The 114,124-nt window shown below is 70.7% G+C and carries 103 protein-coding genes and 2 pseudogenes; 65 read left to right on the top strand and 40 right to left on the bottom strand.

Translation table 11 applies throughout. The annotated features are described in order from the left end of the window. The first annotated feature begins 134 nt into the window (after positions 1-134). Both ACZ7L1_RS06485 and ACZ7L1_RS06480 read left to right on the top strand, forming a co-directional pair. Entirely contained in the window at positions 135-704 is a 570-nt protein-coding gene (locus ACZ7L1_RS06485) for a hypothetical protein (protein WP_471434721.1), read from the top strand. 211 nt (positions 705-915) lie between these two features. Further along, the gene (locus ACZ7L1_RS06480) at positions 916-1,230 is read left to right on the top strand and encodes a hypothetical protein (RefSeq protein ID WP_471434876.1); all 315 of its coding nucleotides are present in this window, start codon (positions 916-918) and stop codon (positions 1,228-1,230) included. A 34-nt stretch (positions 1,231-1,264) separates the two neighbouring features. Here the strand turns inward: ACZ7L1_RS06480 and ACZ7L1_RS06475 are convergent, their stop codons facing one another. Beyond that, on the bottom strand, positions 1,265-2,149 hold the full coding sequence (locus tag ACZ7L1_RS06475; protein ID WP_471434719.1) for a hypothetical protein: 885 nt from the start codon (positions 2,147-2,149) through the stop codon (positions 1,265-1,267). Positions 2,150-2,421: 272 nt separating this feature from the next. Between ACZ7L1_RS06475 and ACZ7L1_RS06470 the strand changes: the two are divergent. From ACZ7L1_RS06470 to ACZ7L1_RS06455, 4 genes and pseudogenes are all read left to right on the top strand, one after another. Then, a pseudogene (locus ACZ7L1_RS06470) lies at positions 2,422-3,053 on the top strand (RNA polymerase sigma factor). A 59-nt stretch (positions 3,054-3,112) separates the two neighbouring features. Next, a complete protein-coding gene (locus ACZ7L1_RS06465; RefSeq protein ID WP_471434717.1) occupies positions 3,113-3,877 on the top strand; it encodes a hypothetical protein in 765 nt (254 codons plus the stop codon). A 413-nt stretch (positions 3,878-4,290) separates the two neighbouring features. Then, complete coding sequence (locus tag ACZ7L1_RS06460) at positions 4,291-4,965, top strand: RNA polymerase sigma factor (RefSeq protein WP_471434715.1); 675 nt, start codon at positions 4,291-4,293, stop codon at positions 4,963-4,965. Next, on the top strand, positions 4,965-6,047 hold the full coding sequence (locus ACZ7L1_RS06455; protein ID WP_471434713.1) for a hypothetical protein: 1,083 nt from the start codon (positions 4,965-4,967) through the stop codon (positions 6,045-6,047). Before ACZ7L1_RS06460 ends, ACZ7L1_RS06455 begins: the two co-directional genes overlap by 1 nt. A 221-nt stretch (positions 6,048-6,268) precedes the next feature. Here the strand turns inward: ACZ7L1_RS06455 and ACZ7L1_RS06450 are convergent, their stop codons facing one another. After that, positions 6,269-7,123 carry a L,D-transpeptidase family protein gene (locus ACZ7L1_RS06450; RefSeq protein ID WP_471434711.1) on the bottom strand — a complete coding sequence of 285 codons (855 nt, stop codon included), beginning with the start codon at positions 7,121-7,123 and terminating at the stop codon, positions 6,269-6,271. A 241-nt stretch (positions 7,124-7,364) separates the two neighbouring features. Between ACZ7L1_RS06450 and ACZ7L1_RS06445 the strand changes: the two genes are divergently transcribed. Beyond that, positions 7,365-8,945 carry an acyl-CoA mutase large subunit family protein gene (locus ACZ7L1_RS06445; protein WP_471434710.1) on the top strand — a complete coding sequence of 527 codons (1,581 nt, stop codon included), beginning with the start codon at positions 7,365-7,367 and terminating at the stop codon, positions 8,943-8,945. A 69-nt stretch (positions 8,946-9,014) separates the two neighbouring features. Next, the gene (gene leuE / locus ACZ7L1_RS06440; RefSeq protein WP_471434709.1) at positions 9,015-9,680 is read left to right on the top strand and encodes a leucine efflux protein LeuE; all 666 of its coding nucleotides are present in this window, start codon (positions 9,015-9,017) and stop codon (positions 9,678-9,680) included. Positions 9,681-9,819: 139 nt separating this feature from the next. On the opposite strand, the gene ACZ7L1_RS06435 is transcribed toward leuE, so the two are convergent. From ACZ7L1_RS06435 to ACZ7L1_RS06425, 3 genes are all read right to left on the bottom strand, one after another. After that, positions 9,820-10,743 carry a class I SAM-dependent methyltransferase gene (locus ACZ7L1_RS06435; RefSeq protein ID WP_471434708.1) on the bottom strand — a complete coding sequence of 308 codons (924 nt, stop codon included), beginning with the start codon at positions 10,741-10,743 and terminating at the stop codon, positions 9,820-9,822. Positions 10,744-10,963: 220 nt separating this feature from the next. Next, on the bottom strand, positions 10,964-12,304 hold the full coding sequence (locus tag ACZ7L1_RS06430) for an alpha-2,8-polysialyltransferase family protein (protein ID WP_471434707.1): 1,341 nt from the start codon (positions 12,302-12,304) through the stop codon (positions 10,964-10,966). After that, on the bottom strand, positions 12,301-13,278 hold the full coding sequence (locus ACZ7L1_RS06425; protein WP_471434706.1) for a glycosyltransferase family 2 protein: 978 nt from the start codon (positions 13,276-13,278) through the stop codon (positions 12,301-12,303). The genes ACZ7L1_RS06430 and ACZ7L1_RS06425 overlap by 4 nt, the downstream gene beginning before the upstream one ends. Before the next feature lie 198 nt (positions 13,279-13,476). Between ACZ7L1_RS06425 and ACZ7L1_RS06420 the strand changes: the two genes are divergently transcribed. The 14 genes from ACZ7L1_RS06420 to ACZ7L1_RS06355 all read left to right on the top strand — a co-directional run bounded on the left by ACZ7L1_RS06420 (position 13,477) and on the right by ACZ7L1_RS06355 (position 30,924). Then, complete coding sequence (locus tag ACZ7L1_RS06420; protein WP_471434705.1) at positions 13,477-14,850, top strand: DUF6716 putative glycosyltransferase; 1,374 nt, start codon at positions 13,477-13,479, stop codon at positions 14,848-14,850. Positions 14,851-14,873: 23 nt separating this feature from the next. Beyond that, positions 14,874-16,178: a cytidylyltransferase domain-containing protein gene (locus ACZ7L1_RS06415; protein WP_471434703.1), complete on the top strand. Its 1,305-nt coding sequence runs from the start codon at positions 14,874-14,876 to the stop codon at positions 16,176-16,178. Positions 16,179-16,191: 13 nt separating this feature from the next. Beyond that, positions 16,192-17,130 carry an N-acetylneuraminate synthase family protein gene (locus ACZ7L1_RS06410; protein ID WP_471434701.1) on the top strand — a complete coding sequence of 313 codons (939 nt, stop codon included), beginning with the start codon at positions 16,192-16,194 and terminating at the stop codon, positions 17,128-17,130. A gap of 26 nt (positions 17,131-17,156) precedes the next feature. Then, a complete protein-coding gene (locus tag ACZ7L1_RS06405) occupies positions 17,157-18,509 on the top strand; it encodes a hypothetical protein (protein ID WP_471434699.1) in 1,353 nt (450 codons plus the stop codon). Positions 18,510-19,166: 657 nt separating this feature from the next. Then, positions 19,167-20,390, top strand: coding sequence for an amidohydrolase (locus ACZ7L1_RS06400; RefSeq protein ID WP_471434697.1), 1,224 nt, complete (start codon positions 19,167-19,169; stop codon positions 20,388-20,390). A 452-nt stretch (positions 20,391-20,842) separates the two neighbouring features. Continuing rightward, positions 20,843-21,874 (top strand): BMP family lipoprotein, encoded by a 1,032-nt coding sequence (locus ACZ7L1_RS06395; protein ID WP_471434695.1) that lies wholly within the window; start codon positions 20,843-20,845, stop codon positions 21,872-21,874. A gap of 697 nt (positions 21,875-22,571) precedes the next feature. Next, the gene (locus tag ACZ7L1_RS06390; protein ID WP_471434693.1) at positions 22,572-23,618 is read left to right on the top strand and encodes a BMP family lipoprotein; all 1,047 of its coding nucleotides are present in this window, start codon (positions 22,572-22,574) and stop codon (positions 23,616-23,618) included. 348 nt (positions 23,619-23,966) lie between these two features. Next, positions 23,967-25,676, top strand: coding sequence for an ABC transporter ATP-binding protein (locus ACZ7L1_RS06385; RefSeq protein WP_471434691.1), 1,710 nt, complete (start codon positions 23,967-23,969; stop codon positions 25,674-25,676). Further along, positions 25,673-26,806: an ABC transporter permease gene (locus tag ACZ7L1_RS06380; RefSeq protein ID WP_471434689.1), complete on the top strand. Its 1,134-nt coding sequence runs from the start codon at positions 25,673-25,675 to the stop codon at positions 26,804-26,806. The genes ACZ7L1_RS06385 and ACZ7L1_RS06380 overlap by 4 nt, the downstream gene beginning before the upstream one ends. Next, positions 26,803-28,065 (top strand): ABC transporter permease, encoded by a 1,263-nt coding sequence (locus ACZ7L1_RS06375; RefSeq protein WP_471434688.1) that lies wholly within the window; start codon positions 26,803-26,805, stop codon positions 28,063-28,065. The genes ACZ7L1_RS06380 and ACZ7L1_RS06375 overlap by 4 nt, the downstream gene beginning before the upstream one ends. After that, positions 28,062-28,463 (top strand): cytidine deaminase, encoded by a 402-nt coding sequence (locus ACZ7L1_RS06370; protein ID WP_471434687.1) that lies wholly within the window; start codon positions 28,062-28,064, stop codon positions 28,461-28,463. The genes ACZ7L1_RS06375 and ACZ7L1_RS06370 overlap by 4 nt, the downstream gene beginning before the upstream one ends. Before the next feature lie 92 nt (positions 28,464-28,555). Then, positions 28,556-29,839 carry a thymidine phosphorylase gene (locus ACZ7L1_RS06365; RefSeq protein WP_471434686.1) on the top strand — a complete coding sequence of 428 codons (1,284 nt, stop codon included), beginning with the start codon at positions 28,556-28,558 and terminating at the stop codon, positions 29,837-29,839. Between the two features lie 95 nt (positions 29,840-29,934). Continuing rightward, complete coding sequence (locus tag ACZ7L1_RS06360; protein ID WP_471434684.1) at positions 29,935-30,519, top strand: Uma2 family endonuclease; 585 nt, start codon at positions 29,935-29,937, stop codon at positions 30,517-30,519. Positions 30,520-30,537: 18 nt separating this feature from the next. Next, positions 30,538-30,924: an STAS domain-containing protein gene (locus ACZ7L1_RS06355; RefSeq protein WP_471434682.1), complete on the top strand. Its 387-nt coding sequence runs from the start codon at positions 30,538-30,540 to the stop codon at positions 30,922-30,924. Here ACZ7L1_RS06355 and ACZ7L1_RS06350 read toward each other — a convergent pair. Both ACZ7L1_RS06350 and ACZ7L1_RS06345 read right to left on the bottom strand, forming a co-directional pair. Further along, entirely contained in the window at positions 30,817-31,824 is a 1,008-nt protein-coding gene (locus tag ACZ7L1_RS06350) for a sigma-70 family RNA polymerase sigma factor (protein WP_471434680.1), read from the bottom strand. The genes ACZ7L1_RS06355 and ACZ7L1_RS06350 overlap by 108 nt on opposite strands. A 143-nt stretch (positions 31,825-31,967) precedes the next feature. After that, positions 31,968-33,248: an MFS transporter gene (locus ACZ7L1_RS06345; protein ID WP_471434678.1), complete on the bottom strand. Its 1,281-nt coding sequence runs from the start codon at positions 33,246-33,248 to the stop codon at positions 31,968-31,970. 63 nt (positions 33,249-33,311) lie between these two features. Between ACZ7L1_RS06345 and ACZ7L1_RS06340 the strand changes: the two genes are divergently transcribed. Continuing rightward, entirely contained in the window at positions 33,312-34,274 is a 963-nt protein-coding gene (locus ACZ7L1_RS06340) for a LysR family transcriptional regulator (protein ID WP_471434676.1), read from the top strand. Between the two features lie 86 nt (positions 34,275-34,360). Here ACZ7L1_RS06340 and ACZ7L1_RS06335 read toward each other — a convergent pair whose 3' ends face one another. Next, positions 34,361-35,122 (bottom strand): alpha/beta hydrolase, encoded by a 762-nt coding sequence (locus ACZ7L1_RS06335; RefSeq protein ID WP_471434674.1) that lies wholly within the window; start codon positions 35,120-35,122, stop codon positions 34,361-34,363. Positions 35,123-35,235: 113 nt separating this feature from the next. On the opposite strand from ACZ7L1_RS06335, the gene ACZ7L1_RS06330 reads away from it, so the two are divergent. Continuing rightward, complete coding sequence (locus ACZ7L1_RS06330) at positions 35,236-36,390, top strand: adenosine deaminase (protein ID WP_471434672.1); 1,155 nt, start codon at positions 35,236-35,238, stop codon at positions 36,388-36,390. Between the two features lie 131 nt (positions 36,391-36,521). Beyond that, on the top strand, positions 36,522-36,872 hold the full coding sequence (locus ACZ7L1_RS06325; protein WP_103837400.1) for an ATP-binding protein: 351 nt from the start codon (positions 36,522-36,524) through the stop codon (positions 36,870-36,872). Between the two features lie 72 nt (positions 36,873-36,944). On the opposite strand, the gene ACZ7L1_RS06320 is transcribed toward ACZ7L1_RS06325, so the two are convergent. The 5 genes from ACZ7L1_RS06320 to afsQ1 all read right to left on the bottom strand — a co-directional run bounded on the left by ACZ7L1_RS06320 (position 36,945) and on the right by afsQ1 (position 40,856). Further along, positions 36,945-37,151: a PspC domain-containing protein gene (locus ACZ7L1_RS06320; RefSeq protein WP_103837399.1), complete on the bottom strand. Its 207-nt coding sequence runs from the start codon at positions 37,149-37,151 to the stop codon at positions 36,945-36,947. 128 nt (positions 37,152-37,279) lie between these two features. Further along, complete coding sequence (locus tag ACZ7L1_RS06315; protein ID WP_471434670.1) at positions 37,280-37,831, bottom strand: VanZ family protein; 552 nt, start codon at positions 37,829-37,831, stop codon at positions 37,280-37,282. Positions 37,832-37,909: 78 nt separating this feature from the next. Further along, entirely contained in the window at positions 37,910-38,620 is a 711-nt protein-coding gene (locus tag ACZ7L1_RS06310; RefSeq protein ID WP_471434668.1) for a hypothetical protein, read from the bottom strand. Then, positions 38,617-40,182 carry an ATP-binding protein gene (locus tag ACZ7L1_RS06305; RefSeq protein ID WP_471434666.1) on the bottom strand — a complete coding sequence of 522 codons (1,566 nt, stop codon included), beginning with the start codon at positions 40,180-40,182 and terminating at the stop codon, positions 38,617-38,619. The genes ACZ7L1_RS06310 and ACZ7L1_RS06305 overlap by 4 nt, the downstream gene beginning before the upstream one ends. After that, a complete protein-coding gene (gene afsQ1, locus ACZ7L1_RS06300) occupies positions 40,179-40,856 on the bottom strand; it encodes a two-component system response regulator AfsQ1 (RefSeq protein ID WP_471434663.1) in 678 nt (225 codons plus the stop codon). Before afsQ1 ends, ACZ7L1_RS06305 begins: the two co-directional genes overlap by 4 nt. Positions 40,857-41,117: 261 nt before the next feature. On the opposite strand from afsQ1, the gene ACZ7L1_RS06295 reads away from it, so the two are divergent. Beyond that, positions 41,118-41,894, top strand: coding sequence for a SigE family RNA polymerase sigma factor (locus ACZ7L1_RS06295; RefSeq protein WP_471434661.1), 777 nt, complete (start codon positions 41,118-41,120; stop codon positions 41,892-41,894). Positions 41,895-42,071: 177 nt separating this feature from the next. Here the strand turns inward: ACZ7L1_RS06295 and ACZ7L1_RS06290 are convergent, their stop codons facing one another. After that, positions 42,072-42,707, bottom strand: coding sequence for a uridine kinase (locus ACZ7L1_RS06290; protein WP_471434659.1), 636 nt, complete (start codon positions 42,705-42,707; stop codon positions 42,072-42,074). Positions 42,708-42,836: 129 nt separating this feature from the next. Between ACZ7L1_RS06290 and ACZ7L1_RS06285 the strand changes: the two genes are divergently transcribed. Then, complete coding sequence (locus ACZ7L1_RS06285; RefSeq protein ID WP_471434658.1) at positions 42,837-43,262, top strand: hypothetical protein; 426 nt, start codon at positions 42,837-42,839, stop codon at positions 43,260-43,262. Between the two features lie 119 nt (positions 43,263-43,381). On the opposite strand, the gene ACZ7L1_RS06280 is transcribed toward ACZ7L1_RS06285, so the two are convergent. The 3 genes from ACZ7L1_RS06280 to deoC are packed head-to-tail and all read right to left on the bottom strand — an operon-like array spanning position 43,382 to position 46,678. Next, positions 43,382-44,284, bottom strand: a complete 903-nt coding sequence (locus tag ACZ7L1_RS06280) for an aldehyde dehydrogenase family protein (RefSeq protein WP_471434657.1) — start codon at positions 44,282-44,284, stop codon at positions 43,382-43,384. Continuing rightward, positions 44,277-45,713 (bottom strand): aldehyde dehydrogenase family protein, encoded by a 1,437-nt coding sequence (locus tag ACZ7L1_RS06275; RefSeq protein WP_471434655.1) that lies wholly within the window; start codon positions 45,711-45,713, stop codon positions 44,277-44,279. The genes ACZ7L1_RS06280 and ACZ7L1_RS06275 overlap by 8 nt, the downstream gene beginning before the upstream one ends. A 5-nt stretch (positions 45,714-45,718) precedes the next feature. After that, positions 45,719-46,678 (bottom strand): deoxyribose-phosphate aldolase, encoded by a 960-nt coding sequence (gene deoC, locus ACZ7L1_RS06270; protein WP_471434654.1) that lies wholly within the window; start codon positions 46,676-46,678, stop codon positions 45,719-45,721. A 126-nt stretch (positions 46,679-46,804) separates the two neighbouring features. Between deoC and ACZ7L1_RS06265 the strand changes: the two genes are divergently transcribed. Further along, positions 46,805-47,509 (top strand): PH domain-containing protein, encoded by a 705-nt coding sequence (locus tag ACZ7L1_RS06265; RefSeq protein WP_471434652.1) that lies wholly within the window; start codon positions 46,805-46,807, stop codon positions 47,507-47,509. A 165-nt stretch (positions 47,510-47,674) separates the two neighbouring features. Here ACZ7L1_RS06265 and ACZ7L1_RS06260 read toward each other — a convergent pair whose 3' ends face one another. From ACZ7L1_RS06260 to ACZ7L1_RS06250, 3 genes are all read right to left on the bottom strand, one after another. Next, a complete protein-coding gene (locus ACZ7L1_RS06260) occupies positions 47,675-49,306 on the bottom strand; it encodes a phospho-sugar mutase (protein WP_471434651.1) in 1,632 nt (543 codons plus the stop codon). A gap of 156 nt (positions 49,307-49,462) precedes the next feature. Beyond that, positions 49,463-50,287 (bottom strand): purine-nucleoside phosphorylase, encoded by an 825-nt coding sequence (locus ACZ7L1_RS06255; RefSeq protein ID WP_471434649.1) that lies wholly within the window; start codon positions 50,285-50,287, stop codon positions 49,463-49,465. Positions 50,288-50,399: 112 nt separating this feature from the next. Further along, entirely contained in the window at positions 50,400-50,840 is a 441-nt protein-coding gene (locus ACZ7L1_RS06250; protein WP_471434647.1) for a gamma-glutamylcyclotransferase family protein, read from the bottom strand. Positions 50,841-50,937: 97 nt separating this feature from the next. Between ACZ7L1_RS06250 and ACZ7L1_RS06245 the strand changes: the two genes are divergently transcribed. Together ACZ7L1_RS06245 and ACZ7L1_RS06240 are read left to right on the top strand one after the other, a co-directional pair. After that, on the top strand, positions 50,938-52,386 hold the full coding sequence (locus ACZ7L1_RS06245) for an NAD(P)H-quinone dehydrogenase (RefSeq protein ID WP_471434646.1): 1,449 nt from the start codon (positions 50,938-50,940) through the stop codon (positions 52,384-52,386). Positions 52,387-52,588: 202 nt separating this feature from the next. Continuing rightward, positions 52,589-53,533: a DeoR/GlpR family DNA-binding transcription regulator gene (locus ACZ7L1_RS06240; RefSeq protein WP_471434644.1), complete on the top strand. Its 945-nt coding sequence runs from the start codon at positions 52,589-52,591 to the stop codon at positions 53,531-53,533. Positions 53,534-53,727: 194 nt separating this feature from the next. Here ACZ7L1_RS06240 and ACZ7L1_RS06235 read toward each other — a convergent pair whose 3' ends face one another. Further along, a complete protein-coding gene (locus tag ACZ7L1_RS06235) occupies positions 53,728-55,500 on the bottom strand; it encodes an acetyl/propionyl/methylcrotonyl-CoA carboxylase subunit alpha (protein ID WP_471434643.1) in 1,773 nt (590 codons plus the stop codon). Between the two features lie 351 nt (positions 55,501-55,851). Here ACZ7L1_RS06235 and ACZ7L1_RS06230 point away from each other — a divergent pair, with 351 nt between their 5' ends. After that, entirely contained in the window at positions 55,852-56,385 is a 534-nt protein-coding gene (locus ACZ7L1_RS06230) for a hypothetical protein (RefSeq protein ID WP_471434641.1), read from the top strand. Between the two features lie 47 nt (positions 56,386-56,432). On the opposite strand, the gene ACZ7L1_RS06225 is transcribed toward ACZ7L1_RS06230, so the two are convergent. The 4 genes from ACZ7L1_RS06225 to ACZ7L1_RS06210 form a co-directional block, all read right to left on the bottom strand. Then, entirely contained in the window at positions 56,433-57,053 is a 621-nt protein-coding gene (locus ACZ7L1_RS06225) for a Maf family protein (protein WP_471434639.1), read from the bottom strand. Positions 57,054-57,075: 22 nt separating this feature from the next. Then, on the bottom strand, positions 57,076-57,204 hold the full coding sequence (gene mmpB, locus ACZ7L1_RS06220) for a morphogenic membrane protein MmpB (RefSeq protein WP_258053440.1): 129 nt from the start codon (positions 57,202-57,204) through the stop codon (positions 57,076-57,078). Positions 57,205-57,310: 106 nt separating this feature from the next. Then, positions 57,311-57,517 carry an acyl-CoA carboxylase epsilon subunit gene (locus ACZ7L1_RS06215; RefSeq protein WP_471434637.1) on the bottom strand — a complete coding sequence of 69 codons (207 nt, stop codon included), beginning with the start codon at positions 57,515-57,517 and terminating at the stop codon, positions 57,311-57,313. 24 nt (positions 57,518-57,541) lie between these two features. Beyond that, complete coding sequence (locus ACZ7L1_RS06210) at positions 57,542-59,125, bottom strand: acyl-CoA carboxylase subunit beta (RefSeq protein ID WP_471434635.1); 1,584 nt, start codon at positions 59,123-59,125, stop codon at positions 57,542-57,544. Between the two features lie 159 nt (positions 59,126-59,284). Here ACZ7L1_RS06210 and ACZ7L1_RS06205 point away from each other — a divergent pair, with 159 nt between their 5' ends. Continuing rightward, complete coding sequence (locus ACZ7L1_RS06205; RefSeq protein ID WP_471434634.1) at positions 59,285-60,178, top strand: biotin--[acetyl-CoA-carboxylase] ligase; 894 nt, start codon at positions 59,285-59,287, stop codon at positions 60,176-60,178. A 257-nt stretch (positions 60,179-60,435) separates the two neighbouring features. Beyond that, positions 60,436-61,575, top strand: a complete 1,140-nt coding sequence (locus ACZ7L1_RS06200; RefSeq protein ID WP_263231651.1) for an adenylate/guanylate cyclase domain-containing protein — start codon at positions 60,436-60,438, stop codon at positions 61,573-61,575. A 30-nt stretch (positions 61,576-61,605) separates the two neighbouring features. Here ACZ7L1_RS06200 and ACZ7L1_RS06195 read toward each other — a convergent pair whose 3' ends face one another. After that, a complete protein-coding gene (locus ACZ7L1_RS06195) occupies positions 61,606-62,193 on the bottom strand; it encodes a hypothetical protein (protein ID WP_471434632.1) in 588 nt (195 codons plus the stop codon). Between the two features lie 228 nt (positions 62,194-62,421). Between ACZ7L1_RS06195 and ACZ7L1_RS06190 the strand changes: the two genes are divergently transcribed. The 3 genes from ACZ7L1_RS06190 (at position 62,422) to hutH (ending at position 66,066) form a co-directional block, all read left to right on the top strand. Next, positions 62,422-63,228 carry an enoyl-CoA hydratase/isomerase family protein gene (locus ACZ7L1_RS06190; protein WP_471434630.1) on the top strand — a complete coding sequence of 269 codons (807 nt, stop codon included), beginning with the start codon at positions 62,422-62,424 and terminating at the stop codon, positions 63,226-63,228. A 57-nt stretch (positions 63,229-63,285) separates the two neighbouring features. Next, on the top strand, positions 63,286-64,422 hold the full coding sequence (locus ACZ7L1_RS06185; RefSeq protein ID WP_471434628.1) for a GGDEF domain-containing protein: 1,137 nt from the start codon (positions 63,286-63,288) through the stop codon (positions 64,420-64,422). A gap of 105 nt (positions 64,423-64,527) precedes the next feature. After that, positions 64,528-66,066, top strand: a complete 1,539-nt coding sequence (gene hutH / locus ACZ7L1_RS06180) for a histidine ammonia-lyase (RefSeq protein WP_471434875.1) — start codon at positions 64,528-64,530, stop codon at positions 66,064-66,066. 381 nt (positions 66,067-66,447) lie between these two features. Here the strand turns inward: hutH and ACZ7L1_RS06175 are convergent, their stop codons facing one another. Further along, positions 66,448-67,479, bottom strand: coding sequence for a LacI family DNA-binding transcriptional regulator (locus ACZ7L1_RS06175; protein WP_471434626.1), 1,032 nt, complete (start codon positions 67,477-67,479; stop codon positions 66,448-66,450). A 321-nt stretch (positions 67,480-67,800) separates the two neighbouring features. Between ACZ7L1_RS06175 and ACZ7L1_RS06170 the strand changes: the two genes are divergently transcribed. The 4 genes from ACZ7L1_RS06170 to arfA all read left to right on the top strand — a co-directional run bounded on the left by ACZ7L1_RS06170 (position 67,801) and on the right by arfA (position 72,758). Then, complete coding sequence (locus ACZ7L1_RS06170) at positions 67,801-69,192, top strand: ABC transporter substrate-binding protein (RefSeq protein ID WP_471434625.1); 1,392 nt, start codon at positions 67,801-67,803, stop codon at positions 69,190-69,192. A gap of 92 nt (positions 69,193-69,284) precedes the next feature. Beyond that, the gene (locus ACZ7L1_RS06165; protein WP_471434623.1) at positions 69,285-70,283 is read left to right on the top strand and encodes a carbohydrate ABC transporter permease; all 999 of its coding nucleotides are present in this window, start codon (positions 69,285-69,287) and stop codon (positions 70,281-70,283) included. Further along, positions 70,280-71,179, top strand: coding sequence for a carbohydrate ABC transporter permease (locus ACZ7L1_RS06160; protein ID WP_471434621.1), 900 nt, complete (start codon positions 70,280-70,282; stop codon positions 71,177-71,179). Before ACZ7L1_RS06165 ends, ACZ7L1_RS06160 begins: the two co-directional genes overlap by 4 nt. A 55-nt stretch (positions 71,180-71,234) precedes the next feature. Further along, positions 71,235-72,758, top strand: a complete 1,524-nt coding sequence (gene arfA / locus ACZ7L1_RS06155; protein WP_471434619.1) for an arabinosylfuranosidase ArfA — start codon at positions 71,235-71,237, stop codon at positions 72,756-72,758. A 79-nt stretch (positions 72,759-72,837) separates the two neighbouring features. Here the strand turns inward: arfA and ACZ7L1_RS06150 are convergent, their stop codons facing one another. Further along, positions 72,838-73,125, bottom strand: coding sequence for an LPXTG cell wall anchor domain-containing protein (locus ACZ7L1_RS06150; protein ID WP_471434874.1), 288 nt, complete (start codon positions 73,123-73,125; stop codon positions 72,838-72,840). A gap of 152 nt (positions 73,126-73,277) precedes the next feature. Here ACZ7L1_RS06150 and ACZ7L1_RS06145 point away from each other — a divergent pair, with 152 nt between their 5' ends. The 3 genes from ACZ7L1_RS06145 (at position 73,278) to ACZ7L1_RS06135 (ending at position 78,846) form a co-directional block, all read left to right on the top strand. After that, positions 73,278-73,631, top strand: coding sequence for a hypothetical protein (locus ACZ7L1_RS06145; RefSeq protein ID WP_471434618.1), 354 nt, complete (start codon positions 73,278-73,280; stop codon positions 73,629-73,631). A gap of 238 nt (positions 73,632-73,869) precedes the next feature. Beyond that, positions 73,870-75,120 carry a L,D-transpeptidase gene (locus ACZ7L1_RS06140; protein WP_471434617.1) on the top strand — a complete coding sequence of 417 codons (1,251 nt, stop codon included), beginning with the start codon at positions 73,870-73,872 and terminating at the stop codon, positions 75,118-75,120. A 489-nt stretch (positions 75,121-75,609) separates the two neighbouring features. Then, positions 75,610-78,846, top strand: coding sequence for a S8 family peptidase (locus ACZ7L1_RS06135; protein ID WP_471434615.1), 3,237 nt, complete (start codon positions 75,610-75,612; stop codon positions 78,844-78,846). 156 nt (positions 78,847-79,002) lie between these two features. On the opposite strand, the gene ACZ7L1_RS06130 is transcribed toward ACZ7L1_RS06135, so the two are convergent. Next, a complete protein-coding gene (locus ACZ7L1_RS06130; protein ID WP_471434614.1) occupies positions 79,003-79,926 on the bottom strand; it encodes a helix-turn-helix domain-containing protein in 924 nt (307 codons plus the stop codon). A 166-nt stretch (positions 79,927-80,092) separates the two neighbouring features. On the opposite strand from ACZ7L1_RS06130, the gene ACZ7L1_RS06125 reads away from it, so the two are divergent. The 4 genes from ACZ7L1_RS06125 to ACZ7L1_RS06110 all read left to right on the top strand — a co-directional run bounded on the left by ACZ7L1_RS06125 (position 80,093) and on the right by ACZ7L1_RS06110 (position 84,325). After that, positions 80,093-81,133: an NAD(P)-dependent alcohol dehydrogenase gene (locus ACZ7L1_RS06125; RefSeq protein WP_471434612.1), complete on the top strand. Its 1,041-nt coding sequence runs from the start codon at positions 80,093-80,095 to the stop codon at positions 81,131-81,133. A gap of 174 nt (positions 81,134-81,307) precedes the next feature. Then, positions 81,308-81,694, top strand: coding sequence for a VOC family protein (locus tag ACZ7L1_RS06120; RefSeq protein WP_471434610.1), 387 nt, complete (start codon positions 81,308-81,310; stop codon positions 81,692-81,694). A gap of 255 nt (positions 81,695-81,949) precedes the next feature. Next, positions 81,950-82,453, top strand: coding sequence for a hypothetical protein (locus ACZ7L1_RS06115; protein ID WP_471434608.1), 504 nt, complete (start codon positions 81,950-81,952; stop codon positions 82,451-82,453). Positions 82,454-82,789: 336 nt separating this feature from the next. Beyond that, complete coding sequence (locus ACZ7L1_RS06110; protein ID WP_471434606.1) at positions 82,790-84,325, top strand: S8 family serine peptidase; 1,536 nt, start codon at positions 82,790-82,792, stop codon at positions 84,323-84,325. Positions 84,326-84,401: 76 nt separating this feature from the next. Here the strand turns inward: ACZ7L1_RS06110 and ACZ7L1_RS06105 are convergent, their stop codons facing one another. Both ACZ7L1_RS06105 and ACZ7L1_RS06100 read right to left on the bottom strand, forming a co-directional pair. Next, the gene (locus tag ACZ7L1_RS06105; RefSeq protein WP_471434604.1) at positions 84,402-85,124 is read right to left on the bottom strand and encodes a DUF2637 domain-containing protein; all 723 of its coding nucleotides are present in this window, start codon (positions 85,122-85,124) and stop codon (positions 84,402-84,404) included. A 25-nt stretch (positions 85,125-85,149) separates the two neighbouring features. Then, positions 85,150-85,329 (bottom strand): hypothetical protein, encoded by a 180-nt coding sequence (locus ACZ7L1_RS06100; RefSeq protein ID WP_103840074.1) that lies wholly within the window; start codon positions 85,327-85,329, stop codon positions 85,150-85,152. A 389-nt stretch (positions 85,330-85,718) separates the two neighbouring features. On the opposite strand from ACZ7L1_RS06100, the gene ACZ7L1_RS06095 reads away from it, so the two are divergent. Further along, complete coding sequence (locus ACZ7L1_RS06095; protein WP_471434602.1) at positions 85,719-86,315, top strand: hypothetical protein; 597 nt, start codon at positions 85,719-85,721, stop codon at positions 86,313-86,315. A 116-nt stretch (positions 86,316-86,431) separates the two neighbouring features. On the opposite strand, the gene ACZ7L1_RS06090 is transcribed toward ACZ7L1_RS06095, so the two are convergent. After that, positions 86,432-87,550 carry a hypothetical protein gene (locus ACZ7L1_RS06090; RefSeq protein ID WP_471434600.1) on the bottom strand — a complete coding sequence of 373 codons (1,119 nt, stop codon included), beginning with the start codon at positions 87,548-87,550 and terminating at the stop codon, positions 86,432-86,434. Positions 87,551-87,755: 205 nt separating this feature from the next. Here ACZ7L1_RS06090 and ACZ7L1_RS06085 point away from each other — a divergent pair, with 205 nt between their 5' ends. After that, positions 87,756-88,910, top strand: a complete 1,155-nt coding sequence (locus ACZ7L1_RS06085) for a cystathionine gamma-synthase (RefSeq protein ID WP_200419015.1) — start codon at positions 87,756-87,758, stop codon at positions 88,908-88,910. 21 nt (positions 88,911-88,931) lie between these two features. On the opposite strand, the gene ACZ7L1_RS06080 is transcribed toward ACZ7L1_RS06085, so the two are convergent. The 3 genes from ACZ7L1_RS06080 to ACZ7L1_RS06070 all read right to left on the bottom strand — a co-directional run bounded on the left by ACZ7L1_RS06080 (position 88,932) and on the right by ACZ7L1_RS06070 (position 90,484). Beyond that, positions 88,932-89,180 (bottom strand): hypothetical protein, encoded by a 249-nt coding sequence (locus ACZ7L1_RS06080; RefSeq protein WP_471434598.1) that lies wholly within the window; start codon positions 89,178-89,180, stop codon positions 88,932-88,934. A gap of 88 nt (positions 89,181-89,268) precedes the next feature. Beyond that, positions 89,269-89,772, bottom strand: coding sequence for a sigma factor-like helix-turn-helix DNA-binding protein (locus ACZ7L1_RS06075; protein WP_471434596.1), 504 nt, complete (start codon positions 89,770-89,772; stop codon positions 89,269-89,271). A 196-nt stretch (positions 89,773-89,968) separates the two neighbouring features. After that, a complete protein-coding gene (locus ACZ7L1_RS06070; RefSeq protein ID WP_200419428.1) occupies positions 89,969-90,484 on the bottom strand; it encodes a MarR family winged helix-turn-helix transcriptional regulator in 516 nt (171 codons plus the stop codon). Between the two features lie 164 nt (positions 90,485-90,648). On the opposite strand from ACZ7L1_RS06070, the gene ilvA reads away from it, so the two are divergent. The 3 genes from ilvA to ACZ7L1_RS06055 all read left to right on the top strand — a co-directional run bounded on the left by ilvA (position 90,649) and on the right by ACZ7L1_RS06055 (position 93,957). Continuing rightward, on the top strand, positions 90,649-91,878 hold the full coding sequence (gene ilvA, locus ACZ7L1_RS06065; protein ID WP_471434595.1) for a threonine ammonia-lyase: 1,230 nt from the start codon (positions 90,649-90,651) through the stop codon (positions 91,876-91,878). 220 nt (positions 91,879-92,098) lie between these two features. Continuing rightward, positions 92,099-93,109, top strand: a complete 1,011-nt coding sequence (locus ACZ7L1_RS06060; protein ID WP_471434593.1) for an ATP-binding cassette domain-containing protein — start codon at positions 92,099-92,101, stop codon at positions 93,107-93,109. After that, positions 93,106-93,957: an ABC transporter permease gene (locus ACZ7L1_RS06055; RefSeq protein WP_471434592.1), complete on the top strand. Its 852-nt coding sequence runs from the start codon at positions 93,106-93,108 to the stop codon at positions 93,955-93,957. Before ACZ7L1_RS06060 ends, ACZ7L1_RS06055 begins: the two co-directional genes overlap by 4 nt. Before the next feature lie 144 nt (positions 93,958-94,101). Here ACZ7L1_RS06055 and greA read toward each other — a convergent pair whose 3' ends face one another. Together greA and ACZ7L1_RS06045 are read right to left on the bottom strand one after the other, a co-directional pair. Continuing rightward, complete coding sequence (gene greA / locus ACZ7L1_RS06050; RefSeq protein WP_471434591.1) at positions 94,102-94,599, bottom strand: transcription elongation factor GreA; 498 nt, start codon at positions 94,597-94,599, stop codon at positions 94,102-94,104. Positions 94,600-94,765: 166 nt separating this feature from the next. Then, entirely contained in the window at positions 94,766-95,164 is a 399-nt protein-coding gene (locus ACZ7L1_RS06045; RefSeq protein WP_471434590.1) for a DUF4307 domain-containing protein, read from the bottom strand. A 156-nt stretch (positions 95,165-95,320) separates the two neighbouring features. On the opposite strand from ACZ7L1_RS06045, the gene mca reads away from it, so the two are divergent. From mca to ACZ7L1_RS06010, 7 genes are all read left to right on the top strand, one after another. Further along, positions 95,321-96,199 (top strand): mycothiol conjugate amidase Mca, encoded by an 879-nt coding sequence (mca, locus tag ACZ7L1_RS06040; RefSeq protein ID WP_471434588.1) that lies wholly within the window; start codon positions 95,321-95,323, stop codon positions 96,197-96,199. A gap of 6 nt (positions 96,200-96,205) precedes the next feature. Further along, a complete protein-coding gene (locus ACZ7L1_RS06035; protein WP_471434586.1) occupies positions 96,206-96,475 on the top strand; it encodes a hypothetical protein in 270 nt (89 codons plus the stop codon). 181 nt (positions 96,476-96,656) lie between these two features. Next, a complete protein-coding gene (locus ACZ7L1_RS06030) occupies positions 96,657-98,705 on the top strand; it encodes a thioredoxin domain-containing protein (protein ID WP_471434584.1) in 2,049 nt (682 codons plus the stop codon). Between the two features lie 203 nt (positions 98,706-98,908). Continuing rightward, positions 98,909-100,186, top strand: coding sequence for a glycosyltransferase (locus tag ACZ7L1_RS06025; RefSeq protein WP_471434582.1), 1,278 nt, complete (start codon positions 98,909-98,911; stop codon positions 100,184-100,186). Next, positions 100,183-101,826, top strand: coding sequence for an ArnT family glycosyltransferase (locus ACZ7L1_RS06020; RefSeq protein ID WP_471434580.1), 1,644 nt, complete (start codon positions 100,183-100,185; stop codon positions 101,824-101,826). Before ACZ7L1_RS06025 ends, ACZ7L1_RS06020 begins: the two co-directional genes overlap by 4 nt. Further along, positions 101,823-103,025, top strand: a complete 1,203-nt coding sequence (locus ACZ7L1_RS06015) for a glycosyltransferase (RefSeq protein ID WP_471434578.1) — start codon at positions 101,823-101,825, stop codon at positions 103,023-103,025. The genes ACZ7L1_RS06020 and ACZ7L1_RS06015 overlap by 4 nt, the downstream gene beginning before the upstream one ends. Beyond that, positions 103,022-105,445: a galactose oxidase-like domain-containing protein gene (locus tag ACZ7L1_RS06010; RefSeq protein WP_471434576.1), complete on the top strand. Its 2,424-nt coding sequence runs from the start codon at positions 103,022-103,024 to the stop codon at positions 105,443-105,445. Before ACZ7L1_RS06015 ends, ACZ7L1_RS06010 begins: the two co-directional genes overlap by 4 nt. Here ACZ7L1_RS06010 and ACZ7L1_RS06005 read toward each other — a convergent pair. Beyond that, positions 105,442-106,173: a Mut7-C RNAse domain-containing protein gene (locus tag ACZ7L1_RS06005; RefSeq protein ID WP_471434574.1), complete on the bottom strand. Its 732-nt coding sequence runs from the start codon at positions 106,171-106,173 to the stop codon at positions 105,442-105,444. The genes ACZ7L1_RS06010 and ACZ7L1_RS06005 overlap by 4 nt on opposite strands. Before the next feature lie 25 nt (positions 106,174-106,198). After that, positions 106,199-106,837, bottom strand: a complete 639-nt coding sequence (locus tag ACZ7L1_RS06000) for a TetR/AcrR family transcriptional regulator (protein WP_471434572.1) — start codon at positions 106,835-106,837, stop codon at positions 106,199-106,201. 322 nt (positions 106,838-107,159) lie between these two features. Between ACZ7L1_RS06000 and ACZ7L1_RS05995 the strand changes: the two genes are divergently transcribed. Further along, on the top strand, positions 107,160-108,074 hold the full coding sequence (locus ACZ7L1_RS05995) for a DUF6528 family protein (protein ID WP_471434570.1): 915 nt from the start codon (positions 107,160-107,162) through the stop codon (positions 108,072-108,074). Positions 108,075-108,129: 55 nt separating this feature from the next. Here ACZ7L1_RS05995 and trhA read toward each other — a convergent pair whose 3' ends face one another. After that, positions 108,130-108,843, bottom strand: coding sequence for a PAQR family membrane homeostasis protein TrhA (trhA, locus tag ACZ7L1_RS05990; RefSeq protein ID WP_471434569.1), 714 nt, complete (start codon positions 108,841-108,843; stop codon positions 108,130-108,132). Positions 108,844-109,161: 318 nt separating this feature from the next. Between trhA and ACZ7L1_RS05985 the strand changes: the two genes are divergently transcribed. The 5 genes and pseudogenes from ACZ7L1_RS05985 to ACZ7L1_RS05965 all read left to right on the top strand — a co-directional run. Further along, on the top strand, positions 109,162-110,985 hold the full coding sequence (locus ACZ7L1_RS05985; RefSeq protein WP_471434568.1) for a phosphoenolpyruvate carboxykinase (GTP): 1,824 nt from the start codon (positions 109,162-109,164) through the stop codon (positions 110,983-110,985). Positions 110,986-111,204: 219 nt separating this feature from the next. Continuing rightward, a complete protein-coding gene (rfbA, locus tag ACZ7L1_RS05980; protein WP_471434566.1) occupies positions 111,205-112,158 on the top strand; it encodes a glucose-1-phosphate thymidylyltransferase RfbA in 954 nt (317 codons plus the stop codon). Between the two features lie 86 nt (positions 112,159-112,244). Continuing rightward, positions 112,245-112,442, top strand: a complete 198-nt coding sequence (locus ACZ7L1_RS05975; RefSeq protein ID WP_471434564.1) for a hypothetical protein — start codon at positions 112,245-112,247, stop codon at positions 112,440-112,442. A gap of 193 nt (positions 112,443-112,635) precedes the next feature. Next, positions 112,636-113,238: a dTDP-4-dehydrorhamnose 3,5-epimerase gene (rfbC, locus tag ACZ7L1_RS05970; protein ID WP_471434563.1), complete on the top strand. Its 603-nt coding sequence runs from the start codon at positions 112,636-112,638 to the stop codon at positions 113,236-113,238. A gap of 432 nt (positions 113,239-113,670) precedes the next feature. Continuing rightward, positions 113,671-114,124, top strand: a pseudogene (locus ACZ7L1_RS05965) (collagen-like protein); the annotation flags it as partial.

The raw sequence follows: 114,124 nt of genomic DNA, 5'->3' as shown, positions 1-114,124 counted from the left end.
GAAAATGACCTCCTCGAACGCCTCGACAACTCCCCTGGTGTGACTGTGACACTCCCGGCCCGTCGCACGCAGTAAGGGAAGATGCGGGCTCCGTACGGATGAGGCGCCCCGACGAGGCGTTTCGAGGAGGCTTGATGAGCCTGGTGGACCTGATCGCACAGGCCGACGAGCGGGCACTCGCGGCGAGCGGACTGGCTTGTTTGGACCGGTGTGTGCCACTCCTCGGAGGCGACGACGAGGTCCTGCGGCCGCTGTGGGCGAGCCTCGTCGAGGGACACGAGTGGGAACAGCGGCTCACCAAGGCGCGCTCCGAGCTGGCGGCCGGGGAGGGCTCCGAGGCGGACGCCGAGTGCGTCTCCGAGGCGGAGGCCGCCCGGCTCGCCCGCCGCATGCTCGAGGCGGTCCCCGCCGAGCCGTCCGCCGACGCCCTGCGCCGGTGGGCCGACGCCTGCTCGGTGGCCGCGCTGCAGATCCACCGGTTGCTGGACCCCGCCGACGACGACGCCCCGGTCGCGGTCCGCCGCGAGGGCCGTACGGACCACATGCCACCGCTGGTCGCCGCGGAACTGCGACGCCAGGTCGCCATCCTGGAGCTGGTCACGGACCACGGCGCGGGCGGACTGCGCCGGGCCCTCGACGTGTCGACCGAGGGGCGCCGGGTGCTGCGGGCCGTGGTGTCCCGGCGCGCACGGGGCCGCTCGTAGCCTCAGAGGCCGTAAACCCCTTCCGCTGCAAGGATCCTGTGACCGTCCTGTGGTGCGGTGGGGCGGTCCTGCGCCGGTGTCGGGGACCCCCTCCGAACGGCGTGACGCGAGGGCGGCGGAGCGCGCTCTTCCGGGTGTGAACGCAACTGAGGTGACCAGGCCCCACGCCGCAACGAAGCCCGTCCGCTGGGCCGCCGACGCCGTCACGGCCATGCGCGAGGGCGCCCGGCTGCGGCTCGACTACTCGGCGCAGAGCCTGTGGCGTGTGGACCGGACGATCGAGGAGATAAGCCGTCAGGGCGCGCCGTACGCCGCCGTGGAGGCCGCGCTGCGCGGGTTCGGGGCGTACGCGGGCGAGGTGGTGGTCCGGCTGACCGGCGGCGAGTGGTGGTCCTCCGGTGGCGACCACTGGGTGCGCACACCCGACGGCCGCCTGTGGGATCCCATCGACGAGGCCCGCCGCTGCTTCCACGGCGACGGCTCGCTGCGGCTGCTGTGCCGGGACGCGACGAGCGGGACGGCCTGAGGGTCTGTCGCGGCCGTCGCGGCCGTCCGAGGATTCACCCGAGGTCCGCCGGGAGGGTGATGGTCCCCGTGAACGCGCCGTCCGTCCGCTCGGTCACGTCCTGGGTGTAACGCATCGTCCGACCCCCGTAGGGGATGAGGAAGGTGCACCGGAAGCGGTGGGAGCTGATGCGATACGTGACGGAGTCGAGGGAGAGCACCTCCTCGACGCGCTCCACCAGGACCTGGCTCTCGGGCGCACTGACGCCGGCCGCGCGCAACTGCCGAAGAGTCGGCGTGAGTTCGCGGACCGCCTGCTTCACGACGCCCCGGTCCCGTACGGCGGGAAGTTTCACCGACGCCACCTCGGCCCGCAGTTCGACCGCACTGCCCGACTTCACGACCGAGACGCCGTCGCCCGACTCCTCCCGGGCGTAGTTCCCGAACGCGGTGAGCGTGGCGACCGGGTCCTCCACCGCGTTCCCGATCTCCGGGTCCGACAGGGGGCCGCTCTTCCACCGTGACCCGGCCGCGCCCTTCCTGACGTACCCCGTCCCCTCGACGACGTAGACCTCTTCGGGCTTGGCGGCGCCCTTGGCATACGTCGTTCCCGTGGAGTGCAGCGCCATGGGGCTCTGGGTGCGCCGTACCGTGGCCGTGTACGTGGCGGTGCTCTGCTGCCCCTGCGACATCAGGCCCTCGTTCCCCTTCACGGTGAACGTCCAGCCCTGCTGCCCCGACATCGCTTCCCTGGCCCGGGCGAGGAACTCCTCTGGTGTCCGTGGTGCGGCGGGTGCCGCCTTCGGCCTGGCGCCGACGTCCGCGGGGGCTGACTCCGCCGGGGCTCCGGTTCCGCCGCTCCCGGCACACCCGGCCAGGGACAACGAGAACAGGGACACGGCGGGAACCGCCAGCGCGGCAACGGCGGAACGGGATCTCACGCGCGCACTCCTTCACGATCGGAAGGCGCCCGGTTGTACAGGAGGCGGGGCCTTCGACGCCACCGCCCGGACAAGCGGGGCAAAGGCCGCGCCAAGCGTGTACGGAGTTCGGCGTTCGGCACGGCGCGGACGCGCCGGCTGACGCTGCATGGGCGGGCCCGGCAGTCGGCTGCCACCTGACGGGCTGTGACACTTCTGTGAGTCCTGACGCTGATGATCGTGGGGTGTTACACACAAACCCGCCGCGAACTCGGTATGGGGCGAGGACAGTCTTGGGTCAGGGAGGGGAACCGCGCCGCGTACACCCGTACGACGCGGAACTGGGCGCTGCGGTCGCGCGGGCTCAGCAGGGGGACGAAGCCGCCTTCGCGGTGGCGTACCGGATCGTGCAGCCGGGGCTGGTCGGGTATCTGCGCGGTCTCGTCGCGGACGAGGCGGAGGACGTGGCGTCCGACGCCTGGCTGGAGATCGCCCGGGACCTGGGGCGGTTCAAGGGCGACGGGGCGGGTTTCCGCGGCTGGACGGCGACCATCGCCCGGCACCGCGCGCTCGACCACCTGCGCCGCCGCCGGGTACGGCCCCGATCGTCGGGGCTGGAGCAGGAGGCACTCGAACTTCCGGGTGTCCACAGCACTCATGACCAGGCGATGGAGTCCATCTCCACCGAGCACGCCCTGGAACTCATCCGCGGACTGCCACGCGACCAGGCCGAGGCCGTGCTCCTGCGTGTGGTCGTCGGCCTGGACGGCCCATCCGCCGCCCGCGTGCTCGGCAAGCGGCCCGGTGCGGTGCGTACCGCGGCCCATCGGGGGCTGAAGCGTCTGGCCCAGAGGCTGCGCGTCGAGGGCACGGGAGACCAGGTGTGACGGATGACGGCCCCAGGACGCTGGGTGAGTCGAAGTGAGCGGCAGCGGCGGCGGACACGAAGACTGGGCCGGCCGCCGGGCAGAGATGGGTGCGGACATGGGTGAACGGCACAGCGACGGCCAGGTCTTCGGCCGTCGGCGCGTGCACCCCGGCGGTACCGCGTCGGCCTCTGCGGGCGTGGCCGGGGGCGCCGCGCTGGAGGCGCTGCTCGCCGCCGCACTGCGCGAGGGCGCCCTGGACGCCGAGGCCGAACAGAGGGCGGTGGCCGCGTTCCGGGCCGTCCGGGAGGCCGGCGCGCCCCGGGCGCGAACCCGGCCCCGGGACGACTGGAGGCCGCTTGGGCACCGGCGTGTGCGGTCGTCGGTGAAGGCCGCGGTCTGCCTGTTTCTCGCCGGACTGACCCTGGGCGGAGTCGCGTTCGCGGCGATCGGCCCGGGCGGCTCCTTCGACGGCGGGGACGGCGGCGGTCGCGGGCGGCGGCAGCCGTCGCCGAGCACCCCGGGCCGGTGGAGCGGGGCGCCGGAATCGGTGACGTCCCCCGCGCCGGACACCTCCGTCTCTCCCGACCGCCCGGACACCGCCCAGGACACCGAGGCCCGTTGCCGCGCCTACGAGCAGGTGAAGAACCGTGGCGAGGCCATCGGCTCGACGGCGTGGCGGCGGCTGGTGGAGGCCTCCGGCGGTGAGCAGGGCGTCGCCGCCTACTGTGCCGAGCAGTTGACACAGGACGGCAGAAAACCGGGTAACTCCGGCGAATCAGACAAGGCGGAGAAGGTGGGCAAGGCTCCGGCGGCTTCCCGCACTCCCGGGCCTGGGGGACAAACCGAAAAGGCCGCCGAGGGCGGCGGGAAGAACAAGTGATCCGGCGCCCTCGCGCGGGCCCCGACGCTCCGGTGGCTCGTGCGTGCGTCGTCCGGGCGCAGGGGCGACGCCGCGAAGCAACGGCCGGGGCCGCCACCCCCCACAGGAGAGGCCCCGGCCGTCGCGCGGTACGGGCCGCGCGGCGGCCCGTCACTCTCTACAGCGCCGTGGATGCGTTTTCTGTCACACCTCGCCGCGTCACGGGTTGGTTGCACGTTGCACGGGCGTGGACGAAGAGCGGTTTCAGGCCGTAACGTGCCTTTCGCGCCGACCGCACGATCAGCAATAACGGGTGATGCAACCGCCGCAGACCACGAGCGGCCTGAAGACCACAGGCAGGACGAGGAATCACGACGGCGAGAACCCGGCGCGCGCGAGCGGTGCCGGATCAGGCGCACAGAGGGGCAGTTCGGGTGCTGGGGGACGACGCGGAGCTGACGGCCGCGGTACTTGCGGCACAGGAGGGGGACGAGACCGCTTTCCGTACCGTGTACCGCGCGGTGCATCCGCGGCTGCTCGGGTATGTGCGCACGCTGGTCGGAGACCCGGACGCGGAGGACGTCACCTCAGAGGCGTGGCTGCAGATCGCCCGTGATCTGGACCGGTTCAGCGGCGACGCCGACCGGTTCCGCGGCTGGGCGGCCCGTATCGCCCGCAACCGCGCCCTCGACCACGTACGGATGCGCGGCCGCCGCCCCGCGATCGGCGGCGACGAGACGGAACTGACCGGGAAGCCCGCCGAGTCGGACACGGCCGGGGAGGCCATCGAGGCCCTGGCAACCGACCGCACCCTCTCGCTCATCGCCCAGCTTCCGCAGGACCAGGCGGAGGCCGTGGTGCTGCGGGTGGTCGTGGGTCTCGACGCCAAGACCGCCGCCGAGACCCTCGGCAAGCGTCCGGGAGCCGTCCGCACGGCGGCGCACCGCGGTCTGAAGCGGCTCGCGGAGCTGCTCGACGTGAATCCGGACACGGATCCGGAATCGGCTGGCGCGCTCGGCGCCGTGCCTCCACAGCGAGACGCGCACAGACGTGCGGTGTCGTCCGCCGGTGTGACGCATACGCGTTCGCGGACGCAGAAGGACATGTGATGGCCGACGAGCAGGACAGGTGGCTGGACAGGGACGCGGCGGAGCGTCTGCTGCGCGGAGAGCCCCCGGCCCCCGTCGACGCCGACGCGCGTGCCCGCGCCGAACGGCTGGCCGAAGCGCTCGCCGCTCTGGCCGCCACATCCTCTGCGGCCAGCGAGGAACTCCCGGGTGAGGGCGCCGCGGTGGCCGCGTTCCGAGCCGCCCGTGCGGCCCGGCACGACAACGGGGCGGTGCTCCACCCGCAGCTCGCCGCCCTCCCCGAAGCTCCCGACTTCGCTCGAGCAGGGGGGACTCCCGACTCCGATGCCGGACTCGTCCGTCTCGGCCGTCCCGAGGCGAGTGGGTGGCGGGCCCGCCGGTGGCGCACGGTGCGCTTCGGACTGGCCGCCACGGTGGCCGCCGGGATGATCGGCGGAGTCGCGGTGGCGGCCGGAACCGGAGTGCTGCCGACCCCGTTCCGCGACGACCCGGGGCCGGCCGCGTCCGTGTCGCCGGCGCTGACGTCCCCTCAGCCGTCGGTCACCCCGACGCCCGGCACGACCCGAACCGGAGGCCTCCCGTCCGTGTCGCCGGGCGGCACGTCCGGAGCGCCCGGACGAGACGGCTCCTCGGGCGACGAGGCACGCGACGGCTCGACCGCGACCGGTGGGCCCGGCGACCCGGGCGACCACGCGGCGGGCCGGACCGGTGACCGGTGGACCGAGGTGCGCTCGTCCTGCCGTGACATGGCCGGCGGCAAGGTCCTCGGCCCCGACCGGCTGCGCGACCTGGCGGACGCGGCGGGCGGGAGCGGCCGCGTGAAGACGTACTGCAAGGGCGTCCTGGGCGGCGGCGACGAGGGTTCCGGCCAGGACGCGAGCGGCAAGGGCCGCGGCGGGAACGGCAGCGGCGGCGGGCACGGGAACAGCGGCGGCGACGGCGACCAGGGCGGCAACGGCGGTGACGGCGGTGACGGCGAAGGCCACATAGCGCCGGTCGCCACAGCGCCCACCGCACCCCGCGGCCTGGTCGGGGCCGTGCCGACGCACACGGCGTCCCCGAGTCCGACGTACAGCGCCCTGGGCTCCGCCGAGAGCCACTGAGCCGTCGCCGACGCCGCTGACCTGCGGTTTCGCTTCTCCTGAAAAATTCTTCGCCGGAGGTGTGACGCTTTCGGCCGCAGTGGCGCAGTACTGAGTGAGCCGACTGGTCATCGGCCGTCGCACGGAGCCGGGGTTCCCCCCGTACCCACGGCTCGTGCACCGGCGCGGGCGGGACACGTTCCCCCGGTCCCCCCCGCGCCCCACATCCTCCCTTAAGGCGTCTACCAGTGGACGACGACCTTGTCGCCGACCCGCACCTGGGCGAACAGCGCCGCGATCGCCGACTCGTCCCGTACGTTCACACATCCGTGCGAGCCCCCGGCGTAGCCGCGCGCCGCGAAGTCGTACGAGTAGTGCACCGCCTGACCGCCGCTGAAGAACATCGCGTACGGCATCGGCGAGTGGTAGAGCGTGGACACGTGGTCGCGTGACTTCCAGTAGACGCGGAACACACCCTCGCGGGTGGGGGTGTACTCGGTGCCGAAGCGCACCGCCATCGTCGAGAGCGTCCGTCCGTCCACCATCCAGCGCAACGTGCGACTCGTCTTGCTGATGCACAGCACCCGGCCCGTCATACAGCGCCGGTCCGGGGCCCCGGCCGGCTGCCCGCCCATCAGGTACAGCTCCCACGTGCCGGGCTCGTGCGTCATGGCCAGCAACCGCTGCCAGGTGGCCGAGTCCACCTCACCCGTTCGGGGCAATCCGCGCTTGCCCTGGAAACCCCTGACGGCGTCCTCGGTCAGGTCGTCGTACGTCCCCGTCGGGCCGTCGAACAGCCAGTCGACCTGGCGCAGCCGCGCCTGCAGCTCGCGCACCCCGCGGCCCGAGTCGCCGCGCCGCCACAGGGCGGCGGGTGAGGCCTTCGGGGCGGGGGCGGCGGCGCTCGGCGCGCCGTCCCCGGACGCGGTGTGCCCGGCGCCGGACGGGGTGCGCGGGACCTCGATGTGCACCGGTGAGCGGTGCCTGCCGTCCCCGCCGCCCGTGTCCCCCGGCTGCGCCGTGCAGCCGGCGGCCGCGAGGAGCGCGGCGGCCCCGGCGACGGCGACGAGCGACTTCCCCATGCCCCTGGTACGCATACCGACCCCCCGGCCGTCTCACCGGACGCCTCCGCCCGATCACTTCTCCTCAGATGTTCCCCGCGCGTGACCGACGGCGAACCAGGGGGCATGGTTGTGAGCAAGGTCCCAGCGTGCGGCGATTCCACCGCGCGCAGGGCCGCCGCTACAGTCCGTCGCGAGGGTCGTCTGTACTGGCGGGTAACGAAGCCAGGCCACCAAGCCGAGTACGAAGCAACGAAGCAACGCGGAGGCACACACCATGGCGCGCGAGTCGGAGTCCGGACTGCCCATCGAGCCGGTGTACGGGCCCGGCGCCCTCGAGCGCTGGGATCCGGCGGAGAAGCTGGGCGAGCCGGGGGCGTACCCCTTCACGCGCGGCGTGTACCCGACGATGTACACCGGCCGTCCGTGGACGATGCGCCAGTACGCGGGCTTCGGCACGGCGACCGAGTCGAACGCCCGGTACAAGCAGCTGATCGCGAACGGCACCATGGGCCTGTCGGTCGCCTTCGACCTGCCCACCCAGATGGGCCACGACTCCGACGCCCCGATCGCGCACGGCGAGGTCGGCAAGGTGGGCGTGGCGATCGACTCGGTCGACGACATGCGGGTGCTGTTCGGCGGGATCCCGCTGGACAAGGTGTCCACGTCGATGACGATCAACGCCCCGGCCGCGCTGCTGCTGCTCCTGTACCAGCTGGTGGCGGAGGAGCAGGGCGTGTCCGCCGACCAGCTGACGGGCACGATCCAGAACGACGTCCTGAAGGAGTACATCGCCCGCGGGACGTACATCTTCCCGCCGAAGCCGTCCCTGCGGCTGATCGCGGACATCTTCAAGTACTGCAAGGCCGAGATCCCCAAGTGGAACACGATCTCGATCTCCGGCTACCACATGGCGGAGGCGGGCGCGTCTCCCGCGCAGGAGATCGCGTTCACGCTCGCCGACGGCATCGAGTACGTGCGCACGGCGGTCGCGGCCGGGATGGACGTGGACGACTTCGCGCCGCGCCTGTCGTTCTTCTTCGTGGCGCGGACGACGATCCTGGAGGAGGTCGCCAAGTTCCGCGCGGCCCGCCGGATCTGGGCGCGGGTGATGAAGGACGAGTTCGGCGCGAAGAACCCGAAGTCGATGATGCTGCGCTTCCACACCCAGACGGCGGGTGTGCAGCTGACGGCCCAGCAGCCCGAAGTGAACCTCGTCCGGGTCGCGGTGCAGGGCCTCGCGGCCGTGCTCGGGGGGACCCAGTCGCTGCACACCAACTCCTTCGACGAGGCGATCGCCCTGCCGACCGACAAGAGCGCGCGTCTGGCACTGCGCACCCAGCAGGTGCTGGCCTACGAGACGGACGTGACGGCGACGGTCGACCCCTTCGCGGGCTCCTACGTCATCGAGAAGATGACGGACGAGGTCGAGGCGGCGGCGCTGGAGCTGATGGAGAAGGTCGAGGACCTCGGCGGCGCCGTCGCGGCGATCGAACGGGGCTTCCAGAAGAACGAGATCGAGCGCAACGCCTACCGCATCGCCCAGGAGACCGACTCCGGTGAGCGGGTCGTGGTCGGCGTCAACCGCTTCCAGCTCGACGAGGAGGAGCCGTACGAGCCGCTGCGCGTCGACCCCGCGATCGAGGCCCAGCAGGCCGAACGACTCGCCAAGCTCCGCGCGGAACGCGACCAGCCGGCGGTGGACGCGGCCCTGAAGGAGCTGAAGAAGGCGGCCGAGGGTACGGACAACGTCCTGTACCCGATGAAGGACGCCCTGAAGGCCCGCGCGACGGTCGGCGAGGTGTGCAACGCGCTGCGGGAGGTGTGGGGGACGTACGTGCCGTCGGACGTGTTCTGACCGTCGTACCGGTTATGACCGTCGGACCAGCGGGGTGGAGTGTCGTACCCCCGTGCGACACTCCTTGCCATGTTCGGCGTCATCGATCTCCCCACCTACCTGGCAGGACTGGTCCTCATCGTCCTGCTGCCCGGGCCCAACTCGCTGTACGTGCTGTCCGTCGCCGCCCGGCGCGGGGTGCGGGCCGGGTACACCGCCGCGGCGGGCGTGTGGTGCGGGGACACCGTGCTGATGACGCTGTCGGCCGCCGGGGTCGCCTCGCTGCTCCAGGCGAACGCCGTGCTGTTCGGAATCGTGAAGTACGCCGGCGCCGGATATCTCAGCTGGCTGGCGGTCGGAATGCTGCGCGCCGCCATCGGGATGTGGCGTGCGCGGCGGGAGAAGGCCGTCGAGGACACGCCGACCGCCGTTTCCGCCGCCGCCGCCTCCGCCGAGGAGCGGCCCTACCGCCGCGCCCTCGTCATCAGCCTGTTCAACCCGAAGGCGATCCTGTTCTTCGTCGCCTTCTTCGTGCAGTTCGTCGACCCGGGATACGCCTACCCCGCGCTGTCCTTCGTCGTCCTCGGCGCCTTCGCCCAGCTCGCCAGCTTCCTCTACCTCAGCGCCCTGATATTCGGCGGCACGCGCCTCGCGGCGGCCTTCCGGCGGCGCAGGCGGCTGTCGGCGGGGGCCACCTCGGCCGTGGGCCTGCTGTTCCTGGGCTTCGCGGTGAAGCTTTCGCTGGCGAGCGCCTAGCCCGTCACCGTCGGTTCGTGCGGTCCGACCAGTCCTCGGGGAGGTCGCCGCGCGGCAGGGCCGAGGCCGGCTGAACCGGGCCGGGGCGGCGGCCCCGGCCCCGGTGAACGCGGGACGGCCCCGGTCGCCGACGCGCCGCTCAGCGGTTGCGGGCGTTGCGGATCGCGCGGGTGACCACCGGCGGGAGCAGGTCCGCGGCGAGCTTACGGGTGCGGCTGCGCGGGACCGCGGGACGCTTCGGCGGGTCGGCGGGCCGCCGGGTGGGCTGCACGGGGATCGTGGCCGCAGGGGGCTCGGGGGTGTCGGCGTGCCGGGACGGCGGGAACGGGGGTGCCTGCATGCCCTTGGACTTGAGGCGGATGATGCGGTGGCCGGCGGCCTGCTGGACACTCAGGTGGCAGTCCTCGCGCCCCTTCACCATCGCCAGCAGCTCCTCCTGGACGGGCTCGGGATCGCCCCAGGTCCCGTACAGCTTCTGCGTGCTCAGACAGATCGGGCGCAGGCCCCTGTTCAGCACCGCCTCCCAGGCGGCCACCGAGACACCGGGGGTGTGTTCCGAGCGGAAGTCGTCCAGGACGACGATGCCGCCGGGCAGCAGCAGGTCGTGGGCCGCCCCTATGTCGCCGTGGACGTGCTCGTACAGGTGCGAGCCGTCGATGTGGACGAACCGGCAGGAACGCGGCGGGACCTCGTCGGGCACCATCGAGCTGGGGCCGTGCAGGACGCGGGGCAGCGCGTCGTGGAAGGAGAGGTAGTTCTCCTCGAAGGCCTGCCGGGTCAGCGCGCTGTACGACTTCGTCGACTCCGCCCTGTTGGCGTCGTCCGGTGCGTCGCCCCCGAAGAGGTCGCACACCGTGAACTCCTCGCCGTCCCTCAGATGTCGGCCGAGGAAGATCGCACTCTTGCCCATGTAGACCCCGACCTCCAGCAGGTCTCCGCGCATCCCGGCGGATTCCTGCCCGTCGAGGAACCAGTTGAAGAGCGTCTGGTCGAGAACGGGGAACCAGCCGGGGACGTCGTCGAGCCGGCGGGGCGGTGGAGCCGTTTCTGTTGTGGCGACCATGAGGACGGGGCACTCCCTGTGCGGACGGAAACGGTGCGAGAACTGCCCAGCATCTGCCCGGCAGGGGTCATCCGAACGGGCGGCGAGGTGAACAGCGGGCCAATTCCTGTGAGTCGACTGAGAGTCGATGCTTCGAAGGCACCGCCGTGGAACACAGCCCGTCCCCGCCAAAGGAGCGGACGGGGACGGTGCGGTGCCGTGCTGTGGGGCTCAAGACCGCTCAGGCCCGGGCGGCGCGCCCGCGCCTGAGGGCCCGGGCCCGGCGGGCGACCCTGCGGACGGTGGCGTTGCGCGGGATGAACGCCAGCTGGACGGGGATCCCGCCGGGCAGCGCCAGCGAGGTCAGGCGCCGGCGCTTGAAGTACCGCCAGGTGTGCGGGCTCAGTTGCCGGGTGAGATAGCGCTCGGCGTGCGCCCGCAGATCCGGGTAGATCTTCGGCTGCATCGCAAAGCCAACGGTCCGTACGAGCGCGTCGAGGTCTTCGACCTCCATGCCCCGGCGCTGGTCCTCGACCGCCTTGCGGGCCGTCAGCTCGGGCAGCAGCGCGTCGACGATCGTGACCGGGACGCGGTTGCTGTTCTCGTACGGGGCCAGCCGCTCCAGCAGGGTCTCGGTGCCGATACGGGCGACCGGGAGGCCGTAGAACGCGGACGCGGTGAGCAGCGCGGTGGAGAAACAGCCGACGACCAGCGCCGGACGCATGCGCTGATACAGCACCTCGGCGAGGACCGGGGCGTCGAGCACCGTCAGGTCGGCGCCCAGCCTCTCGGCCTCCTTCTCCAGGGCGCGCGACCAGCGGGCGGGCGCCGAGGGGTGCGGCTTGAACACCACCCGGGTGTGCCCGAGCGCGACGGCGCCCTTCAGCATCCGCACATGGAGGTTCTCCTCCTCCACGGCGGTGAGTATGTCGAGCGCCGAGAGGTACTGGCCGAGCAGCAGCGCGGGGGCCTGAACGGCGGGCAGCGCGTCGCCGGTGTCCTCGAGTTCCGCGAGCACCTTGGAGAACGCGTCCGTCGGCACGACCTCCGGCTCGACGCCGAACTCGGTCAGCAACAGCGGCTTCAGGCCCGGCACCAGGTCCAGGTGCAGCAGCCGGTCCACGCGGGTGCCGACCAGCGGGTCGATCTTGTTGCGGGTGGGGCCGTAGCTCATCAGGCCGTCCGCGTAGACGGTGACGGGCGCGCCGGTGAAGATCTGGCAGACGCCGAGCGCCGGGTTGACCTGGATGGACTCGACGGCCAGTTCGATGTCGTCGTCGCCGAGGTTCCACAGGAGCCGCAGGTGCCGCTCCCACAGCGGGACGTCGTCCAGGCGCGGGGCCCAGCCGCCCGGGTGGAAGGGGTGGATGGTCTCGTTCCAGGAGATGACCTCGTCGAAGCGGCCGCGCAGCCGCTCGAAGCCGGGCATCTCGTCCAGGCCGGCCGTGGTCTCGGGCGTCGCCGCGTTGTTGGACACGAGCAGGATGCGCCGGTCGGCGGGCGCGAAGCACTCGCTGTCCAGCGCCGCGGCCAGGGTCGCCGTGCCGTACAGCGTCGACGCCAGGAAGATCTGCGTCGTCACGCGGCCACCCCCGCGGGGGCGGGACGGCGGCGCAGCCGGCGCAGACGCGAGGCCCGCTCGATGTCCATGGAGTCCAGGGCGTCGTCGAGCACGTCCTGCGGCATGCGCCGCAGCGCGACAGCACTCATCGACTTCAGTTTCCGTGCCACCGGCGGCTCGAACCTTTCGATGGATCCCAGATGGTGAGAAATGATCGCGCAGTAGGTGCGCACGGCCTTGGGGAGCAGTGTGTCGGCATCCTGGTCCCCGGCGGTCTCCGCCACGACCTGGTCGAACGCGCGGATGAAGTCCAGTTGCCGCACATCCCCGATCTGTGTCAGCGAGGAGGCGACACCGCGCCGGTAGTAGACGCCCATGAGGCTCACGGCGGCGAAGGACTCCGCCTCCCGGTGCAGCTTCCAGATCCAGGGCCGGTCCTCGGCGGTGCGCAGGCCGTCGGTGAAGTGCAGCAGACCGCGGTCGACGAGGCGGCGGTGGTACGCACCCGCCCAGGCGTACGCGTAGTCGACGGAGGTGGAGCGGTCGGCGGGCAGGATGGCGTCGCGCGGGTTCATCACCACCCCGCGCCGGCCGTGCGGCACCCGGTGGATGGCACGCGCCCGCCCCGTGCACTGGACGTGGTCGGTGCGCACGAAGTCGCAGCCCAACTCCTCGATGGCGGCGACCAGTTTGGGATAGTAGCCGGGGGCGAGCCAGTCGTCCCCGTCGAGGAACGTGAGGTACTCGCCGCGTGCCGTGTCGATCCCGGTGTTGCGTGCGGTCGCCAGCCCCCCGTTCTTCTCGTGCCGGACATACACCGCGCCTGGCAGCTCGCGCTCCGCACGCGCGAGGATGTCCGGTGTCTCGTCGCGCGAGCAGTCGTCGACGAGAATGAATTCGAAGTCCTCGCGCGCGTTCGCACGCAGGCTCTTCAGGGTGTCGGGCGCGTATTGCTGCACGTTGTAGAACGGCACGATGACGGAGAGCTTGACCACGCCTGTGACGGTAGGCGGCGGCCCGGCATTCGTCTTGACCGGCGGTTTGATGGGGAGTGAACGACGCGTGGCGGAACAGTGAACCCAGCTGTTTCCTCGCGGTTTCACGGCCTGATTCGCTGTTCGGCGGCGTGCTGTTAACCCTTTGTTGCTTTCCGCTTCGGCTGCGCCTCGAAATCCCTTCCTAACGTCTTCGATGTGCCAGCAAGTACTGCGAGGCGCCTGCGGGTCGCCGTTCTAGCCGATTCCGACACCCGGTGGAAATGGGGTGCGCTCACCGCTGCCCGCATTTCACCTACGGAATTCGCGGAGACCGCCGAATCGACGGAAACACCCGGTAAAACAGCCGATTCGGACATCCGGCTTGACGGCTTCCTCCTGCGGGGCCGTGCCACGCCCACCGCCCGCCAGCTCGGGGAGGTCGGCGTCCGCGCGGACTCCCTCCGCGAGGTCACCGCCGTCGAATTCCTGCGCCAGATGACGGAGGAGAGGTACGACGTCCTCGTGCTCGCCCTCGTCGGCGGCGGCGTCCAGGCGATGCTGCACGGGCTCGCCCACGTCTGGCAGGGACGCCCGGAGCGGCCCGTGGTGGTCACCGGCTACGTCGGTGTCGTCTACGAGAAGCTCGCCGACGGCCTGTTGCTGCGGCACGGCGCGGACCTGGTCCTCGCCAACTCCCGCCAGGACGCCGAGCGTTTCAGGGCCGTCTACGAGGGGGTGGGCGCCGACGCCTCGTCGGTGACCGAGGTCGCGCTGCCCTTCCTCGGCGGCGCCCCCTACGAGAAGAAGGACCCCTACACGGTCGTCTTCGCCGCGCAGCCCTCCGTCCCGGAGACCCGCAAGGACCGTGCGTACCTGCTGGACCGGCTCATCCAGCACGCGCGCCGCCACCCCGAGCGCGAGGTGCTGCTCAAGCTGCGCTCCAAGCCGGGCGAGCACACCACCCACATCGAGGAACTGCCCTACCAGAAGCTGGCCCAGCGGCACGAACTGCCGCCCAACTTCCGCCTGGTCTACGGGAACATGGGCGAGGTCCTCGACCACACCGACCTGCTGGTCACGGTCAGCTCGACGGCCGCCCTGGAGTCCCTGCACCGCCGTATCCCCACCGTCGTCCTCACCGACCTCGGGGTGCGGGAGGCGCTGGGCAACCACCACTTCGTGGGCTCGGGCTGCCTCGCCTCCTGGGACCAGCTCGACGCCGGACACGAGCCGGCACCCGATCCGGAGTGGGTGGCCCGGCAGGGCGTCGCTGCCGGGGGTCCCCCCTCTGGGGGAGGTTCGTACGCCGCCGCCTTCGACGAGGCACGCAAGCGCATCGGCGAGCTGCTGACCACCGGTGAACTCCAGCCGCTCAAGCCCTATTACAGCCCCGTCACCGCGCCCGGCTATCTGCCCGGCGTCCTCGCCCGCCACCACCTCGCCCCGGACGGCAGCCCGCTGCCGGGTGCGCCCGCCGCCGACAAGGCGCCCGGACCCGTGCGCCGGATCGTCCGCCGCGCGGCACGGGGTGCGTACCGGCACGGGGTGCAGCGGGTGGCGCCCGTCATCCGGCGGATGGGTGAGCTGTGACCTCTCTTCAAGGAGTAGACCCCATGCCCAACCCGGAAGCGGGCCAAGGCGCGTCGGTGCGCCGGGTGCTCGCGGTGATCCCCGCGCGCGGCGGCTCCAAGGGGGTGCCCGCGAAGAACCTCGCCCCCGTCGGCGGTGTGCCGCTGGTGGCGCGCGCGGTGCGCGAGTGCCTGGCCTCCCGGCTGGTGACCGACGTCGTGGTCTCCACGGACGACCAGGCGATCGCCGCCGCGGCCCGCGAGGCCGGCGCCGAGGTCGTGCTGCGGCCCGCCGCCATCGCCGGCGACACCGCCACCTCCGAGGCCGCCGTCCTGCACGCCATGGACGCCCACGAGGCCCTGCACGGCGCGGCCGTCGATGTCGTCCTGCTCGTGCAGTGCACCAGCCCGTTCATCATCCGCGAGGACATCGACGGGGTGGCCGGCGCGGTCGTCGAGAACGGCGCGGACACCGCGGTGACGGTGGCCCCCTTCCACGGGTTCATCTGGCGCGACGCCGAGGACGAGATCGTCGCCGGCAGCGTCTCCGAGGCCGACGCGGCCACCGGCGGCGGCTACGGCGTCAACCACGACAAGTCCTTCCGCCCGCGACGCCAGGACCGCCCCCAGGACCTGCTGGAGACCGGCGCCGCCTACGCGATGGAGGCGGCCGGCTTCCGCAAGCACCAGCACCGCTTCTTCGGCCGCACGGAACTGGTGCGGACGGACCCGGCGCGGGTCCTGGAGATCGACGACCCGCACGACCTCGCCCGGGCCCGCGCCCTGGCGCCTCTCTTCGACGCGGACCTCCCCCGAGCTCTCGACTTCGCTCGACCAGGGGGGACCCCCATCGGTGCGCTGCCGACCGCCGAGGACATCGACGCAGTCGTACTGGACTTCGACGGCACCCAGACCGACGACCGGGTGCTGATCGACGCCGATGGAAAGGAGTTCGTCTCCGTGCACCGCGGGGACGGACTCGGCATCGCGGCCCTGCGCAGGAGCGGGCTGAAGATGCTGATCCTTTCCACGGAAGTGAACCCGGTCGTCGCCGCACGGGCCCGGAAGCTCAAGATCCCGGTCCTGCACGGCATCGACCAGAAGGACCTCGCGCTGAAGCAGTGGTGCGAGGAGCAGGGCATCGCGCCCGAGCGCGTGCTCTACGTCGGCAACGACGTCAACGACCTGCCGTGCTTCGCCCTCGTCGGCTGGCCCGTGGCGGTCGCGAGCGCCCACGACGTCGTACGCGGCGCCGCCCGTGCGGTCACCACCGTCCCCGGTGGCGACGGCGCGATCCGAGAGATCGCCAGCTGGATCCTCGGCCCCTCTCTCGATTCCCTCCCCAAGTAAGGACATCCCCCTGATGAGCACCAACTCCCGTCTGCGTACGTTCGGTTCCCGCGAGGTCGGCCCGGGCAAGCCCGTCTACATCTGCGGCGAGATCGGCATCAACCACAACGGTGAGCTGGAGAACGCCTTCAAGCTGATCGACGTGGCCGCCGAGGCCGGCTGCGACGCCGTGAAGTTCCAGAAGCGCACCCCCGAGATCTGCACCCCGCGCGACCAGTGGGACATCGAGCGCGACACCCCCTGGGGCCGGATGACCTACATCGACTACCGCCACCGCGTGGAGTTCGGTGAGGACGAGTACCGCCAGATCGACGAGTACTGCAAGGAGAAGGGCATCGACTGGTTCGCGTCCCCGTGGGACACCGAGGCGGTCGCCTTCCTGGAGAAGTTCGACCTCCCCGCCCACAAGGTCGCCTCCGCGTCCCTCACGGACGACGAGCTGCTGCGCGCCCTGCGCGCCACCGGCCGCACGATCATCCTGTCCACGGGCATGTCGACCCCGAAGCAGATCCGCCACGCGGTGGAGGTGCTCGGCAGCGACAACATCCTCATGTGCCACGCCACCTCCACCTACCCGGCGAAGGCCGGGGAGCTCAACCTCCGCGTGATCAACACGCTGGAGAAGGAGTACCCGAACGTCCCGATCGGCTACTCCGGCCACGAGACCGGCCTGCAGACCACGCTGGCCGCGGTCGCCCTCGGCGCGGTGTTCGTCGAGCGCCACATCACCCTGGACCGCGCCATGTGGGGGTCCGACCAGGCCGCCTCCGTCGAGCCGCAGGGCCTCACGCGTCTGGTGCGCGACATCCGCACCATCGAGGCGGCGCTGGGCGACGGCGTGAAGAAGGTCTACGACTCCGAGCTCGGCCCGATGAAGAAGCTGCGCCGCGTCACCGGCGTCGTCGCCGAGGCGGAGATCGCCGCGGCCGCCGGCGAGCCGGTGGCGGTCTGAGCGCCTTACCGGACGGTCGTGAGCCGATGAGCCCCCGCGCCGGATCCGCCGGCCCCAACTCCACGCTCGCCTTCGTCGAGAGCCCGGTACAGCTCCTGAACGTGCTGGAGTGGGCCCACGCGCACGCCCTGCGCACCGCTGGGGGCCCCGCGCCCGGGCACGCGGCGGCGATCCCCGCGCAGGGGCGCAGGCGGCCGCGGGGGATTCCCGCGCAGGGGGGCCGGGGGTCCGGGCCGGGGCGTACGGCGGGGGACGGCGAAGGACCGCACGGTACGGCGGGGGACGGCTGCGGGCCGCACGGTACGGCGGGGCACGGCGTGGGGGCGGCGGGGGACGGTAGGGCGCCGCATGATGCCGACGCGGCGGAAGGTACGGCGCGGGAGGGGCTCACCCTCGTGGTGCTGGCGCCTACCGACCCGATGACCCGGGGCCAGCTGCGCCGCATGGCGGAACTTGCCCGTGACGAGGGGTACGAGGTCCGCTGGGAGGAGGCGCGGGGCGGTGCCCTGGCCCCCTTCCACACCATCGGCGGCCTCACCCCGCTGCTGCGCCGGGCGCGCCGGGTGGTGATGGGTGACCCGTTCTCCCGCTACGTCCAGCTGCTGCTGACCATCACCGGGGCCCGGGAGCTGGTGGTGGTGGACGACGGCACCGCGACCATGGAGTTCGTCGCCCAGCTCGCCCGCGGTGAGCGCCTGGTGCGCTGGCACCGCAAGGGCGGCCGCCGGAGCCCCCGGGACCTGCTGTTCGCCCCCGTGTCGTCCTCGGCGCGCCGCAGGCTGGCACCGGGCGCCCGGCGCACGGTGGAGGTCTTCTCCGCGATGCCGATCGAGGAGGCCCCGGCCGGGGTCACGATCACGTCGAACGACTTCGCCTGGACCCGGGCCCGCTTCGGCCCGCCACGTCTGACCAAGGGGGCGGACCTGGTCGGCACCTCCCTCGTCGAGACGGGCGTGGTGGACGGCGAGCGCTATCTGGAGGCGGTGCGGTCACTCGCCACGGCGCACGGGGCGACCCGCTACTTCGCCCACCGCCGGGAGAGCCCCGAGAAACTCCACAAGCTGGCGGTGGAGACGCGACTGGAGGTGGTCCGCCCGGACCTGCCCCTGGAACTGATCGCCCGCCGCGGCCCCGTCGGCCGTACGATCCTCAGCTTCCCCTCCACGGTCGTCCACACCCTGCCGCTGGCCCTGGTCGGCACGGAGGTCCGTGTCGCGGTGTGCGACATCGACCCGGCCTGGCTGACCGAACACGCCTCGCCCCGGGCGCAGGGCTTCCTGTCCGGGGTGACGGACACGGCGCGGGACGTGGACCGGGTGTCGTCGGTGACGGGGGGACCGGACGTGGCGGCCGCCGAGCAGGACGTGGCGGCGGGATAGCCCTGCGGGCCGGACCGCAGCGTCGCGCGGGGCCTTCCTCGTGCGGCGGTCAGTCCTCGTCGCGCGGCTTGCGGGCCAGGAGGTACCCGCGCTGACGCCTCCCCGCCCCGTCCGGTTTCCAGGAGCGTCTGCTCCGTGGCGTCGTACGACGCCCGGATGGGTCCCGGGTGGGTCCGTATGAAAGTCCGGTTCCTCGGCGTTCACGCGGGCGGCCCTATCCGCGCGGGCGCGCGGGGAAGGGGCTCTTTCGAGCGTTTCACCACTTCGCCATGTGAGGCAGCGCACGGGGTGGGGAGTCGTAGGAGAGGTGACGTTTCCGCGACGGGAAGGCGGCGTGACGTGGTATCCGTGGTGTACGGGAATCGCTCGGAGCCCTTCGAGCGTTCACGTAACGGGACGCCCGCACACGGAAGCGGTCCCGTCCTGGGATCACCGGGCGCCTCCCACGGCGCCGGGACGTCGCCGCGGTCACCTCCGCGGTGCCGCTTCTCGCCCCGGTGCGATTCCGTCGCCCGTAAAGCCGGGCGATTTTACCCATCCCCACTGCCGACCATGCGGCGTGCGGCCAGATTTTCTTCCCCTGACGGGCTGAAGTTTTGTTGATCGCAGGGAGGTCGGCCGCCCGATCGCCTTACCCTTCAAAGGGTGAACCAATTGATGTCCCCAGAGTCCGAGGCCGATCACCCCGGGGAAGCGGTGCTTCCCGGCGCGCTGTCCGAGGCGCTGCACGCCGAACTCGTCGCCTTCCGTCGCGACCTGCACATGCACCCGGAACTCGGCCACCAGGAGTTCCGTACGACCGCCGCGATCAAGGCCCGCCTGGAGCAGGCGGGTCTCACGCCGCGCGTCCTCGACACCGGGACCGGACTCGTGTGTGACATCGGCGACCCGGACGGCGTACGTCCGATGCTCGCGCTCCGCGCGGACATCGACGCGCTCCCCATCCCGGACACCAAGACCGACTGCGCCTACCGCTCCACCGTGCCGGACCGCGCCCACGCCTGCGGCCACGACGTGCACACCACGGTCGTCCTCGGCGCCGGACTCGTCCTCGCCGAGCTGCACCGCGAGGGGCGGCTGCCGAAGCCGGTGCGGCTGCTCTTCCAGGCCGCCGAGGAGGTCCTGCCTGGCGGGGCCGCCGACGCCATCGAGTCCGGTGTCCTGGAGGGGGTCGGGCGGATCATCGCCGTGCACTGCGACCCCAAGGTCGACGCCGGGCGCATCGGGCTGCGGCACGGTCCCATCACCTCCGCCTGCGACCGGCTCGAGGTCGCGCTCGACGGCCCGGGCGGTCACACCGCGCGCCCCCACCTCACCACGGACCTCGTGCTCGCCGCCGCGCGTGTCGCAGCCGAGGTGCCGGGGATGGTCGCGCGCCGTGTCGACGCCCGCAGCGGGCTCTCGGTCACCTGGGGGCGCATCGAGTCCGGGCACGCCTGCAATGTGATCCCCCAGCACGCCGAGATCTCCGGGACCGTACGCTGCCTGGACCTCGACGCCTGGCGGCAGGCGCCGGACCTGGTGCACGCGGCGGTCGACGAGATCGCCAACCAGTACAAGGCCAAGCCCGAGATCAACTACGTCCGCGGGGTGCCGCCGGTCGTCAACGAGGCCGGTGCCACCGAACTCCTGCGCGACGCGATGACCGCGCGGCGCGGTGCCCACTCCGTGGAGGACACCGAGCAGAGCCTCGGCGGCGAGGACTTCTCCTGGTACCTGGAGAAGGTGCCCGGAGCCATGGCCCGCCTCGGCGTCCGCCGCCCCGGGGACCGCGTGGTGCGGGACCTGCACCAGGGAGACTTCGACGCGGACGAGCACGCCATCACGGTGGGCGTGGAACTGTTCACGGCGGCGGCACTGCTGGACGCGCAGGAGCGGTAGGCGGTAGCCGGTACCGGTACGCGGGGCCCGGATCGGCGTCCGGTGGCCGGCGGCTGGTCCCGGTGGCCGGAGGCCGTGGCTGGATGCCGGAGCCCGGGTCAGGGTGCCCTAGCCCGGAGCCCGGAGCCCGGAGCCCGGAGCCCGGAGCCCGGAGCCCAGGCGGCGGGTGACCGGTGGCCGAAATGGGTGCCCCGTTTGGCGTCCCTTCGCCCCCTTCCGTCACCCGCCCGTAACCGCCGTCGCGCAGCCGTAACCCGGCGGCGGCACGAATCGATAACGGCCGCGAGAAACCCCGTTCCTCTCCCCTTCTACGCGCGTTACTGTGCGCCGAAATCGCTGCGGTGGCGGCGCTTTGGGCATGCGGACCGGTGACGGTGCCGTGGGGATGAAGGGTGCTTGCTGTGCGTCTGATCTCTCGGGTCTCTCGGAGAACGAGGTTCTCCCAAGCTGCGGTGACCGTCGCGGTCATCGCCCTCGCGGCCACCGGCTGCGGCAAGTCCAGCACGGAGGGGAACAGCGACTCCGGCAAGAGCTCCTCCGGCTACACCGGCAAGGGCATCGGCCTGGCCTACGACATCGGCGGCAAGGGCGACCAGTCCTTCAACGACGCGGCGTACGCCGGTTTCCAGAAGGCCGAGAAGGACTTCAAGATCAGCGGCCGGGACATCGAGCCGCAGGACGGCGAGTCCAGCGCGGACAAGGTGCAGCGCCTGGAGCAGCTCGCCAAGGCCGGCTACAACCCGATCATCGGTGTCGGCTTCGTCTACGCGCCCGCCGTCAAGGAGGTCGCGGCCAAGTACCCGAAGATCACCTTCGGCATCATCGACGACGACACGGTCAAGACGAGCAACGTCGCCGACCTGGTCTTCCACGAGGAGCAGTCCTCCTACCTGGCAGGCGTCGCGGCGGCGAAGGCGACCAAGAAGAACCACATCGGCTTCATCGGCGGCGTGGACATCCCGCTCATCCACAAGTTCGAGGCGGGCTTCGACCAGGGCGCCAAGTCGGTCAACCCCAACATCAAGATCGAGTCGCAGTACCTGACCCAGACTCCTCAGGAGGGCGGCTTCTCCAGCCCCGACAAGGGCGAGAACGCCGCGAACGGTCAGATCGAGGCGGGCGCCGACGTCATCTACCAGGCAGCGGGTCTGTCCGGTCAGGGCGTCATCAAGGCCGCCGCCGAGCACAAGGTGTGGGCGATCGGCGTCGACTCCGACCAGTACGAGCAGAGCGCGCTGGCCAAGTACAAGGACTGGATCCTCGGCTCGGCCCTGAAGAACGTCGGCGGCGCGGTCTACGACCTGACCAAGTCCGTGGTCGACGGCAAGCCCCTGACCGGCGAGGTCCGCGGTGACCTGAAGTCGGGCGGCGTGGGCTTCGCGGACTCCAACCCGAAGTACCAGGCGATGAAGGACGTCGTGGCGGCCGTGAACAAGGTCAAGCAGGACATCATCGACGGCAAGGTCGTCGTCAAGACGCAGTGACACCGTCGGCCCGGCCGACGGCTGGGCGCCCTCGGCCGGGACCTACGGGCCGGGCCGGGGCGCCCGTCCCGGCCGAGAGGCGGGACAGGACGGGGCTCTGTTACACTTGATCTTGAGCTGGTCGCCGGAACTCCCGGTGCCTGGTCGCGCGTTGGTGGTCCAAGGAAAGACGCCCCGCTTCCTGCGGGGAGATGCAGGTGCAAGGCCTGCCCGGCGCTCCGATACGAAACCCATCCCGTGCGCGGGATGGGTTTCGTGCGTTGTGCACCGCCGACGGCTGCGCCGCAGCGTCCGCGCGGCACCGGCATGGAAGACGCGCCCGTGGCAACCCGGTGCCGATGACCATGGGCCACGGACAGCGCGGAGCGCTCGAAGTCGGCGGCCGTCCGCGCAGCCCCTCCGAGTCGGCTCTCCGCGCACCTGCCGGCAGCCCCGCGAACCTCAGGCACCCCTTTCGCAAAATCGCTCACACAGCCACCTGTCCTCCCCATCGACGCACAACCCCCACAAACACCCCCCACACCGCTTTCCCTCGCCTCCCGCAAGTGCCCCGACGCTCTCCGTAACCCATCGAAGAGACGGTGGCCACATCTCGATAACGGACCGGACAGAAGGGGTTTTCCGTCCGGTCTACGCGCGTTACGCTGCCGCGGAACCAGCGCCTGGTATGGGCGCTTGCACGAAGGAGTCTCGTTCCATGCGCCGGGTGTCCCGAATCGCCGTCGCGGGTGTTGCCACCGCAGCCCTCGCCGTCACCGTGTCCGCCTGTGGCAGTTCGTCCACCGAGTCCGCCGGCAGCGGCAAGAGCAAGGGCATCGGTCTCGCCTACGACGTCGGCGGCAAGGGCGACCAGTCCTTCAACGACGCCGCCTACGCCGGTTTCCAGAAAGCCGAGAAGGACTTCGGTGTCGGCGGCCGTGACGTCGAGCCGCAGGACAACGAGTCCGACGCCGACAAGGTGCAGCGTCTGGAGACGCTGGCCAAGGCCGGTTACAACCCGGTGATCGGTGTCGGTTTCGCCTACGCGCCGGCCGTCAAGGAGGCCGCCGCCAAGTACCCGAAGATCACCTTCGGCATCATCGACGACAACACGATCCAGACGAAGAACGTCGCCGACCTGGTCTTCCACGAGGAGGAGTCCTCCTACCTCGCCGGTGTCGCCGCCGCCAAGACCACCAAGAAGAACCACATCGGCTTCATCGGCGGCGTGGACGTCCCGCTCATCCACAAGTTCGAGGCCGGTTACATCCAGGGCGCCAAGTCGGTCAACCCGGGCATCAAGGTCGAGTCGCAGTACCTGACCCAGACCGCTCAGGAGGGCGGCTTCTCCAGCCCCGACAAGGGCGAGAACGCCGCGAACGGTCAGATCGACGCCGGTGCCGACGTCATCTACCACGCGGCCGGCCTGTCCGGTCAGGGCGTCATCAAGGCCGCCGCCACGCACAAGGTGTGGGCCATCGGTGTCGACTCCGACCAGTACAACCAGAGCGCGCTGGCCGCGTACAAGCAGTACATTCTCACTTCGGCCCTGAAGAACGTCTCCGGCGCGGTGTACGACCTCGCCAAGTCGGTCATCAAGGACAACAAGCCGCTGTCCGGCGAGATCCGCGGATCCCTGGCCAACGGCGGTGTCGGCCTCGCCGACTCCAACCCGGTGTTCAAGAACAACGCCGACCTGCAGGCCGCGCTGAAGAAGGCCGAGCAGGGCATCAAGGACGGCTCGATCAACGTCAAGACCTCCTGACCAGGTGGTCATAGGCCTGTCGAAGGCATGGCCGGAACAGCGCTGTCATGACAGCGTTACGGCCTGGGAACGGGGTGCGGCGAGGATCGCCGAACCGCACCCCTGGCGCCGATCTCCCGTCTGTCGGGCGACGCCTGGCACGCACGCTCGCGGCGTTGCCGAAACGCCCACGTGGCCAAGCCACGAGGGCGCTCCGGCGCCCTGCGGTCGCACGCACCGGACGCCGCCCGGCCCGCCCTTCGGGCGGACGGCGGGAGATCGGCGCCGGGGGCGCCCCCGTTCGCGCGGCAGAATGCTCGGAACGGATCGACCGCGATCAGGTCCGAGCAAATTTAAGGCAGGGGCGCTATGCGCGTAGAGCGGCCCCTTTTCCAAGGAGAGTGCGCCATCGACGCGTCCAGCAGCCCTCCGCTCACCGCACAGTCGACGACCGCGGTCGAGCTGGCGGGGATCACCAAGCGATTCCCGGGTGTCGTCGCCAACCACGACATCCACCTCACGGTCCACAAGGGCACCGTGCACGCCCTCGTCGGCGAGAACGGCGCCGGCAAGTCGACCCTGATGAAGATCCTCTACGGCATGCAGAAGCCGGACGAGGGCACCATCACCGTCGACGGCGAGCAGGTGAGCTTCTCCAGCCCCGCCGACGCCATCGCCCGCGGCATCGGCATGGTCCACCAGCACTTCATGCTCGCCGACAACCTCACGGTCCTGGAGAACGTGGTCCTCGGCAGCGAGAAGCTGTACGGCATCGGTGGCGGCGCCCGTAAGAAGATCAAGGAGATCTCCGAACGGTACGGGCTGAACGTACGCCCCGACGTCCTGGTCGAGGAGCTCGGCGTCGCCGACCGCCAGCGCGTGGAGATCCTCAAGGTCCTCTACCGCGGCGCCCGCACCCTGATCCTCGACGAACCGACGGCCGTGCTGGTCCCGCAGGAGGTCGACGCACTCTTCGACAACCTGCGCGAACTGAAGTCCGAGGGCCTGTCCGTCATCTTCATCTCCCACAAGCTGGGCGAGGTCCTCTCGGTCGCCGACGACATCACCGTCATAAGGCGGGGTACGACGGTCGGCACCGCCGTACCCTCCGAGACCACCCCCCGCCAGCTCGCGGAGATGATGGTCGGCAGCGAGCTGCCCACCCCGGAGACCGCCGAGTCCACGGTCACGGACAAGCCGGTCATCGAGGTCAGGAACCTCACCGTCTACGCCAGCGGCGGCGCCTCCCTCGGCGTGGAGGCCGAGCCCGCGGCCGGCGGGCTCACCGAGTTCGCCGCGGGCGGGGATGTGAAGCGCGTCCTCGACGACGTCACCTTCACCATCCACGCGGGCGAGGTCATGGGCATCGCCGGCGTCGAGGGCAACGGCCAGACCGAGCTCATCGACGCGCTGATCGGCCTCAAGCACGCCGACTCCGGCTCCATCGCCTTCCTCGGCGAGGACATCACCGCCTGGGCCACCCGCAAGCGCCGCGAGCGGGGCGTCGGCTACATCCCCGAGGACCGCCACCGCCACGGCCTGCTCCTCGAGGCCCCGCTGTGGGAGAACCGCATCCTCGGCCACGTCACCGAGCGCCCCAACGCCAAGGGCTTCTGGCTCGACCCCAAGGGCGCCCAGGAGGACACGCGGCGGATCGTCGAGGAGTACGACGTCCGCACGCCCGGCATCGACGTCACCGCCGCCTCCCTGTCCGGCGGCAACCAGCAGAAGCTGATCGTCGGCCGGGAGATGAGCCACAAGCCGAAGTTCCTGATCGCCGCGCACCCCACCCGTGGTGTGGACGTCGGCGCGCAGGCGCAGATCTGGGACCAGATCCGCGAGGCCCGCCGCGAGGGCCTGGCCGTGCTGCTCATCTCCGCCGACCTGGACGAGCTGATCGGCCTCTCGGACACCCTGCGGGTGATCTACAACGGCCGGCTCGTCGCCGACGCCGACCCCGCCACCATCACTCCGGAGGAGCTGGGCTCGGCCATGACGGGTGCCGCGTCGGGACACCTGGAACACGTAGCGACCGACACAGACGAGGCAGACGCCGGTCCGGAGGACGAGGCCCGATGAAGAAGTTCGACAAGGAGCGGGTGCTCCTCGCGGTGGCCGGCCCGGTCATCGCGCTCGTGTCGGCGATCCTGCTGACCTCGGTCGTGCTGGTCGCCTCCGGCAAGAACCCGTTCGAGCCGTACGCGCTGATGCTCCAGCAGATCGGGTACTCCGACGTCCAGGTGCTGATCGTCAACCAGGCGTCGATGTACTACCTGGCGGCGCTCGCCGTGGCCGTCGGCTTCCGGATGAACCTGTTCAACATCGGCGTCGACGGCCAGTACCGGCTCGCCGCGATGATGACCGCCGTCGTCGGCGCGCACATCGCGCTGCCGTCCTTCCTGCAGATCCCGGTGCTGATGCTGGTCGCCATGCTCACCGGCGCCTTCTGGGCCGGTATCGCGGGCGTGCTGAAGACCACCCGGGGCGTGAGCGAGGTCGTCGCGACGATCATGCTCAACGCGATCGCCACCAGCCTCATCGGCTACCTCACCCTGTCCAACGTCTGGGGCGTGCAGGTCGGCAACAACATGACGACCGGCATCATGAAGAAGTCGGGCTGGTTCCCGGGCATCAACCTGGGCGCCGACGTCGGCGAGATCTACGGCCTGGTCTTCCTCGCCGTCCTCGCGGGCGTCCTGTACTGGCTCGTCCTCAACCGCACCCGCTTCGGCTTCGACCTGCGCGCCACCGGCGCCTCGGAGACCGCCGCCGCGGCCTCCGGTGTCGACGCCAAGCGGATGGTCCTCACCGCGATGCTGATCTCCGGCGGCGTGGCGGGCCTGTCGGGCCTGCCGCTGCTGCTCGGCGACGCCCACACCTACAGCCTGAGCTTCCCGACCGGCCTCGGCTTCACCGGCATCACCATCGCCCTGCTCGGCCGCAACAACCCGGTCGGCATCGCCTTCGCCGCGCTCCTGATCGCCTTCCTCGACAAGGCGTCTCCGGCCCTCGACTACGCGACCCCGGTCGCGTACGAGAAGGAGATCGCCACGATCATGCAGGGCCTGATCGTCTTCGCGGTCGTCATCTCCTACGAGGCCGTACGCCAGTGGGGCCTGCGCCGCCAGCAGAAGCGGGTCGGCGCGGAGCTGGCCGCGGAGGCGGCCGGCAACAACAACTCGCACCAGAAGGAGGTGGCTGCCCGATGACCACCGCGACCGTCGCCAAGCCGAAGGCGCAGCAGCCCGGCAAGGGCAGCCGCCGTATCTCGCTCCCCGTACTCCTGCTGATCATCGCGGGCGTCCTGGTCCTGACCTCGGCCGTCCGTCTGATCACCGGCGCGGACGGCATCACCTCGACCGGCCAGATGTCCACCGCGCTGCGCCTGGCCGTGCCGATCGGCCTCGCCGGCCTCGGCGGCCTGTGGGCGGAGCGCTCCGGCGTCGTCAACATCGGTCTCGAGGGCATGATGATCCTCGGCACCTGGTTCGGCGCCTGGGCCGGCTACCAGTGGGGGCCGTGGACCGGTGTCGTCTTCGGCATCGTGGGCGGCGCCCTGGGTGCGATCCTGCACGCCATCGCCACCATCACCTTCAACGTGAACCACATCGTCTCCGGTGTGGCGATCAACATCCTGGCCCTCGGCACCACCCGCTACCTGTCGAAGTTCACCTTCGAGAACGCCCCGCAGGGCTCCTCCAAGCAGTCCCCGCCGATCGACTCGCTCGGCACCTTCGACATCCCGGGCCTGTCCCACTGGCTCGACACCCTGAACGGCAAGCACTGGTTCCTGGTGTCGGACCTCGCGGGTCTGATCGGCGGCCTCGTCACCGACCTCTCGCCGCTCACCGTGATCGCGGTGGCCCTGGTCCCGGTCACCTGGTGGGTGCTGTGGCGCACCGCGTTCGGTCTGCGTCTGCGCTCCTGCGGTGAGAACCCGGTGGCGGCGGAGTCGTTGGGCGTCAACGTGTACAAGTACAAGTACATCGCGGTGATCATCTCCGGTGGCTTCGCGGGTCTCGGCGGCGCGTTCCTGTCGATCGTGGCCTCGAACGTCTACCTCGACGGTCAGACAGCCGGCCGCGGCTACATCGGTCTCGCCGCGATGATCTTCGGTAACTGGATGCCGGGCGGACTCGCGCTCGGTGCGGGCCTGTTCGGCTACACCGACAGCCTCAACCTGCGCGGCGGCACCACCAACGTGCACGCGCTGATCCTGCTGCTCGCCATCCTGGTGGTGTTCGGCGCGGCGTACCTCGTGTGGAAGAAGAAGTACGTTCCCGCGCTGATCACGGCCGTGGCCGCGGTCCTGATGTTCGTCTGGTACGCCACCACGCACGAGGTTCCGGCGCAGCTCGTGACCGCCACCCCGTACATCGTCACCCTGCTGGTGCTCTCGCTGTCCGCGCAGAGCCTGCGGATGCCGAAGGCGGACGGCCTGCCGTACCGGAAGGGGCAGGGCAAGTGACCGAGCCCGCGACGTTCGACTGGGCGGCCCTCAGACAGGAGGCGCGCGCGGCGATGTCCCGCGCCTACGCCCCCTACTCCGGCTACCGGGTCGGCGTGGCTGCCCTCGTCGAGGACGGGCGGACCGTCACCGGCTGCAACGTCGAGAACGCCTCCTACGGCCTGAGCCTGTGCGCCGAGTGCGGGCTCATCTCGCAGCTGCAGAACACCGGGGGTGGTCGGCTCACTCACTTCACCTGCGTGAACGGCGAGGGCGAGCTGCTCGTCCCGTGCGGTCGCTGCCGCCAGCTGCTGTACGAGTTCGGCGGCCCCGACCTGCTGGTGGACTCTCCGGCGGGGGTCCTGCCGCTGTCGGAGATGCTGCCGCAGGCTTTCGGCCCGGACCACCTCACCAAGTAACTCCTGTGCGGCCCCTCTGAGTCGATCTCCATGGCTCAGGGGGGCCGCGCACCTTCGGACCTGAAGGTCCTTCGAACCTCCGGAAGGAACCCATGGCCATGGACGCCATCTCCGTCATCCGCACCAAGCGGGACCGCGGTGAGCTGAGCGACGAGCAGATCGACTGGGTCATCGACGCGTACACGCGGGGCGAGGTCGCCGACGAGCAGATGTCCGCACTCGCGATGGCCATCCTGCTCAACGGCATGAACCGCCGCGAGATCGCCCGCTGGACGGCGGCGATGATCGCGTCGGGCGAGCGCATGGACTTCTCGTCCCTCTCCCGCCCGACGGCCGACAAGCACTCGACGGGCGGCGTCGGCGACAAGATCACGTTGCCGCTGGCCCCGCTGGTCGCCGCGTGCGGCGCGGCGGTCCCGCAGCTGTCGGGCCGGGGCCTCGGCCACACGGGCGGCACGCTGGACAAGCTGGAGTCGATCCCGGGCTGGCGCGCCCTGCTGTCGAACGAGGAGATGCTGTCCGTCCTGGACGGTGTCGGCGCCGTGATCTGCGCGGCGGGCGACGGCCTGGCACCCGCGGACAAGAAGCTGTACGCGCTCCGCGACGTGACGGGCACGGTGGAGGCCATCCCCCTGATCGCCTCCTCCATCATGTCGAAGAAGATCGCGGAGGGCACGGGCTCGCTGGTCCTGGACGTGAAGGTCGGCTCGGGCGCCTTCATGAAGACCCTGGACGACGCCCGTGAACTGGCGCGGACGATGGTGGGCCTCGGCACGGACCACGGCGTGAAGACGATCGCGCTGCTGACCGACATGTCGACCCCGCTGGGCCTGACCGCGGGCAACGCGTTGGAGGTCCGCGAGTCGGTGGAGGTCCTGGCGGGCGGCGGTCCGGCTGACGTGGTGGAGCTGACGATCGCCCTGGCCCGCGAGATGCTCGACGCGGCCGGCGTGAAGGACGCGGACCCGGCGAAGGCCCTGGCGGACGGAACCGCGATGGACGTCTGGCGCCGCATGATCGCGGCCCAGGGCGGCGACCCGGACGCGCCGCTGCCGACGTCGAAGGAGCAGCATGTGATCAAGGCCCCGTCCTCGGGTGTCCTGACCCGCCTCGACGCCTACGACATCGGCGTCGCCGCCTGGCGCCTCGGTGCGGGCCGCGCCCGCAAGGAGGACCCGGTGCAGGCGGGGGCGGGCGTGGAGATGCACGCCAAGCCGGGCGACACCGTGACGGAGGGCCAGCCCCTGCTGACCCTGCACACGGACACGCCGGAGCGGTTCGCGTACGCGCTGGAGGCGGTGGAGGGTTCGTACGACATCACGGCGGGCGGGGCGGACTTCACGGCGTCGCCGGTGGTGCTGGAACGTATCGCCTGACCAGGTGTTTTCCCTTTCGGGTGAACGGGATCGGTGGACCGCTGCCGATCCCGTTCGGCATGCTGGGATCGGTGACGCACCGATAGGAGACCGCCATGAGCGCACTCACCGTCAGCCACGACCCTGAGCAGAGCTGGGACGAGCTCGTCCGGTTCTGGGAGGAGATGGAATGGCCTGAGGGCAGCAAGGTGGAGATCATCGAGGGGATCATCACCGTGTCACCTGCTCCTGCGTCCCGCCACAACGTCATCGCAGAACGCATCCAGCGTCGCCTCTACTCAGTCATCCCCGACGACTGGGGGGTCTTCCAGACATTGGCCATCGCCGTGCCGTCGCGGCTGGGCATGCTCATCCCGGACCTTGTAGTGGCTCCGGTGCCGCAGTGCGCGGAGACGGACACCCACATTCCGGCGGCTCTCGCGGAACTCGTAGTCGAGGTCACGTCCAAGGCCGACGCGCGCCACGACCGTGTCAGCAAGCCCGCCGCCTACGCCACCGCCGGCATCCCGTTCTACCTGCTCGTCGACCGTTGGGCCCCTGACGGCCCTACCGCGACGCTTTACGGAGATCCGAAGAGCGACGTCTACCGCCCACTGAGCACCGCCAAGTTCGGCGAGGCCATCAAGCTTCCGGCTCCCTTCGACGTCATCATCGACACCAGCGAGTTTCCGGTCGACTAGAGGTACGGCCGCCAGCCGATGAGTTGGCGGCGTCCGCCCGGTCCACCCTCCGTGGACGCCAAGACACCCCCCGTACTCGTGCTGGCCGGACCCGTCGCCCCCGACGAGGTGGCGCAGCTCGGCGACGACGTGCGAGCGCTGCTGGAGACCACCGGCACCGGGGTCGTCGTATGCGACGTCGGCGCCCTCAGGCCCGTGCGGCTCGCCACCGTCGACGTACTGGCCCGCCTTCAGCTCGTCGCCCGGCGGGCCGGGGGCCGCATTCGGCTGCGCGACCCGGCGCCCGCCCTGCGCGCACTACTGGACCTCGTCGGCCTCCCCATCGAGTTCGAGGGGCAGCCCGAACAGCGGGAACCAGCGCTGCGTGTCGAGGAAGCAGTGGAACCCGGTGATCCGGCCGGCTGATGTCTCCAGCACCTGCACCGCCCAGGCCGTGAAGCCGCCCTTCTCCGGGTCCGGCTTGTACTGGGCGAAGCCCGGCAGGCCGTTCACCGCGACCGGCACCAGCCGCGAGCCCGCGCAGGCGGCGCCGAGCGTGGTCATGAAACCGGTGATGTCCGAAGTGCCGCGCAGCCACAGGTCGAACGGCGGCATCGTCATCACCGCGTCCTCGTGCAGCAGGGCCGTCAGCGCCGCCATGTCGTACCCCTCGAAGGCCGCCACATAGCGCTCGAGGAGTTTCTTCTGCTCCTCGTCGAGGGGATCGGAGACGACCGCGTCGGACCCCTCGCCACTCTTCTCCGAGAGAGTGGCCCGCGCCCGCTGCAACGCACTGTTGACCGACGCCACCGAGGTGTCGAGCAGCTCCGCGACCTCGCTCGCCCTCCAGGCCAGCACCTCCCGCAGGATGAGGACCGCGCGCTGCTTGGGCGGCAGCTGCTGCAGGGCCGCCATGAAGGCCAGGCGGACGGACTCCTTGGCGACGGCCGCCTCCGCCGGGTCCCCGGTCGTCGGCAGCACCCGCGCGTCGGGCATCGGCTCCAGCCACGTGTGGTCCGGGCGCGGGGAGAGGGCGGCCCGCTCCAGCGGCGAGGCCTCGGTCAGGTCCATCGGGCGGGCCCGCTTGTTTCCCGCGTTCAGCATGTCCAGGCAGACGTTCGTCGCGATCCGGTACAGCCAGGAGCGCAAGGAGGAGCGGCCCTCGAACTTCTCGTAGCTCCGCCAGGCGCGGACCATCGTGTCCTGCACCGCGTCCTCGGCCTCGAAGGACGAGCCGAGCATGCGGTAGCAGTACCCCGTCAGCTCGACCCTGTGCTTCTCCAGCCGGACGTCGAGGTCCTCCACCGTCGCCGTGCCCTCACCCATGGTCCACCCACCCCTGTGGCCGTTCCTGTCGCGCGCCGTTGCGCCCCAGCACTTCGGAAGCTACAGCAGCCCACTGACAACGGCTCGCGGAGTGAGGGAAAGCGCAGGTCGGGCCCGAGACGAGGACGACCCTCGGGCCGGGCTCAGTGCGCCGGCACCGGCTCCCGGCGCGCGGCGATGCGGGCCGCCCGCGACCCGAACAGGGTGATCACCACGACGCCCGCGACCGCCAGCACGCCCATGCCCACCGTTCCGGCCCAGCCCTCCGCGTGGAACGCGACCGCGCCGAGCGTGCTGCCCGTGCTGGAGCCGATGTAGTACGCGGACTGGTAGAGCGCGGACGCCTGCGCGCGTCCCTCCTTCGCCGTGTGGCTGACCGCCGACGACGCCACCGCGTGACCCGCGAAGAACCCGGCGGTGATCAGGACCAGGCCCAGCAGGACCAGGGGGAGCGAGGGCGCCAGGGAGAGCAGCAGGCCCGCCGTGGTCGTGCCGCCCGCCAGGTACAGGGCCCCGCGGCGGCCCAGACGGCCCACCAGCCGCCCCGCCGTCGACGCCGACACCGTGCCCACCAGGTACACCAGGAAGACCGAGCCGATGATGCCCTGCGGCAGCCCGAACGGCGCCTCCGTCAGGCGGTAGCCGATCACGGTGTAGACGCCGCCGAACACCATCATGAACAGCGCGCCGATCGCGTACAGCCGGCGCAGCAGCGGGTTGGCGAGGTGGTCGCGGACCGTGCGGGCCAGCACGCGCGGGCGCAGCGAACCCGCCGTGAAGTGCCTGGGCGCCGGCAGCAGCAGGCGGAACGCCACCGCGCAGGCGACCGCGATCACGCCGACCGTGCCGACGGCAATCCGCCAGCCCCACTCCTGCGCGACCCAGCCGGTGATGATCCGGCCGCTCATCCCGCCGACGCTGTTCCCGGCCACGAACAGCCCGATCGCCGTGACCAGGGCCTTGGGCCGGACCTCCTCGGCCAGGTACGCGGTCGCCGACGCCGGCAGCCCGGCCAGCGCCGCGCCCTGCACCGCCCGCAGCACGATCAGCGAACCCAGCGACGGGGCGAAGGGGACGAGCAGTCCGACGGTCACCGCCACGGCCAGCGACGCCGTCATCAGCGTGCGCCGTCCGAAGCGTTCGGACAGGGCGCTCATGGGGAGGACGAACAGCGCCAGCGCGCCGGTCGCGCCGGACACCGTCCAGCTCGCCGCGCTCGCCGTCACCCCGAAGTCGCGGGAGACGAGCGGCAGCAGGGCCTGCGTGGAGTAGAGGAGCGCGAAGGTGGCGACCCCGGCGAGGAAGAGCGCGAGGCTCATCCGGCGGTGGCCGGGGCCACCCGGGGTCATCCGCGAGTCGGGGACGGGAACAGTGACGGCATCGGCGTCCACGGTGGTGGACGCCCCGGTATCGGCAGCAGGCATGCCTCGAACGTACGGACACGACCGCTGATCCGTCCAATGCACAGAACCGCCATAATCGTTCCCATGGTGCATCAGCAGAGGTCAGCCGCTCGCCTGTCATCGTTCAGTGACACAAGTGACGCAGAAGACATCGTCACGCTGCTCGCGCCGCGCCTCGCGTACTTCGCGGGCGTCGCCCGCACCGAGCACGTCACACGCGCCGCGCAGGAGATGCAGGTCCCGCAGTCCACCCTGTCCCGGGCCCTCGTCCGGCTCGAGGAGGACCTGGGCGTGGAGCTGTTCGCCCGGCGCGGCCGCACGGTCTCGCTCACTCCGGCGGGGCGCACGTTCCTCGCCTCCGTCGAGCGCGCCCTCGCCGAGATCGAACGGGCCGCGGAGGAGGTGCGCGCGGACGCCGACCCGGCCGTCGGCAAGGTCGCCTTCGGCTTTCTGCACACGATGGGAGCCGAGACCGTGCCCGGGCTGATCCACGCCTTCCGCGCCGACCATCCGCGCGTCCGCTTCAGCCTCGTCCAGAACTACGGCGAGGCGATGCTGGAGCGGCTGCGGGCGGGGGAGCTGGACCTGTGCCTGACCTCTCCGGTGCCGGACGCGCCCGATCTGGTCGCCCGGCGCCTCGACGAGCAGAAGCTGCGGCTCGTGGTGCCCGCCGACCACCGGCTCGCCGGCCGCAGGCGCGTGCGGCTCGCGGAAGCCGCCGACGAGACGTTCGTGACCCTGGAGCCCGGATACGGGATGCGGCGCATCACCGACGACCTGTGCCGCGAGGCGGGGTTCAAGCCGCGGATCGCCTTCGAGGGAGAGGAGGCCGAGACGCTGCGCGGATTGGTCGCCGCGGGACTGGGGGTGGCTCTGCTGCCACCGCCGGCCGTGCCTCGGCCCGGAGTCGTGGAGCTCACGGTCACCGCGCCGCGGGCGGCGCGGGAGATCGGCGTGGCGTGGCTTGCGGGGCACGTGGACACGCCGCCGGTAGCGGCCTTCAAGAAGTTTCTGTTGTCGAGGAGGGGGCGGCTTCTGCCCGACTGAGGGCACAGGTTCTTCGTGGTCGCTCGCGGTGGCGCGGCGGAGCCGCGGTCGACGCAGTCCCGCGCCCCTCAGGGGACGCCGCCCGCTCACCTCCTCAACGACCTGCCGAACCCCGCGGCCAACGGCATCCTCAACCCCAGCGGCGGCGGAGCCGCCAGTGCGTCCTGGACCGGGCGGGAGAACGCCCGTCCGAACAGCGACCCCATCACGAAGTCCTCGGCCAGGGCGTGGACTTCCGAGCGGTACTGGTGCAACGCATGCCCGTCGGAATGGACTTCGAAGCGGCAGATGTCGCGGTTCGCCTTCTTCGCACGTGCCGCCAGGCGGAACGACAGCTCCGGGTCCGTGCGTTCGTCGTTCGTGCCGTGCACGATCAGCACCCGGCGTCCGGCGAGCTGCTTCACCGGTTCGGGTGGGGCCGCCACGTCCTCCTCGGGCAGCCAAGGGGACAGCGCGACAACGGAGTTGACGGCCGTGTGCCCGGACGCGTGCAGCGCCGCCCGGGCGCCCATGCCCACGCCGACCAGACAGACGGGCACGTCCCCGTAGCGGCGGACGACTTCCTCGGCGGCCCAGTCGGCATCCTGCGCCAGATGCGCCTCGCTGCCGTTCCACCCCCGGTAGCGGTAGTGCACGACATGCGTGACCAGGCCTTCGCCGTGCCCGGCCCGGGTCAGCCGGCGGCCGAGCGCGCGGACCGAGGCCGTGGCCATCACAGGGAGCGGTCTTCGGGAGGACATCTCGTCACCGCCGGGGAGCAGCAGCACCGCACCGCTCACCGCCGTCGGTTCCGGGCCGAGCGTCCTCCCCAGCCGGGCCCTGCGAACCGGCGTCGCTTGATGTGCCATGACAGAACAGTGTCAGAAGCGACGGTGTACGAAACCTGGCCGACGGGTCACCTTTGCGTATCGACGCCTTGCCGCACCCCGTGCTCTACGCGCGTAGGGCGTATGGTGCGGCAATGACGAGCCAGCACCAGAACACCCCGAGCTGGGACCAGATCCGCCGGGCTCCCAAGGTCCTGCTCCATGACCACCTCGACGGTGGCCTGCGCCCCGGCACCATCGTCGAACTCGCCCGCGACACCGGGTACTCCCACCTCCCCGAGACCGACCCGGACAAGCTCGGCGTCTGGTTCCGCGAGGCCGCCGACTCCGGCTCCCTGGAGCGGTACCTGGAGACCTTCTCCCACACCGTCGGCGTGATGCAGACCCGCGAGGCGCTGGTGCGCGTGGCCGCCGAGTGTGCCGAGGACCTCGCCGAGGACGGTGTCGTCTACGCAGAGGTGCGGTACGCACCCGAGCAGCACCTGGAGGGCGGCCTGACCCTGGAGGAGGTCGTCGAGGCGGTCAACGAGGGCTTCCGGCTGGGCGAGCGGCGGGCCAAGGCGGCCGGCCACCGCATCCGGGTCGGCGCCCTGCTCACCGCCATGCGGCACGCCGCCCGCGCGCTGGAGATCGCCGAACTCGCCAACCGGTACAGGGACCTGGGTGTCGTCGGCTTCGACATCGCCGGAGCCGAGGCCGGGTACCCGCCCACCCGGCACCTCGACGCCTTCGAGTACCTCAAGCGGGAGAACAACCACTTCACCATCCACGCCGGGGAGGCCTTCGGGCTGCCGTCCATCTGGCAGGCCCTGCAGTGGTGCGGCGCCGACCGGCTCGGGCACGGCGTGCGCATCATCGACGACATCCAGGTCCTTCAGGACGGCACGGTCAAGCTCGGGCGCCTCGCCTCCTACGTACGCGACAAGCGCATCCCGCTGGAGCTGTGTCCGAGTTCCAACCTCCAGACCGGGGCCGCCGACTCGTACGCCGACCACCCCATCGGGCTGCTGCGGCGGCTGCATTTCCGGGCCACGGTGAACACGGACAACCGCCTGATGTCGGGGACGAGCATGAGCCGGGAATTCGACCACCTGGTCGAGGCATTCGGTTACACGCTCGACGATCTTCAGTGGTTCTCCGTCAATGCTATGAAGTCAGCATTCATTCCTTTCGATGAACGACTGGCGATGATCAATGACGTCATCAAGCCGGGATACGCCGAGTTGAAGTCCGAATGGCTGTTCCAGCAGACCGCCTCCACCAGGGGTTATGAGACGTCCGAAGGCTGATGGAGGGCTTTTTCGACACGGCCGGGCGATCATCGTCCGGCCGTATTCGTATGTTTGCGGAGCCCGTCGGCACGTGTTTACGGTTTTGGACCGCTCAGATCTCCGTCAACGGACCCAAGGACGCGTTCAACATGAAGCAGTCTGCTGCCAGGACCCTCGGTGTCGCCGCCCTCGGCGCCGCCTTCGCCGCCGCGGGCGCGGGTGTCGCGAGCGCGGCCCCCGCCGTGCCGGACACCGCCGCACTGGACTCCGTCACCCAGGCGCTGCCGGTGGGCAACGTCGCCAAGACGCTGCCCGGCGCCGACCAGGCGCTCGGCCAGGGGCAGAACGCACTCGGCACCGTGGTGGCCGCCGCGCAGCCCGCCGCCGAGAAGGCCCTCCGCAACGGCCCCGTCGCACCGGCCGCCGGGCTGCTCGGCGGGCTGCCGGTGCAGGGACTGCCCACGCACGGCCTGCCGGTGAACGGCATCCCGCTGGGCTGAGGGAGCACGCCCCCACGACCACGATGGGCGCCCCGCTCGGGGCGCCCATCGGTGTGCCTGCGACCTCCGTGGTCACCAGGCGGTGCCGGCCGCCGCCTTGTCCTCCGAGGGGAAAAGAATCCACAGGGCTATGTAGAGCAGGAACTGCGGGCCCGGGAGCAGGCAGGACAGCAGGAAGATCACGCGCATCGTGGTCGCGGAGGTGCCGAAGCGCCGTGCCAGCGCTGCGCACACTCCGCCGATCATCCGTCCGTGGGTGGGGCGGGCCAGGGCGGTCATGGTGGCTCCTTCGCGAACCGTGGTGGAACCCCGCTCCGGCGACTGCCGGAAGTCCGGGGCCGGCGCCCAACTCCTCGGCGCTTTCGACATGTTCCACGCTACGGGGGCGAAGCGGACGAAGCGTCACTCTACGGAGCTATCCCGACCCTGGGAATCGTCGGGGTCCGACCCTGAGCGGGCTCCTCCCGGGGGTGGGAGCCCAGACCGCGGGACTCCATCCGCCGGCGCAGCCGGAACCGTGCCACGGGCACGACCAGCAGGTGCGCCAGCGCCACCCCGACCGTGTTCAGCAGGATCGCGTCGATGTCCACGACCTGTCCGGGCACCCCCGTCTGCAGCAGCTCGATGCCCACGGAGATCAGAGTGCCCGCGGCGACCGTACGGGCCAGCGAGGCGAGCGGGGAGACGACGAGCCGCCCGCCCGCCGTGGGCAGCAGCACCCCTAGCGGTGCGAGCAGCGCGAGCCCCTTGCCGATACGGTGGGCGGCCACCGGCCAGCCCAGCGCGAGATCGGCTCTGATACCGGCGAACGGATGCAGGTTGGCGGGCCTCACCCAGGGCACGTCCAGCGGGCGCAGCGTGAGCCAGGCGACGAGCGCGAGGTGTGCGACGAGGAGGACACCCCCTGCCACACGGACGCGGATCGCGGCGCTGCCGCCGATTGAGCCTTGACGCTGCACGCCCCCCTAGACGCCGCTCCCGGCACGATCGGTTCCCCTTTGTGACGGCCCGCTCACCTCAGGGGCGCGCCCCGCGGTTCACTCGCCGGTCAGCTCGATCGACGGCGGCGCCATCGCCCCCGGGTGCGAGCGCATCTGAGCCGTGCACCGGTAGCGGCGCAGCGGCCGGTCGTCGGGCCCGCCGAGGACGACCGTCCCGTCGTCGGCGGCGGTCGCCTCCGAGTCGGCGAACGTGCAGACGATCTGCCCGAGGGCGGAGGAGGTGAGGTCCTGCAGGCGGCCGCTGAGCCGGAACGTGCCCTCCGGGTCCTTGCCGCGCGGGCCGTTCACCGTGATGCCGCCGACCACGTCCGTCGTGTAGCCGGCCTGCTTCTCCGCGGGCGACGGCGTCATGGCGAGCTGGTCGAGCAGCCCCTGCGCCACCAGCACCCGGCGCTGCCGCTCGGCCGTGCCGTCCGGGATGTGCACGGAACGGTCCACCGTCACCAGCTGCGAGGCGCACAGCAGGAAGACCTGGACGGGAACGCCGCGGCCCGCCTGCGTGGCCAGGTCCGCACCCGACAGCGCGCACGGCACCCGGGACGGCGCCGGCCCGAAGTCCGTCGGCACCTGGGTGGCCCGGATCCCGCACCCGGCCAGCAGCGCGGCCAGCAACGGCACGGCGAGCCAGTGGCGTGCGCGGCGTACCGCCGCCGGGTGTGTGCCGCGTGGGGTCACTCGGCGTCCGCCCGGCAGCACCGCCGGGCGAAGGCCCCGTATCGCCGTCAGGCGTCCGCGCCGTGCCCTCATCGCGCCTTCTCCTCGGTGCCGTTCCCGTTCTGCGTCTCCTGCTCGATCAGCATCGACGCGTCGCGCGGCAGGCGCAGCGTGAACACCGCCCCGCCTTCCGGGGAGTTGGCGGCGCTGATGCTGCCGCCGTGGATGTGTGCGTTCTCCTGCGCGATGGACAGACCGAGGCCGCTGCCCTCGGAGCGCGGGCGGGAGGCGCTCGCCTTGTAGAAGCGGTCGAAGACGTGCGGCAGGACGTCCTCGGGGATGCCGGGGCCGTGGTCCCGCACCCGGATGAGCAGCTCCTCGCCCTCCTCGCGCACCGAGACCCGTACGGGCGAGCCCCCGTGCTTGAGCGCGTTGCCGATCAGGTTCGCGAGGATCACATCGAGGCGGCGCGGGTCCAGGCGGGCCATGATGCCGCGCTCGGCATCCAGCTCGACGGCGTCCAGCCAGGCGCGGGCGTCGATGCACGCGGTGATCTGGTCGGCGATGTCCACGTCGTCCAGGACCAGCCGGGCCGTGCCCGCGTCGAAGCGGGTGACCTCCATCAGGTTCTCGACGAGGTCGCCCAGCCGCCGGGTCTCGCTGACGACCAGCCGCACGGCCGGTTCGATCATCGGGTCCACGCTGCCGGTCTCCGCGTCCAGTTCCTCCTCCAGCACCTCCGTGACGGCCGTGATCGCCGTCAGCGGCGTCCGCAGCTCGTGGGACATGTCGGCGACGAAGCGGCGGGAGGCCTCCTCGCGGGCGCTCATGTCGGCGACCGTCTTCTCCAGGGACTCGGCGGCGCGGTTGAACGTCCGTGACAGCTCGGCCAGTTCGTCCGTGCCCGACACCCGCAGCCGGGTGTCCAGCTTGCCCTCGCCCAGGCGCCGGGCCGCGATGCCGAGGCGGTGGACCGGCTTGAGCACGGTCGTGGCGGCGGCCTGCGCGAGCAGCGCCGAGCCGATCAGCGCGAGACCGGTGGCGATACCGAGCGACCAGGCGAGCGAGTCGAGATCCTTGGCCTCCGGCTCCAGGGACTTGAGCATGTAGCCGGTCGTACCGCCGCCGATCACCTTGGCGCCGCCCACCAGGTACGGCTTGCCGCCCTCCACGATCCGCTGCCAGTACAGGTGGTGGGCGTACTTGTTGGTGGAGGACACCTTCTGCTGTTTGTCGACGGCCTTCCGCAGCGACGGCGGCACGTCCTCCAGCGTGAAGGAGTCCAGGTCGGAGTTGCCGACGACCGTCTTCCCGCGCTCGTCCCGCGCGATCAGCAGGACACTGAAGCGCTGGCTGCTGTTCGCCATCTGGCCGGCGGTGCGCTGCAGCTCGTCCTGCGTCGGATGCGGCGGCAGCGAACTCGCGTGGTTCTGCATCTCCTGCTGGAAGTCGCGCAGCACCGCGTCCTGGGCGCGGGTGAGCACGGCCTCACGGTTCAGCCAGTACGCGATGCCGGACGCCGACACGGCGGCGGTCAGCGCCACGAGCCCGAACACCACGACCAGGCGCAGCCGCAGGCTCGTGAAGCGCAGACGGGACTGCACGGTCCTGCGAGCCGCGGCCCAGCCGCGGATCCCCCCTGCTGAATCGGTCACTGAGGGGCGTCCAGCCGGTATCCGACCCCACGGACCGTACGGATGAGCGTGGGCGAGGACGGTACGTCCTCCACCTTGGCGCGCAGCCGCTGCACACATGCGTCGACCAGCCGCGAGTCGCCCAGGTAGTCGTGCTCCCACACCAGCCGCAGCAACTGCTGCCGGGACAACGCCTGTCCGGGCCGCCGGCTCAGTTCCAGGAGCAAACGCAGCTCGGTCGGGGTCAGCTGCAGGTCCTGGCCGTTCTTGGTGACGGTCATCGCGGCCCGGTCGATGACCAGGCTGCCGAAGGCCGCCGAGTCGTTGGACTCGCGCTCCCCGCGGCGCAGCACGGCCCGGATCCGGGCGTCCAGCACCCGTCCCTGCACGGGCTTGACGACGTAGTCGTCGGCGCCGGACTCCAGCCCGACCACGACGTCGATGTCGTCGCTGCGCGCGGTCAGCAGGATGATCGGCAGCTGGTCGGTGCGCCGGATGCGCCGGCACACCTCGAACCCGTCGATGCCGGGCAGCATCACGTCCAGCACGATCAGGTCCGGCCGCTGCTCGCGCAGCAGCTTCAGACCGTCCTCGCCGGTGGCAGCGGTGGCCACACGGTGTCCCTGGCGCGTCAGTGAGAGCTCCAGGGCCGTTCGGATGGCGTCGTCGTCCTCGATCAGCAACAGGGAAGGCACGGGGTCATTCTGGCCCATGCCGTGGCCGTGTTTCGACTGTCGGGCTGCTCCGGCCCTCCCGACCGGCAGGGCGCCACTGCACGCCATACCTGCGTAGCCGTATCGCCCTTCTCTGTGAGCCGGCTGTGGCACGGCAGCGGGCGACCCCTGTGACAGCTCTGTGACAGTCGACGGACACGGCCATGAACTGGCCCGGGCAAGCTCTTCGGCACAGGCAAGGAAGCGAGCCGACGACCGGGACTCCACGACGGGGGGCGCGAGATGAACACGCTGCACGGCACAGCCACGAGCGCAGTGGTCACGCGTCTGCACGACGTCGCCCGGAACACGGAGAAGTCCGGTGCGGACGGGGGTACCTCCCTGCTCGAGCGTAGTCGAGAGCTCGGGGGAGGGCGGGGATGCGCCCGCGGCGCCGGGCGTCAGCACACCGTGTTCATGGCGGTGGTTGACGCTCGCACGGGGGAAACACACGGGGGAGCCGCGTACGGGGAGGACTCGGGGGAGCGCCGCTGCGCGACGGAGGCGGAGTTCACCGCCTACGTCGAGGAGCGCCGCGCCTCCCTGTACGCCACCGCCTACCACCTGACCGGTGACCGCTTCGAGGCCGAGGACCTGCTGCAGAGCGCGCTGTTCTCCACCTACCGGGCGTGGGACCGGATCAGCGACAAGGCCGCCGTGGGGGGCTACCTGCGGCGCACGATGACCAATCTGCACATCAGCGCGTGGCGCCGCCGCAAGCTGAACGAGTACCCGACCGAGGAGCTGCCGGAGACGCCCGGCGACACGGACGCGATGCGCGGTACGGAGCTGCGCGCCGTCTTGTGGCAGGCGCTCGCCCGGCTGCCGGAACTCCAGCGCACCATGCTGGTCCTGCGCTACTACGAGGGCCGCACGGACCCGGAGATCGCGGAGATCCTCGACATCAGTGTGGGCACGGTGAAGTCGAGCATCTGGCGGTCGCTCCGCCGGCTGCGCGAGGACGAGGTCCTCAGCTTCGGCCGTGACCAGGAGGAGTCCTTCGGCGAGCTCGTCGCCTGAGGGACGGGGGGACACGGGGGATCACGGGGGAATCGGGGGAGCGGTACCAATCGGGGGATCGGTACCGGGGGAGGGAAGCACGGGGGAACGCGGGGGAGCACAAGAGAGCGGGACTGGAGGGCCGGGGGGTCCAACCAGTCCCGTTTCTCGTTTCCGTACGGTCCTCAGGGGAACGGCTTACGCCGCCGTGCCCACCGACGCCCGCCGTCCCGCGGCCGCCGCGGACAGTCGGCTCAGTGCCTCGTCCCGGTCGCAGGCGTACGCGCCGAGCGCCGTCTGCCGGGCCACGATCGACCGCTCGGCGCGCATCAGCCGCCAGCCGCGGCGCAGCAGGAACGGCACCGACTTGCGGCCCTCCCTCAGATCGCGCAGGAAGCGGCGGCGGAACGTGGTGAGGGGTCCGCGGGTCAGGCACAGCGCGTCCGCGAGCACCCCGAGTTCCCGGCAGCGCTCTATGATCTCGGCGGCGAAGACGCCCTCCGCGATGACCGCCGGGGCCCGGTCGACGTCCAGCGTCTCCTCGCCCGTACGCGCGCTCAGGGCGATGTCGTACACCGGCACCGTCGTACGGCCCGTGGCGCACAGTTCGGCGATGGCCGCGACCGCGACGTCCGCGTCCCACGACTGCGGATGGTCCCAGTCGATGTCCGAACTCCCCTCCACCAGGGGCAGTGTGGGGTCGTCACCCTCCTTGTAGAAGTCGTCGAGCCGCAGGACGGGCAGGCCGGAGCGGGCGGCGACGAGGGACTTGCCGGAGCCGGAGGGGCCGCACAGCAGCACGACGCGGGCGGGGGCCGGGGGATGAAGGCTCACGAGACACCAGTGTGACGCATTCCGTACACCCTGCGGACCCCGCGGGTCGACGTTTGGAGCGCAGATCACACCTCAACTACGCTGCGTGGCGACATTCTCACGTTTTGCAGCAAGAAGGTGGCAGCAGCCATGGCACGACACGCCTCCCCCAAGTCCCCCACCGCCCAGCGCGCGCTCGTCGCTCTCGCGACCGCGGGCGTCGCCCTGGGGGCGGGCGCCGCCTCGGCGTCGGCGGCGAACGGCGGCCCGCCGGCCGACGTGATGCGGACCCGGCCCACCTCGCTCGGCAACGTCGACCCGCAGGCAGGGGTGTCGGCACTGACGGGGACCGTGGGGTACGTCACCGGGCCCGTGCGGTACGCGGCCGGGCCGCTCGCCGGCCTGAAGCCCAACCCGCTCGCCGGCACGGGCGTCGACCCGCTCGACAACGGCGTCGCCACCCAACTCGCCGACTTCAAGCCGCTGTCGTCCAGGTCCCTGACCCGGCCGGTGGCCGAGGCGGAGTCGCTCGGCGGTGTGCCGGTGGTCGGGCAGGTGGTCGGGGCGCTGCGCTGACCGCCTCCCGACCGGCGGCCACCGACGCGGAGCAGAGCCGCGCTTTCCCGGACGGGGGGAAGCGCGGCTCTGCTGTCTGTCAGGGGCGCGAGGGCGGGTGACCGCCCCGCGGACCGGTGTCAGTACGACGAACCGGAGGCGCCCAGCGAACCCGTCGGGTGCCAGACCGTCTTCGTCTCCAGGAAGGCCGTCATGCGCTCGACGCCGGGCGTCTCGGAGTAATCCACAGGCTGTGGACGCAGAACGCGCTTCAGGTTGTCCGCCGCCGCGATCTCCAGCTCCTTCGCCAGGACCTCGTCGGCGCCGGCCAGGTCGATCGCGTTGACGTCCTGGTGCGCGGCCAGCGGCGCGGCGATCTCCGCCGTACGGCCGGACAGGACGTTCACGACGCCACCCGGGACGTCGGAGGTGGCCAACACCTCGCCCAGCGACAGGGCGGGCAGCGGGGCCTTCTCGGAGGCGACCACGATCACCGTGTTGCCCGTGGCGATCACCGGGGCCACGACCGAGACGAGGCCGAGGAAGGACGACTCCTGCGGGGCCAGTACGGCGACGACGCCCGTCGGCTCGGGGGAGGAGAGGTTGAAGTACGGGCCCGCGACCGGGTTGGCGCCGCCGATCACCTGGGCGATCTTGTCGGTCCAGCCCGCGTACCAGACCCAGCGGTCGATGGTCGCGTCCACGACCGCGGCGGCCTTCGACTTCGACAGACCCTCGGCGTCGGCCACCTCGCGGACGAACTGGTCCCTGCGGCCCTCCAGCATCTCCGCGACGCGGTACAGGATCTGGCCGCGGTTGTAGGCGGTCGCACCCGACCAGGCGCCGAACGCCTTGCGCGCGGCCACCACCGCGTCACGGGCGTCCTTGCGGGAGGAGAGGGGCGCGTTCGCCAGCCACTTGCCCTTCGAGTCCTTCACCTCGTACACCCGGCCGCTCTCGGAACGCGGGAACTTCCCGCCGACGTACAGCTTGTAGGTCTTGAAGACGGAAAGCCGTTCGATCGTTTCGGACTTGTCAGACATCGAGGTACGCCTCCAGGCCATGGCGGCCGCCCTCGCGGCCGAAGCCCGACTCCTTGTATCCGCCGAACGGCGAGGTCGGGTCGAACTTGTTGAACGTGTTGGACCAGACGACACCGGCGCGCAGCTTGTTCGCGACGGCCAGGATGCGCGAGCCCTTCTCGGTCCAGATGCCGGCCGAGAGGCCGTACTGGGTGTTGTTCGCCTTGGCGACCGCCTCGTCCGGGGTGCGGAAGGTGAGAACCGAGAGCACCGGGCCGAAGATCTCGTCACGGGCGATGGTGTGGGCCTGGGTGACGTTCGTGAACAGCGTCGGGGCGAACCAGTAGCCGCTCTCCGGGATGTCGCAGGCAGGGGACCAGCGCTCGGCGCCCTCCGCCTCGCCCTGCTGGGCGAGCGCGGTGATCCGCGCCAGTTGCTCGGCGGAGTTGATCGCGCCGATGTCGGTGTTCTTGTCCAGGGGGTCGCCCAGGCGGAGCGTGGACAGACGGCGCTTGAGGGAGTCCAGGAGCTCGTCGTGGATCGACTCCTGGACCAGCAGGCGGGAGCCCGCGCAGCAGACCTGGCCCTGGTTGAAGAAGATGCCGCCCACGATGCCCTCGACGGCCTGGTCTACGGGTGCGTCGTCGAAGACGATGTTGGCGCCCTTGCCGCCCAATTCGAGCGTGAGCTTCTTCTTCGTGCCCGCCACCGTGCGGGCGATCTCCTTGCCGACGGCCGTGGAACCGGTGAAGGCGACCTTGTTCACGTCCGGGTGCGCGACGAGGGCGGCGCCCGTGTCGCCGTAGCCCGGAAGGATGTTGACCACGCCCTTGGGCAGACCTGCCTGCCGGCAGATGTCCGCGAAGAACAGGGCGCTCAGCGGCGTCGTCTCGGCCGGCTTCAGGACGACCGTGTTGCCGGTGGCGAGCGCCGGGGCGATCTTCCAGGCCAGCATCAGCAGCGGGAAGTTCCAGGGGATGACCTGGCCGGCGACGCCGAGAGGCTTCGGGTCCGGGCCGAACCCGGCGTGCTCGACCTTGTCGGCCCAGCCCGCGTAGTAGAAGAAGTGCGCGGCGACCAGGGGCAGGTCGGCGTCGCGGGTCTCCTTGATCGGCTTGCCGTTGTCCAGCGTCTCCAGGACCGCGAGCTCGCGGCTGCGTTCCTGGATGATGCGGGCGATGCGGAACAGGTACTTGGCGCGCTCGGAGCCGGGCAGCGCCGACCACTTCTCGAACGCCTTGCGGGCTGCCTTCACCGCGCGGTCGACGTCGGCCTCGCCGGCCTGGGCTACCTCGGACAGCACCTCTTCCGTGCTGGGCGAGATCGTCTTGAAGACCTTGCCGTCGGCCGCCTCGGTGAACTCGCCGTCGACGAACAGGCCGTAGGAGGGGGCGATGTCGACGATCGAGCGGGACTCGGGCGCCGGTGCGTACTCGAATGCGGATGCCATGGTGATCAGTCCACCGTCACGTAGTCGGGGCCGGAGTAGCGGCCGGTGGCCAGCTTCTGACGCTGCATCAGCAGGTCGTTCAGCAGCGAGGAGGCGCCGAAGCGGAACCAGTGGTTGTCCAGCCAGTCCTCGCCGGCGGTCTCGTTGACCAGGACGAGGAACTTGATCGCGTCCTTGCTGGTGCGGATGCCGCCGGCCGGTTTCACGCCGACCTGGACTCCGGTCTGGGCGCGGAAGTCGCGCACGGCCTCCAGCATGAGGAGGGTGTTGGCGGGCGTGGCGTTGACGGCGACCTTGCCCGTCGAGGTCTTGATGAAGTCGGCGCCCGCCAGCATGCCGAGCCAGCTCGCGCGCCGGATGTTGTCGTACGTCGACAGCTCGCCGGTCTCGAAGATGACCTTCAGGCGGGCGGACGTCCCGCAGGTCTCCTTCACGGCGGCGATCTCGTCGTACACCTTCAGGTACCGGCCGGCGAGGAACGCCCCGCGGTCGATGACCATGTCGATCTCGTCGGCGCCCGCGGCGACGGCCTCGCGCACGTCGGCCAGTTTCACGTCGAGGGCGGCGCGGCCGGCCGGGAAGGCGGTGGCGACCGAGGCCACCTTCACGCCGGAGCCCGCGACGGCCTCCTTGGCGACGGCCACCATGTCGGGGTAGACGCAGACCGCCGCGGTCGTCGGGGTCGTACGGTCCGTCGGGTCGGGGTGGACCGCCTTGGCGCCGAGCGCCCGGACCTTGCCCGGGGTGTCCGCGCCTTCCAGCGTCGTCAGGTCGACCATCGAGATGGCGAGGTCGATGGCGTACGCCTTCGCGGTGGTCTTGATGGATCGGGTGCCGAGCGAGGCGGCGCGCGCCTCGAGGCCGACCGCGTCGACGCCGGGCAGCCCGTGGAGGAAGCGGCGCAGCGTGCTGTCGGACGCGGTGACGTCGGCGAGAGCGTGTGCGCGGGATGCAGTGGTGGGCATGGTCACCAGCCGAGCATATCTACGCGCGTAGCGGCTGTACACCCCCGTGTGGGCATCGCAACGCTGACGCGATGCACGACGAGACCGCCCACGACCGCGCCGATCCGGTCGTGCAGAATCGGGACCATGACGACGCCCGAGCACGAGTCACCAGCGCCGCAGCCGCCGGCTCCCGAGTTCAAGGACCGGGTCCACCGGTCGGCCGGAGGTATCGCGGGCGGTGTGCTGCTGCTGGCCATCGTCGCGTGGCTCGGCTTCGACGCGTTGTTCACCGGCCACGGCCGCACCCCGTGGCTGGCGCTCGCCGCGATGATCCTCGTCGTGCCGCTGGTGGTCGCCTTCACCCTGCGGCCGGCCGTGTACGCCAACGACGAACGGCTGCGCATCCGCAACCCCTTCCGCGTGATCGTCCTGCCCTGGGGCCAGGTCGCCGCCCTGCGGTCGGGCTACTCGAACGAGGTCATCGCCAAGTCCGGCACCAAGTACCAGCTGTGGGCGGTGCCCGTGTCGATGCGGGCACGCAAGAGGGCGTCACGGCAGCAGGCGCGGGCCGCGGGGGCGGGCGCGGGGGAGCGGGGGAAGGACCGGCCGTTGCGGCCTCGTCCCTTCGGCTCCGGCGCGCCGGACGCCCGCCCGGCGGGCCCCGCAAGCCCGGCGGGCCCCGTCCGCGCCGCGACCGACCAGCTCATGGATGACCTGCGCCAGCTGCACGAGACCCGAGAGCAGGAGGAGACGGCTCAGGGCGAGGTGACGGTCCGCTGGGCCTACGAGATCGCGGGACCGGCGGTGGCGGGAGCGGTGGTGCTGGCGATTCTGCTGGCGGTGGGCTGAGCGGTTGCCGGGGCCGCTCGGGGGTTGCTGAGGCCGCTCGCGAGCAGCCCCCGGCTCCCCCCGAGCAGCCAGGCCTCCGGCCCCGGCCCCGGGGCCCTCCCCTGCGACGTGCCCGCCACCGCGGCAGCCACGTTCAGCTGCAACCGAGCGGCCGAGGCCGGTCAGTCAGATGCCCGCCGCCGCCGACAGGTCGCGCTTGATCGACGCCAGCAGGTCGGTGGCCCGGGCCCGGGCCACCGGGAGGTCGGCGTGCGCCGCGACCGGGACCACGACCTCCAGGTAGCACTTGAGCTTGGGCTCCGTACCGCTGGGGCGGACGATCACACGGGCGCCTTCGAGCGTGTAGCGCAGTCCGTCCGTGGGCGGGAGCGTGTCCGTGCCCTGGGTGAGGTCCTCCGACTTCGTGATGGGCAGGCCCGCGAGTGCCGTCGGAGGCTGCTCGCGCAGGCGGCGCATCGCGGCGGCGATGAGCGACAGGTCCTGGACGCGGACCGAGAGCTGGTCGGTGGCGTGCAGCCCGTGCTCGACGGCGAGGTCGTCGAGGAGGTCCAGCAGCGTCCGGCCCTCGGACTTCAGCTGCGAGGCGAGCTCCGTGATCAGGAGCGCCGCGGTGATGCCGTCCTTGTCGCGTACGCCGTCCGGGTCCACGCAGTAGCCGAGCGCCTCCTCGTAGCCGTAGCGCAGGCCCTCGACACGGGCGATCCACTTGAAGCCGGTGAGGGTCTCCTCGTACGGCAGGCCCGCCTTATCGGCGATGCGGCCGAGGAGCGAGGAGGACACGATCGACTCCGCGAAGGTGCCGGTGGCTCCGCGCGAGACCAGGTGGGCCGCCAGCAGGGCGCCCACCTCGTCGCCGCGGAGCATGCGCCAGTCGGTGCCGTCCTTGACGGCGGCGGCGCAGCGGTCGGCGTCCGGGTCGTTGGCGATGACCAGGTCGGGTTCCGTCTCGCGGGCCTTGGCGAAGGCGAGGTCCATGGCGCCGGGCTCTTCCGGGTTGGGGAAGGCGACGGTCGGGAAGTCCGGGTCGGGGTCGGCCTGCTCGGCGACGAGGACCGGCTCGGGGAAGCCGGCCCGGGCGAAGGCCGCGAGGAGGACGTCCTTGCCGACGCCGTGCATCGCCGTGTAGACGGTGCGGGCGATGCGCGGGGAGTCCGCGGCGAGGACGGCGTCCGTGCGGGCGAGGTAGGCCTCGAGGACGCCGTCGTCCAGGGTGTCCCAGCCGGCGTCCGGGCGGGGGACCTCGGTGAGGGTCGTGATCGCGTCGATCTCGGCCGCGATCTCGGCGTCCGCCGGGGGCACGATCTGGGAACCGTCGCCGAGGTAGACCTTGTAGCCGTTGTCCCGCGGCGGATTGTGGCTGGCGGTGACCTCCACGCCGGCGACCGCCCCGAGGTGCCGGACGGCGAAGGCGAGGACGGGAGTGGGCAGGGGGCGGGGGAGGAGGGCCGCGCGCAGACCCGCGCCCGTCATGACGGCCGCGGTGTCCCGGGCGAGGTCGGCGGACTTGTGACGGGCGTCGTAGCCGATGACGACCAGGCCGTCGCCGTGACCCTTGGCCTTGAGATACGCGGCGAGGCCCGCGGCGGCGCGGATGACCACCGAGCGGTTCATGCGCATCGGGCCGGCACCGAGTTCGCCGCGCAGGCCGGCGGTGCCGAACTGGAGGGTGCCGCTGAAGCGCGCGGCGAGCTCGGCGTGGTCCTCGGCGTCGATGAGCTTGGCGAGTTCGTCACGGGTGTCCGCGTCGGGGTCCTCGGCCAGCCACGCCTTGGCCCGTGCGATGAGTTCGTCGTGCACGTCGGGTCAACCTCTCGTTGTGTGGTGGATGACGTTGCGCATGTGGGAGCGGGCGGGTGCGGCGCGCATCGCCTTCCCGCCCAGTGCAGCACGGCGGCCGGGTGGGGATCTGGGGGCCGGAGCCCCCAGAGGGAGGGCACCCTGTGCGACGGTGCCCTACAGCCGTTCCAGTACCTGCGCCAGCAGCGCGCCCATCCGGGTGGCGGAGTCGCGGCCCGCCTGCAGGACCTCCTCGTGGTTCAGCGGCTCGCCCGTCATACCGGCGGCGAGGTTCGTGACCAGGGAGATGCCCAGGACCTCGGCGCCCGCCTCGCGCGCGGCGATCGCCTCGAGGACCGTCGACATGCCGACCAGGTCCGCGCCGATGGTGCGGGCCATGCGGATCTCCGCCGGGGTCTCGTAGTGCGGGCCGGTGAACTGCGCGTAGACGCCCTCCTCGAGGGTGGGGTCGATCTCCTTGCACAGGGCGCGCAGGCGCGGGGAGTACAGGTCGGTGAGGTCGACGAAGTTGGCGCCGACGATCGGGGAGGTCGCGGTCAGGTTGATGTGGTCGCTGATCAGGACCGGCTGGCCCGGGCGCATCGTCTCGCGCAGCCCGCCGCAGCCGTTGGTCAGCACGACGGTCTTGGCGCCGGCGGCGACGGCGGTGCGGACGCCGTGTGCGACGGCGGCGACGCCGCGGCCCTCGTAGTAGTGCGTACGGCCGAGGAAGACCAGGGCGCGCTTGTCGCCGATCCGGTACGAGCGGATCTTGCCGCCGTGCCCCTCGACGGCCGGCGGCGGGAAGCCGGGCAGCTCGGTGACGTGGTGCTCGGCGGCGGGTGCGCCGAGGGCGTCGACGGCCGGAGCCCAGCCGGAGCCCATCACGAGGGCGACGTCATGGGTCTCGGCACCCGTCAGCTCGCGCAGGCGCACGGCGGCGGCGTCGGCGGCGGCGTAGGGGTCGCCCTGCAGGTCGTCCGGAAGAAGAGATGCGTTCACGCGCATGAGGGTAGCCGGTCTTTGCCTACGCGCGTAGATGACGGAGGTCACGGCAATGCGATCGTTGTCTTGCCGCTCCCGGGGAAAGATGGGAAAACCGTGATGAAAGGGGTCAGCAGGGCCGCTTGCGCAGCTCCATCACATAGTCGTGCGGCGCCCCCGCGGACTCCGCCGCGTCCGCGACCTCGCCCAGGTAGCGGGCCGAGGGGAGGCCGCCCTCGTAGGCGTTGAGGACGTACGTCCATGCCGTCTCCTCGCCGTCCAGCGTGTGGACACGGACGCTGCGCAGCCGGCGGTAGACGTCGAGGCCCACGCCCTCCCAGCGGTCCATCGACTCCTCGTCCAACGGCGCGATCTCGTACAGCGCGACGAAGACCTGCGACAGCGGGTCCTCCACGATCGTCGCGAGGGCGCCCTCCCACCCCATGTGCTCGCCCCCGAAAGTCAGCCGCCAGCCGTTCAGCCAGCCCGTGGCGCGCAGCGGCGAATGGGGAGCGCGGCGGGTCATCAGCCGCGCGTCGAGGTTGCCGGCGTACGCGGCGTAGAGCGACATGGAGTCGAGGGTACGGCAGCGCTTCGGGCGCCTCTGCCGTAACAGAAGCATCACCGGCCGCCCCCCACGGGGAGCGCCGCCCGAAGGGTGCGGGACAATGGAGTACGTGACTCGGATCGTGATCATCGGTGGCGGACCCGGCGGGTACGAAGCGGCGCTGGTGGCCGCACAACTCGGCGGGGAGGTGACCGTCGTCGACTGCGACGGTCTGGGCGGGGCGTCGGTGCTCACCGACTGCGTGCCGTCCAAGACACTCATCGCGACGGCCGAGGTGATGACCACCTTCGACTCGTCGTACGAAGAGCTCGGAATCATCGTCGCCGACGACACGCCGCCCCTGGAGCAGGCCGCTCGCGTGGTCGGGGTCGACCTCGGCAAGGTCAACCGACGGGTCAAGCGGCTCGCGCTCGCCCAGTCCCACGACATCACCGCCTCCGTCACGCGCGCCGGCGCCCGGGTCATGCGCGGCCGCGGCCGGCTCGAGGGCATGCAGGCCCTGGACGGCTCCCGCAAGGTCGTCGTGCGTGCTGCGGACGGCAGCGAGGAGACGCTCACCGCCGACGCCGTGCTCATCGCCACCGGCGGCCACCCGCGCGAGCTGCCCGACGCCCAGCCCGACGGCGAGCGGATCCTGAACTGGACCCAGGTCTACGACCTCGACGAACTGCCCGAGGAGCTGATCGTCGTCGGGTCCGGTGTCACCGGTGCCGAGTTCGCCGGCGCCTACCAGGCACTCGGGTCCAAGGTCACCCTGGTCTCCTCGCGCGACCGTGTGCTGCCGGGTGAGGACCCCGACGCCGCCGCCGTCCTGGAGGAGGTCTTCCGGCGCCGCGGCATGAACGTCATGGCCCGCTCCCGTGCGCAGTCCGCCAAGCGCGTGGGCGACCGGGTCGAGGTCACTCTCGCCGACGGCCGCGTGATCACCGGCTCGCACTGCCTGATGGCCGTCGGCGCCATACCCAACAGCAGCGGGATGGGCCTGGAGGAGGCCGGGGTCAAGCTGCGCGAGTCCGGGCACATCTGGACGGACAAGGTCTCCCGGACGACGGCTCCGGGCGTGTACGCGGCCGGTGACGTGACCGGTGTCTTCGCGCTGGCGTCCGTGGCCGCGATGCAGGGACGTATCGCGATGTACCACTTCCTGGGCGACGCGGTGGCCCCGCTCAACCTGAAGACCGTCTCCTCGAACGTCTTCACGGACCCCGAGATCGCCACCGTCGGCTACACGCAGGCGGATGTGGACGCGGGCAAGATCGACGCCCGGGTCGTCAAGCTGCCGTTGCTGCGCAACCCGCGCGCGAAGATGCAGGGCATCCGCGACGGCTTCGTGAAGATCTTCTGCCGCCCGGGCACGGGGATCGTCGTAGGCGGTGTCGTGGTCGCGCCGCGTGCCTCGGAACTGATCCATCCCATCTCGATCGCGGTCGACAACAATCTGACGGTCGAACAGATCGCGAACGCGTTCACCGTTTACCCGTCCCTGTCGGGCTCGATCGCCGAGGTGGCACGGCAGCTGCACACCCGGAAGACATCGGGCGAAGGCTGACGGCCCGGGCGCCCGCTTTCCGGCCGACCCCGCAGGTCAGACGGCTGGTCATGGCGGGCGACCGGCGATGCGCACGGCAGGGGCGGCCCGGATGGGTACGGATCGGGCGCCTATACCACTTTCCGCCCCGCCGTGCGAACAACTTCTGTTATTCGGCGCAAACTGCTGAAAGCAGACGGTCGTTGGGGTTACTGTCAGTTTCGTGTTCGCTGCAGAACGTCGCCAACTGATCCTCGAAATGGTGCGGGCCAACGGGGCAGTGTCGCTCCGTGAGCTCGCCCGCGTCGTCCAGACCTCCGAAGTGACCGTACGGCGGGACGTGCGCGCACTGGAGGCCGAAGGACTCCTCGACCGCCGGCACGGCGGTGCGGTCCTGCCGGGCGGGTTCACCCGGGAGTCCGGCTTCCCGCAGAAGTCCCACCTCGCGACCGCCGAGAAGACGGCCATCGCCGACCTCGCCGCCAGCCTCGTCGAAGAAGGCGAGGCCATCGTCGTCGGAGCGGGTACGACCACGCAGGAGCTGGCCCGCCGGCTCGCGCGGGTGCCCGGGCTCACCGTCGTCACCAACTCGCTCCTGGTCGCCCAGGCACTGGCGCACGCCAACCGCGTGGAGGTGGTCATGACCGGCGGCACTCTGCGCGGCTCGAACTACGCCCTGGTCGGCAGCGGTGCGGAGCAGTCCCTGCAGGGCCTCCGGGTCTCCAAGGCCTTCCTGTCCGGGAGCGGGCTCACCGCCGAGCGTGGGCTGTCCACGTCGAACATGCTGTCCGCGTCCGTGGACCGGGCGCTGGTCCAGGCGGCGGCCGAGGTGGTCGTGCTCGCCGACCACACCAAGCTGGGCACGGACACGATGTTCCAGACGGTGCCGACGGACGTCATCACCCGACTGGTGACGGACGAGCCCCCGGCGCACGACGACCGCGCGGCGACGGAACTGCAGGCGCTGGCCGACCAGGGTGTGCAGATCGCGGTCGCCGGAGCCTCGGCCGCGGAGCCGGTTCCGGCGAGCGGCCGGCAACGGCGGGACGTGCCCCTCCCCGGCCCCCGCCGCGGCCAGGCCCCCGGACCACAGCTCCGCAGCGCCACGGCCCTCGGCGAGCATGCCTCGGGAGAGCGCGCACGGGTGGCGGACCTGCGCCGCCGCTGACACACGGGCGCAGGCGTTCGGCACGCCGGGGCCACGATCCGGGTGGCCGGCGCTGAACGGCGCCCGTCCGGCCCCACTCCTCGTCCGTCGGACGACTCGGCCCGCGGACAGCCGTCAGGAAAAGCAGGCGCCCGGCGGGTCGGGTATTCCGGTCCGCCGGGCGTTGTGCCGTCCGTGTCGGTCAGACGGTGCCGTCAGTCCTTGATCTCGCAGATCGCGGCACCCGAGGTGATGGAGGCGCCGACCTCGGCGCTCAGGCCCTTGATGGTGCCCGCCTTGTGGGCGTTCAGCGGCTGCTCCATCTTCATGGCCTCCAGGACGACGACGAGGTCGCCTTCCTTGACCTCCTGGCCCTCCTCGACCGCGACCTTCACGATCGTGCCCTGCATCGGCGAGGCAAGGGTGTCACCCGAGGCCACCGGCCCCGACTTGCGGGCCGCGCGCCGCTTCGGCTTCGCGCCGGCCGCCAGGCCCGTGCGGGCCAGGGACATGCCCAGGGACGACGGGAGCGAGACCTCCAGGCGCTTGCCGCCGACCTCGACGACGACCGTCTCGCGGCCCGGCTCCTCCTCGCCCTCCGCCTCGGCGGGGGCGGTGAAGGGCTTGATGTCGTTGACGAACTCGGTCTCGATCCAGCGGGTGTGGACCGTGAACGGGCCGTCCTGCCCGTGCACCTCCGGAGCGAACGCCGGGTCGGTGACCACCTTGCGGTGGAACGGGATCGCCGTGGCCATGCCCTCGACCTGGAACTCCTCCAGCGCGCGGGCGGCCCGCTGAAGGGCCTCCTTGCGGGTGCGGCCGGTCACGATGAGCTTGGCCAGCAGCGAGTCCCACGCCGGGCCGATGACCGATCCCGACTCCACGCCCGCGTCCAGGCGCACGCCGGGGCCGGACGGCGGGGCGAACGTCGTCACGGTGCCGGGGGCGGGCAGGAAGTTGCGGCCGGGGTCCTCGCCGTTGATGCGGAACTCGAAGGAGTGGCCGCGCAGTTGGGGGTCGCCGTAGCCGAGCGGCTCGCCGTCGGCGATGCGGAACATCTCGCGGACCAGGTCGATCCCGGCGACCTCCTCGGTGACCGGGTGCTCGACCTGCAGACGGGTGTTGACCTCCAGGAAGGAGATGGTGCCGTCCTGGCCGACCAGGAACTCGCAGGTGCCCGCGCCCTCGTAGCCGGCCTCCTTCAGGATGGCCTTCGAGGCGCGGTACAGCTCGGCGACCTGCTCCTCGTTCAGGAACGGGGCCGGGGCCTCCTCGACCAGCTTCTGGTGCCGGCGCTGCAGCGAGCAGTCACGGGTGGAGACGACGACCACGTTGCCGTGTTTGTCGGCCAGGCACTGGGTCTCCACGTGCCGCGGCCGGTCCAGGTAGCGCTCGACGAAGCACTCGCCGCGGCCGAAGGCGGCCACCGCCTCGCGCACCGCCGACTCGTACAGCTCGGGGACCTCTTCCAGGGTCCGGGCGACCTTCAGGCCGCGTCCGCCACCGCCGAAGGCGGCCTTGATGGCGATCGGCAGCCCGTGCTCCTCGGCGAAGGCGACGACCTCCTCCGCCCCGGAGACCGGGTCGGGGGTGCCGGCGACCAGGGGCGCGCCGGCGCGCTGGGCGATGTGGCGGGCGGCGACCTTGTCGCCCAGGTCGCGGATGGCCTGCGGCGGCGGGCCGATCCAGATCAGCCCGGCGTCGAGCACCGCCTGGGCGAAGTCCGCGTTCTCGGAGAGGAAGCCGTAGCCGGGGTGTACGGCGTCCGCGCCGGAGTCCTTGGCCGCCTGCAGGACCTTGTCGATGTCCAGGTAGCTGGTGGCCGGGGTGTCACCGCCCAGGGCGAACGCCTCGTCCGCGGCGCGGACGTGCACGGCGTCCCGGTCCGGATCGGCGTACACGGCCACGCTGGCGATCCCGGCGTCCCGGCAGGCCCGGGCGACGCGGACAGCGATTTCGCCACGGTTGGCGATCAACACCTTGCGCACGTTGGCTCCCTCTCCTTGAAACAAGCCGAGTTTAGGGACTGCCGACACGACGTTTCGACCCATCCCCAGTGGTGAGCTTGCCCACACGGAGCGTGAAACGAGGCTCACTCAACCTGCGAAGTCCCTTGTCGCACCGCCGCACATGGGAATCCACCGGAAAACCCTAGCCCCCCGACGTGGCCAAGGTCTCTATGAAGTAGTCCCGCCGCCCGTCGTGTTTCTTTGTGGAGTCCCTACTAATGGCCCAACGAATCTTTGCTCCTGCCGGACCTCTTGTCCGAAGGTTTACCCGTTAGTAGCGTTCGCGATGCTGAAGGAAACCAGAGGGCACTCGAAGGTGGGTGGAGGCAGGTGGTGCGCAGACCGGTGGCATGGGTCGTGGCGATCGTCCTCTTCGTGGAGGCGTTCGGTGTCGCGTTGCTGAACTGGTTCCTCGGAACGGTCGTCGACCGGCAGAACATGTCCATGGCCGGCGTCGATCCGCACGCCATGTCCGTGTCGTCGAAGGCGGCCGGGGTCGTCTTCGGGCTCTACTTCGCGGTGTGCGGGCTGGCCGCCCTGCTGGTCGCCGTGCGCGACCGCGCGCCGTCCGGCATCTGGCGCATCCTGTTGATCAGCGCCGCGGTGGTGCACGGCCTGCTCGGGGCGTTCGTGGTGGGCCTGGTCGGCTGGGGCGCGTTCGGGTTCATGATGGTGGTGCTCGGGCTGATCGTGCTCACCCTGATGACGTACGACCGTCCGGGGGGCGCGGCGGCCGGTGCGCCGCCCGCCGCCGGCGGCCCGGAGGACGGAGACATGGCCGCGCTGCAGGCCCCGGAGCCCTCCGGGTCCCCGGAACGGCCCGGGCCTGTGGAGGACGGCGGCCCAGCGCCCGTCACCCCCTGAACGTCGCCTGGGCCCCGTCGTCGCGACAGAGCCCGGGCCCGCCCCGCTCACCCCTCCCGCGGTGCCCACAACTCCGTGATGCCCACGCCCAGTTCGGCCAGCAGCCGACGGATCAGGGGCAGTGAGATGCCGATGACGTTGCCGTGGTCGCCGTCGATGCCGTCGATGAAGGGCGCCGAGCGGCCGTCGAGCGTGAAGGCTCCGGCGACGTGGAGAGGCTCGCCGGAGGCCACGTAGGCGGCGATCTCCTCGTCCGTCGGCTCACCGAAGCGGACCACGGTGGACGCGGTGGCGGACGCGTACCGCCCGCTGACCGTGTCGTAGACGCAGTGGCCGGTCTGGAGCGTGCCCGCCCGGCCGCGCATCGACTTCCAGCGGGCCGTCGCCTCCTCGGCGTCCGAGGGTTTGCCGAGGGCCTCGCCGTCCAGGTCGAGCACGGAGTCGCAGCCGATCACCAGGGCACCCTTGACCTCGGGCTTCGCCGCCACGACGGAGGCCTTGGCCTCGGCGAGCGCGAGCGCGAGTTCGGCGGGGGTCGGCGCGGTGACGGCGTCCTCGTCGACCCCGCTGACGATCACCTCGGGGTCGAGCCCGGCCTGTCGGAGCAGTCCGAGCCGGGCGGGGGACTGGGAGGCGAGAACGAGACGGCGGCGCGGCTGATCGGTCATGCGCTCAGCGTATAGGCGGCCCTCATCTGGTGCCGATGATGATCATCGCCAGCACCATGGCCAGCGCCATGAGGACCCCCAGCCGCCTCAACATCTCCTGCGTCTCGCGCAGTTCCTCGGGCGGTTCGTTCTCGGGGTCGGACCACAGCATGCCTTCCATCGTCCGGCGGCCGGCCGCGGCGGCGCCTGAGTACCCGTACTCAACTTGTGGCGCCGCCGGGCCGGCCCGTCCGTCCGGCCGGCAGAGGGGCCGCGGATCAGCCGGGCCAGTAGGTCCGGGCCCAGGCCGTCGGGCCCGGCTGGGGGACGCGGTGCGCGGCGACCCGGGCGGGGTCGGCCCAGGAGTCCCGCTGCGCCGCGCCGGACGGCGTGGCGGCCGCCGCCGCGGCGCGGGCGCGGACCACCGCCAGGGCGGCGGCCAGCTCCTCCGGGGTCGGATTGCCCCGTATGACCTTGATGTTCATGACGGCTCCCAAGAGTCCCGGGGGTTACAGAGGGATGTTGCCGTGCTTCTTCGGGGGAAGGGATTCCCGCTTCGTGCGCAGCTGACGCAGGCCGCGGACGATGTGGCGGCGGGTGTCCGACGGCATGACCACCGCGTCGATGTAACCGCGCTCGGCCGCGACGTACGGGTTGAGGAGCGTGTCCTCGTACTCCTGGATCAGCCGTGCCCGGATCGCCTCCGGGTCGTCGGCCTCGCCGATCGTGCGGCGGTGCAGGATGTTGACCGCGCCCTGCGCGCCCATGACGGCGATCTGGGCGGTCGGCCAGGCGAGGTTGAGGTCGGCGCCCAGGTGCTTGGAGCCCATGACGTCGTAGGCCCCGCCGAACGCCTTCCGGGTGATCACCGTGATCAGCGGGACGGTGGCCTCGGCGTAGGCGAAGATCAGCTTGGCGCCGCGGCGGATGATGCCCTCGTGCTCCTGGCCGACGCCGGGCAGGAAGCCGGGCACGTCGACGAAGGTGATGACCGGGACGTTGAAGGCGTCGCACGTCCGCACGAAACGGGCGGCCTTCTCGGATGCGTCGATGTCCAGGCAGCCGGCGAACTGCATCGGCTGGTTGGCGACGATGCCCACCGGGCGGCCCTCGACCCGGCCGAAGCCGGTGAGGATGTTCGGCGCGAACAGCGGCTGCGTCTCGAAGAACTCGCCGTCGTCCAGGACGTGCTCGATCACCGTGTGCATGTCGTACGGCTGGTTCGCGCTGTCCGGCACCAGCGCGTCCAGCTCGCGGTCCTCCTCGGTGACGGTGAGGTCCGCTTCCTCCGGGAAGGCCGGGGGCTCGCTGAGGTTGTTCGACGGCAGGTACGACAGCAGCTGCTTGACGTACTCGATCGCGTCCTTCTCGTCCCCGGCCATGTGGTGGGCCACGCCGGAGGTGGAGTTGTGGGTGCGGGCGCCGCCCAGCTCCTCGAAGCCGACGTCCTCGCCGGTGACCGTCTTGATGACGTCCGGGCCGGTGATGAACATGTGCGAGGTCTGGTCGACCATGACCGTGAAGTCGGTGATGGCCGGCGAGTAGACGGCACCGCCCGCGCACGGACCCACGACGAGGGAGATCTGCGGGATGACACCGGAGGCGTGCGTGTTGCGCCGGAAGATCTCCCCGTACGCGCCGAGCGAGGCGACGCCTTCCTGGATCCGGGCGCCACCGGAGTCGTTGATGCCGATGACCGGACAGCCGGTCTTCAGGGCGAAGTCCATCACCTTGACGATCTTCTGGCCGTAAACCTCGCCCAGCGCCCCGCCGAAGACGGTGAAGTCCTGGGAGAAGACCGCGACCGGGCGGCCGTCCACGGTCCCGTAGCCGGTGACGACACCGTCTCCGTACGGCCGGTTCTTCTCCAGGCCGAAGTTGGTGGAGCGGTGCCGGGCGAACTCGTCGAGCTCGACGAACGAGTCCTCGTCGAGCAGCAGTTCGATGCGCTCACGGGCCGTCAGCTTGCCCTTCGCGTGCTGTTTCTCGACCGCGCGCTCCGAGCCGGCGTGCGTCGCCTCCTGCACGCGGCGCTGCAGGTCCGCGAGCTTTCCCGCGGTGGTGTGAATGTCGATCTCTTCCGGCTCGGACATCGGGATGCGGCTCCCTGCCTGCTCAAGTGGGGACGTGAGGGTGAGGTGCTACCTGTACGTGCTGTAAGTGCTCAGAAGAAGGGACGGTTACTCATCCGTAGCGTAGTGCTGTGCCTACCGATCGGCAGTGCGGCGTTTACCACACCTAGGGTGGCTTGCATGATGCCGCGAGATTCCTCTGACGCGAACGACAGGTCGAACGGTGCCACCGGTGGTGGCGGCCGCTGGTCCGACCTGGACCGCCCGCCCCTGAACACCGCCGCGCTGCGCCGGGGACTGGTGCGCGAGGGGGGACTGTGGACCGGGGTCGACGTGGTGCAGCGCACCGGGTCGACCAACTCCGACCTGGTCGCCCGCGCCATGGCCGGGCAGGCCGCCGAGGGCGCCGTCCTGGTCGCCGAGGAGCAGAACGCGGGGCGCGGGCGGCTGGACCGCATCTGGACGGCTCCGCCCCGCTCCGGGCTGTTCTTCTCTGTCCTGCTCAACCCGGCCGAGGTGCCCGTGGCCCGGTGGGGCTGGCTGCCGCTGCTGGCCGGAGTCGCCGTCGCGACGGGACTCGCGCAGGCGGCCGGCGTCGACACGGCACTCAAGTGGCCCAACGACGTGCTGGTCACCGTGGACGAGCAGGAACGCAAGACCGGTGGCATCCTCGCGGAGCGGGCCGGGAACGAGGGGGTCGTCATCGGTGTCGGCATCAACGTCACCCTGCGCCAGGACGAGCTGCCGGTGCCCACGGCGGGCTCCCTGGCCCTGGCGGGCGCCCGCACCACCGACCGCGACCCGCTGCTGCGTGCGGTGCTGCGCTCCCTGGAGGACTGGTACGGCCGCTGGCGCGCCGTGGACGGCGACCCGGCCGCGAGCGGTCTGCAAGAGACGTACGCGGCGGGCAGCGCGACCCTGGGCCGCCTGGTCCGCGCGGAACTCCCGGGCAACCGCTCGATCACGGGGGAGGCGGTGGCGATCGACGGAGACGGGCGGCTCGTACTGGCGACGGAGGAAGGGGTGCAGGAGCCGGTGGGCGCCGGGGATGTCGTGCACTTGCGGCCTGCGTGAGCGTCTCTCAGCCCGTCCGGGGTCCCTCCCTCCCTGCTCGAAGAACTCGGCGGAGTCCGAGGACGAGGCCGAGGGCCGATACGAGGTCCTGGGGCGGAGCCCCCAGGTGGGTCAGGCCGACGCCGGGTGCCGTCCCCGACGCCGGGTACGTACCGCGCGGTGCCCGGAGAGCCCGCTGAGGAGTGAGCTACCGCACACCTGCCGTAGAGTTGACCGCGGTCGATACCTGACCGCGGCAGATCGGAAGGGCAGCACGCGTGACCGTCGACGACACGGGCTCGGGCACGGGCGTACACCCCGCCCCCGACGGTGAACCGGGGCGCGACGCACACGCCGAGTCCGAGGAGAACCCCCTCGCGCTCCGCCTCGAGCAGCTCATCCTGGGGGCCGAGCGCCGCTACACCCCCTTCCAGGCGGCCCGCAGCGCGGGCGTCTCGATGGAACTGGCGTCCCGCTTCTGGCGGGCCATGGGCTTCGCAGACATAGGCCAGGCCAGGGCCCTGACGGAGGCCGACGTCCTCGCCCTGCGGCGCCTGGCCGGCCTCGTCGAGGCGGGACTGCTCAGCGAGGCCATGGCCGTGCAGGTGGCCCGCTCCACCGGGCAGACCACCGCCCGCCTGGCCGAGTGGCAGATCGACTCCTTCCTGGAGGGCCTGACCGAGCCGCCCGAGCCCGGCATGACCCGCACCGAGGTGACGTACCCGCTGGTCGAGCTGCTCCTGCCGGAACTGGAGGAGTTCCTCGTCTACGTCTGGCGACGCCAGCTCGCCGCCGCCACCGGCCGGGTGGTGCAGGCCGCGGACGACGAGGAGATGGTCGACCGCCGCCTCGCCGTCGGCTTCGCGGACCTGGTCGGCTTCACCCGCCTGACGCGCCGCATGGAGGAGGAGGAGCTCGGCGAACTCGTCGAGGCGTTCGAGACCACCGCGGCCGACCTGGTCGCCGCGCACGGCGGCCGGCTCATCAAGACGCTCGGCGACGAGGTGCTGTACGCGGCGGACGACGCCGGTATCGCCGCGGAGATCGCCCTGCGCCTGATCGAGACCATGGCGAACGACGAGACCATGCCGGAGCTGCGGGTCGGCATCGCCTTCGGCACGGTCACGACCCGGATGGGCGATGTCTTCGGTACGACGGTGAACCTGGCCAGCCGGCTCACCTCTATAGCGCCCCGCGACGCCGTGCTGGTGGACCACGACTTCGCGGAGGAGCTGATCCGCACGGCAGAGGCCCCCGCCTCCGAGACGGAGGCCGCGGAGGCAGCGGCCGCCGCCGAGAAGGAGGGCAAGGAACCGCCCACCTACCGCTTCGCGCTCCAGCCGATGTGGCAGCGGCCGGTGCGCGGCCTCGGTGTGATCGAGCCGTGGCTGCTGACCCGACGGGACGGGCCGGCGTAGGCGCTCCTTCCGTCCCGGCGGTCGGTGCGCTCACAGGCCGTGGACGCACAGCCCCACGAGCGGCACGCACAGGCCCGGGGGGTTCGAGGTGGCCGGTGCCGACGGCGCAGGTGCCTGAGTGGTGGCGGTCGGGGACGGGGCGGACGGCGGCGCGGTCGTCGTGGTGACCGGGGGCTCGGATGTTCGTGAACGCGAAGCCGTGGGGGTCGTGGGTGCCTCCGGGATGCCGGTCGCGGGGTCCGTGGACCGAGGGGCCGGCGTGGCCGGACGTCCGGAGGGGCCCGCGTCGCCCGACGCGGTCGGCACCGCGCCGGCCCTTTGCTTGAGGGCGGTCGTCGAGGGTCCTGCGGCCCCCTTGGACGGCACTCCCCCTACCGTCGCCGTGGTGTGGCCGGCGCCGATCCGGGGCTCGGCCTCCGCGGTGCCGCCCCCGCCCGTCACCGACTCGGGCGCGAGGCGCACGAGACTCAGGGCCCCGGCGGCGAGGGCCAACCCGCCGACGGCGAGCGCCAGGCGCCGGTGGCGGGGCTTGCGGTGCCGGCCCACCGGGCGGAACCAGAGGGGGCCGGAGCCGTTGTGCACCGTCGTCGTGGTGTCGTCGGTGGCCGTGTCCGTCATGCCCGTCCCTCCCCGGTCGCCCGCACTCCCCCAAGTGCCGTAGCGGTGCGCAGATTATGTGCGGATGGGGGGTGGGCGATGCGGAGATGACTCGAATTCACCCGAACGGGGACAGGGGCCGGTCAATGGCCCACACCCACAGAAGGTGCGCGGCGGCTTTCGCGGGGCCGCCTCGGCTGCGATGATCGGGGCCTCGTGTAGTTAACCCGCGTTAACCGGGAGGGTGTCATGGCGGAGCAGGGGGACGAGCGGCGGTTCGGCGACTACGTCGTCGTACGGCGGCACGGGTATGTCGCGGAGCTGGCGCTGGACCGGCCCAAGGCGATGAACGCGGTGTCCACGGACATGGCCCGCTCGATCGCCGCCGCGTGCGAGCACCTCGCCGCCGACCGGGACGCCCGGGTGACGGTGGTGACGTCGACGCACGAGCGGGCGTTCTGCGTGGGCGCGGACCTGAAGGAGCGCAACTCCTTCACGGACGCCGACCTGATGCGCCAGCGCCCCCTCGCCCGCGCCGCCTACACCGGCGTCCTGGAGCTGCCGATGCCGACGATCGCCGCCGTGCACGGCTTCGCACTGGGCGGCGGCTTCGAACTGGCCCTGTCCTGCGACCTGATCGTGGCGGACGTAACGGCGGTGGTGGGGCTGCCCGAGGTGTCCGTGGGGGTCATCCCCGGCGGCGGCGGTACGCAGCTGCTGCCCCGCCGGGTGGGTGCCGCGCGCGCCGCGGAACTGATCTTCACGGCCCGGCGCCTGGAGGCGGCCGAGGCGCTGGAGCTGGGCCTGGTCGACGATCTCGTACCGGAGGGCCGGGACCGTGAGGAGGCGCTCGCCCTCGCCGCCCGTATCGCCGCGAACTCCCCGGTCGGCCTGCGCGCCGCGAAGCGCGCCCTGCGGCTCGGCCACGGCCTGGACCTGCGTACCGGTCTGGAGGTCGAGGACGCGGCATGGCGCTCGGTGGCGTTCTCCGGCGACCGCGCGGAAGGGGTGGCCGCCTTCAACGACAAGCGCACGCCGCAGTGGCCGGGGGAGTAGCGGACGAGCAGGCGTCGCGGCGCCGCGAAGATCCGCGACACGCCCTAGCCTGGAGTCGTGGCTGAGGACAGTCGGCTGAGGGCCGTGGTGGCGCTGGCGCAGGGCATGGCGGCGGCGCACACTCCGCACGAGGCCTGGCGGGCCGCCGCGCTGGGCGCGTGCCGGGCGCTCGCCGGGAACTTCGCCGCGCTGTCGGTGTGGGAGCGGGAGGCCGGACGGCTGCGGGTCCTCGTCAACGTGGGGAAGCGCGCGCCCGAGGAGGAGGAGTTCCCCGAGCACGAGGCCTACCCCGTGCACCAGTTCCCGGAGATCACCGAGTTCCTGCACGAGCGCTGGGCGGGCGGTGGGGACCCGAGCGCCTGGGTGGAGACCGCCGAGGGGCCGGCCGCGGGCCACGCCGGATACTGCCACCAGCGGGTCGCGGCGCTGCGCAGGCGCGGCCGGGGCTGCTGTGTCGTAGCGCCCGTGGTGCTGCACGGCCGCGCCTGGGGCGAGCTTTATGTGGCGCGCGCGGCCGGTGAGCCCGCCTTCGACGGTGACGACGCCGACTTCGCCACCGTCCTCGCCTCCGTCGTGGCCGCCGGCATCGCGCAGACCGAGCGCCTGGAGGAGGCCCGCAGGCTCGCGTTCACCGACGCCCTCACCGGCCTCGCCAACCGCCGTGCCGTCGACGTGCGTCTGGAGGAGGCGATCGAACAGCACCGGGCCGACGGGGTCGTGGTCTCGCTCGTCGTCTGTGACGTCAACGGGCTCAAGCGGGTCAACGACACACAGGGACACGCAGTGGGCGACCGGCTGCTGGAACGTTTCGGGTCGGTGCTGTCGCTGTGCGGCGCCATGCTGCCGGGTGCGCTGGTCGCCCGGCTCGGCGGTGACGAGTTCTGCCTGCTGGCGGTCGGCCCGTCGGCCGACGAGGTGGTGCGGGCCGCCGACGAGGTGTGCCGCCGGGCCGCCGAACTGGAGATCGGCGACGGTGTCGCCTGCGGGGTCGCCTCCACCCAGGACCCGATCGGCCCGGTCCGCTCGGCCCGCCGGCTGTTCCGGCTCGCCGACGCGGCCCAGTACCGGGCGAAGGCCCTGCATGCCGCGAAGCCCGTGGTCGCGGGCCGCGAGGGACCGGACGACCCCGTGGTGCGCCTGGCCGACGAGCCGCCGCCCGCCGGGGAGCGCCGCAGGTTCCGGGGCCGGCACTGAACCGGCACTGAACCGGTACTGCACCGGTGCGGGGTCGGTAAGGGGTGAACCGCCACCCCACTGGTGACATCTTCGAATTCACTGCGTACGCTCCTGAATATGGATATGCACACTGTGGTGGTGGGGACGTCCGGGGTGACCGCGTCCGACGTTCTCGCCGTGGCGCGCGCGGACGCCCGGATCGAGCTCTCCGAGGAAGCCCTGACGGCCCTGGCGGCGGCCCGCGGGATCGTGGACGCGCTGGCCGCGAAGCCGGACCCCGTCTACGGGGTCAGCACCGGCTTCGGCGCGCTGGCGACCCGGCACATCAGCCAGGAGCTGCGCACCCAGCTGCAGCGCAACATCGTCCGCTCGCACGCGGCGGGAATGGGCCCCCGGGTGGAGCGGGAGGTCGTGCGCGCGCTGATGTTCCTGCGGCTGAAGACGGTCTGCTCGGGACACACCGGCGTACGCCCCGAGGTCGCGCAGACCATGGCCGACCTCCTCAACGCCGGGATCACCCCGGTCGTGCACGAGTACGGCTCGCTCGGCTGCTCCGGCGACCTGGCCCCGCTGTCCCACTGCGCGCTGACCCTCATGGGCGAGGGCGAGGCCGAGGGCCCCGACGGCGTCGTACGCCCCGCCGCCGAACTCCTCGCCGAGCACGGCATCGCCCCCGTCGAGCTGCGTGAGAAGGAGGGCCTCGCGCTCCTCAACGGCACCGACGGCATGCTCGGCATGCTGCTCATGGCCCTCGCCGACCTGGACACCCTGTACAAGTCGGCCGACATCACGGCCGCGCTCTCCCTGGAGGCGCTGCTCGGCACGGACAAGGTCCTCGCGCCGGAGCTGCACGCCATCCGCCCGCACCCCGGGCAGGGTGCGTCGGCCGCCAACATGCTGGCCGTGCTGAAGGACTCGGGTCTCACGGGCCACCACCAGGACGACGCGCCGCGCGTCCAGGACGCCTACTCGGTGCGGTGCGCCCCGCAGGTCGCGGGCGCCGGACGGGACACGCTGGCCCATGCCCGCCTGGTCGCCGAGCGCGAGCTGGCCTCGGCCGTCGACAACCCGGTGGTCCTGCCCGACGGGCGTGTCGAGTCCAACGGCAACTTCCACGGCGCCCCGGTGGCGTACGTGCTGGACTTCCTCGCGATCGCGGCCGCGGACCTGGCGTCCATCGCGGAACGTCGCACCGACCGGCTGCTGGACAAGAACCGCTCGCACGGCCTGCCGCCGTTCCTCGCGGACGACGCGGGTGTCGACTCCGGCCTGATGATCGCCCAGTACACGCAGGCGGCCCTGGTCAGCGAGATGAAGCGGCTCGCCGTACCGGCCTCCGCAGACTCGATCCCGTCCTCCGCGATGCAGGAGGACCACGTCTCCATGGGCTGGTCGGCCGCCCGCAAGCTGCGCACGGCGGTGGACAACCTGACCCGTGTCCTCGCGGTCGAGCTGTACGCGGCGACCCGCGCCATCGAACTGCGCGAGGGCCTGACCCCGGCCCCCGCCAGCCAGGCGGCGATCACCGCCCTGCGCAAGGCGGGCGCCGAGGGCCCCGGCCCGGACCGGTTCCTGGCCCCGGACCTCGCGGCGGCGGACGCGTTCCTGCGCGACGGCCGCCTGCTCGCGGCGGTCGAGTCGGTCACGGGACCGCTGGCCTGAGCACCCGCAACGGGGCCGCCCCAAGGGGTGGCCCCGCGTGCGGGGCACCTGTCGGAGAAGGCCTGCCACCTGGTCCGACGCGACGCGCCGTCACTCGGTGCGCCGCACGCGGGCGATGGCCTGCCGGGCCGCGCCGCACGCGGCCGTACCTGGGCGCCCCCGGTCCCGCCACCGTCGAACGACCCCCCTCGCGCTGGCCGCCGGCCTGCCTCCGCCGACCGACCCCACCCGCTCGCGCTGGCCGCCGGCCCGCCCCCGCCGACCGACCCCACCCGCTCGCGCTGGCCGCCGGCCCACCACCGCCGACCGACCCCATCCGCTCGCGCTGGCCGCCGGCCCACCACCGCCGTGCCGCGGCGGCACCCGCCGGCAGGCCCTCGCCTACTGCGCTGCCCGCCGGCCCACCGTGCTCTCCCGGACCACCAGCCGGTGCGGCGCCCGGATCTCCAGCCCCGGTACGGGCGTCGGGCTGCCGATCCGCTTCAGCAGCCGCTCCACCGCCGTCTCCGCGATCATCTTCTTGTCCGGCGAGATCGTGGTGACGGCCGGGTTGGAGTAGCGGCCGTCCTCGATGTCGTCATAGCCGACGATCGCGACGTCCTCCGGGACGCGCAGCCCGCGCGAGGCCAGCGTGTGCATCGCGCCCAGCGCCACCAGGTCGCTGTAGCAGAACACCGCGTCCGGCGGCTCCTGGAGGTCGAGCAGGTGGGCCATCGCCGAGGCGCCGTCGGAGCGGTTGAAGCGCGGGGTGGAGATGATCAGCTCCTCCCGTACGGGGATCCCGGCGCGCTCGTGGGCCAGCCGGAAGCCGCGGGTGCGCAGCTGGGCCGCCTCGCCGGTGCGGTAGGGCTGGTCGCCGATCGCCGCGACACGCCGCCGGCCGACGTCGAGCAGGTGCTCGGTGGCCTCGCGGGAGGCGGTGACGTCGTCGATGCCGACGTGGTCGAAGCCGCCGTCGCTGACCCGCTCGCCGAGCACCACCAGCGGAAGGCTCGGGTCGCGGACGGCCAGGTCGGACTGGGCGAGGCCGAGCGGGCTGAAGATGACCCCGTCGAAGAGCAGTTGCTGGGAGCCGCGGCTGAGGAACAGCCTCTCGTGCTCCGCGTCGCCGTCGGTCTGGTCGATCAGGACGTTGTAACCCTGTACCCGGGCCGCGCGGATGATGCCCTGCAGCAGTTCGGCGAAGTACGGCGTGTCGAGATACGGCACGACCACCGCGATCTGGCCCGAGCGCCCGGCGGCGAGGTTGCGGGCCAGCACGTTCGGCCGGTAGCCGAGTTCGTCCACGGCCTGCTGGACGCGGGCGCGGGTGGCCTCGGAGACCGGTGCGTAGCCGTTCACCACGTTGGACACGGTGCGGCTGGAGACGCCCGCGCGGGCCGCGACGTCGCGCAGGGTCACGCCTCTTCCCATATCTCACCTTCGTCCGGTGCAGCCTGGTTCGAGCCGGTTGGAGTTTCCGCTGCGTTACCTCTTGCAGCGCGGCAAGTTGTGGGTTAACACTTCTGCAGCGCTGCAAAAGCGTAGCAGAGATGGTCTGAACCCAATCCCCGCACAGCATCCCTGACGCCCGTCATCGACCTGACGATCGAATGCCGTTCGGTATACCGAACCTCCTCTTCCCTCCCCTTCCCTCCTCCTCCTTCCTTCTCGTCCCCACCCCCGGCACCCCCGCACCCTCCTCTCCCCGGCCTCTGCCTCAGCTCCCCAGGCACCTCACTCAGGAGAATGCGCATGTCTACCAGCAGACAGCATCCGACAGGCGGTTCCCGCCGCGTGGCCCGCCGACAGCCCCGCCTCCTCCGCCGGGCGTTCGTGGCGGCGTCCGCCGCCCTCACCGGTGTGCTCGTCGCGGCCTGCGGTTCCGGCGGCTCGGGCGGCAGCGGCTCCGGCGCGGCGGGCGGCGGCCCGGTGCACATCAAGGTGTGGGCCTGGTACCCGGACTTCAAGCAGGTCGTGGACCAGTTCAACAAGACCCACAAGGACGTCCAGGTCGACTGGGTGCAGGCGGGCGTCGGCCAGGACGAGTACACCAAGCTGAAGACGGCGCTGAAGGCCGGTCAGGGCGCCCCGGACGTCGTCATGCTGGAGTTCCAGGAGCTGCCGACCATCCAGCTCACCAAGGGTCTGCTGGACATCGGCAAGTACGGCGCGAACGACGACAAGAAGAACTACGTTCCCTGGGCCTGGAACCAGGTCTCCGATGGCGACCACGTCTACGCCATCCCCGTGGACGGCGGCCCGATGGCGATGCTGTACCGCGAGGACGTCTTCAAGAAGTACAAGCTGAAGGTCCCCACCACCTGGGACGAGTACAAGCAGGAGGCGGCCAAGTTGCACGCCGCCGACCCGAAGGCGTACATGACCGACTTCGGCAGCGACGAGTCCGCGGCGGGCTGGCTGCAGGGCCTGATGTGGCAGGCCGGCTCACGCCCCTACACCTACTCGGCGAGCAAGCTGCCGAACATCGGCGTCAAGATGAACGACGACGGCGCCAAGAAGGTGTACGACTACTGGGGCGACCTGGTGAAGAGCAAGCTGGTCGACACCGCGTCGTACGCCACCACCGACTTCTACAACGGGCTCAGCAGCGGCAAGTACGCCACCTACCTGGCCGCCGGCTGGGGCCCCGGCTACCTGCAGAGCGTGGCCAAGAAGACGGGCGGCCTGTGGCGCGCCGCCCCGCTGCCGCAGTGGACGGCGGGCGGCAACGCCCAGGGCGACTGGGGCGGTTCGACCTTCGCGGTCACCAGCCAGACCAAGAACCCCAAGCAGGCCACCGAGGTCGCCCGAGAACTGTTCGGCGCCTCCGAGGCCGCCTGGAAGATCGGCATCGACCAGGCGTACCTGTTCCCGCTCGCCACCCCGATCCTGAACGGCTCCTACTTCCAGGACAAGAAGTACGACTTCTTCGGGGGCCAGCAGGTCAACAAGATCTTCGGGCCCGCGGCGAACAACATCGGCACCTTCGACTGGAGCCCGTTCCAGGACTACGCCTACAACACGCAGACCAGTGAGGTGGGCAAGGCCCTCCAGGGCCAGACTCCCTGGTCGTCCGTGGCGGACAACATCCAGCAGCAGGTGACGGGCTATGCGTCCAAGCAGGGATTCAAGGTCAGCCAGTAACCCTCCGGGGGCTCGCCCCGCCTACCGCCCCCGCCGACCGCCGTGCCTCCTCACCGTCGGCGGGGGCCCTGCCCAACGCTCAAGGAGATCTGATGAGCCTGCTCCGACAGGGGTCACCGGCCGCCGCCGCGGCCGCGCCCTCGGCAGCGGCGGCCGCCAAGGGCCGTGATGTCGCGGCCGGCCGCGGTGCCGGACCGCGGTCCGGGCGGCTGAAGGCCCGGACCCGGCACCGCGGCATGGGCCTGCTGCTGGTCACCCCGTTCACACTGCTGTTCCTCGCCTTCCTCATCGCCCCGCTCGGCTATGCCTTCTGGCTGAGCCTGAGGACCTCGACCCTGGTGGGAGGCGACCACTTCAGCTGGTTCGCCAACTACAAGCAGGCCTTCACCGACCCTCAGTTCCTGTCCGGCGTGCGCCGCGTGGTGCTCTTCGGCCTGGTGCAGATCCCGGTCATGCTCGCCCTCGCCCTGCTCGGCGCGCTGATCATCGACGAGGTCACCAGCCGCCTCGCCAAAGCCTTCCGGATGACGCTTTTCATGCCGTACGCAGTGCCCGCGGTGATCGGCGCCCTGATGTGGGGCTTCCTGTACAGCCCGACGTTCGGCCCGGTGAACTCCATCAGCAACGCCCTGGGGCTCGGATCGGTCAACCTGCTCTCGCACGGGCTGATGCTGACGTCGCTCGGCAACATCGTGACCTGGCAGTGGACCGGCTACAACATGATCGTCCTCTACGCGGCACTGCAGGGCCTGCCCCGCGAGATCTACGAGGCGGCGCGCATCGACGGAGCGAGCCAGTTCCAGACGGCGCTGCGCATCAAGGTCCCGATGATCTCCTCGGCGCTGGTGCTCACGCTGATGTTCACCATCATCGGCACCCTGCAGTTCTTCACCGAGCCACGGGTCCTGCAGCCGACCGCCCGCTCGGTGATAACCCCTGACTACACACCGAACCTGTACGCCCACAACCTGGCGTTCCAGTACTCCGAGTTCAACTACTCCGCCGCCATCTCCTTCGCCCTCGGAGCGGTGGTCTTCATCGGTTCCTACATCTTCCTCTTCCTCACGCGCCGAAGGAGCGGACTGAAGTGACGACCGCCGCTGCGACCGCCGTCGCCGTCCCGGCCCCCCGCCGACGCCCCGCCCCCGCCAGGGGACGCGTCACCGTCAACGTCGTGATGGCGGCGATGATCCTCTACTTCCTGCTGCCGTTCTGGTGGCTGCTGGTGGCCTCCAGCAAGGACAACGACGCGCTGTTCACCACCGCCGCCCTGTGGTTCCGCTCGCCCGGTTCCTTCTTCACCAACCTCCAGCAGCTGTTCACGTACGACGACGGCGAGTACCTGCGCTGGCTCGGCAACACTGCGATCTACGCGGGCGTCAGCGGAGCGGGCGCCACCGCCGTGGCGACCCTCGCGGGCTACGCCTTCGCCAAGTACCGCTTCCCGGGCCGGAACCTGCTCTTCTCGAGCCTGCTCGGCGCCATCATGGTGCCCGCGACCGCGCTGGCCATCCCCACCTACCTGCTGCTGAGCAAGGTGGAGCTGACGAACACGATGTGGGCGGTCATCCTGCCCTCGCTGCTCAACCCGTTCGGCGTCTACCTGGTGCGGGTGTACGTGCAGGAGTCGCTGCCCGACGAACTGCTGGAGGCCGCCCGCGTCGACGGCGCCGGGGAGATGCGCGTCCTGCTGTCGGTGGCCCTGCCGACGCTGAGGCCCGCCCTGGTCACCGTGCTGCTGTTCTCCATGGTCGGCACCTGGAACAACTTCTTCCTGCCGCTGGTGATGCTCAACAACGACAAGCTGTTCCCGCTCACCGTGGGCCTTACGTCCTGGTACCAGGGGGCGATGGTGCAGAGCGGCGCCAACGCGCTGTTCAGCCTGGTCGTCGTCGGCTCGCTGGTGGCGATCCTGCCGCTGGTCATCGCCTTCCTGCTGCTGCAGCGGTACTGGCGCGGCGGTCTGACCGTCGGAAGCCTCAAGTGATCCCTGCCCGACCTCCTTTCCCGGCCACCCCGCGCACCCCCCGGAGCGACCTTCCATGCTGCACGCTTCCCTGACCGTCGACCCCGCCTTCCGCGTCGCCGACGTCAACCCCCGTACCTTCGGCTCGTTCGTGGAGCACATGGGCCGCTGTGTGTACACCGGCATCTTCGAGCCCGGCCATCCGCAGGCCGACGAGGACGGGCTGCGCCGCGACGTCCTCGCCCTGGTGCGCGAACTCGGTGTGACCACCGTGCGCTACCCCGGCGGCAACTTCGTCTCCGGGTTCCGCTGGGAGGACAGCGTCGGCCCGGCGGCCGAGCGCCCCACCCGCCTCGACCTGGCCTGGCACAGCACGGAGACCAACGCGTTCGGGCTGCACGAGTTCCACCGCTGGACCCAGAAGGCCGGGGTCGAGCCGATGATGGCCGTCAACCTCGGCACCCGCGGGGTCCAGGAGGCGCTGGACCTGCTGGAGTACTGCAACCACCGGGAAGGCACGGCGCTGGCCGACCGGCGGCGGGCCAACGGCGCCAAGGAGCCGTTCGGCATCCGGATGTGGTGCCTCGGCAACGAGATGGACGGGCCCTGGCAGACCGGTCACAAGACCGCCGCGGAGTACGGCCGGCTGGCCGCCGAGACCGCGCGCGCCATGCGGATGATCGACCCCGGGCTCGAACTGGTGGCCTGCGGCAGCTCCAGCTCCTCGATGCCGACGTTCGGCTCCTGGGAGGCGACCGTCCTGGAGCACGCCTACGACCAGGTCGACTACATCTCCTGCCACGCCTACTACGAGGAACTGGACGGCGACCTCGGCAGCTTCCTCGCCTCGTCGGTGGACATGGACCGCTTCGTCGAGGCGGTGGTGGCCACGGCGGACCACGTACGGGCCAAGCAACGCAAGAAGAAGCGGATCAATCTCTCCTTCGACGAGTGGAACGTCTGGTACCTGTCCCGTTTCGAGAACCAGGAGAAGCCCACCGACTGGCCGGTGGCGCCGCGGGTCATCGAGGACGAGTACAACGTCGCCGACGCGGTCGTGGTCGGCGGCCTGCTGATCAGCCTGCTCCGGCACAGCGACCGCGTCACGGCCGCCTGCCTCGCCCAGCTCGTCAACGTCATCGCGCCCATCCGCAGCGAACCCGGCGGCCCCAGCTGGCGGCAGACGACGTTCCACCCGTTCGCCCAGGCGGCGCGGCACGCCCGGGGCACGGTGCTGCGGGTCGAGCCGGTCGCGCCCGTGTACGAGACGGCACGGTTCGGTGAGGTTCCCGTCCTCGACGCCGTCGCCACCCATGTGTCCGAGGCGGAGGGTGCCGACGAACTCACGGTCCTCGCGGTCAACCGGCACCAGACCGAGGACGTGGAACTCACCCTGGACCTGCGGGCCTTCCCCGGCTACATGCCGGTGGAGCACTCCGTCCTCGCCGACCCGGACCTGCGCGCGACCAACACCCGGCACGACCCCGAGAGGGTCCGGCCGCGCGGCGTGCACACCGGCGCGGTCACCGGCGGCCGTCTCACCGTGAGCCTGCCGCCCGTCTCCTGGAACGTCATCCGGCTGCGCCCCACCGCCGGCTGACGCCCCACCGGCCCCCGCCGTCGCCGCTGACCAGCCCCGGTGGCGGCGGGGCCTTGTGCACCAACCGGCCGTGGGGCCGTCAGTACGCCTCGGTGCGCTCCCGGCGTATCGAGTACGTCACGAAACCCGCTCCCAGGCCCAGGAACAGCGTCCCCCCGATGACGTACGGCGTCGTGTCCACGCTGCCGGTGTCGGCCAGCTGCGTGTGGGCCGTCGCACCGGTCGTGTCCGTCGCGCCGGTCGACGTCTGGTCGGTGGTGGTCGAGGTCGCGATCCGCGGACTCTCAGGTGTGCTCTGGGTCGCGTTCGCGGACGGCACGAACCACAGGGCACCCAACAGGGTCCCCGCGGCAGTGGCGGTCAGCAACGTCCGGCGGGTGGTGGACGACGATCGACGTGCGGCGGACACGAAATTCCGATCCCCCTGGGGCGCTTACGAATTGGCCGTGTGGAGCGATGCTAGTGAAAGGCGCGGGTCGTGGGAAAGTCGCGAGCTCTCCGGGCCGTACGCTGCGCGCCATGAGCACTTCTGAGACATCACGGTATGTCCGCCTTCGCCTGGAACTGGTCGTCGAGATCGACGATGTCGACGCCGTTGCCAAGGCCGCCCTGCGGCGGATCGCGGACGACCCCGGCATGCCCGAGAGCGAGCGCGCCTACACGGAGAGCGCGGTGACGGAGGACACGGCCGAGGCCGTCGCGTATCTCGTCGAGCCGTCCGTCCTGTTGGGCGAGGTACCCGGCGTCGAACTCGCCCAGGCCTCCTGGAGCAGCGAGATCGTCGACTACGACCCCGATTCGCCGGACTGGGCGCTGGGCGAGGATGATGAGCCAGGGGGAGACGAGGACGACGAGGGGGTCCGACTCGGCTGACATGTCTTGGGAAAATGGTGACCCCGGGTGGCAACCGGCGCCCGGGGCACCGTCGTCTCAAAAGACGTTCCCTGGTGTCCCGCATGGCACCGGGACTCATCGGGCACCCGTCGGGCCGGCGTGGTGTGTCCCACACCGGCCACGGATGTGGAACCGGACGAACCGGTCGTAGCGTTGAGGGTTCTTACGGGGGACTCAACGGGGTTATGGGGATTCGGCAACCATGGAGAAGCGTGTGATGACGGACAGTAAGCGGCGCAAGGGCCTGATGGCCGCGTCCGCACTGCTCGGCGGGGTGCTGGTGCTCTCCGCGTGTAGCGGAGGCAACTCGGCGGCGAGTGGCGGCGGGGACAACAAGGACTCGCAGGCCTCGGTCGACGAGGCGGCCGCCAAGAAGACCTCCGAGGCACAGATCAAGATCACGCCGGCGGACGGTTCCGACAACGCCTCCATCAACAACGCCGCCAAGGTCACGGTCGCCAAGGGCACGCTCACCGAGGTCAGCATGACGACCGCGTCCGGCACCCCGGTCGCCGGACAGATCTCCGCCGACAAGACCAGCTGGGCGCCGACCACCCAGCTCGAGCGGGCCACGACGTACAAGATCGCCGTGACGGCCAAGGACTCCGCGGGCCGCGACGCCCACGAGAACGCCTCTTTCACGACCGTCGCCCCGGCGCACTCCTTCATAGGCAACTTCACGCCGGACAACGGCGCGACCGTCGGCGTGGGCATGCCCGTCTCGATCAACTTCGACAAGGCGATCACCAACAAGGCCGCCGTGCAGAAGGGGATCGCCGTCACCTCCAGCAGCGGGCAGGAGGTCGTCGGCCACTGGTTCGGCGCCAACCGGCTCGACTTCCGTCCCGAGCAGTACTGGAAGGAGGGCTCCACCGTCACGATGAAGCTGAACCTCGACGGCGTCGAGGGCGCGAGCGGCATATACGGCGTGCAGCAGAAGACGGTCACCTTCAAGATCGGCCGCAACCAGGTCTCGTACGTCGACGCGAAGACCAAGCAGATGAAGGTGACGCAGGACGGCACGGTCATCAAGACCATACCGATCTCCGCGGGCGCCCCGGATCACACGACCTACGAGGGCCGGATGGTGATCTCGGAGAAGTTCACCCAGACCCGCATGAACGGCGCGACGGTCGGCTTCACCGACTCGGACGGCAAGGGCGAGTACGACATCAAGGACGTGCCGCACGCCATGCGCCTGACCACGTCGGGCACCTTCATCCACGGCAACTACTGGGGTGCCTCGTCCGTCTTCGGCAACGTCAACACCAGCCACGGCTGTGTCGGCCTGCAGGACAAGAAGGGCGCGAACGACCCGAGCACACCGGCCGCCTGGTTCTACAACCACTCACTGATCGGTGACGTGGTGGTCGTCGAGAACACCGGCGACAAGACGGTCGCCCCGGACAACGGCCTCAACGGCTGGAACATGAGCTGGGCCCAGTGGAAGGCGGGTTCGGCCGTCTGACGCCGGCGCCGACGGGACCCCGCCCGTACGCCTAGAAGGCGCTCGCAGCCCCCGACAGGGCTGCGAGCGCCTCGGCGTTTGCGCCAGCCGGTTCCCGTGCGGCCACATCCTTCTCATCGTCCGCCTCGTGCACCCCGCGCACACGACCATGGACTGCGCATCGTGCGGAGCGAGAACCAAGCACGCACTTCCTCTGCCGGTAGGCCGTTCCGTGGGCCTCCGTGGGCCGTTCGGCACGACGTTCGGTGGGTCGTCGCATGGACGCCCGGTCGTTGCAAGTCGTTACGGCCCCCGTATTGAGGCGTTGATCACCCCCCGGCATACTGCGTGATCCGGGGGGATGACGTGTGCATGTACGAGACCACCCCCGGCCGGGTGAACGGGGATTCGCCCGGCACCTCATCTCCAGGGGGAGTCTTGCGCAGACAAGTGAAAAGAGCATGCGCGGCGACCGTCGCAACGGCGGCCGCCGTGGCGTTGGCGGCGGGCATGACCAGCCCGGCGTCGGCGAAGCCCGCCCCCGCGGCACACGGCGCCGCCGGCGGCCTGACGGCCCAGCACCGGATCACTCTCATCACCGGTGACCGCGTCGTCGTCGACGCCAAGGGCCGAGTCGTGGGCCTGGAGCGGGCGAAGGGCCGGGAGAACGTTCCGGTCCAGGTCCGCAAGACCGCCGGACACACCTATGTGGTGCCGGCCGACGCGGCCGCTCTGATCGCCGAGGGGAAGATCGACCGGCGTCTGTTCGACGTCACCGAGCTCAACTCGTCGCGCACCCGCGCGGACCAGAAGAACGGCCTGAAGGTCATCGTGGGCTACAAGGGCGCCGCCCGTACCGCGAAGGCCGACGTCCGCGAGGCGGGCACGCTCCGCCGGACCCTCACGTCCCTGAACGCCGACGCGGTCCTCACGCCCCAGCGGGACGCGGCCGAGCTGTGGAAGGCCGTCACCGACGGCGACGCCACCGCCTCCGGCATCGCGCACGTCTGGCTCGACGGCGTCCGCAAGGCGAGCCTGGACAAGTCCGTGCCGCAGATCGGCGCCCCGACGGCCTGGGCCGCGGGCTACACCGGCAAGGGCGTCAAGGTCGCCGTGCTCGACACGGGCGTCTATGCCGACCACCCGGACCTCAAGGGCCAGGTGATCGAGGCCAAGAACTTCTCCACCTCCGCCACCACCGCCGACAAGGTCGGCCACGGCACGCACGTGGCGTCCATCGTGGCCGGCACCGGCGCGAAGTCGCACGGCAAGTACAAGGGCGTCGCGCCCGGCGCCAGGATCCTCAGTGGCAAGGTCCTCGACGACGACGGGTACGGCGACGACTCCGGCATCCTCGCGGGCATGGAGTGGGCCGCCCAGCAGGGCGCCGACATCGTCAACCTCAGCCTGGGCGGCGCCAACACGCCCGACATCGACCCGCTCGAGGCGGAGGTGAACAAGCTCTCCGAGCAGAAGGGCATCCTGTTCGCCATCGCCGCGGGCAACGCGGGGGAGGGCGGCGAGAAGACCATCGGCTCCCCGGGCAGCGCGGCCGACGCGCTCACCGTCGGCGCGGTCGACGACAAGGACCGGCTGGCGGACTTCTCCAGCCGTGGTCCCGGCCTCGACGGTGCCCTCAAGCCCGATGTGACCGCACCCGGCGTGGACATCACCGCCGCCGCTGCTCCGGGCAGCCTCATCGACCAGGAGGTCGGCGAGAACCCGGCCGGCTACCTGACCATCTCGGGTACGTCGATGGCGACCCCGCACGTCGCGGGCGCCGCCGCCATCCTCAAGCAGGAGCACCCCGACTGGACGTATCCCGAGCTGAAGTCGGCGCTGACGGGCTCCGCGAAGGGCGGCAACTACACCCCCTTCCAGCAGGGTTCGGGCCGCATCGCCGTGGACAGGGCGATCAGGCAGACGGTGCTCGCCGAACCGTCGTCCCTGAGCTTCGGCACCGCGCAGTGGCCGCACACCGACGACACGCCGCTCACCAAGCAGCTGACGTACCGCAACACCGGCAAGAGCGCCGTCACCCTCACGCTGTCGCTGACGGCCACCAACCCCAGGGGCCAGGCGGCTCCTTCGGGCTTCTTCACGCTCGGCGCGAAAACGGTCACCGTCCCCGCGGGCGGCACGGCGTCGGTCCCGGTCGCCGTCGACAGCAAGCTGGGCGGCACCGTCGACGGCGCGTACTCGGCGTATGTGACGGCGACGGGCGGCGGCCAGAGCGTGCGCACGGCCGCGGCCGTGGAACGCGAGGGGGAGTCGTACGACGTCACGCTGAAGTACGTGGGCCGTGACGGACAGGCGCCCGTCCACCTCAGCGACCTGGTCGCGGCCTCGGGCGCCGACGCGGGCAAGGAGTACTTCTCCCAGAGCTCCGCGACGACCGTGAAGATCCGCGTGCCCAAGGGCACGTACCTGCTGGACTCCCTCTCCGTGAAGGACCCGACCTCGATCGAGGGCGGCGTCGACTGGCTGGTCCAGCCCAAGGTGAGCGTCACCGGGGACACCGCCATCACCCTGGACCTGAACAAGACCAGGTCCGCCGACATCACGGTCCCGGACGCGTCGGCCAAGCCGCGGTCCGCGACGGTGTCGTACTTCTACGACCCGGCGGGCACCGGCCTGGCCCTGTCCGCTCCGTCGTTCGCGGACATCCGCCTGGCGCAGGTCGGCCCACCGGTCCCCTCCGGTCTTTCCCAGTCCTGGTTCGGCCAGTGGACCGAGGGCGACACGGCGGAGTACGACGTGTTCACCGGCTCCGCGGTCAAGCAGCTTCAGGGCGCGCACGTGCGCCACTACAAGGCGAACGAACTGGCCACGCTGAAGCTGAACCTCGGCGCCGCGAGCAGCGGCAAGACCGGCGCCGTCGGCGCCTACGCCGAGACACCGACCGACAGCGGCTCCAACGTCCCCGTCGGGCAGAACCTGCGCGGCACGCGCACGTTCTACGTGTCCACGGGTGACAAGGCGCAGTGGACGTTCGACTTCTCGCAGTACGGCGGCAAGAAGGACGCGGGGGGCTTCCCGGTCTCGGAGGCGTACTACACGCTGGGCGCCCCGCAGATCCTCACCGGCGGCAAGACCTACACCAAGACCCTCAACACCGCGGTCTTCGGGCCGGTGATCAACTCCGACTACGGCCTCTTCCGGGCCGACAACGAGATCTACGGATACCTGCCGCTGTTCGCGGACGGGCAGGGGCACGCCGGATCCTCCGAGTTCATGTCGGTGAGGACGACGCTGTACCGGGGTGGCACCAAGGTCGGCTCGAGTGACGATCCGCTGTTCGGCGTGAAGCCCTTCGAGGTTCCCGCCGCCGAGGCCACGTACACGCTGACGACCTCGGTCATCCGCAGCGTGAAGGTGGCGGCGGCGTCCACCCGCATCGACGCCGGCTGGACGTTCAAGTCCAAGAAGGTGGACAGCGCCCAGCTGCCCGCCTCGACCGTCCGCTTCGGCGCGACCACCGGCCTGGACAGCCGCGTCGAGGCCGGCAAGAAGGTCACGATCCCGGTCACCGTCCAGGGCGCGGCCGCGGGCCGCAACCTCCAGTCGCTCTCGGTCTGGGTGTCGTACGACTACGGCAGGACCTGGACCAAGCTGACGGTCAAGAACGGCAGGATCACCTACAGGAACCCGGCCAAGGGCCAGGGCCTGTCGTTCCACGCCAAGATCGCCGACAAGAAGGGCAACAAGTCGACGATCTCCATCTACAACGCGTTCTACGCCAAGTGAGTCGATAGACAGCGGACAGATGGCGGACGGCCCACCGGAAGCGATGCCTCCGGTGAGCCGTCCGATGTGTGGCGCTCTTTGTGCCGGGGTCGTCCGATGTGTGGCGCGGTCGTGCCCGTGGCCGTCAGGCGTGCGGTGCGCCGGTGCCCGCTGCCGTCAGGCCTGCGGCGCGGTCGTGCCCGCGCGGGTGGCGTCCGTGCCCCAGCTCGCCAGCAGCCGCAGCGCCTCCGCCGACGCCGAGCCCGGCTGGGCGTGGTACGTCACCAGCGCCGGCTCACCGTCGTCCGGCACCCGGAACGACTCGAACTGCAGCGCGAGGTCGCCCACCAGCGGATGCCGCAACCGCTTCAACCCGTGGCTCTTCTCCTTGACATCGTGCGTCGCCCACAGCCGTCGGAAGTCCTCGCTCTTCACCGACAGCTCCCCGACCAGCGCCGACAGTCGCGGATCGTCCGGGTGACACCCCGCCTCGTAGCGCAGCTGGCACACGATGTCGATGGCCTTCTGCTCCCAGTCCACGAACAGGTCCTGGTACTCGGGCTTGAGGAACGTCATCCGTGCCCAGTTCCGCTCCTGCGGCGGCAGCTGAGCCCAGTCGCCGAAGACGGCCGCGGCCATCCGGTTCCACGCCAGGATGTCCGCACGCCGCCCCACGATGTACGCCGGGACCCCGTCGAAGGAGTCCAGCAGCTGCATGAGCGACGTCCGCACCTGCTGCGTCCTGGCCGACGGCTTCTTCTTGTGCGCCTTCGGCTTGGCCAGATGCGTCAGATGCGCGTGCTCGGCGTCGGTCAGGTGCAGCGCGCGGGCGATCGCGTCGAGCACCTCCGCGGACACGTTCCGTCCATTGCCCTGCTCCAGGCGTGTGTAGTAGGCCACGGACACGCCTGCCAGCTGCGCCAGCTCCTCGCGTCTGAGCCCGGGCACCCTGCGGTGGCGGCCGAAGTCCGGCAGTCCCACGTCCTGCGGCTTGAGCCGGGCCCGGCGGGTGCGCAGGAACTCGCTGAGCTCGGCGCGCCGGTCCAGGGCCTGACCGGCTCCCGCGGCGGGCTCCGGCACGGAGTCGAGCTGTTCTTCCATACGTCCAGTATTCATGGTGGTAGGACCGGGAGCCTGACCCCGCCAATGGTAGGACCGCTGGTCGTAGGCAGAAGCGTGGTCTGGGTGACTCGGCTGCCGTCGGGCACGCTGGACGGCGTGCCCGGTGGAAGGCAGCCGGGCACGCGACCCCTAGGAGAAACTCCGCATGACCACCGTTGCTGCGTACGCCGCACCCGCCGCGAAGGCCCCGCTCGAGCGCACCACCATCGAGCGCCGCGAGGTCCGCGAGTTCGACGTTCTGATCGACATCAAGTTCGCCGGTATCTGCCACTCGGACATCCACCAGGCCCGCGAGGGCTGGGGCGAGGCGATCTTCCCGATGGTCCCGGGCCACGAGATCGCGGGCGTCGTCTCCGAGGTCGGCCCCGGGGTGACCAAGTTCAAGGTCGGCGACCGCGTGGGCGTCGGCTGCCTGGTCGACTCCTGCCGCGAGTGCGAGAACTGTGAGAAGGGCCTGGAGCAGTACTGCCTCAAGGGCGGCGTCGGCACGTACAACGCCATCGGCAAGGACGGCGAGCCCACCTACGGCGGCTACTCCGAGAAGATCGTCGTCGACGAGAACTTCGTCGTCCGCATCCCGGACGGCCTCTCCCTCGACGTGGCGGCTCCGCTGCTGTGCGCCGGCATCACCACGTACTCCCCGCTGCGCCACTGGAACGCGGGCCCCGGCAAGAAGGTCGCGATCGTCGGCCTGGGCGGCCTCGGCCACATGGGCGTCAAGCTCGCGCACGCGATGGGAGCCGAGGTGACGGTCCTGTCGCAGTCCCTTCGCAAGAAGGACGACGGGCTGAAGCTGGGCGCCGACCACTACTACGCCACCAGCGATCCGAAGACCTTCGAGGAGCTGCGCGGCACGTTCGACCTGATCATCTCCACCGTGTCGGCGCCGATGGACTTCGGTGCGCTCCTGTCGCTGCTGAAGACGGACGGCGCGCTGGTGAACGTGGGCGCTCCCGAGGAGCCCATCTCGCTCAACCTGTTCTCGGTGATCTCCGGCCGCAAGACCCTCGCCGGCTCCGGCATCGGCGGCATCCGCGAGACCCAGGAGATGCTGGACTTCTGCGCGGCGCACGGCGTCGGCGCCGAGATCGAGCTGATCAGCGCCTCCGAGATCAACGAGGCGTACGAGCGGGTGCTGAGCAGCGACGTCCGGTACCGGTTCGTGATCGACGCGGCCACCATCTGAGAATCCCCTGACAGCACCACATGAGGCGGCCCCCGTGGCCGCCTCATGTGCGTTGTCGGTCGAAGGTCGCAGCGGCGTGGGCCCGAAGACCGATGTGCCGCCCCCTCCCGCTGCCTAGCCTGGAAAGTGGTTCCGGCAACCGGGGGACACAACCGGGGGACAGGAGGCCCGACCATGTCCGTGGAGCTCAACCACACGATCGTCGCCGCACACGACAAGGAGGCGTCCGCCCGTTTCCTCGCCGATCTGCTCGGGCTCGAGGTGGCGCCGCCGTTCGGCCCGTTCGCCCCGGTGGAGATCCCCAACGGCGTGACGCTGGACTACATGGAGACCACCGGCTCGATCACCCCGCAGCACTACGCGTTCCTGGTCTCCGAGGACGACTTCGACGTGATCTTCGCCCGTATCCGGGACAGGGGCCTGAGGTACTGGGCGGACCCGTACCACCGCCGCCTCGGCGAGATCAACCACAACGACGGCGGCCGGGGCGCGTACTTCGACGACCCGAACGGTCACAACATGGAGATCCTGACCAGGCCCTACGGGAGCGGCGGGGACTGAGGTTCATCCGGTTGGAGGTGCCATCGCGCGGCCGGGGCCGTGCCCCCGTCCCGGCCGTGCCCGGCCTTGTGCCGTCGGGCGCGGCGCGCTCCGAACGCCTCGCCGAACCGGTCCCATCGCAGGGTCGGTTGAGATGGTCATCGGATTGCGATCGAGAGTGCGCCACCTTAGCTTCAGGGCGTCGGGATCTTCCGGCAAAGTCCGCATAGGTCGTCTATGTCGGGCTTCCCCCTGGTGCCATCGAACGGAGCATTCATGTCGGTGATGACCGGTCCCCAGCCCCTGCAGCAGTTCGGCCAGCAGTTCGGCCAGCAGTTCGGCGCTCAGATGCAGCAGCCGATCGCGCAGATCGTCCAGCACACGATTCAGCAGGCCTGTCAGCAGGCGAGCCAGCAGATCGCGCAGCGCATGCAGCAGACGCTGCAGCAGATCCAGCAGGTCCAGCAGCAGCTGCAGCAGCAGGGCATGGCCCACCAGGCGCACCCCTACCTGGCCGTGGCGCTGCACCACGCGCTGCGTCAGGGCGCCCGCAGTGCGGTGGAGCAGTCCGTGCAGCAGGCGCTGCCGATCGCGATCGTGACCCTGCTGCAGCAGGGCCAGCAGGGCCAGCAGGGTCAGCAGGGCCAGCAGTGGGGCCCCGGCGGCGGCCCGGGCCAGCCCTTCGGCCAGCAGTACCCGCCGCCCGGCCTCGGCTTCGGCCCGACGCCGCCTCCGCCGCCCGGCCCCGGCTTCGGCCCGACGCCTTTCGGTATCGGCTGACGTCCGCCGGCGCGTGACCCCGTGATGCGGTGTGCCCAGGAGTGGCTCCCGGGCACACCGCATCATCTTGGAAGCGCCGGCCGCCCGTCACCGGATCAAGAGCACAGGAACAACGTAGGCGTGGTGAAGGTGGACGCAATGGTCAAGGAAAGACCCGGAAACAACCGCGAGAGCGGGTCCGATGGCGGCGTGGTCGGCGGGCCGGGACCCGAGAGCAAAGCCGGGCCCCAAAGGAAGGGCGCGCCGTCCCCGATCACGGTACAGCCGCGCCGGGCGCGGTACCTGGTGACGCCGCTGCCGCAGACTCTTCTCCCACCGGGAGTCTCCGAAGTCGGCATGGACACGGTGTGCGACCGGCTGGATCATCTGCCCGAGGTCACCGTGGTCCGCAGACTCCAGCCGTCGGAGAAGCTGAACAGGGCCGGGATGCCGCCCTCCTGCCCGGAGATCGTGGTCGTCGAGGCGGCCGAGGCCCAGGTGCCGGCCATGCGGTCGCTGCATGTGCACATCGAACCGGATCTGCCGCTGTCCGGGACCGGACCCGCCGCCGCACCGTCCGCGGGCGTGCTGCCGCTGCGCGATCCGGGGCTGGTCATGCCGCTGGAGGAGCCCGCGGAGATCTCGCTGCGCGTGTGCGGCCCGGACGGCGAACCGCTGGCGGGCGCGGGGGTGTTCCTGATCGGGGCGACCTGGCCGGGCCAGGGCATCACCGCGGCCGACGGGAGGGTGACCCTCACCCTGGCGACGGAGACCGCGGAGACCGTCCAGTCCCTCTATGTCCGCCCGGCCGGCGGTTACGCCGACCGCTGGATCCACCGGCCCGACCTGTCGGCGACGCAGGAGAACCTGGTCACTCTCACCCCGCTGGCCCAGGTGTACCCGGAGCTGGAGCAGCGGCAGCAGTACGGCTGGGGCCAGCAGGCCATGCGGCTGGACCGGCTGCCGCCCACGTTCCGCGCCTTCGGCGTCCGGGTCGCGGTCATCGGTTCGGGCGTCAGCACCGAGCACCCCGACCTGCGGCAACGCGTGCGCTCCGGTGTCGATGTCGTGCGCGGCACCGACAGCGGCTGGGCCCACGACACCCTCGGCACCGGCACCCACGCGGCGGGCATCATCGCCGGCGCGGACACCGGCAGGGGGATCATCGGCATCGCCGTCGACGCCGAGATCGAGGTCTGCCAGGTACTGCCCGGCGGGCACTTCAGCGACCTGATCGCCGCTCTGGACCACTGCATCGAGCGCGAGGTCGACGTCGCCCATCTCGCGGTGGCCGCGCCGTACCCTTCGGCACTGGTCTCCCGCAAACTCGCCGACGCCTACGCAGCGGGCATCGCGTGCGTCGCACCCGCGGGCGACACCGGCGGACCGGTCGTGTTCCCGGGCTCGCTGCCCACCGTGTTCACCGTCGGCGCGCTGGGAGTCTTCGGCTCGTACCCGCAGGACACCTCCCAAGCCACCCACATCGGGCCGCAGTTGACGCCCGAAGGGCTGTTCGCCGCACCGTTCAGCTGCCACGGCCCCGGCGTGGACGCGGCCGCCCCCGGCGTGGCGGTCCTGTCGTGCGCCCCGCGCGGCGGCTACACGGCCCTGGACGGCACCGGCACCGCCTCGGCCCATGTCGCCGGTCTCGCCGCCCTCGTTCTCGCCCACCACGAGGACTTCCACGGCCAGTTGCTGCCGCGCGGCCCCGGGCGGGTGCAGCACCTGTTCGAGATCATCGCCGGGAGCTGCCGTCAACTGGCCGCCCCCGGAACGCTGGAGGCCACCCGCGTCGGACGCGGCCTGCCCGACGCCTTGGTGGCCCTCGGCCTGGCCCCCGGAGTACAGCTGGCTCCTGCCCTGTCGCCGTACGCCCCGTCCATGGCGGGATGACGACGCACCACACGGATCGGCACCCGCTCGCTCGGGGCGGGTGCCGATCCGTGTGCCGTTCGCGCGGAGTCGTGGGTCAGCCGCCGCCGGCCGGCTCCTTGCCGGGGGCGGCGTGCCGGGGGCGGTACTTGCAGGACACCTGCCCGACGAGCTCCCGGAAGCACACCAGGGCGGTGATCGGCGGAATCCCGACGATCACCATCGAGAGCACGGAGTACGAGGAGTGGCTGATGCAGAGGGCCACTGCCGTCGCGGAGGCGATCAGGATGACGCACCAGGACCGCCGGGCGGTGCGGTGCTGGAAGGCCGCCCGCAGGATGGACAGCGCGGCCACGAACCACGGTCCGTACACCGTCAGCGGCCACCACTGGGCGAGCGGCGCGGGCAGGACGGTGGCGGCGATTTCGCGCAGCTGGTTGTAGGAGTAGGCAGTGGACCAGCCCAGCATCGCCACCGCGCACGCGGCGATCGTGGCGACCAGGAGCGTGACGGGGCTGAGTCGCTGACCGCCGTCGAGGATGTGGGAGGCCGGCCGGTGGCGCCGCCGGTCGATCCGGTGACGGTGCTGTCCGTCCAGCGAGGGCGGAGCGGGGTCCACCGCCGACACGGTGGAGAGCATCTGGGCCAGCTCTTCGTCGGGGTCCCAGCCGTTCGGCGCGATGTCCGAGTCGGGCGCGCTCCAGACGGGATGCGTCCCGAGGGGATCGACATGATAAGAGGGCTGGCCGAGCACGTCATGATCGGATCTCAGGGAGAACTGAAGATCGTAGAGGCTTGGCTCGCCTTGAATCCTGTCCATTCTCGAAGCTCCTCCGAGCTCTGTATCAGGATGCTCCGTCCAGAGCGCGCAGGTATTCGCTCTCCATGTCGCTGATCTTCTTGAGGAAGTCTTCAAGAAGGTCCGAACAGCCCTTGAGGCGCACGTCACCGCCGGCCGGCTCGTGCCAGCCGGCGCCACTTCCGACGGGGATCTGATCTTCCGGTTCGTTCCAAGTCACGATCACCTAACGAGCGCAACGGGGCGCCCAGGTATCCGGCATTTGGGGGAATAAATCGACGGAAAATCGTTTCTGCAGTCAGATTAGAGTACCCGGGCGGCGTATTTCCCAAAATCCGTGCAGCGGTATTTCGTTGAATAGTATTTGACGGTACGTGAGGTGCCCGGGTGAGCCGGCCCGGGGAGCATCCTCGGACCGGTGACCGAGCGAAAGTCCGCTCGCCGGTTCCGCCGTCGTGACGTGAGTGGTTGCCTCGACCAGGGGTAGGGACTAGTCCGATTTGTTGATCTCCGTGCGTGTTCCGCCCCGGCCTGCCGAAGGGACCGGCATGCACGGGCCAAGCTCGCTCCTGGATTCGGGGAATCGCCCGACACGCCTGAACAAGGAGCACACCTATGAGTCCTGCGCTCAGGACAGCCAAGAAGGCCGGCAAGCTCGCATCGATCGCGCTGGCGGTGACGATCGGAATCGTCACCCCTGCCGCTGCCGCGGGCCACACGGTGGCCGGCGGTGACGCGAGCACCTCCGCGAAGCAGCCGTGCGACCCCCACGATGGCCACCGCGACGGCAAGTGTGACCCCCATACCCCCAGCACAACGCCCAGCCCCGGCAGGCCGCAGGAGGGCTGCTCGGACATCGCCGCCGCCCAGTTCAACACCTCGTTCGAACTCAGGGCCGTGTTGACCGGTGGCAAGGCCTACGTGGGAATCCGCGACGTCAGCGTCGCCAACCCGCCCGTCCCCGGCTTCCTGTGGACGGACCTCAGCACGCTGCCCGGCTACCCCGCCAACGCCTGCGCTGTTGCCATCCCGGTGAACAGCACCACGACGAACGGGCCCATCGCCGTCGACGTGCTGACTGTGAACGGCCAGGTCTACGAGACCACCTGCGCCGAAGGAGTCTCCCCGACGGCGCCGGTCCACCCCATCCTCACCTGCAGCGCCGCCTGGGTCGCGCTGCATGCCCCGGCGTCGGGCGCGTCGAACTCCTGACCCCACGCACCGTCTGAGGGGCGTCCGACGCACGACAGCGCGTCGGACGCCCCTCAGCGCGTGGGCGTATTCTTCCGCGGCCCAGGCCGGATGGAGGCCCGGCCGGCCCGGCCGGCTCAGCGCGACAGGGTCGCCGGGCTTCCCCCGTTCGCCTCGTACCCGGCCACCGCCAGCGCCCGGTACACCGCGTAGTCCGCCGCCGGGTCGGCGGTCAGGGTCCAGGGCAGCGCGCCCACGTGGCCGTCGACGTGGACCAGCTGGGCCATCGCCTCCGCCCAGCGCTCGCTGCGGACCAGGAAGAACACCAGCAGATGGCGGACGTGCGCCAGCATCGGGTCGTCGGGGCGGGCCGAGTGCACCGCGTACAGCGCGCCGTGGACGGCCTTCGTCACGACCTCGCTCTGGTAGAAGCTGCTGACCAGGTTCACTTCGGGAAGGTGCTCGAAGACCGCGAACAGGGGCATGGCCGCGAGAAGCGAGCCCTGCGGGGCGCGGGCCGCGGCCGCCTCCGCGAAGGAGTACGCCAGGTCCCGCGAGCCGTGCCACTTCTCGCACCAGTAGTGCAGCGCCGCCAGGTGCGCCCCCATGTGTGTGGGCGCCCGGTCGAGGATCTTCAGCCACAGCTGCTCGAACTCGGGCTGCGGATAGGCAAGGCCGCGGGCCACGGACAGTTCGATGATGTAGGGGACCGGGTCGCCGGGGGCCAGCAGCGCCGCCTCCCCGCACGCCGACCTGGCCTCCTCCATGATGATCCGGAACTCGTCCGTCCCCGGCGTCGACGTGCGCCACGCCTGCTGCACCAGGAACTCCGCGTGCACGGCCGCGCCCCCCGCGTCCTTGGGCGCCTCGGCCCGCCACACCCGCAGCCACTGTCCGCCCGGCGTCTCGCTCACCCCGCCGGGCCGCTGCTGCAGCTCCAGGGACGCGGCGCCCGCGAAGGCCTGCACGCGCTGCCAGCGCGTCTCGCCCTCCGCCTCCGTGCCGGCCAGGAGCTGGGCGGCCGCGCGGTAGTCCTGCGTGCGCTGCACCACGTCCAGGACGTCCAGCAGGTCCTCGTCGGGGCCGGGCATGCGGACGTCCAGCTCCTCCTGACGCAGGAACCCGTAGTTCGCCGGGTCCGCGGCGTCCGGGTCGCCCGGCGAGACCTGCTGGATGGCCGCTCGCCGGCGCATGAGGACGGGGAGCAGGACCATGCTGAACAGGGCCAGTGCCATCAGGACCCAGAGAATCACCATGGCCCAAGCGAACCAGACCGGTCCGACACTTGGCCATTCTGGTCGCCCCGCCTGTGGAAAACCCCGCCGCCCGGGCCCGTCTCCCGGGTGCGGCGGCCCCGTTCGCAGCCGGGGCGCCCCCGTTCCCAGCCGCGGCGGCCCCGTTCCGGGGCGCCCGGCCTCGCGATCCCGCGTCCCGGCCGCGGGCGCACTACCCTCGGAACCCATGAGCGACAGGCACATCAGTCAGCACTTCGAGACCCTCGCGATTCACGCGGGGAACACGGCCGACCCCCTCACGGGCGCGGTCGTCCCGCCGATCTACCAGGTCTCCACCTACAAGCAGGACGGCGTCGGCGGGCTGCGCGGCGGCTACGAGTACAGCCGCAGCGCCAACCCCACCCGCACCGCCCTGGAGGAGAACCTCGCCGCCCTCGAGGGCGGCCGGCGAGGCCTCGCGTTCGCGTCCGGACTGGCGGCCGAGGACTGCCTGCTGCGTACGCTGCTCGCCCCCGGTGACCACGTGGTGATCCCGAACGACGCGTACGGCGGTACGTTCCGCCTGTTCGCCAAGGTCGTCTCCCGCTGGGGTGTGGAGTGGTCGGTGGCCGACACCAGCGACCCGGCCGCCGTGCGGGCCGCCCTCACCCCGAGGACGAAGGTCGTGTGGGTGGAGACCCCCTCCAACCCGCTGCTCGGCATCACCGACATCGCCGCCGTCGCTCAGATCGCCCGTGACGCGGGCGCCCGACTCGTCGTCGACAACACGTTCGCGACCCCCTACCTCCAGCAGCCGCTCGCGCTCGGCGCGGACGTCGTCGTGCACTCCCTGACCAAGTACATGGGCGGCCACTCGGACGTCGTCGGTGGGGCACTGATCGTGAACGACCAGGAGCTGGGCGAGCAGCTGGCATACCACCAGAACGCGATGGGCGCGGTCGCCGGCCCGTTCGACTCCTGGCTGGTGCTGCGCGGCACGAAGACGCTCGCCGTGCGGATGGACCGGCACAGTGAGAACGCCACCAAGGTCGCAGACATGCTCAGCGGGCACCCGCGCGTGAAGCGCGTCCTGTACCCGGGCCTGCCTGAGCACCCCGGGCACGAGGTCGCGGCGAAGCAGATGAAGGCGTTCGGCGGCATGGTGTCGTTCCGGGTCGAGGGCGGCGAGGAGGCGGCCGTCGAGGTCTGCAACCGGGCCAAGGTGTTCACGCTCGGCGAGTCCCTGGGCGGTGTGGAGTCCCTGATCGAGCACCCGGGGCGCATGACGCACGCGTCGGCGGCCGGCTCGGCCCTCGAGGTCCCCGCCGACCTGGTCCGTCTCTCCGTGGGCATCGAGAACGTCGACGACCTCCTGGAGGACCTGAAGCAGGCCCTCGGCTGAGGCACCGCCTCACCCTCGACCTCACCAGTCGCTGATCGGTGGAGTCGTCGTCGACGGCGGCTCCACCCAGGGGCGGGCGACCGACGCCCACACGGTGAAGGCGAGCACCGCGGCCACCAGGGCCAGCCACAGCACACGGAGGGCCACCGTGCGCCGGCGCAGCAGACGGCTGCCGCGCCGCACCACGTTGCCGTACAGGTCCGGCGGCACCGGAGGCGGTGTCCGCTCCAGCATCCGCCGCACGGTCGCCTCCCGTTCGGACACGTTCACCGGGCACCTCCTTGGGCGTACGGCCCGGGGAGGGCGGTCCCTGGGGGCGCGGCGGGCCGGGGGCCGCCCATGTCCGCGTACGGCACGGTCACGACGGCGCCACCTCCGGTGCCGGCATCGCCGCTGCCGTCCTTGCCGGGGGATGCAGCAGTGTCGCCATCGCCCGGGCGCAGATGGCCCGAACCCGCTCGGCGGGCAGGCCGAGCAGCGCCGCCGTCTGTTCCTCGGCGACCCCCTCGTACATCCTCAGGACGAGGATCAGCCGTTCCTGGGGAGAGAGGTTCACCAGCGGGCTGCCCGGCGCCGGCCGGTGCCGGCCGAGCGCCCCGTACTGGTGCCACGCCTCGCGCGCGAAGCGGGTGGCCAGGTGCTGGCGTGCCCGGGCGTAGGGGTCCTCGCCGCGCAGCCGGTCCCAGGAGGCGTACGTCTGGGCGAGGGCCAGCGTCAGCAGCCGCCGGGCGCGCGGGTTGTCGTCGGGGGCCTCCGCGGTGAGCAGGGTCGCGGCGTGCAGCAGCCGCCCGGCGGCGCCCGCGACGAACGCCTGGAACTCCCGGGCCCGGCGGGCGTCGTGGGACGCATGCCGTTCTCGCACCGCGCCTCCCGCCTGTGGGTGACCGTGAGGGGCAGGACCCGTCGAGTACGTACGGCGTCGAGGGCGTGCGGCACACCGGACGGCGTACGGACGACAGGGACCCGCTCTCATAGGAGACCGGCGGCGCCCCCCGGGTCAAGAGCCTTGGAGCACCCGCACGCGCGTGTGTCGGCGTCACGGCGTACGCGTGCGGGGCTCAGGACGCCGGCTGGGACTCCGGTCCCGCGACACCCTGCGTGCCCTGCCGGGCGGAGAGCGCGACATTGAAGCGGGTCAGGAGCGCGGTGAACGTCTCGCGCTCCTCCGGCGCCCAGTCGTGCGTCAGTTCGGCCATGAGCTGGCGCCTGGAGGAACGTACCTCCTCGAGCCGGGACAGCCCGCGCGGGGAGAGCTGGAGCACCACCGCGCGTCCGTCCTCCGGGTGCGAGGTGCGCTTGACGAGACCGGTGTCGACCAGCGGGGCGACCTGCCGGGTGACCGTCGAGGAGTCGATGCCCATGCTGGCGGCGAGCGCCTTGACACCCATGGGGCCTTCCTTGTCCAGACGGTTGAGCAGCAGGTACGCGGCGCGGTCCATGGAGTTGCGCACCTGCCCGACCCCGCCGAGCCGCGTCTGCTCGGCACGGCGCGCGAACACCGCGACCTCGTGCTGCAGCGTGTCCAGAAGACCGGTGTCACCGACAGTGCTCATGTCGGTCATGTCCATCGACATCTCAGGTGTTGTGGGCATCGCCGGGGGCTCACTTCGTGCGTGGGGAGCTGGGTTGGGGGACAGGGTACGCGGCCGGAGCGCAGGACGTACCAGGGCTGTGCAAACCCGTTCCGAGCCTTGGTCACACCCGTTGTGGACGGGCGTGAACTGCGAGACTGGTGGTCATGAACTACAGCACGGCCGACTCCTTGCCGACGGTGACGCCGGATGACGTCCGGGGCGCCCAGAAGATGCTCTCGGGGGTCGCACGTGTCACCGCCATGGAGGGCAGCAGGCACCTGTCCCAGCTGGTCGGCGCCCCGGTGCACCTGAAGTGCGAGAACCTCCAGCGGACCGGGTCGTTCAAGCTGCGCGGCGCGTACGTGCGCATCGCGGGGCTGCTGCCCGAGGAGCGTGCCGCGGGGGTCGTCGCCGCGAGCGCGGGCAACCACGCGCAGGGCGTGGCCCTCGCCTCCGCGCTGCTCGGTGTGCGCTCCACGGTGTTCATGCCGAAGGGCGCCCCGCTGCCGAAGATCAGCGCGACCCGCGAGTACGGCGCGGACGTACGGCTGCACGGCCAGGTGGTGGACGAGACGCTGGCCGCCGCGCAGGAGTACGCGGCAAAGACGGGCGCGGTGTTCATCCACCCGTTCGACCACCCGGACATCATCGCGGGTCAGGGCACGGTGGGCCTGGAGATCCTGGAGCAGTGCCCCGATGTGCGCACGATCGTCGTCGGCACCGGCGGCGGCGGGCTGATCGCGGGCGTCGCGACCGTGGTGAAGGCGCTTCGGCCGGACGTGACGGTGGTGGGCGTGCAGGCGGAGGGCTCGGCCGCGTACCCGCCCTCACTCGCGGCCGGGCGGCCGGTGTCGGTCGAGAGCGCGGCGACCATGGCCGACGGCATCAGGGTGGGGCGGCCCGGTGACGTGCCGTTCCGTATCGTCCGCGAGTTGGTCGACGAGGTCCGGACGGTGTCCGAGGACGCGCTGTCCGCCGCGGTGCTGCTGTGCATGGAGCGGGCCAAGCTGGTCGTCGAGCCGGCCGGCGCGAGCCCCGTCGCGGCGCTGCTGAGCGATCCGGGCGCCTTCGAGGGCCCGGTGGTCGCGGTGCTGTCCGGCGGCAATGTCGACCCGGTGCTGCTGCAGCGCATCCTGCGGCACGGCATGGCCGCGCAGGGCCGTTACCTGGCCGTACGGCTGCGGCTGACCGACCGCCCGGGCGCCCTGGCCACGCTCCTCGGGGTGCTGTCGCTGGTGGACGCCAACGTCCTCGACGTGAGCCACGTGCGAACCGACCCCCGGCTCGGGCTCACGGAGGCAGAGGTCGAGCTGCACCTGGAGACGAAGGGCCCGGAGCACTGCGCGGAGGTCGGGCACGCGCTGCGGGAGGCGGGCTACACCGTCATCGGCTGAGTGTCGGGCTGCACCCTCATCGGCTGAGGTCGGGGGCGTGCCGGGAGCAGTCGGCGAAAAACCGTTGAGAGACGCGATACATCGCGTTATGGTGTGTCTCGCATCACCTGGTGCCCCGTCACTTTGTGACGGGTCTCGCCCTCATCGCGTTTTGCGCGTACTTTGCCATACCCCTGTCCCCGGCGGCTCGCCGTTTTTTCCGACGACGTGGAGAACTCATATGCCAGGCGCCATCCATGCCGAAGGCCTGGTGAAGACCTTCGGCGACGTAAGAGCTCTGGACGGTGTCGACCTCGACGTCCCGCAGGGCACCGTGCTCGGCCTCCTCGGGCCCAACGGCGCGGGCAAGACCACCACGGTCCGCTGCCTGACCACCCTGCTGCGCCCCGACAGCGGCAGGGCGCTCGTAGCGGGCATCGACGTGCTCAAGGACCCGGACGCGGTGCGCCGCTCGGTGGGCCTGTCCGGGCAGTTCGCCGCGGTCGACGAGTACCTGACCGGCCGCGAGAACCTCCAGATGGTGGGCCGGCTCTACCAGATGCGCGGCAAGGCGGCGAAGCAGCGCGCGACCGAGCTGCTGGAGCAGTTCCACCTCACGGACGCCGCCGACCGTCCCACCAAGACGTACTCCGGCGGTATGCGCCGCCGCCTCGACCTCGCCGCCGCCCTGGTGGTCCGGCCGCCCGTGATGTTCATGGACGAGCCCACGACCGGCCTCGACCCACGCAACCGCCAGCAGCTGTGGGAGGTCATCAAACAGCTCGTCTCCGACGGCACGACGCTGCTGCTGACCACCCAGTACCTCGAAGAGGCCGACCACCTGGCACACGACATCGCCGTCGTCGACCAGGGCCGAGTCATCGCCCGCGGCACCTCTGACCAGCTCAAGGCCCGTACGGGCGGTGAGCGCGTCGAGGTCGTGGTGCACGAGCGCGAGCACATCGCCACCGCCGCCGAGGTGCTGAGCCGCTTCGGCAAGGGCGACGCCTCGGTCGAGGAGCACACCCGCAAGCTCACGGTCCCGGTCACCGGCGGCGCCAAGCTGCTGGCCGAGATCATCCGCGAGCTGGACAGCCGCGGCATCGAGATGGACGACATAGGACTGCGCCGCCCCACCCTCGACGACGTCTTCCTGTCCCTGACCGGCCACGCCGCCGAGGAGAAACCCGAGGAGAACGGCGCGGCCGAGGAACCCAAGGCCCGCAAGCGCACCAAGGAGACCGCCAAGTGAGTGCCGGAACCGACGCCGTGCCCGTCGCGGCGCCCGCCAACCCCGTCGTCCAGTCCGTCCGCGACTCACTGGTCGTCGCCCAGCGGAACTTGATTCGCATGGGCCGGATTCCCGAGATGCTCATCTTCGGGCTGATCCAACCGATCATGTTCGTGGTGCTGTTCACCTATGTGTTCGGCGGCTCGATCCAGGTCGGCTCGTCCAACACCACCCAGGTCTACCGCGAGTTCCTGATGGCCGGCATCTTCGCCCAGACCGTCACGTTCGCGACGGCGGGCGCGGGCGCGGGCATCGCCGACGACATGCACAAGGGCCTCATCGACCGCTTCCGGTCCCTGCCGATGGCACGGGGTGCGGTGCTGACCGGCCGCACCATCGCCGACCTGGTGCAGACGGCGCTCACCCTCGTCGTCCTGGCGGTCGTGGCCCTGATCGTCGGCTGGCGCACGCACGAGAACCTCGGCAAGGTGCTCGCCGGATTCGGCCTGCTCCTGCTGCTCGGCTACGCGTTCTCGTGGATCGGCGCGCTCATCGGCCTGTCCGTGCGTACTCCTGAAGCGGCGACCTCGGGCGGCCTGATCTGGCTGTTCCCGCTGACCTTCATCTCGAACGCGTTCGTGGACGCCAACCAGATGCCGTCGTTCCTGCGGCACATCGCGGAGTGGAACCCGTTCAGCGCGACCGTGCAGGCGTGCCGCGAAATGTTCGGCAACCTTCCCCCGGGTTTCCGTACGCCCGACGCCTGGCCCATGCAGCACCCCGTGTGGGCCTCGCTGATCTGGTCGGTCGTGATCATCGCGGTATTCAGGACCCTGGCGGTCCGCAAATACCGCTCCGCGACGGCATGACCACCACGGTGGCCTCCGGCGGCTCGGCCAGAGGCCACCGGCCCCCGGCGAGACAAAGGCCCCGGGCACGACAGGCCCCCGGACACGACGAGGCCCCGGGGCGCGCCCAAAGCGCCCAGGGGCCGCGAAGTGTCGGGAGAAGGCTCAGCCCTGGTAGGGCTCGGCCTTGAGGATCCGCACCATGGCCTTCTTGCCGTTCGGCAGCTCGTACTCGGCGTCCTCGCCGACCTTCTTGCCGTTCACGCCCGTGCCCAGCGGGGACTGCGGCGAGTAGGTCTCGATGTCGCTGCTCGCGTACTCGCGCGAGGCCAGCAGGAAGGTCACGGTGTCGTCCTCGTCACCGTCGAAGGCGATCGTGACGACCATGCCCGGTGCCACCACGCCCTCGGCCGCCGGAGCCTCGCCGACCTTGGCGTTCTCCAGGAGCTGGGTCAGCTGGCGCACACGGAGCTCCTGCTTGCCCTGCTCCTCCTTGGCCGCGTGGTACCCGCCGTTCTCACGCAGGTCGCCCTCCTCGCGCGCGGCCGCGATCTTGGCGGCGATTTCCGTGCGCGCAGGACCAGAAAGGTACTCCAGCTCGGCCTTGAGCTGGTTGTACGCCTCCTGGGTCAGCCAGGTGACGTTCTCGCTGGTCTGGGTCACAGGTGCTCCTCGTCGGTACTTGGAATACAAAGCATCGCCCTACCCAGAAGCATGTTCCTCCACGGGTGGGCGAAACCACGAGCCTAACAATTCACCGGCGAAAGGGGGAGGACATAAGCCATCAGAGATACGTCAACGCAGGTCAGAGGCTGCGACACGGGTGACGTCAGTCGGCGTGACAGCCCAGCAGCTCCGCCGTCGTCCCCGGCGCGGTGGTGCGCAGCGTGACGACCCTGTCGATCTGCGTGGCGTGCCCGCCGAATCGGAAGTCGGCGCGGCCCACCTCGGTACCGTCCGCCGACTGGGACCGCAGGGTGCAGTAGCCGGTGGCGTCGGCGTCCTTGCGTACCTCCAGGTGGGCCTTGACCGTGTCCTGAGAGGTCTCGAACGTGATGACCTGGCCGCTGATCTTGCTCTGGCCGACATAGTGGTACGCGAACCAGCCGACGAGCACGAGCAGCGCCGCTCCCAGCACACTGCCGACGATCTTGAGCGTGTGGTCGGCGCGCTCGTCCGAGGAGCGCCCGTAGCGGTCCTGGGGCGGCCGCGTGCTCACCGTGGTCATGATCGTCCTCTCGGCCGGTCCGGGACGGATGTCCCGAAAAGGACCTCCGCGGACCGGGCCCGGAATTTTTCACCCTCCGATTCGGTCACTATAGAAGCCGCCCATCGCGCCCCATCACACCGGGCGCCGACCTGCCGACTGACCGAGGATCGAGTCTTGACTGACCAACTGCGACTGATGGCCGTGCACGCCCACCCCGACGACGAGTCGAGCAAGGGCGCGGCCACCATGGCGAAGTACGTGTCCGAGGGGGTGGACGTGCTAGTGGTCACCTGCACGGGCGGGGAGCGCGGCTCCATCCTCAACCCGAAGCTGCAGGGCGACAAGTACATCGAGGAGCACATCCACGAGGTACGCAAGAAGGAGATGGACGAGGCCCGCGAGATCCTCGGCGTCAAGCAGGAGTGGCTCGGCTTCGTCGACTCGGGTCTGCCCGAGGGTGACCCGCTGCCCCCGCTGCCGGAGGGCTGCTTCGCCCTGGAGGACGTCGACAAGGCGGCCGGCGAGTTGGTGAGGAAGATCCGCTCCTTCCGTCCCCAGGTGATCACCACCTACGACGAGAACGGCGGCTACCCGCACCCCGACCACATCATGACGCACAAGATCTCGATGGTGGCGTTCGAGGGCGCGGCGGACACCGAGAAGTACCCGGAGGCGGAGTTCGGCCCCGCCTGGCAGCCGCTGAAGCTGTACTACAACCAGGGCTTCAACCGTCCCCGCACCGAGGCCCTGCACAAGGCGCTGCTGGACCGCGGGCTGGAGTCGCCGTACGGGGAGTGGCTCAAGCGGTGGGACGAGTTCAACCGCGCCGAGCGCACCCTGACCACCCACGTCCCGTGCGCCGACTTCTTCGAGATCCGCGACAAGGCGCTGATCGCGCACCGCACGCAGATCGACCCCGACGGCGGCTGGTTCCGGGTCCCGCTGGAGCTGCAGAAGGAGGTCTGGCCGACGGAGGAGTACGAGCTTGCGAAGTCGCTCGTGGACACCTCGCTCCCGGAGGACGACCTCTTTGCAGGCGTCCGCCGGCCCTGAGGGACAATGCCTGACATGAGCGCAAGCGTGAGCCTGGCTGTGACGCACCTGGTGCCGCTGGCCGAGGTCGACGAGAACAAGGTCACCCCCGGTGTCCTCGGCTTCATCGTCTTCGCGGTGATGGCACTGGCCGTGTGGGGACTGATGAAGTCCATGAACAAGCACATGGGCAAGGTGTCCTTCGAGGAGGACGCCGACGCCTCTAGTGAGGAAGCCGGGAAGAAGGTCTCGGGCCCGGCGACGGCCGAGAGCACGCCCAAGACTCAGCAGGGCTGACGGCTTCCGCTCGTCCCCGGCTCCTCTCTCCCCGGATGAGTTCGCACGCCGCGGTGCCGTGAACGGTTTCGGCCGATTCGGCACCGCCGGGCGACACCACCGTGTGGCCGAAAAGCGCCCACACGCGAGGACGCCCCCCGTGGGGCGCGCCCGGTCAAACCGCTGTTCTCCGCCGTGCTCGATGCCGTGGGAGAGTGGAACGGTGAACCGACTGGCCCATGAGACGTCCCCGTATCTGCTTCAGCACGCCGACAACCCCGTCGACTGGTGGCCCTGGTCGGACGAGGCCTTCGACGAGGCCCGTGAACGGGGTGTGCCGGTGCTGCTCAGCGTCGGTTACTCCAGTTGCCACTGGTGTCATGTCATGGCTCACGAGTCCTTCGAGGACGACGCGACAGCCGCCTACATGAAAGAGCACTTCGTCAGCGTCAAGGTCGACCGCGAAGAACGCCCCGACGTCGACGCCGTCTACATGGAGGCCGTCCAGGCCGCGACCGGCCACGGCGGCTGGCCCATGACGGTCTTCCTCACCCCCGACGCCGAACCCTTCTACTTCGGCACCTACTTCCCGCCCGCCCCCCGCCACGGCATGCCCTCCTTCCGGCAGGTCCTCGAAGGCGTCCGGCAGGCCTGGGCCGATCGGCGGGACGAGGTGACCGAGGTCGCCGGGAAGATCGCTCGGGACCTCGCCCAGCGGGAGATCAGCTACGGCGACACCCGGGCGCCCGGCGAGGAGGAGCTCGCCCAGGCGCTCCTCGGACTCACCCGTGAGTACGACGCGCAGCGGGGCGGCTTCGGCGGGGCACCCAAGTTCCCGCCGTCCATGGTGATCGAGTTCCTGCTGCGCCACCACGCCCGCACCGGCTCCGAGGGCGCCCTGCAGATGGCGCAGGACACCTGTGAGCGCATGGCCCGAGGCGGCATCTACGACCAGCTCGGCGGCGGCTTCGCCCGCTATTCCGTCGACCGGGACTGGGTGGTTCCGCACTTCGAGAAGATGCTCTACGACAACGCGCTGCTGTGCCGCGTCTACGCGCACCTGTGGCGGGCCACCGGCTCGGACCTCGCCCGCCGGGTCGCCCTGGAGACCGCCGACTTCATGGTGCGGGAACTGCGCACCGCCGAGGGCGGGTTCGCCTCCGCGCTGGACGCGGACAGCGACGACGGCACGGGCCGGCACGTCGAGGGCGCGTACTACGTGTGGACGCCGGAGCAGCTGAGGGAGGTCCTCGGCGCCGACGACGCCGAACTCGCCGCGCAGTACTTCGGAGTGACCGAGGAGGGCACCTTCGAGCACGGTTCCTCCGTCCTGCAACTCCCTCAGCAGGAAGGCGTGTTCGACGCCGAGCGGATCGAGTCGATCCGGCGCCGCCTCTTCGGGAAGCGGGCCGAGCGCCCCGCCCCCGGCCGTGACGACAAGGTGGTCGCCGCCTGGAACGGCCTCGCGATCACCGCGCTCGCCGAGACCGGCGCGTACTTCGACCGCCCCGACCTCGTGGACGCCGCGCTCGGCGCCGCCGACCTGCTCGTACGGCTGCACCTGGACGAGCACGCCCGTCTGGCCCGTACGTCGAAGGACGGCCGGGTGGGCGCGAACGCGGGCGTGCTGGAGGACTACGCGGACGTAGCCGAGGGTTTCCTGGCGCTCGCCTCCGTCACCGGTGAGGGCGTGTGGCTGGAGTTCGCCGGGTTTCTGCTCGACCACGTGGTCACGCGGTTCACCGACGACAGCGGCACGCTCTACGACACCGCCTCGGACGCCGAGAAGCTCATCCGCCGCCCCCAGGACCCCACGGACAACGCCACCCCGTCGGGCTGGACCGCCGCCGCGGGCGCGCTGTTGTCGTACGCCGCCCAGACCGGTTCGGAGCCCCACCGTGCCGCCGCGGAGCGGGCGTTGGGTGTCGTCAAGGCGCTCGGGCCGCGGGTGCCGCGCTTCATCGGCTGGGGGCTCGCGGTCGCCGAGGCGCTCCTCGACGGGCCGCGCGAGGTCGCGATCGTCGGCCCGGCGCTCGACGACCCCGCCACCAGGGCCCTGCACCGCACGGCGCTTCTGGGCACGGCACCCGGCGCGGTCGTGGCCATCGGTACCCCGGAGAGTGATGAGCTGCCGCTCCTGGTTGACCGGATTCTGGTCGATGATGAACCGACCGCGTACGTCTGCCGTAACTTCACGTGTGATGCCCCGACCACCGACCCGGACCGGCTCCGCACGGCGCTGAGCGGCTGAACCGCATCATGGAACGGTTAGTTCCAGATGGCCGGATTGAGCAGGTGTTCGGATAGATCCCCGTAAGGAACTGGCCGTTCCGAAACAAGCTATTTATCTGAAGAGCTCTCAGGCTTCACAGTTCCCTCCTAATCTCTCCATGGTGGCGCGACAGAAGTAACGCACTGTCGCGACAGGGGGTTTGGGGATCTGGGGGGATCTTTTTGCTGACGTCTGTCTTCATTGCCGTCGTCTCGCTGGCCTTGTTCTGGATGGCGGCCTTCACTCTGTGGTGGCAGATGCACGCGTGGCGTACGCCCGAGGTGCTCGCCTCCACCCGGTTCAGCAGTCCGGACGGTGCCGAGCATGTGTCGTTCTCGCTGCTGCTGCCCGCGAGACACGAGCAGGCCGTGCTGGACCACACGATCCAGCGGTTGCTGGAGTCCACGCACACCGACTTCGAGATCATCGTCATCGTGGGACACGACGACCCGGAGACCACCGAGGTCGCCCGCAGGGCCGCGGCCCGGGACGCACGGGTCCGCGTCGTCGTCGACCACCATGAGAAGAAGAACAAGCCGAAGGCCATGAACACGGCGCTGCCGCACTGCCGCGGCGACGTCGTCGGGGTCTTCGACGCCGAGGACCAGGTCCACCCGGAGCTGCTCGCCCACGTCGACCACGCGTTCCGCACCACGGGCGCGGACGTCGTCCAGGGCGGGGTGCAGCTGATCAACTTCCACTCGAGCTGGTACAGCCTGCGCAACTGCCTGGAGTACTTCTTCTGGTTCCGATCCCGACTGCACCTGCACGCGCAGAAGGGGTTCATCCCGCTCGGCGGCAACACGGTCTTCGTCCGGACCGACGTGCTCAGGGAAGCGGACGGCTGGGACCCCAACTGTCTCGCGGAGGACTGCGACCTGGGCGTCAGGCTCTCCAGCATCGGCAAGAAGGTCGTCGTCGCCTACGACTCCGACATGGTGACCCGGGAGGAGACCCCCGGCTCGCTGATGTCGCTGCTCAAGCAGCGCACCCGCTGGAACCAGGGCTTCCTGCAGGTCTACCGCAAGAACGACTGGAAGCAACTGCCCGGCTTCGGACAGCGGCTGCTCGCCCGCTACACCCTGATGACGCCGTTCCTGCAGGCGTTCTCCAGCGTCATCATCCCGCTCAACGCCGCGATCGCCCTCTTCCTGGACGTTCCGGTCGGCGTCGCCTTCCTCACCTTCCTGCCGCTCGTGACCGCCGCGGTCACCTTCGTCTTCGAGGTCGTCGGACTGCACGACTTCGGCAAGCAGTACGGGCTGCGCGTGCGCTTCGTCCACTACGTGAAGCTCGTCGTGGGCGGCCCCTTCTACCAGGTGCTCCTCGCCGGCGCCGCGATCCGCGCCGTCTGGCGTGAACAGCGCGGACGCAACGACTGGGAGCTGACCAGCCACGTCGGCGCCCACCTGGCCACCGCCGGCGTGATCCGCGAGTCCCGAGAGGACGTTGCTGCGTGACCTCCACTCTTCCCGCGGCGACCGAGACGAAGGTCCCCGCGCAGGGCACACCCGTCCCTGAAACCGTCCCCGTCCCCCGTCCGGCGTTCCGCTTCCGCGGCTCTCGTCCCGATCTGATCCTGTGCGGCGTGCTCCTCGCGGCGATCCTGACGGTGCAGGGCTGGAACATCGCCGACTACCCGACCCTCAGCGACGACGAGGGCACCTATCTCGCCCAGGCATGGGCCGTGCAGAACGGCCACGGCCTCGCCCACTACACCTACTGGTACGACCACCCGCCGCTCGGCTGGGTGCAGATCGCCCTGCTCACCTGGATCCCCGCCCACCTCGACGCCGGCCTGATGACGGTCGGCTCGATGCGGGTCGCGATGCTGCTGGTCAGCGCGGTGAGCGCGGTCCTCGTCTACGTCCTCGCCCGACGCCTGAAGCTGCCGATGTGGGCATCAGGACTGGCCATGGCCCTCTTCGGGCTCTCCCCGCTGTCGGTCGTCCTCCAGCGGGAGATCTTCCTCGACAACATCGCGGTGATGTGGACGCTGCTCGCGTTCACCCTTGCCGCGTCCCCGAGCCGCCACCTCTGGCACCACTTCGGCGCGGGCCTCGCCGCCGCCGCGGGCGTCCTGACCAAGGAGACGATGCTCGTCGTCCTGCCCGCCGTCTTCCTCACCATGTGGCGCCACAGCCACCGCGACACCCGGAAGTTCGCCCTCACCGGCGCGATCACGGCGTGCGCCCTCATCGGGCTGTCGTACCCCCTCTTCGCCCTGCTCAAGGGCGAGTTGCTGCCGGGCGCCGGCCATGTCTCCCTGTGGGACGGCATCCGCTACCAGATGAGCCGGGCCGGTTCCGGATTCATCCTCGACCCCGGCTCCGGGTCCTACGGCGCCCTGCACTCCTGGCTCTACTACGACCGTGTCCTGCCGCTCGGCGGTCTCGCCGGGGCGCTGCTGATCCTGATCACCTGGCGCTGGTCGGTCACCGCGCGGGCGCTGGCCGGACCCGCGCTCGCCGTCGCCGTCCTCACCCTGGTCGCGATGCGGCCGAGCGGCTACCTGCCCGCGATGTACGTCATCCAGGCGCTGCCGTTCCTCGCCCTGGTCCTGGCGGGCGCCGCCGCGAGCGTCGTCCACCTCGTACTGCACCGCTGGCGCGGTGGGCCGGAGAAGTCGTACGTCACCTGGGCGCGGTACGCCGTGGCGGCGCTGCTCGTGGCTGCCGCCGGGGCGTACGTCGTGCCCCGCTGGTACGACGGGGACCGCACCGCCGTCACCGCCGACGCCAACGCCCCCTACCGGGCCGCCTCGCACTGGCTCGGCAGCCAGGTGAGCGACCCGAAGGACACCCGGGTCCTCGTCGACGACGCCCTCTGGCTCGACCTGGTGCACGCCGGGTACCGGCCCGGCCTCGGCGCCATCTGGTTCTACAAGGCCGACCTCGACCCGGCGGTGACCAAGACGATGCCGCGCGGCTGGCGTGACCTCGACTACGTGGTCGCCTCCCCGACGGTGCGGCGCGACGCGGTCAACCTGCCCAACGTCAGGGCCGCTCTGCAGCACTCCACGCCCGCGGCCACCTTCGGCACCGGGCCGGATCGGATCGAGATCCGCCGGATCGACCAGTCGACGGGAGGCGGCCGATGAGCCAGGAATCCACCGTCCCCGGCGCACTCGGCGATCCGGCCGTACGGGCCGTCGAGCCACCCGAGCCGGGTGCCGTCACCATCGTCGTCCCGACCTTCAACGAGTCGGGGAACATCCGCGAACTGCTGCACCGGATCACCGAGTCGGTGCCCTCCCGCCTGCCCTGCGAGGTCCTCTTCGTCGACGACTCCACCGACGACACCCCCGACGTCATCGTCCGCGAGGCGCAGGACTGCCCGTTCCCGGTCACCCTGCTGCACCGGGACGAGCCGGTCGGCGGGCTCGGCGGGGCCGTCGTCGAGGGACTGAAGGCGGCCGGCTCCGACTGGATCGTCGTCATGGACGGCGACCTCCAGCACCCGCCCTCCCTGGTCCCGGAGCTGATCGGCACCGGAGAGCGCACGAACGCCGGGCTGGTCGTCGCCTCCCGCTACATCAAGGGCGGCAGCCGCGCCGGCCTCGCGGGCGGCTACCGGATCGCCGTCTCCCGCGGCGCGACCTGGCTGACCAAAACGCTGTTCCCGCGCAGGCTGCGCGGCATCAGCGACCCGATGAGCGGTTTCTTCGCCATCCGCCGCAGCGCGGTCACCGCCGAGATCCTCCAGCCGCTCGGCTACAAGATCCTGCTGGAACTCGCCGTGCGCAGCAGGCCACGTGAGGTCACCGAGGTGCCGTTCGTCTTCCAGGAGCGGTTCGCGGGGCAGTCCAAGTCGACCGCGCAGGAGGGCCTCCGCTTCCTGCGCCACCTGGTGGGGCTGCGCACCGCCTCCCCGCTGGCGCGCATGGTGTCCTTCGGGCTGATCGGCGCGTCCGGTTTCGTACCGAACCTGATCGGCCTGTGGGTGCTGACCAGGCTCGGAATGCACTACCTGCCGGCGGAGATCCTCGCCAACCAGCTCGGTGTCGCCTGGAACTTCCTGCTCATCGAGCAACTGCTGTTCCGCGAGCGGCGCCGGCATCGCCGCTGGTGGGACCGGGCGGGCAGATTCGCGCTCCTGGCAAACGCGGACCTGGTACTGCGCATCCCGCTGATCGCGCTGCTGGTCGGCACGTTCGGCGTGGGCGTGCTGCCCGCCACCGCGCTCGCGCTGGTCCTGACCTTCGTCCTGCGCTTCGTGGGGACCGAGGCGCTGGTCTATCTCCCACGCCGGGACCGCGCCCCCGGGGGCGGGGGCCGCACAGCAAGGAGAGCCGTATGAGAACCGTCCGCAGACTCCGCATATCCCGCAGACGCAGAACCGCCCTGCTCGCCGTGACCGGCCTGACCGCGGGCCTGCTCCTGACCTCGCCACAGCCCGCGTCCGCCGCCAACCTCGTCAAGAACCCCGGTTTCGAGACCGCCGGAACCGACGGGATGCCGTACTGCTGGGAGAAGTCCGGCTGGGGCGACAACGACTTCGCCCTCGCCACCACCAGCGACGCCCACACCGGCGGCAAGGCCATGAAGGTGGAGCTGACGCGCCACGTGAGCGGCGACCGCAAGGCGCTCATCACCGAGTCCGCGAGCTGCGCGCCGGTGGTCACGCCGGGCAAGCAGTACGACCTGTCGCTCTGGTACAAGTCGACGACCCCGGACACCTCGGTCACCCTCTTCCGGCACGACAGGACCGCGGGCTGGCAGTACTGGACCGACCTCAAGACGCTCGACATGAGCTCCGCCTGGGCCCGGGCGAGCGTGCGCACCCCGGCGGTCCCGGACGGCACCGACCTGATCACCTGGGGTGTGTCGGTGTACGGCACCGGGTCCGTCACCACCGACGACTACACGATGGAGCAGGTCGCCGACCCGCTGCCGCCCGCGCAGTGCACGGGCACGGCGGACCAGTGCGCGAACGGCAGCTGGCGGGTCCTGCCCACCCAGAACCCGGTCCGCTCCATGCACTCCGTCGTCCTCAACAACGGCAAGGTGCTGCTGATCGCCGGCTCCGGCAACAGCGAGGAGAACTTCGCGGCGGGCTCGTTCACCAGCGCGGTCTACGACCCGGCAAGCGGCTCGTACAAGGTGATCCCCACCCCGAAGGACATGTTCTGCGCCGGGCACATCCAGCTCCAGGACGGGCGCGTGCTGGTGCTCAGCGGCAACAAGGCGTACCCCGTGCCGGGCGGGCACGGCTACGAGGGGTTCAAGGACTCCTACATCTTCGACCCGAAGACGGAGACGTACTCCAGGACGAACGACCTCAACGACGGCCACTGGTACCCGTCGGCGACCGAGCTCGGCAACGGCGACGTGATCTCCTTCGGCGGGCTGCGCGAGGACTCCACGGGCTCGGTGACCACCGAGTACTGGTCGGACAAGGACCAGCAGTGGCTGCCGCTGTGGAAGGTCAACCAGACCTGGTCGTACTGGGGCCTGTACCCGTCGATGATCCTGATGCAGGACGGCCGCCTCTTCTACTCGGGCAGCCACGTCTTCGGCAACAACATCCCGGGCACCGGCTCGGCGATCTACGACTACAACGCCAACACCGTCACGCAGATCCCCGGCCTGCAGAACAAGGACGAGCGCGACCAGTCGGCGAGCGTGCTGCTGCCCCCGGCGCAGGACCAGAAGGTCCTCACCATCGGCGGCGGCAACATCGACTCCAACCCGGACGCGAACCGCCTGACGGACATCATCGACCTCAAGCAGGCCAACCCGTCCTACGTCGCCGGGCCGCCGCTGCCGCAGGGCACCGTCGACCTCGGAGGCGGCAAGGTCGCGGAGACCGGCAACCAGGGCAAGATGTACGTCTCGGCGGTCCTGATGCCCGACGGCAAGGTGCTGGAGACGGGCGGCGCCCTGCACAACCGGGCCAACCCGGTCTACGAGTCGTCGATCTTCGACCCGAACACCTCCACGTTCGACCCGGTGGCCGCCGACCCCGAGTCCCGCGGCTACCACTCCTCCGCGTTCCTGCTGCCGGACGGCCGCATCATGGCGACCGGCGACAACCCGGGCAACGGCACGTGGAACCACAACGTGTCGATCTACTCCCCGCCGTACCTGTTCAAGGGCACCCGCCCGACGATCACCTCGGTGATCACCAACGAGTGGACGTACGGCACCACGCAGCGCATCACGGTCGACCGGCCCATCGCGAAGGCGGAGCTGATCCGGCCCGCGGCGGTCACCCACTCCTCGGACCCGAACCAGCGGTTCGTGGACCTGCCGCTGTCGGTGGACGGCAACAACGTCGACCTGAACGTGACGAGCAACCCCGACCTGGCCCCGCCCGGCTGGTACATGCTCTTCGCGGTCGACGCGAACGGCGTCCCTTCCGTGGCTCAGTGGATCCACCTGCAGGGCCCGGCGGCCCTGAGCGCGGACACCGCCACAGCCCACGTCCACTCCTTCGCCGACTCCCTGGAGGGCAGGACGACGAGTGCGGGCCGCAAGCGCACCTCGCAGCAGGTCAGCCCGACGATCTCCGGCTGCGACCGGCACTACGGCTCGGTCAACGTGTGCGTGCCGACGGTCTTCCCGCCTCAGGTGAAGAAGACGACGGCCGCCCGCTGCGCCTGGCTGAATGCGAACGACTACGACCGTCTGAAGGTCAACGGCAAGGACGACCCGCTGGGCCTCGACCCGAACGGGGACGGGGTGGCGTGCTCCATGGGTGACGTGAAGAGGCGTTAGCCCGGGCTCGCCCCCTGTGCGAGGGCGCGCTCCACGATCGCCTCCAGCTGGTCGTGGTGCGCGCCCTTCCAGTACGCGCGGCCGCAGTCGAGGCAGCGGGCGAAGACGTCGTACGTCCTGCGCGTGCCGTGTTCGAGCTGGTCGGCGACCTCTTCCTTGGTGGCGTCGCGGAGCAGGCCGTTGCAGGCCGTACAGCGCGTCCAGGGCCGCAGCTCGGGCGCGAACCGGTCGAGCACGTCGCGCAGTTGCTCCTCGGGCCGGGTGCTGTAGACGAACGCGCCCGCCCACAGCTCGCGGCGGCGCAGCAGCCCCCGGTCACGGCTGAGCATCACCCGGCGCTCGGCGGCGGACCGGGCCGCGAGCGCCGGGTCCCCGATGTCTGTGGACTCGTACGCCGCGTCCACGCCGAGCAGCCGCAGCCGGCGGGCCAGGGTGCCGAGGTGGACGTCGAGGAGGAAGCGGAGCGGAGCGCCGGGCACCCGCTGGGGGCGCTCCACCGGGCGCACCTCGATGGTCTCCCCGGCGGCCGGCACGTGGGACGCGGCCACGGCGTGGCCGTCCACGACGAGCGCCCCGACCTCGGTCAGCGGCACACCGAGCGACTCGACGACATGACCGAGCGTGGACGCCCCGTCGGTGACGACCTGCGTGGGACGCCCGCGCCGCGCGTGCGGAACGAAGAGCCCCAGCTCGGGGGCGAACTCGATGTGGATCTCGGGTCCGTTCACCTGGTCAGGATGGCACGCGGGCCGCTCAGGAGCCTTCGGGTTTCCGCTCGAGTCCGTGTTCCATGACGTCCAGCGCCCGGTCCATCAGGTCACGGAGCTCGCCCTCGAAGCCGTTCTCCGCCCAGTACATGGAGACCTCCATCATGCCGCCGATGAGGGCCATGGCGCAGACGCGCACTTCAAGGTTTTCCGGGTCGCGGCCGGTGCGCTCCCCGAGGGCCTGGCGGAGCAGACGCCCGGTCTTGGACATGCTCTCGAAGTACCGGGAGCGGACAGCGGGGACCTTTACCCCGAGGTGCGCCCGCAGCCGGAGCACCTCGGGGTCCTCCTGCTCGCTGAGGTCGAGGGCCTTGCCCGTCACGTACCGGATGGAGTCCATCCACGGCTCGTCCTCGGGCCGTGCGCGCAACTCCTCCAGCAGCAGGGGGTCGTACTCGTCCGTGAGGACGATGTCCTCCTTGGTCGGGAAGTAACGGAAGACGGTGGACGGCGACACCTCGGCCCGGTCGGCGATCTGCTCGATCGTCGTGGCGTCGTACCCCTGCTCTCTGATCAGCGCGTACGTCGCGGCACGGATCGCTTCACGGGTCTTGATCTTCTTCCTCTCCCGCAGTCCGAGTCGGGGGCGGTCGGCGGGGGAGTAGGGGGAACGTGCGGCCGTCATGACGGTCATTCTCCGGCATCCGCCCCGGGGGGCGACCATGGCCGGGGTTGCCCGCGGCCCGCCCCGTGCGGCGGTAGGAACTCCGGCCGCAGGCCCGCGCGGGCTTCGAGAGTGTGGGCGCAGTGTGTTGGTGTGACTGTTCCCGGGGCCGGGTGCGCTCATGGCGCGTCACCCAACGACCCGAGCCTCGACTGGTAACTCTGTCACGGTGAGAAATCCGGCACTGTGCGCCACACACGTTTCCAGGGGCCCCGGCCTGACGCGGCGGCGCTTCTTGCGCGCAGGTGCTTCGGCTGCGGCGGTTGTTCATGCTGGTGAACCCATGGCCGCCGCACAGGCCCTTCCCCGCCCGATCACCGACCGTCAGTTGATCCTCCTCTGCGATCAGCAATCACAGTCCGTAATCCTCACGGAAGCCGGAATCCTCAGGGCCCAACGTGAACGTCGACTGGATCTGACCGCGCTTTGGGCCTGGTCTCCCGCATCGGACGCAGAGCTGGCCGACCTGCTCCCGTCCAGGAGCTGGATCAATGTGAGCGAGGCGAAGCAAGTCGAGACGCCGACCGGAACGCTGCTCCTGACCTGCGCCTCGGGCGGTATGGCCGTCGCCTTCGACCGTGGTCGGGGATCCGCTTACTGGGCGACGAATGTCCCCGGATCGAGCAATCTCCACAGTCTGGAAATGCTGCCGGACGGCAATGTCGCCGTGGCCGCCAGCTCGGGCGGGTACATCCGTCTTTACACATCGTCCCAGGGCCCACGCTCCAGCCACTACGTGCAGCACCCTCTGCCCGGGGCCCACGCCGTCTCCTGGGACGCAGGGCAGCGTCTGCTGTGGGCGCTCGGCGCCTCGGAGCTGCAGGCACTCTCCGTCGACGGGACCAGGGCCGCACCCGGCCTCACCCTGCAACGTCGGCTTGCCCTGCCCGACGAGGACGGCCACGATCTCGCTCCGGTCGTCGGCGCCCCCGACGACCGTTGGGTGACCACGCGCCGCCATGTCTACCGGGTCTCCCTGACCAGCGGAAAGTTCGTTCGCGCCACCGCACCCGGCGGCATCGACAAGGCCCACGTCAAGAGCATCAGCCAGCATCCCGCGACAGGCCAGGTCATCCTGGTCAGCCCTGACGATCGGACCTCCTGCAGCTGGTGCAGTTCGCGTGTCGACTTCGTGGATCCGAACCGGCAGGACGCATTGATCGGCACAAGCGTGTACAAAGCGCGATGGTGGCTTTGAACGGATATGGCCACGGCTTTGGAAGCCGTGGCCATGAGGGACGCGCTCTGATCAGCTACGCGTGCTGGTACGCCACGAGCGAGATGCACACGTAGTGCACGACAAAGGCGGCGAGAGTAAAAGAGTGGAAGACCTCGTGGAAGCCGAACCAGCGCGGTGACGGGTTCGGCCGCTTCATCCCGTAGATCACGCCCCCGGCGCTGTAGAGCAGTCCACCGACGATGACAAGCACAAGGACGGCGATCCCGCCAGTCCGCATGAAGTCGGGAAGGAAGAAGACCGCCGCCCATCCCATCGCGATGTAGCAGGGCGTGTAGAGCCAGCGTGGGGCGCCGACCCAGAAGACCCGGAAGGCTATGCCTGCCGCCGCGGCGGCCCAGATCCCCCACAACAGCCACCGCCCCTTCGTGCCCGGCAGGAGCAGCAGGGTCAGTGGGGTGTAGGTGCCCGCGATGATCAGGAAGATGTTCGCGTGGTCGAGCCGGCGCAGCACGCCGTCCATGCGCGGGCTCCAGTTGCCGCGGTGGTAGAGCGCGCTCACGCCGAAGAGCAGACAGGCGGTCAGCGCGTAGATGCCGCAGGCGATTCTGCCGCGCGTGGAGTGCGCGAGGGCCGTGAGGACGAGGCCCGCGACGAGTACGGCCGGGAACATGCCCAGGTGCAGCCAGCCGCGGAGCTTCGGCTTCACCGGGTGGGGCAAGGAGAGCGCTACGGGACCACGGCCGGCTGCCGGCGAGTCCGTGGGCGCGTCGGGGACGGACGAAGTCATGCGCGGCATGGTACCTACGGAACCGTAAGTTGTGGATCAGAGTGCGACCGAGTGCGACCGATATCACCCGGCCCGTCCGGCCTGTGCGGGTACGGCCGCCGCACAAAAAAACCTTCTGTCGAACTCTACGTGCACGCAAAGAATCGCGGCGACGTGTGGCGATCCCCACTCCGCTCAGGTGTGACGTCCTCTGGACAGATGCGCAATCTCGTCGGATGATCAAATGAGTGCGGTCGGCACCGGATGAGCGGCTACGAAGCATCCGGGTCGCGGCCCCCACGGGGCAATCAACACAAAATCCCTCATCTAGGAGCGATCGTGGCGCGCGACATCGCGGCTCCCTCAACCGTCCCCACTGAGCACAAGGACCTGATCTCGTGGGTCAACGAGATCGCCGAACTGACGCAGCCGGACAGCGTGGTCTGGTGTGACGGATCCGAGGCCGAATACGAGCGCTTGTGCGATGAGCTCGTCCGCAAGGGCACCTTCAAGAAGCTCGACCCGATCAAGCGCCCGAACTCGTACTACGCCGCCTCCGACCCGACGGATGTGGCCCGGGTCGAGGACCGGACGTTCATCTGCTCCGAGAAGGAGGGGGACGCGGGTCCGACGAACCACTGGAAGGCGCCCGCGGAGATGCGGGAGATCTTCCAGGGCGAGAAGGGCCTGTTCCGCGGCTCCATGCGCGGCCGGACGATGTACGTCGTGCCCTTCTGCATGGGCCCGCTCGGCTCGCCGCTCTCCGCGATAGGCGTGGAGATCACGGACTCCGCGTACGTCGCGGTCTCCATGCGCACCATGACGCGCATGGGCCAGGCGGTCCTCGACGAGCTCGGCTCCGAGGGGTTCTTCGTCAAGGCCGTCCACTCCCTGGGCGCCCCGCTGGAGCCCGGCCAGGAGGACGTGCCGTGGCCCTGCAACTCGACCAAGTACATCTCGCACTTCCCGGAGTCCCGCGAGATCTGGTCGTACGGCTCCGGCTACGGCGGCAACGCGCTGCTCGGCAAGAAGTGCTACGCGCTCCGTATCGCCTCGGTCATGGCGCGTGACGAGGGCTGGCTGGCCGAGCACATGCTGATCCTCAAGCTGACCCCGCCGCAGGGCCGGCCGAAGTATGTCGCCGCCGCCTTCCCGAGCGCCTGCGGCAAGACGAACCTCGCCATGCTGGAGCCGACGATCTCCGGCTGGACGGTCGAGACGATCGGCGACGACATCGCATGGATGCGGTTCGGCGAGGACGGCCGGCTGTACGCGATCAACCCGGAGGCGGGCTTCTTCGGCGTCGCGCCCGGCACCGGCGAGCACACCAACGCCAACGCGATGAAGACGCTGTGGGGCAACGCGGTCTTCACCAACGTCGCCCTGACCGACGACAACGACATCTGGTGGGAGGGCATGACCGAGGAGTCGCCCGCCCACCTGACCGACTGGAAGGGCAACGACTGGACGCCCCGGTCCGAGACCCCCGCCGCCCACCCCAACGCCCGCTTCACGGTCCCGGCTTCGCAGTGTCCGATCATCGCGCCGGAATGGGAGGACCCGAAGGGCGTGCCGATCTCGGCGATCCTGTTCGGCGGCCGCCGCGCCACCGCGGTCCCGCTGGTGACGGAGTCCTTCGACTGGAACCACGGCGTGTTCCTCGGCGCGAACGTCGCCTCCGAGAAGACTGCGGCGGCCGAGGGCAAGGTCGGCGAGCTGCGCCGTGACCCCTTCGCGATGCTCCCCTTCTGCGGCTACAACATGGGCGACTACATGGCCCACTGGATCGAGGTCGCCAAGGACAAGGACCAGTCCAAGCTGCCGAAGATCTACTACGTCAACTGGTTCCGCAAGAACGACGAGGGCAAGTTCGTCTGGCCGGGCTTCGGTGAGAACAGCCGCGTCCTGAAGTGGATCGTGGAGCGCCTCGAGGGCAAGGCCGAGGGCGTCGAGACGCCGATCGGCATCCTGCCGGCCAAGGGAGCCCTGGACACGAACGGCCTCGAACTGTCCGAGTCCGACCTGGACTTCCTGCTCACGGTCGACAAGGACGTCTGGCGCGAGGAGGCCGCCCTGGTCCCCGAGCACCTCAACACCTTCGGCGACCACACCCCGAAGGAGCTGTGGGACGAGTACCGCGCGCTGGTGCAGCGCCTGGGCTGACGCCCCCATGAGTTCCGCGGCCGGCCCGACTTGCCCTGACCTGCGACGTCGTCCCGGTCGGCCGCGGGAACGACATCATCACATTCCCGGTCCGGGCCCGCACCGTACAACGGCGTACGGTGCGGGCCCGGACCGGTCTGCGGCGTACGGCCTACGCCCATACGCGCCACGCAGCCGGAAAAAGGGTGCAGGTGTGGGCAATTCGCCTATGGTGCTGTCGTGCGCGGAATTCTGCTGGCCGGGGGCACCGGCTCGAGGCTGTGGCCGTTGACCCGTTCGGTGTCGAAACAACTGCTGCCGGTCTTCGACAAGCCGATGGTCTATTACCCACTGTCCACGCTGGTGATGGCCGGCGTCCGGGAAATTCTGATCATCACCACCCCGGAAGACCAGTGCCAATTCCGCCGCCTGCTCGGCGACGGAGGCCAACTTGGCCTGAGGCTGGAATACCTGGCGCAGGGACGCCCGGAGGGCATCGCTCACGCATTCGTCCTGGGGGCCGACTTCATCGGCGACGAGCCGGTCGCGCTGATCCTGGGCGACAACATCTTTCACGGCACCGGCCTCGGCACACGGCTGGCCCGCCACGGCGAGCTGAAGGGCGGCAGGGTGTTCGCCTACCAGGTCGCCACCCCCTCGGCGTACGGCGTCGTGGAGTTCGACGAGCGGGGTCGCGTGCTGTCCATCGAGGAGAAGCCGGCCCGGCCCAAGTCCCGGTACGCCGTGCCCGGCCTGTACTTCTACGACAACCAGGTCGTGGAGATCGCGGCCGGTCTGCGGCCCAGCGCCAGGGGCGAGTTGGAGATCACGGATCTCAACCGCGTCTACCTGGAGGCCGGGACGCTGCATGTCACCCGGCTCGACCGGGGCACCGCGTGGCTGGACACCGGGACCTTCATCTCCCTGGTTCAGGCGTCGGAGTTCGTGCGGGTGATCGAGGAACGCCAGGGTTTCAAGGTGGGATGTGTCGAGGAGGCGGTCTGGAGGGCCGGCCTGATCGACGACGACCGGCTCCGGGAACTGGCCCGGCCGCTCCTCAAGAGCGGATACGGCCACTATTTGATGGGGCTGCTCGAGGACACCCGTCACCTGGTCGCGCCCCCAAGGGGCAGTGCGGAGACGGGATCCGGTCGCGAAGAGCCGTTGGGCATCGGGCCCGGGGCTTTTGTCTGACGGCTTCACGCCGAAGCGGCGAGGATCTCCCAGTTCACCCACTGGTCGCGAACACCGCGGTGGTCCAGGGCAACGACCCTGATCCGGTGCCGGGCAGCAACAAGGCCACGGCCAGCGTCTCGGTCACCCCGGGCAACGGTCACGGCAATGGCCACGGCCACGAGCAGTGCGAGGACGAGCACGGCAAGCACAACAAGAGCGGCAAGGGCAACGACGACTGCGACAAAGAAAAAGGCGGGCAGCGTCACGAAAGCAGCAAGGAGGACATGAAGCAGAAGAAGTAGTCCAGGCGCTGACTTGGTTCGCCTCTTCCGGCGTTCCTGAGACATGACGTGCCCCGGGCCATCAGTAGCGGCCCGGGGCACTGTCATCGCAGCGGTCGCTTCCTGAAATCACGAGGCTAAAGCTGCACGTCCGACATCCCGAAGACACGGACGTGATGTTCGGCAGAAGCAGCAGCAGGAAGGAATCGATCGCGTGCGACCACTGGGCATTGAAGGGGCCTGGGTGGACACACCCACGGTGTTCACCGACAACAGGGGCCGGTTCCACGAGTGGTTCAAGGGCGAGAGATTCCACGGTTCCGTCGGCCAGGGGCTGCGCCTCGCACAGGCCAACTGCTCTCGTTCGGTTCGCGGAACCCTTCGCGGTATTCACTACGCGTCCGTTCCGCCGAGTCAGGCCAAGTACGTCACGTGCGTCAGCGGTGCCGTCCTCGACGTGGTGGTCGACATCCGCACCGGCTCCCCCACTTTCGGGAAATGGGAGGCGGTTCGGCTGGACGACACGACGCACCGCTGCGTCTACCTCTCGGAGGGGCTGGGGCACGCCTTCATGGCGCTGGAGGACAACTCCACGGTCGTCTACCTGTGTTCGGAGGCGTACGCGCCGCAGCGGGAGTTCGGGGTCCATCCACTCGACCCGGCGCTGGGCATCGCCTGGCCCGAGGACCTTCAGCCGTGCCTCTCCGAGAAGGACGCGGCGGCGCCCACGCTGGAGGAGGCGGAGCGGCAGGGTCTGCTGCCCTCCTTCGAGGCGTGCGGTGCGTATCGCAGAAGTCTTGTGGCCGAGTTCCGCTGAGTCGGAATTCACGGTGCCGTGCACCATTCACGGTTCAGTAATTCCCTCTGTGGGCTTGCCTGGCGGGCAGGGCGTTGAGGCCACCCGGGTGATCTTGGACTATGCCATGGGCATTTTTTTAATCATCCCATCCCGGGAAGTGAACAATGACTCTGCCCGTGGCCACGGACGGGTGGGCGCACTCAGCGCGTGCGCTTGCGGTGTGGTCACTACCCCAAGTTTCGCGAGGGAAGGTTCTCAGTGAGCCGTAGAACAATGCGAAGTTCACGCGTGAAATCCGCCACGATGGTTTCGGTGGGTGCGCTTGCCGTCGTCCTCAACATCGCGCCGAGCGCGGCGGCCATCGCCGACGCGGTCCACCGGGCCGGTGCGAACAGAGCCATTCAAGAACCGGGACCTCAAGGGCCACAGGGACCTCAAGGGCCACAGGGTGTGACGGGGGCGCAGGGCGTCCAGGGCTCGCAGGGCTTCCAGGGCAAGCCGGGCGTCCAGGGGTCGCAGGGTGTGACGGGGGCCCAGGGCGTCCAGGGCTCGCAGGGCTTCCAGGGCAAGCCCGGCGTCCAGGGCACACCAGGCGTCCAGGGGTCGCAGGGCGTGACCGGGGCGCAGGGCGTCCAGGGCTCGCAGGGCTTCCAGGGCACGCCGGGCGTCCAGGGGCCGCAGGGCTTCCAGGGCACGACCGGTGCGGGAGTCCAGGGCCCGCAGGGCTTCCAGGGGACTCAGGGCAATCAGGGCAACCAGGGCAACCAGGGCACGCAGGGCACTGCTGGTGTTCAGGGCTCGCAGGGCTTCCAGGGCAACCAGGGCACGCAGGGCACTGCTGGTGTTCAGGGCTCGCAGGGCTTCCAGGGCAACCAGGGCACGCAGGGCACTGCTGGTGTTCAGG

The organism is Streptomyces sp. NPDC107546, assembly GCF_055639175.1.
Note: the sequence above shows the minus strand (reverse complement) of the source record. Positions and strands in the feature narration are given on the sequence as shown.

Coding starts and splice junctions, on each gene's coding strand:
- ACZ7L1_RS06485 (WP_471434721.1), top strand. CDS start 135: ATGAGCCTGGTGGACCTGATCGCACAGGCCGACGAGCGGGCACTCGCG.
- ACZ7L1_RS06480 (WP_471434876.1), top strand. CDS start 916: ATGCGCGAGGGCGCCCGGCTGCGGCTCGACTACTCGGCGCAGAGCCTG.
- ACZ7L1_RS06465 (WP_471434717.1), top strand. CDS start 3,113: ATGGGTGAACGGCACAGCGACGGCCAGGTCTTCGGCCGTCGGCGCGTG.
- ACZ7L1_RS06455 (WP_471434713.1), top strand. CDS start 4,965: ATGGCCGACGAGCAGGACAGGTGGCTGGACAGGGACGCGGCGGAGCGT.
- ACZ7L1_RS06450 (WP_471434711.1), bottom strand. CDS start 7,123: ATGCGTACCAGGGGCATGGGGAAGTCGCTCGTCGCCGTCGCCGGGGCC.
- ACZ7L1_RS06445 (WP_471434710.1), top strand. CDS start 7,365: ATGGCGCGCGAGTCGGAGTCCGGACTGCCCATCGAGCCGGTGTACGGG.
- leuE (WP_471434709.1), top strand. CDS start 9,015: ATGTTCGGCGTCATCGATCTCCCCACCTACCTGGCAGGACTGGTCCTC.
- ACZ7L1_RS06435 (WP_471434708.1), bottom strand. CDS start 10,743: ATGGTCGCCACAACAGAAACGGCTCCACCGCCCCGCCGGCTCGACGAC.
- ACZ7L1_RS06415 (WP_471434703.1), top strand. CDS start 14,874: ATGCCCAACCCGGAAGCGGGCCAAGGCGCGTCGGTGCGCCGGGTGCTC.
- ACZ7L1_RS06410 (WP_471434701.1), top strand. CDS start 16,192: ATGAGCACCAACTCCCGTCTGCGTACGTTCGGTTCCCGCGAGGTCGGC.
- ACZ7L1_RS06405 (WP_471434699.1), top strand. CDS start 17,157: ATGAGCCCCCGCGCCGGATCCGCCGGCCCCAACTCCACGCTCGCCTTC.
- ACZ7L1_RS06400 (WP_471434697.1), top strand. CDS start 19,167: ATGTCCCCAGAGTCCGAGGCCGATCACCCCGGGGAAGCGGTGCTTCCC.
- ACZ7L1_RS06390 (WP_471434693.1), top strand. CDS start 22,572: ATGCGCCGGGTGTCCCGAATCGCCGTCGCGGGTGTTGCCACCGCAGCC.
- ACZ7L1_RS06385 (WP_471434691.1), top strand. CDS start 23,967: ATGCGCGTAGAGCGGCCCCTTTTCCAAGGAGAGTGCGCCATCGACGCG.
- ACZ7L1_RS06380 (WP_471434689.1), top strand. CDS start 25,673: ATGAAGAAGTTCGACAAGGAGCGGGTGCTCCTCGCGGTGGCCGGCCCG.
- ACZ7L1_RS06375 (WP_471434688.1), top strand. CDS start 26,803: ATGACCACCGCGACCGTCGCCAAGCCGAAGGCGCAGCAGCCCGGCAAG.
- ACZ7L1_RS06365 (WP_471434686.1), top strand. CDS start 28,556: ATGGCCATGGACGCCATCTCCGTCATCCGCACCAAGCGGGACCGCGGT.
- ACZ7L1_RS06360 (WP_471434684.1), top strand. CDS start 29,935: ATGAGCGCACTCACCGTCAGCCACGACCCTGAGCAGAGCTGGGACGAG.
- ACZ7L1_RS06355 (WP_471434682.1), top strand. CDS start 30,538: ATGAGTTGGCGGCGTCCGCCCGGTCCACCCTCCGTGGACGCCAAGACA.
- ACZ7L1_RS06350 (WP_471434680.1), bottom strand. CDS start 31,824: ATGGGTGAGGGCACGGCGACGGTGGAGGACCTCGACGTCCGGCTGGAG.
- ACZ7L1_RS06345 (WP_471434678.1), bottom strand. CDS start 33,248: ATGCCTGCTGCCGATACCGGGGCGTCCACCACCGTGGACGCCGATGCC.
- ACZ7L1_RS06340 (WP_471434676.1), top strand. CDS start 33,312: ATGGTGCATCAGCAGAGGTCAGCCGCTCGCCTGTCATCGTTCAGTGAC.
- ACZ7L1_RS06335 (WP_471434674.1), bottom strand. CDS start 35,122: ATGGCACATCAAGCGACGCCGGTTCGCAGGGCCCGGCTGGGGAGGACG.
- ACZ7L1_RS06330 (WP_471434672.1), top strand. CDS start 35,236: ATGACGAGCCAGCACCAGAACACCCCGAGCTGGGACCAGATCCGCCGG.
- ACZ7L1_RS06325 (WP_103837400.1), top strand. CDS start 36,522: ATGAAGCAGTCTGCTGCCAGGACCCTCGGTGTCGCCGCCCTCGGCGCC.
- ACZ7L1_RS06320 (WP_103837399.1), bottom strand. CDS start 37,151: ATGACCGCCCTGGCCCGCCCCACCCACGGACGGATGATCGGCGGAGTG.
- ACZ7L1_RS06310 (WP_471434668.1), bottom strand. CDS start 38,620: ATGAGGGCACGGCGCGGACGCCTGACGGCGATACGGGGCCTTCGCCCG.
- ACZ7L1_RS06295 (WP_471434661.1), top strand. CDS start 41,118: ATGAACACGCTGCACGGCACAGCCACGAGCGCAGTGGTCACGCGTCTG.
- ACZ7L1_RS06285 (WP_471434658.1), top strand. CDS start 42,837: ATGGCACGACACGCCTCCCCCAAGTCCCCCACCGCCCAGCGCGCGCTC.
- ACZ7L1_RS06280 (WP_471434657.1), bottom strand. CDS start 44,284: ATGTCTGACAAGTCCGAAACGATCGAACGGCTTTCCGTCTTCAAGACC.
- ACZ7L1_RS06275 (WP_471434655.1), bottom strand. CDS start 45,713: ATGGCATCCGCATTCGAGTACGCACCGGCGCCCGAGTCCCGCTCGATC.
- deoC (WP_471434654.1), bottom strand. CDS start 46,678: ATGCCCACCACTGCATCCCGCGCACACGCTCTCGCCGACGTCACCGCG.
- ACZ7L1_RS06265 (WP_471434652.1), top strand. CDS start 46,805: ATGACGACGCCCGAGCACGAGTCACCAGCGCCGCAGCCGCCGGCTCCC.
- ACZ7L1_RS06250 (WP_471434647.1), bottom strand. CDS start 50,840: ATGTCGCTCTACGCCGCGTACGCCGGCAACCTCGACGCGCGGCTGATG.
- ACZ7L1_RS06245 (WP_471434646.1), top strand. CDS start 50,938: ATGGAGTACGTGACTCGGATCGTGATCATCGGTGGCGGACCCGGCGGG.
- ACZ7L1_RS06225 (WP_471434639.1), bottom strand. CDS start 57,053: ATGACCGATCAGCCGCGCCGCCGTCTCGTTCTCGCCTCCCAGTCCCCC.
- mmpB (WP_258053440.1), bottom strand. CDS start 57,204: ATGCTGTGGTCCGACCCCGAGAACGAACCGCCCGAGGAACTGCGCGAG.
- ACZ7L1_RS06215 (WP_471434637.1), bottom strand. CDS start 57,517: ATGAACATCAAGGTCATACGGGGCAATCCGACCCCGGAGGAGCTGGCC.
- ACZ7L1_RS06210 (WP_471434635.1), bottom strand. CDS start 59,125: ATGTCCGAGCCGGAAGAGATCGACATTCACACCACCGCGGGAAAGCTC.
- ACZ7L1_RS06205 (WP_471434634.1), top strand. CDS start 59,285: ATGATGCCGCGAGATTCCTCTGACGCGAACGACAGGTCGAACGGTGCC.
- ACZ7L1_RS06195 (WP_471434632.1), bottom strand. CDS start 62,193: ATGACGGACACGGCCACCGACGACACCACGACGACGGTGCACAACGGC.
- ACZ7L1_RS06190 (WP_471434630.1), top strand. CDS start 62,422: ATGGCGGAGCAGGGGGACGAGCGGCGGTTCGGCGACTACGTCGTCGTA.
- hutH (WP_471434875.1), top strand. CDS start 64,528: ATGCACACTGTGGTGGTGGGGACGTCCGGGGTGACCGCGTCCGACGTT.
- ACZ7L1_RS06175 (WP_471434626.1), bottom strand. CDS start 67,479: ATGGGAAGAGGCGTGACCCTGCGCGACGTCGCGGCCCGCGCGGGCGTC.
- ACZ7L1_RS06170 (WP_471434625.1), top strand. CDS start 67,801: ATGTCTACCAGCAGACAGCATCCGACAGGCGGTTCCCGCCGCGTGGCC.
- ACZ7L1_RS06165 (WP_471434623.1), top strand. CDS start 69,285: ATGAGCCTGCTCCGACAGGGGTCACCGGCCGCCGCCGCGGCCGCGCCC.
- arfA (WP_471434619.1), top strand. CDS start 71,235: ATGCTGCACGCTTCCCTGACCGTCGACCCCGCCTTCCGCGTCGCCGAC.
- ACZ7L1_RS06145 (WP_471434618.1), top strand. CDS start 73,278: ATGAGCACTTCTGAGACATCACGGTATGTCCGCCTTCGCCTGGAACTG.
- ACZ7L1_RS06140 (WP_471434617.1), top strand. CDS start 73,870: ATGACGGACAGTAAGCGGCGCAAGGGCCTGATGGCCGCGTCCGCACTG.
- ACZ7L1_RS06135 (WP_471434615.1), top strand. CDS start 75,610: ATGACCAGCCCGGCGTCGGCGAAGCCCGCCCCCGCGGCACACGGCGCC.
- ACZ7L1_RS06130 (WP_471434614.1), bottom strand. CDS start 79,926: ATGGAAGAACAGCTCGACTCCGTGCCGGAGCCCGCCGCGGGAGCCGGT.
- ACZ7L1_RS06125 (WP_471434612.1), top strand. CDS start 80,093: ATGACCACCGTTGCTGCGTACGCCGCACCCGCCGCGAAGGCCCCGCTC.
- ACZ7L1_RS06120 (WP_471434610.1), top strand. CDS start 81,308: ATGTCCGTGGAGCTCAACCACACGATCGTCGCCGCACACGACAAGGAG.
- ACZ7L1_RS06115 (WP_471434608.1), top strand. CDS start 81,950: ATGTCGGTGATGACCGGTCCCCAGCCCCTGCAGCAGTTCGGCCAGCAG.
- ACZ7L1_RS06110 (WP_471434606.1), top strand. CDS start 82,790: ATGGACACGGTGTGCGACCGGCTGGATCATCTGCCCGAGGTCACCGTG.
- ACZ7L1_RS06105 (WP_471434604.1), bottom strand. CDS start 85,124: ATGGACAGGATTCAAGGCGAGCCAAGCCTCTACGATCTTCAGTTCTCC.
- ACZ7L1_RS06095 (WP_471434602.1), top strand. CDS start 85,719: ATGAGTCCTGCGCTCAGGACAGCCAAGAAGGCCGGCAAGCTCGCATCG.
- ACZ7L1_RS06090 (WP_471434600.1), bottom strand. CDS start 87,550: ATGGTGATTCTCTGGGTCCTGATGGCACTGGCCCTGTTCAGCATGGTC.
- ACZ7L1_RS06085 (WP_200419015.1), top strand. CDS start 87,756: ATGAGCGACAGGCACATCAGTCAGCACTTCGAGACCCTCGCGATTCAC.
- ACZ7L1_RS06070 (WP_200419428.1), bottom strand. CDS start 90,484: ATGTCGATGGACATGACCGACATGAGCACTGTCGGTGACACCGGTCTT.
- ilvA (WP_471434595.1), top strand. CDS start 90,649: ATGAACTACAGCACGGCCGACTCCTTGCCGACGGTGACGCCGGATGAC.
- ACZ7L1_RS06060 (WP_471434593.1), top strand. CDS start 92,099: ATGCCAGGCGCCATCCATGCCGAAGGCCTGGTGAAGACCTTCGGCGAC.
- ACZ7L1_RS06045 (WP_471434590.1), bottom strand. CDS start 95,164: ATGACCACGGTGAGCACGCGGCCGCCCCAGGACCGCTACGGGCGCTCC.
- ACZ7L1_RS06035 (WP_471434586.1), top strand. CDS start 96,206: ATGCCTGACATGAGCGCAAGCGTGAGCCTGGCTGTGACGCACCTGGTG.
- ACZ7L1_RS06030 (WP_471434584.1), top strand. CDS start 96,657: ATGCCGTGGGAGAGTGGAACGGTGAACCGACTGGCCCATGAGACGTCC.
- ACZ7L1_RS06015 (WP_471434578.1), top strand. CDS start 101,823: ATGAGCCAGGAATCCACCGTCCCCGGCGCACTCGGCGATCCGGCCGTA.
- ACZ7L1_RS06010 (WP_471434576.1), top strand. CDS start 103,022: ATGAGAACCGTCCGCAGACTCCGCATATCCCGCAGACGCAGAACCGCC.
- ACZ7L1_RS06000 (WP_471434572.1), bottom strand. CDS start 106,837: ATGACGGCCGCACGTTCCCCCTACTCCCCCGCCGACCGCCCCCGACTC.
- ACZ7L1_RS05995 (WP_471434570.1), top strand. CDS start 107,160: ATGGCCGCCGCACAGGCCCTTCCCCGCCCGATCACCGACCGTCAGTTG.
- trhA (WP_471434569.1), bottom strand. CDS start 108,843: ATGACTTCGTCCGTCCCCGACGCGCCCACGGACTCGCCGGCAGCCGGC.